This window comes from Pseudomonas kielensis (assembly GCF_030505375.1).
GTDB lineage: Bacteria > Pseudomonadota > Gammaproteobacteria > Pseudomonadales > Pseudomonadaceae > Aquipseudomonas > Aquipseudomonas kielensis.
This window is the reverse complement of the sequence record NZ_CP130043.1, coordinates 3,384,423-3,499,516: the sequence shown is the minus strand read 5'-3', so window position 1 is coordinate 3,499,516 and position 115,094 is coordinate 3,384,423. Positions and strand designations below refer to the sequence as shown.

Here is a 115,094-nt window from a genome sequence, read left to right as displayed (position 1 = left end):
ACTGAGGCCAATCAGGAGGTGCCATGAGCAACCCACGTTATCCCGAAGAATTCAAAATCCAAGCGGTCAATCAAGTGACCGAGAAGAAGTTGCCTGTCGCTGATGTGGCGGCGCGTCTTGGCGTGTCGACGCATAGCCTCTATGCCTGGATAAAGCGCTACAGCAAACCTCAGGCAGAACGGCAGCAAGACGATGATCAGCACGCTGAACTGCGTCGTCTGCGAGCCGAACTCAAGCGGGTCACCGAAGAGCGAGACATCTTAAAAAAGGCCGCCGCGTACTTTGCCAAGGAGTGCGGTTGAAGTACGCCTTTATCAAGCAGCGAGCGGGCGACTATTCGATTCGACGGCTTTGCCTGACGCTGAAAGTCCATCCCAGCGGTTATTACGCCTGGCTGTCTGAGCCGCAATCTGTACGCGCCAAAGACGACCAGCGACTGCTGGGTTTGATCAAGCATTCCTGGCTGGAGAGCGGTGGCGTTTATGGCTATCGCAAAGTCCATGACGATCTGCGCGAAGTCGGTGAGGATTGTGGTCGGCATCGTGTGGCGAGGCTGATGCGTCTTGAAGGTCTGCGCTCTCAGACAGGGTATCGACGCCGTCCTGGCAAATACGGCGGTAAGCCAGCGGTCGCCTCACCCAATTTACTGAAGCGCCAGTTCGATGTCGTAGAACCCAACAAAGTTTGGGTCACCGACATCACTTACATTCGTACGTATGAAGGCTGGCTGTATTTGGCGGTGGTGCTGGATCTGTTTTCTCGTCAGGTCGTTGGCTGGTCAATGAAGTCGCAGATGACCAGTGATTTGGCCATTGATGCGTTATTGATGGCGGTTTGGAGGCGAAAACCGAAACAAGAGGTGATGGTTCACTCCGACCAGGGCAGCCAGTACAGCAGCTCCGATTGGCGCAGTTTTTTGAAGGCAAACAATTTGGTTGCCAGCATGAGCCGCCGAGGCAATTGTCATGACAACGCCGTGGCTGAGAGCTTTTTCCAGCTTCTGAAACGGGAACGAATCAAGCGGAAAATCTACACCTCACGGCAAGATGCTCGTAGTGATGTGTTCGATTACATCGAGATGTTCTACAACCCAAAACGCCGCCATGGTTTCAACAATCAGCTGTCACCGGTAGAGTTTGAAAAACGTTACGCAATGAGCTTGCAAGGTGTCTAGAGAATCCGGGGCGATTCAAGGGGAGGTGCCGAAATTGGCAGAGGGGCTCGCCAGTGGAACGAGCACATCCTCCCCAATCTTCTTTCCAGTGAACTGGTCAGGGGCTAGCAAAGGCGGCACATCTGGGTGGCGGTGGCAAAGCAGAAACTCAACTTGACCGTGAATTAGCATCTGTTCGCAAACAGCCATGCTGTCTGAATGCAGGCGTACCGCATCTATCCGTGCGCCATTTTCCGCACGTCTCAACCATCTTGGGAAGAAGGTGAATGACAAGGAATGAGTGGCTGCAAATTGCAGTGTTTTTGCGGCCATTCCTGCCACTTCCTGAGCCTCAGACCTCATCCGGTACAAACGTCTGGCGGCCTCTTGAGCGCTAGGCAAAATCTGTCTTCCAGCCTCGGTTAAGGTCGCTCCTTGGGGAGTGCGTACGGGCTTGAGGTATCAATTCAATATGCGACTCGCAAAGTACATCTGAAGGTTGCTGGCGAGCAGTCAGACGCGAAGCCCTTGACCGTCCAGATGTCGTATTTGATTGCTTTCGAACGAGGTAAAGCACCAGGCGAATTTGCGGTGCAGAAAAAACTGGATTTTCCATTCTGATCAGAACTGCGACGAGCATGGACGCTTATCTGGCTCGCAGCTGCAACGCGTTTAGCGACTCGAGCGTGTGTACCACCAATTCAACTACACCAACGTCGAAGTCCTCGCGATTTGCCTCCTCGTGGGTGCCCTTGTTCAGATACACCCAAACCAAGGATTGCTCTGGTATGCCCCCCGGTGTCAGGATAGTTGTCGCCTCGCCAGACTTACCTGAAACCAGACCCCGGGGGCGGAAAGAGAGCCGTTGTGCCGTACTATTCCTCTGAGCGCAAAGCCGAACTGCTCAAGATGCTGGGCCCTCCACTCAACCTGACGATGGCCGAAGTCGCCAGGCGCGAGGGCGTTACTGAAATGTCGCTGTATACCTGGCGCAAACGAGCCAGTGCCGAAGGATGTGTGGTGGTGACCGATCCCAAACACCCGACCGAGAGTTGGTCGGCAGAAATGAAATTCGCGGCTGTCGCCGAATGTGCCAGCTTGTCCGAGATTGAACTGGGTGAATACTGCCGTCGCAAAGGCTTGTATCCCGAGCAGATTGCTGCCTGGCGGCAAGCCTTCCTGAGTGGGATGGCCCCTCAAAAAGCGCAGCCCAAGGTTGATCGGGAGCAGGCCCGTCAGGATCAGAAACGTATTAAACAGCTTGAGCGCGAACTGCGCCGTAAGGATAAGGCGCTGGCTGAAACAGCCGCGTTACTGGTGCTGCGAAAAAAGCTCAACGACTACTGGGGAGTAGACGACGAGGACAATTGACCGCTCTGCCGGAACGGCAACTGCTGGTGGCGTGGCTGACAGAGGCGATCAATACCGGCGCTCGAAAATCGATGGCGTGCCAAGAAGTTGGATTGACGCTCAGAACGTTGCAGCGTTGGACTCAAACGGAAGAGGTGGTGGCGGATGCGCGTACTACTACAGTTCGCACAACCCCGCCCAATGCGCTGAATGAGCATGAGCGAATAGCGATTCTCAACCTGTGCAACAGCGCTGAGTATGCTCACTTGCCACCCAGCCAGATCGTGCCGAGGCTGGCCGATAAGCAGATCTACGTAGGCTCGGAGTCAACGTTCTATCGTGTGCTTCGAGCTGCCGGGCAGAGGCAACACCGAGGACGCGCTCAGCGCCCTGGACGTAATGCCGAGCCAACCACGCATGCGGCTCATGCACCAAATCGTGTGTGGTCGTGGGACATCACGTACTTGCCGTCTTCGGTGCGTGGAAAGTACTACTACCTGTACCTGATCGAGGATATTTACAGCCGCAAGAGCGTCGGCTGGGAGGTGCATGAGGATGAGGACGGCGCCAAGGCCGCAGTGTTGCTGCAAAGGAGCGTGATCAGCGAACAATGCCTGAGAGAGCCTCTGGTACTACACTCGGACAACGGCGCGCCGATGAAGTCGACCACGTTGCTGAGCAAGATGTATGAGTTAGGCATTACGCCATCAAGGGGCAGACCGCGTGTCAGCAATGACAATCCGTATTCGGAGGCTCTTTTCAGAACGCTGAAGTACTGTCCGCAATGGCCGACCAAGGGTTTCGAGACCTTGGATGCTGCAAGATGCTGGGTGCGTGATTTTATCCGCTGGTACAACCACGAACACCGACATAGCGGGATCCGCTTCGTCACACCGGCAGAGCGTCATCGTGGTCAGGATAGGCAAATCCTTGCCCTGCGCCATGAGCTGTATGAACAAGCTCGAAGCAGGAATCCAGAGCGATGGTCAGGACGCACTCGTAACTGGGAGCCAATTGGTACGGTGCTGTTGAACCCTGATCGGGATCAACAGCACGCGAAGCAAGCCGCATAGCTGGATGGTTGACGCGACAACTACCTTGAAAAACGCCGATGCCTAGGATGTGATCCAAAGCTTGGATAATGGGCGCCTTGTCAGCATGCTCGAAATTCGGCGCCCCCCTTAGCTTCGCTCTGATTCCTTCGCACAGATGACGGAGCGCCGGTTCAGCTCCCGAGCCTGCGATCTTCAAAGTCAGCAGACCTTGATCACAGCGCCCAAGCCATCCCCAAATTTTCCCGCTCAACATCTCAAGTGCTTGGCGTGAGGCACCTAAGGCAGCTCTATCATCCCCCCGCTCCACGGCTGCACGAGCATTGAGCAAATAGGATTGAGTCGTCGCATTTCCCAAAACTCGAGGATGATAGTTTCCGTTGTGATGCCTGAATGCATATGCAGCCCAGTGCTCCGACGCGACATGGTTCTGAATGTCTTTGATAAATTCGTTGCTATGACACGTCACGATGATCTGAGTATCCGCGAAACGGTTGCTTTCAAATATCGCCTCTCGTATGCCTTGGCGGTGCTCGTGATCGATAGCGTTAATCGCATCGTCGAACACGATCACCGGGGCTCTGATGCTCAGACTTTTTGCTAACAAAATTGAAAGCCCCAAGCATCTGACGTGACCCTCACTAAGAATCTGGAGCGCGTCGACGCGAACAGCAGGTGCACCACGAAAGCTCAACTCTATACGTCCCTCACCTGTCACTGGTAGGTACAGGGCTGACAGCTTGTCTGCGTCCAAATCGCGCACATTGAACTCGTTGTAAAGCTCCAACGTCAGGGCATTTAGGCCGGCCATTAAAGTACCTGGCAGTTCGGTACGGTAACGGCGCAAGAGACTTAAAAACTGGTCGTAGGCGTTGCGTATACGTGTATCGCGAGCAATCGCTTCCACCTCCTCAGCAACCTGCTGGATAAGCGGAGAGTTGTCAGCAGCGAACGCCGCGATTCTACCTCTGGCACCAGCAAGGGCCTGCAAGGTTTGCTGACGATTGGAAGCCAATGTAGTTACACCGATGCGAGCCTGATTGAGCCTGTCGCGCTCGTCGATTAGACCTTGTCGATCATCAAGGATCACTCGAGATGCGACGTCGCGCGCTTCGAGTTCAGTCGCCCAATCAACTGCTCTCTGGGCCAACGATTTCCCTGTTTCATCAGGTTGGAAACCATCCACCCACCACGCCCGCTGAGCATCGACACCTGGATCCGCAAGATAGCGTTGCACAGGTAATGGACTCTGAATCGTTGCTCCTACACGTTGCGCGAAGGTAGCTAGAAATATCCGCAATGCTTCCGACGCAGCGTTCCGCGTAGCAATTGCAGTTCGCTGACGAGCTTGCAGTTCAGCCAGCTCCCTCAAACCTGCCAGGCCATCGTGCGCCTTTTGATACGGGTTGTGGAGGGCGCGATAGTCACCGGCAAGCGGGGTATCACAGGCAGGGCAGTGGTCACCTACGACCTGCTGAAGACCCAGTACAGCTGTATACAAATCCTGAAATGAGATGTCGTTACTGCGCTGTGCTAGCTGACCTTCAAGATCATTTAGAGCCCTTTGCGCCGTTTCCGCTGCACTGTAGGCATCAATGAGGCCGGCAGCACTCACTCCAAAGATCGGAGGGGCTGGCTGGTTGATTGCCTGTTCGAGCTCCTGCAATCGCCCCGGATGTTCTGGACTGCCTATAGCAGCCAACAGCTGCGCATAGCTCATTCCTGGACTGTATGAGTTGGCGTAGTTTTGCTCTGCCTGAGCATGTCGGATTAAGGCAGCGCCCTCGTCTGCAACGGTCGCATTATCTTGATTTAACGTCGCTTGCTTGGCCAAAAGCTCTTGGTTTTTGACAGCCACCAACGTTAGTTGGCCCTCCATAGAATCATTGAAGTGCCCAACGAAATCATTGAACTGATCCATACCGAAGAGAGCAGCTATCAGCTCGGTTTTCTGCCCTGCAGGCTTTGCAGCTATGCGAGAGAATGCGTCTATTCGATTCTTCTCGACGAAGCAGAAGCGGTAAGCGTCTGCGTCCGCCATCACAGGTACTTGCCGGCCTTCAAAATCAGTTGCGAGTAATACTGGTCGGGCAAAACGGCCCTCGTGCGAGTTGGAAAGATAACGGTCGGCGGCAATCCGTTTGATGTCTCCCTCATCCACAGCACCGAGCAAGGCAAACTCCAGCGCTTCACACAGGCTGGTTTTCCCGCTGCCATTCGGGCCGTAAAACATGACAATCCGTTTTTGCAACTCGAATGGCTCAGGGTGTCTGAACCCTCGAAATGGCCCCACTGTAAGATGAAGCAGCTTACGAAAAGCCCATCCCGCTCTGGCCTCTGCAGCCTGGGGCACTGGCTCTGCCGGGGATGTAGCAGCCAGTGATAAGCGTGCTAATTCGCTCAGCACAAAGGATCGTTGACTGCGCTGCCTTGAGCTTGCTGCGACGGCAGGAAAATTCTCCGACACCATATTGGCGAATCGACGAGCGTCTTCGGAAGCTCCGCTGTCTGGGCGGTGAAGCCAATGAACGAACTGCTGGAAATCCTGCAATGCCGACGTCATCCATTTCTCCCGGCGCTGCACATGAGCGCGCTGTCTTACAATACATCGACCAAGAACAGAAACCTACTTCGTCGGCCTGACTCCTTTTTTACTAGGCTTCACGGCCATGCTAGCTTAGTACCCCCTACCAATGATGATGTTAAGTATATGTTTGAACCGAAAGATGTTGACTCCGATGACGTCACCTATAACTGGTCTAGCTACAGCTGCCGTGAAACACCTTCTGCCGAAGACTATTTAGAGTACGCTCGAATGGATCTGGCTGATGGAACGGAGTCAAGAAATCTCATTAACGCGTTAGCAAACGCTAAAAGAGCACTTCATTTACGAATGGAAGATGTATGCCTAGGTTTCGGTTGCATTTCATTAACTCGTGTTAAAAACTTCCACCTTCTTTCGGACTATATACTTAAATGCGGCCTACCCTCGCCAAGCGTATTGGAGAAATTCAACAAGCTTAGAAATGTTACCGAGCATAGCTACGAAGTCCCATCACTCGAGATGGTAGAAATCTATACTGGAGTAGCACACCTATTTTTAAGTGCAACAGATAGATGGTCGGTGAGACACCCATATGAGATCGACACTTGTGTAACAGACAAGTCAGGTACAAAACAGCTTAGGCACATATTTTTCAACTGGCAGAAGGGTGAAGTAACCCTTAAAATTCGCGAACTCGACAGTAAACCTTACGAATTCCCTCACAGCATAACTTATACAAATAAAGATAACGAATTCTTCGACTGGGTTACGTATGGAGTGAAGCACAGCTCTTGATCCCAACATGTGGGTCTTCAGCCGCATATCGATCCTAAAGAGTCTCTCGAAGCCCCCCTGCGGCCATGATGTTTTTCACGACACGGGCGAAGCCTTGCTAGGCTACCCGTGATTCATTCATCGGTGTCAAAGAGAGTGCGCGAAGGCGGCTGAATATTATTCATCCTGTGTTTAAGAGGCCTCAGCCTCGATCAGGCGTGAATGTATTTTCTTTCGATTTTTCGCTGGTGGGGGCGTTAGCCTGGCGGGCATTAGCTATGCGTTTATTTTAAAAAATATCCCTAGCTTTCGTCTGCCGACTACACTCAAGAGAAACTCAGAGGGCATGCGATGAATCTAAAACAAAAAATCACTTGTACATGCGTTTCTTTTACGCTGATTGCCATCAGCGGATGTAGTGGGTTTAAATATTCACCCTTCCCTAAATTCGGCGGTAAGATCGAAGGATATGCATGGTGTAGCTCTCGATACTTGGATATGGTAGATGCATACCAGACGCCGCCACGTAACCCCAGCGGAGAAACCGCACGAAAACTGAGGCTTGCGAAGGACGGTTATGTTTACGCGTTGGCAGCCACCCTGACACTTCAGCACGATGACGCTAACAACCCTTACAACTTTGGTACACCAGGTTATTTGAAATCCATACCAGAGTTAACCGAAGACCAGTGGAATGGTTTTCAAGCCGAAACGTTTAGCTATCGAAATCAAACGACCGGCCAAAACGAGATGATTATTGCGTTTCGGGGCTCCGATCAATTTTTTGTAGACTACTTTTTTCAGAACTTTGCAGTTTGGCAATTGCAGAACAAGCCAGCGCGAGAGTATGTTAAAAAAGCTGTTGAATATAGAAACTCCCACCTAGGGCTATTCGGAGACAAGGTTGTTGTAACAGGTAACTCGCTCGGTGGAGGGTTGGCTGCGCACGTGACCAACCATCAAGAGACCGGGGGGATGATCACTGAAGCGTGGGCTTTCAATCCTAGCCCAAGGCCTGGTGTGTCGCCCCCAGATGGTGGAAATCCCAAGATACGACTGCTATCGACTAGCTCAGAAGTTTTAAATATATCTAACCGCCGGCAAATAGGTGCGCAGCCGCAAAATCGCTACACCGGCTTTAATCTTATTGAAAGCAGCTCCATTTACAATCACTACCGATGGGTTTTGGCAAGGGAGATATTGTGGTATGCCGACTTGGCACTACACTTTGAAAAAAACACCAACGAAGACGATAGTGAACCACTAAAAATTATCAGATCTCAAAGTATTTCAGATGCTAACTGTGCAATTACAGAGAAGAAAATAGCTTCTGACCGAGCTGAATATAATCATCGATTGCCGACAGCCAGTGGAGCATCTAGAGGTGTTATTCCTGTTGACGAAACCACTGCTGTTGACAAGATTTTAAATGAATAATATGTGAAGATGGCGGGTGCATCTGGGGTTGCAGGCAAACCGCTACAGATACTGTGGAAGGTAAATGAGGCGTTCTTCAAAGGGCTGTTCAACGAACAGCCTCCATCCATTAAAGCGCTTGTGCGTCAAACGAGTTGCTCGTGGTGACTATACCAGTAAAATTTGGCTCTTCAAGAACATCGAAATGTACATTGACCAAGCGGATCATTTCACCGAATGTTGATTCGAAAATTTAACTTTAGATGGGCTATTACAAGGTCGGATAAGGAAACGTTTTTGCAGATAGCCCCCGCCAAATCACTGTAGAAACCTGGGTGTTGGATGGAATGTTCGTGAGAGGCGCAGAAACTCACGCAAACTCGAACGCCCATTCCCCCGCTGAAATGTAGCGAGCACGTACCTAGAATTCTCGGTCGTCATTACCCAGAATCGCCCCTCACGTTCGACCTTCAACACGTCAGAAGTCCTGATCAGGTGGCCATCGCCAAACCGCCCGTACTGGTCTTTGCGCTTGTGGCCAAAAACAACACCGATGCCTGCTCGAGACCTGATGGAAACACCGCATAGATAGGCGGTCACTGGCACATCAAAGCCTTGCTCCTGAGCTTTTATAATTCGCTTGAGATCAAAATCTGTATGGCGTTTGCCGTGAAAATTCACATCTAGGGTGTCGAGCATTGTTGGGCTCCGGTTGCGGCCTGTATGGAGTTATCAAGAATTGCACACGCAACCAGGCGCGCTGGTACCGTGGGGGATTACTGGTAAATTTCAGGCAGATCGAATCATGCTTGAGAGAAAGACGGGCCTCAGGTTGGCCAGCGCTTCAATCTTGAAGTCTCGCTGGTGTGAGGTGTGATACACCGCCCCCTTAGCCACTTCCAGCAAGCAAACCTCAGAACCAGACCTGTCCTCACCTACGGTTACTCTGGTTAACCGCTCCATCTGCCAGCATCCGGACTTATTCATCCAAGATGGCGTCACAGCCATAATCTCGGTGATAGCTAAATCCGCACCTTGGCTTACCAACATTTTTTGAAGCTGGTGGGTGTCGTCAATCATCACCGCACACTCGCTGAGCCGCCCCTCGTTTTCGACGCTAAGGGTTAAGTGATACCAAGGCGTTCGGAGCAGCCTTGAGACTCCGCGCCAATGGGACACGCCCTCCCCGAACATTCCTGGGAGGCCTATCAGGTCGTTGTCTAAGGTTCTGAACATGTGTCGCCTCAAGCTACTGGAGCACGTCAGTCGCCCAGCAGAACCGATGGGTAATCAGAAAAGGGAAAATATTGCTTCGATAGAAGCAGACTTACGATGGCCTGGCCCGAGCAACACGTAGACCGTGTTGCGTGTTTCGAATAAGTAGCCTTCTTTGAAAGCGGTGCCCATGCTTGAGCGCACCCAATGGCCTGGCTCGAAACGCCTCTGCTCGTCATCCACAACTTTGTGGGCAAACATGAAGATTGGTTGGCAGCCTGCGGCGGCTACTTTGGCTCGCTCGGCGTCGGTAACGATAGCGTCAAGGATGATCCACTCCTCGACGACGCAGAGGGGCATCCATTTGTAACGCTTTCTGGCCAACGCGACGGCTTCGTCGAGGGACAGTTCGGAGCCATCCAGGCCGATTCCAGCGCCCTCCAACAGACCATCGCTACCAAGACCACTCATCCGCTACTCCTTAATTGGCCTTAATTGACAACATCCACTCCCGAAGGCGAAGACTTTTGCTCCTGACTGAATTAGATGCTGTCTAACTCATACGCCATAACTATCAATATATAGATTTGTGTGGCGACAGGCAAACACGGCATACCGTCTCCTTTTGTAGGTATGGAAAATGTCGCTGCGCAAATCCTTCGCAGCAGCGCTTAAGCTGCTCCGCACATTACGTGGCTTGTCTCAGGTAGAGATTTCAAAGTCCGTTGTGCAGTCCCATGTGAGTCAGCTCGAGACTGCGATTACCACCGCTACGGTCGATGTCAGCTATGACCTTGCTACCGCCTTGGGCGTACAGCCATCGACACTATTCACACTGACACTGGCCGCTCATGAGCAACGTACGGCACGTGAAGTCCTGCTAGGGTGCTTGGCTGAAATCGAAAAGTTGGGTTTGGCGGACACGCTTTTACCATCTGAGCCGCAACCGAAAATGACGCCCGCTATGATAGAGGCTAGGAGCAAGTGGAGAGCTGTGCAGGAGTTAAAGGCCAAAGGGCTTAGCATTACCGAAGCCCGTAAGCGCCTTGGCCTGCCAGAGACAACGGTAAGGCGTCTCTGGCATCGGGAAATGGCCGACTGATGTACCAATGGCGGCTTACAAACTTGAGCTATTACCGGCGAATTGCCAGGGCTTTAGCGAGTGCTTAGGCCCATACTGTATAGCGGAATAATGATAAGGAGCTGGTATCAGCGTGTCATGCTCGTCCAGCCATGCTAGGTATTGTTTTGGCACTGATTCATCCTAGGTGCAAGTGGCTACCTCTGCGGCCCAAAAGTCCTTACCGAAATTATTCTCACCCCGCCTCTGGCAACTCCTGGATCAGCAGGATGAATTAGCATGGAGGTACGATGCAGAAGGACATCGGTCATCTACCATCACTGGTTCGAGATTATTCGTTAGAGATTGGCTGGGCCATGATCCTGCACTAACGGATCCGCCAACTTCTAGCAACGAAGCGTCCGGTCATAATAGCTTCTGCTCATTCGGTTGAGCACAGATACCATGAATGCGTACTGGCCAGAAGGTCATCCAAAACCGTTAGGTTGAGTAAGTGATTGATTTATGGAAGATAATTCATTACTAACAGTTAGCAAGGCTCCGGAACAGATGAGCGAACCTTCCGTACCTCCGAGCCCGTCCCATGCCGCCCAGCAACGGCGCCGGGCCAGTCAACTGGCGCAAGCCGTGCGCCTTGAGCTGAACAAGGTCGTGATTGGCCAGGGCAGCGTTATCGACGATGTGCTGAGTGCCTTGATTGCCGGCGGCCATGTGCTGCTCGAAGGCGTACCGGGCCTGGGCAAGACCTTGCTGGTGCGCGCCCTCGCCCGCTGCTTCGGCGGCGAGTTCGCACGTATTCAGTTCACGCCCGACCTGATGCCCAGTGATGTCACCGGGCATGCGGTCTACGACCTGCAGACCGAGCAGTTCAAGCTGCGCAAGGGCCCGTTGTTCACCCACCTGCTGCTGGCCGATGAAATCAACCGGGCACCGGCCAAGACCCAGGCCGCCTTACTCGAAGCCATGCAGGAGCGTCAGGTGACCCTGGAAGGCCGGGCCTTGCCCATCGCCCAACCGTTCATGGTCCTGGCCACCCAGAACCCGATCGAACAGGAAGGCACTTACCCGCTGCCGGAAGCCGAGCTCGATCGTTTCATGCTCAAAGTGCGCATGGATTACCCGGATATGCAGCAAGAGCTGGACATGGTGCGCCAGGTCAGCCGCTCGACCCGCGCCGACATGCTCGACGTGCAGCCATTGCGCACACTGCTGCAAGCCAAGGACGTCCTCGCCCTGCAGCGGATCGCCAGCGAACTGCCGCTGGATGAGCAGGTGCTCGACTACGCCGTGCGACTGGCCCGCACCACGCGCACCTGGCCCGGCCTGACCCTCGGCGCCGGTCCGCGAGCCTCCATTGCCCTGGTGCGGGTGGCGCGGGCCCGGGCGCTGTTGCGTGGCGGCGAATTCGTCATCCCCGATGACCTCAAGGCCTGTGCTTTGGCAGTCCTGCGTCATCGGGTGCGGCTTGCCCCGGAGTTGGATATCGAGGGCCTCGACGTCGACCAGGTACTCAGGCAGATGCTCGACCAGGTTCCGGCGCCCAGACTGTGAGCAGGAGCCCTGAATCATGAAGCCCACGCGCCTGTTGCTGATCTGGCTGGCCACGCTGCTCGGCCTGAGTATTGTGCAGGGAGCGCTCCGCGCCTTGGGCATTGATCCGGGGCCAAGCCTGCAGGCAATCAATTGGGCGCTGCTGCTGGCGCTCCTGGTCCTGGCGTTGCTTGATGCCGCGCATCTGCTGCGTCGTCCTTCGCCGAGCATCGAACGTCGACTGTCCGGCAGCCTGGCGCTAGGACGCTGGGCTGAGGTGCAGGTCAGCGTACAACACGACTACCGGCAACCTCTGACCGTCGAGCTGTTCGACCACGTTCCCGATGGCCTGAGCTTCGAACAACTGCCTCATTCGCTGGAGTTGCAGCCGGGTCAGACCAGTCAATTCAGCTACCGTCTGCGACCCTTGCGCCGAGGGCACTTCAGTTTTCAGCAGTGTGAAATCAACCTGCCCGGCCCCCTCGGTTTGTGGTCCGCGCGGCGCTACCTGAAGGTCAACGACAGCACCCGGGTGTACCCGGATTTCGCTCACCTGTACGGCGCGCAGTTGCTGGCGGTCGACAGCTGGATCAGCCAACTGGGGGTGCGCCAGCGCCAGCGACGTGGTCAGGGCCTTGAGTTCCACCAGCTAAGGGAGTTTCGCGAGGGCGACAGCCTGCGCCAGATCGACTGGAAAGCCACCGCCCGGCAACGCACACCGATTGCCCGCGAGTATCAGGACGAACGCGACCAGCAGATCATCTTCATGCTCGACTGCGGGCAACACATGCGCAGCCAGGACGGCGAGCTGTCGCACTTCGACCACGCCCTCAACGCCTGCCTGTTGCTCAGCTATATAGCCCTGCGTCAGGGCGATGCTGTTGGTCTGATGACTTTCGCCAGTCATCAACCGCGATATCTCCCCCCTGTCAAAGGCCTTGGGCAACTCAAATCCTTGTTAAATGCGAGTTATGACCTGGAGAGTTGCAATCGTAGCGCCGACTATCAGGCCGCTGCTTTCGAGTTATTGAAGAAAGAAAAACGGCAAACACTAGTCATTATCCTGACCAATTTGCGGAACGAGGACAACGAAGACCTGACACTCGCCATAAATCACCTAAGAAAACAGCATCTTGTGTTGGTCACAAGCTTAAGAGAGAACATCCTGGAGAAATTATTGGCACGCCCTGTCAACACACTACAGGAAGCACTCGACTATTGCGCAGTTTCGGACTATCTACACACTCGCATGACAACCCATGCAAAACTCAAGCTACAAGGCATACCCGTAGTTGACACCCAACCTGAAAAACTTGGAGCAAGCCTGACATCCAAGTACTTAAACTGGAAAAAATCTGGAGCGCTGTAACTCCCTACAGATGCCAACCAAAGGAAATCACCAGTTAGTATTTACCACCCCTACGAACAACATAAAACTCACGTTCGACAAAGGTTCGGAGAAACATCATAAACCCGGATAAATCGATACACCCTTGATGACTCGCTACGTCCCATGAGCGAGATTCGCCACAGCGAAAACCAACTCCCGGCAACCACCGTGACAAGCCAACATTGACAATCATGCAATCTGCATCGATTGCAGTAATGAGGCCAACCCACGCCAGCCTCAGAACTGACCAAGCGGGAAGCTAACCAAGATCAGCCTCGGTTTACGAGGCGCACCTGCTGCCCCCAACTATCTTGTTCACCGACGCCATTATTTGTTCCATCATACTCAACTCGGAAATTTACATACACACCGATTCCAGGTACATAATCAACATCGGCATTCATAAAAAGCAGATGCCAGTTGTTATCCATGACCATTGCGTCAGGTGAGTTCTTTCGCACTTCAGTACGACTGTAAAGCTTGAAGTCAATATTTGCCCTCCTCCATACCCTATTTGATGGTCGACTGGTCAAGTGATACTCCGTCGACCTAAAATAAACTCGCCCCTCATAAAATCTGTACTGATACTTTATTTGACCCCTCAGCTCACCAACGCGCAAATGCTGGTGATTGAAAATATCTATTGGCACACCCGCCCAAAAATCTTCAGTAGATTGAATACCTACAATTTGTTCTCGAAAAGAACCATCGACGACTTCCCCCCCAAGAACAAACTGCGTAATTTCTCTATGAGTCACCTTCAGCTTGTCTTCCTCCTCTTTAGCACCCTCTTTACAGCACTTTTTTCCGCATGGTTTTACTTTCACTTTAATTTGAACTGAACGTGCCATCACCTTTCCCCTCGACTAACAAATCATTGAATTTGCAATCAAGAAAATAACTGAAGTAGCCCGCACCAACCACTGTCAGAACTGACAGTTTTTTAAAACCAAACGAAATAAGCACAAGCACCATTATTAGCAAACTAAAAACCCATAGCGGTCACTCAAGAACAGGCAGATAGGTAGGCTGCGTTACTTTTTATTATGCGGAAGCCGACAAACTCTGAAAGCTGAAATACCGCTTCAACGCTTCTACCAACTGCGCGTATTCCGGCGGAGCATCGAGCAGAATGAATCCGGCATCGTAATGATGGGGCGTGGCATCTTCATGGCACCACTGGCAGCAGGCGCGCAGGTCGATGATTTGAGAGACGTAATCGCTGGCGGGAATTTTCAGGCGCAGGTCAAAAACCGCGCCCACCATCATCGGCAAGTTGCTGATGAGCATCAAACCGTCTTCCGAGACATTGCCGATGTAGCCAATGGGTTTGTCGGTGATACGGTTGAAGACTTTGAGAAAATACGGCAACTGGTGCCGCTCGATCCGGCGTTCTGTGAACATGCTGAATATCGCTTTGCCAAGGCCCTTGAGCAGGGTCGCACTACTGCTTCGCAACGAGCCGGCAGTGCGGGCTCGCTGTCCCCGATTGCGGTGCGAACGTCCTTGCCTTGCGCTCGCGCTACTTCTGCCGCTCTCAGGTATCAACGACGTTCAGCGTCGACCCGCCGAGACGTCTCCCAGGGAGATTAGCTCAAGGCTGAAGCACGGCCAGTGGTTAAATGAGACTCGACATTACAAAGCAGCCGGAATGCTTCTGGCGCTGCGCGGCGGGTACCAGCCCAGCGACTGCAAGGTTTCCAGCCGCGCACGGGCCCGGTAGGCGTACTCGTTGTTCGGGTACTGGGCCATGATGAACTGGTAGGTCTGGGCGGCGTCGACATAGAGCTTCTGCCGCTCCAGGCACTGGCCACGCAACATCGACACTTCTGGCTGGATGTAGCGCCGCGACCGACTTTTGCGATCGACCTGGGACAGCTCCAGCATCACCCGCTCGCAGTTGCCGGCGTCGTAGGCACGGTAGGCGGTGTTCAAGTGATGGTCCATCGACCAACGGGTACAGCCCACGACACTCAGGGCCAGGGCAGCTAAAAGCACGAATCGCATGAGGGTTCTCCTGTCTTGGGCTTTGTATCGACCCGGCGGCAAAAATCTTCAGTGCGGCGCGTTCAATAAAGAATCCAATAAGTAGTGCAAACGAACAATGACTACAACTTCTGAGCATAGTAGCCTCACTCAGCGCTTGAACTCAGGAGTCTTTGCATGTCCGTCCGTCGTACCAAAATCGTCGCTACCCTTGGCCCGGCCAGTAACTCGCCGGAAGTTCTCGAACAGCTGATTCTCGCTGGCCTGGACGTCGCCCGCCTGAACTTCTCCCACGGCACCCCAGACGAGCACAAGGCTCGCGCCAAGCTGGTCCGTGACCTCGCGGCCAAGCACGGGCGCTTCGTCGCTCTGCTGGGCGACCTGCAAGGCCCGAAAATCCGCATCGCCAAGTTCGCCAACAAGAAGATCGAGCTCAAGATCGGTGATCAATTCACCTTCTCCACCAGCCATCCTCTGACCGAAGGCAACCAGCAAGTGGTCGGCATCGACTACCCGGACCTGGTCAAGGACTGCGGCGTCGGCGACGAGCTGCTGCTCGACGACGGCCGCGTGGTCATGCGTGTTGATACCGCCAGCGCCACCGAACTGCACTGCACCGTGACCATCGGCGGCCCGCTGTCGGACCACAAAGGCATCAACCGTCGTGGTGGCGGCCTGACCGCTCCGGCCCTGACTGAAAAAGACAAGGCCGACATCAAGCTCGCCGCAGAAATGCAAGTCGACTACCTTGCCGTGTCCTTCCCGCGTGACGCGGCCGACATGGAATACGCCCGTCAATTGCGCGACGAAGCCGGCGGCACCGCCTGGCTGGTGGCCAAGATCGAACGCGCCGAAGCCGTCGCCGACGACGAAACCCTCGACGGCCTGATCAAGGCTTCCGACGCCGTGATGGTTGCCCGTGGTGACCTCGGCGTGGAAATCGGCGACGCCGAGCTGGTGGGTATCCAGAAGAAGATCATCCTGCACGCACGCCGCCACAACAAAGCGGTGATCGTTGCGACCCAGATGATGGAGTCGATGATCCAGAACCCGATGCCCACCCGTGCCGAAGTGTCCGACGTGGCCAACGCCGTGCTCGACTACACCGATGCCGTGATGCTCTCGGCGGAAAGTGCTGCCGGCCTGTACCCACTGGAAGCCGTGCAGGCAATGGCGCGTATCTGCGTCGGCGCCGAAAAGCACCCGACCAGCAAGACCTCCAGCCACCGCATCGGCAAGGTCTTCGAAAGCTGCGACCAGAGCATCGCCCTGGCGGCCATGTACACCGCCAACCACTTCCCGGGCGTCAAGGCGATCATCGCCCTCACCGAAAGTGGCTACACGCCGTTGATCATGTCGCGCATCCGTTCCTCGGTGCCGATCTACGCGTTCTCCCCGCACCGTGAAACCCAGGCCCGCGCGGCGATGTTCCGTGGCGTGTATACCGTCCCGTTCGACCCGGCATCCCTGCCACCTGAGCAAGTCAGCCAGGCGGCCATCGACGAGCTGCTGGCTCGCGGCGTGGTCGAGAAAGGCGACTGGGTCATCCTGACCAAGGGCGACAGCTACCACACCATCGGCGGCACCAACGGCATGAAAATCCTGCACGTTGGCGACAAGATGGTCTGATTGACCGAGCGCTGAAAAACAAAAGCCCCGCCATATGAATGGCGGGGCTTTTTGCTTTCCGATCCAGTGAGCGGGGTGTCTGACCCCATCGCGAGCAGACGCCCACCGTAACTCCAGATCAACACAAGCTTTGTGGGAGAGAGCCTGCTCGCGAAGAGGTCCGCGCGCGCCGCCGATTCATCAGCGCTTGAGAAACCCCGACAACGCCGCCAACGCTTCCGGCGAGCGCAGCCGCTGGACGAACAGCTTGCCCTCCTCCTCGACCACCCTGCGCAGCAGTTCGCGGTCCGGGGCTTTCATCAGTTGTTTGCTGATGCGCACCGCTTCCGGCGGCAGTTGATCGAAGCGCAGCGCCATCTCCCGCGCCTTGGCGAAGGTCGCCTCGGCGCTCGGCAACGCCTGGCTGGCAATGCCCCAGGCGGCGGCCTGTTCGCCAGTAAACGCTTCGCCCAACAGCAACAGCTCCGCCGCCTTGGCCTGGCCGAGCAAGCGCGGCAGGATCAGGCTGGAACCGAACTCCGGGCACAGCCCCAGGTTGACAAAGGGCATGCGTAACTTGGCGTCGGCACTGACGTACACCAGGTCGCAATGCAGCAGCAGCGTGGTGCCGATGCCTACCGCCGCCCCGGCAACGGCGGCGACCACCGGTTTGCGACACTCCAGCAGGCTGCGCATGAACTGGAACACCGGGCTGTCGAGATCGCTCGGCGGTTCCTGGAGAAAGTCGGCGATATCGTTGCCGGCGGTAAAGCACTGGAGGCTGCCGGTGATCAGGACTGCCTTGATCTCAGGGTCGCTATCCGCCTGTTGCAAGGCTGTGCCCAATTGGCTGTACATGGCGCGGGTCAGGGCGTTTTTCTTGTCCGGGCGGTTCAGGCGCAATGTCAGCAGCCCGCCTTCGCGTTCCAGCAAAATGGCATCGGTCATGGTCAATCTCATGAAAAGATAGTCAGCTCAACCGCGCGGCAGGAACACATCGGCCAGCAGTTGATTACGCGGCAGCCCCGCCAGGTACAAGCGCCGGGCAAAGGCGTCGACACTCTCAGGGCCCCCGCAGAGTAAGGCCAGGGTTTGCCGGGAAACAAGGCGCAATTGCGCCAAAGCCGCTGACAGCTCGGCCGCCGTCCACAGCTCGACGCTCAGGTTGGCGCGGTTGGCCGCCAGTGCCGCCAGGGGTTTGGCCAGGTAATGTTCTGGCCCGTCATGGGCCAGGTGAATCACCCGGATAGGCCCTTGATGATCCTGGCGCAGGGCCTCACGCAGTACCCCGAACAGCGGCGCCAGCCCCGTGCCAGCCGCCAGCAGCCACAGCGGGCGAGTTTGCCAGTCAGGGTCGTAATGCAATGCCCCGCCGCGCAGTTCACCGAGGCGGATCGAATCACCGATCTTCAGCGCCCGGGCAGCATCGCTGAAGGCCCCGGGCAGTCGGCAATCGAGGTGAAATTCGAGGAATCGGTCCTCCTGCGGCAAGCTGGCCAGGGAGTACGGGCGCGCCACGTGGCCGGCCCACAGCACCAGGTGTTGCCCGGCCTGATAGCGCAATGGCCGCTCGGCCGACAAACGCAGGCGCAGGACACAGGGACTCAACCAGTCCAGCGCCTCGACCACGGCGGGGGCGCCGTCACGCAGCGGATCGAACACCGCCACCTGCAGGTCATCCAGCACCTCGCACTGACAGGCCAGCCGCCAGCCCTGCTGGCGCTGCCCGGCGCTCAAGGCGTCCGGGCGACGGTCGCCGACCTCCCCGCGCAGGCACTGCACCAGGCACGCGTGGCAACTGCCCGCCCGGCAGCTATAGGGCACCTGCAAACCCTGCTGATTCAAGGCATCAAGCAGGTTGCTGCCCACCGCTACCGTCCATTGACGCTCACCGACAGTCAGTTCAGGCATCGACGTTTTCCCAGGCCGCCGCACAGCGATTACGGCCATCGCGCTTGGCCCGGTACAGCGCCTGGTCGGCACGCTGTAAGGCGTCGTCGAGCTCATCGCCGACGGCCAGCAGGGTCATGCCCGCAGACAGGCTCAGGTCCGGCACATTCAGGCCGATCAACTGCACTTCGGTGAACGCCAGGCGCAACCGCTCACAACAGGAGGTCAGGCGCTCGGGGTTGCAATCAGGTAACAACAACACAAATTCCTCTCCGCCATACCGGGCCAATACATCGCCCTCGCGCAGGCAGGCCGTGGCAACGCCGGCAAATGCCTGCAGGACCTGGTCGCCGGCGGCATGGCCATGCAGGTCGTTGATTCGTTTGAAGTGGTCCAGGTCGATCAGCGCCAGGCCATGCTCCACCGAGGCGTCCATGTTTTGCAGTTCACGGCTGGCCAGGCGCAGGAAATGCCGACGGTTGAACAAGCCGGTCAACTCATCGGTGGCCACCAGGTCTTCGAGCTGGCGCATCATCCCGCGCAACGTATCCTGATGTGCCTGCAGGGCAAACCGGCGCTGGCGCATGCGCAGACGCGAAGCTTGCACATAGCTGGCATACAACGCCAGCCAGACCAGCACAATAAACAGCACGCAGACCTGCAATGCCGCCAGCGTCGGGTCGGCCAGTTCGAAATGGTAGCCTTCCCACAGGTTGAGGCTGGCAAAGCTGAAAAACACCAGGGCCGCACAGCGCACAAACGCCCGCCGCGGCAGGTGGAACAGGCCGAACATCAGAATCAGTATGTAAAAAATCAGGAAGGCGCCTCGGGCGCCGTCCAGATGAGCAATCAGCCAGGTTTGCCAGCCAATGCCCAGCAGCACCTGGACTTCGGTCAGGCTGGGGTCGGGAAACCGCAGGTTGCGCCCGCTGAAGAAGATCATGAACAACAGCGACTGACTGAACATCACCAGTACGGTGGCGATCAGCGCACTGCGCACCGAGCCCTGGAAGTGCCCGCTGAGAATCGCCAGCCACAGCAGCAATATCGCCAGCGCATAGGTGCCTGTCGCCAGAATAAAGCGCTTGAGCAATAGATTCTGGATCGCGTTATGGGTCAATCGTTGACTCACCGTGCAAAGGGGGGGCTGATAAGAGTGTCCTACCCTAAAGGCCTTGGATCACTTTAGTGTTGCTGCTCGAAAATGACCATTCAATTTTTGTGGAGCTGCCCCGGGTCGCGTCTCATTGTTATGCGACCTTGGTTTGACTGCCGGCGGGTGTACCCGGCGGCGAGGCGCGCTATACTGCCGCGCCTTTTTAGCGTCGCGCCAGCAACCCCGGCGTGCCCTGAAAGGTGTTTGCAGCCGACCGATGCACCCCACTGCAAACACCTTTATTAAATGTTCCCGTCTTTTAGAGGAGCGCGACTCATGACCGTGATCAAGCAAGACGACCTGATTCAGAGCGTTGCTGACGCCCTGCAGTTCATTTCGTACTACCACCCCGTGGACTTCATCCAGGCGATGCACGAGGCCTACCTGCGCGAAGAATCGCCAGCGGCCCGCGATTCGATCGCGCAGATCCTGATCAACTCGCGCATGTGCGCCACCGGCCACCGGCCGATCTGCCAGGACACCGGTATCGTCACCGTGTTTGTCCGCGTGGGCATGGACGTGCGCTGGGATGGCGCGACCATGGGCCTGGACGACATGATCAACGAGGGCGTGCGTCGCGCCTACAACCTGCCGGAAAACGTCCTGCGTGCGTCCATCCTCGCCGACCCGGCCGGTGCTCGCAAAAACACCAAGGACAACACCCCGGCCGTGATCCACTACTCGATCGTCCCGGGTAACACCGTGGAAGTCGACGTGGCAGCCAAGGGCGGCGGTTCCGAGAACAAGTCGAAAATGGCCATGCTCAACCCGTCCGACTCGATCGTCGACTGGGTGCTCAAGACCGTTCCGACCATGGGCGCTGGCTGGTGCCCACCGGGCATGCTCGGCATCGGCATCGGCGGCACCGCCGAGAAAGCCGCTGTGATGGCCAAGGAAGTGTTGATGGAGTCCATCGACATCCACGAGCTCAAGGCTCGCGGTCCGCAGAACCGTATTGAAGAAATGCGCCTGGAGCTGTTCGAGAAGGTCAACCAACTGGGCATCGGCGCCCAGGGCCTGGGTGGCCTGACCACCGTGCTCGACGTGAAGATCATGGACTACCCGACTCACGCCGCCTCCTTGCCGGTGTGCATGATCCCCAACTGCGCCGCCACCCGTCACGCGCACTTCGTGCTCGACGGTACAGGCCCGGCCTCGCTGGAAGCGCCACCGCTGGACGCCTACCCGGAAATCGTCTGGGAAGCCGGCCCGTCGGCCCGTCGCGTCAACCTCGACACCCTGACCCCGGAAGAAGTGCAGAGCTGGAAGCCGGGCGAAACCGTGCTGCTCAACGGCAAGATGCTCACCGGTCGCGACGCAGCGCACAAGCGCATGGTCGAGATGCTGAACAAGGGCGAAACCCTGCCGGTCGACCTCAAGGGTCGCTTCATCTACTACGTCGGCCCGGTTGATCCGGTGCGCGAAGAAGTCGTTGGCCCGGCAGGCCCGACCACCGCGACGCGGATGGACAAGTTCACCCGCCAGATCCTCGAGCAGACCGGCCTGTTGGGCATGATCGGCAAATCCGAGCGCGGTCCGACCGCCATCGAAGCGATCAAGGACCACAAGGCCGTCTACCTGATGGCCGTCGGCGGCGCGGCTTACCTGGTGGCGCAAGCCATCAAGAAATCCCGCGTGGTGGCTTTCGCCGAACTGGGCATGGAAGCGATCTACGAGTTCGACGTCAAGGACATGCCCGTCACCGTTGCGGTCGACAGCCAGGGCGAGTCGGTACACATCACCGGTCCTGCCATCTGGCAGAAGAAGATCAGTGACAGCCTGGCGGTAGAAGTGCAGTAAGCACCCACACCCCAGCCAATAAAAGCCGCGCTGTTTACCACAACAGCGCGGCTTTTTTATGGCACCTGCGCACTGCGCGGACACTCCGCCAACGCCGCGCTGCATGCTATCGTGCGCCCCCGACCCCGTAGCCTGTGCCCATCGCATGCCGCCTATTTATCGTTCTCTGCGCCTGATGTTCTATGTCCTGCTGATCGTGGCCGGCACAGTCCTGGTGACCGCCGCCGCCATGCGCCACGCCGAACGCCAGACCCTGGCGGACGACGCTCAGCGTGCCAACCAGCAGTTGGCCTTGTACGCCACCTCCCTGCATACCCTGATCGAACGTTACCGCGCCCTGCCCGCCGTGCTGGCGCTGGACCCGGAGTTGCGCTCGGCGCTGACCGGCCCGGTGAGCCCGCAACAGCAGGACGCGCTGAACCAGAAGCTGGAAAAAATCAACGGTGCGGCCCAGTCGTCCACCCTCGAACTGCTGGACCGCAACGGCCTGGCCATCGCGGCCAGTAACTGGCGCCTGCCCAGCAGCTATGTCGGCCACAACTACGGTTTCCGTCCCTACTTCAGCCAGACCCGCAGCCAGGGCACCGGCCGCTTCTATGCGGTGGGCGTGACCAGCGGCATTCCCGGCTACTTTCTGTCCAGTGCGGTGCTTGGCGACAACAATGAGTTTCTCGGCGCCATGGTGGTCAAGCTGGAGTTTCCAGAGCTGGAGCGCGAATGGCGCCAGGGCACCGACACCCTGCTGGTCAGCGACGCTCGCGGCATTGTGTTCATCGCCAACCAGCCAGGCTGGCGGTATCGCCTCCTTGAAGCACTGTCGCCGACCGACCTCGCCGAGCTCAAGGCCACCCGACAATACGACAAACAAACGCTGGTGCCCCTGCCCCACGAACGGCTTCGACGCTTTGACGACAACAGTTATCTCGTCCGGGTCGAGGGTCCCGACGGCCCGGCCCAGTACCTCTGGGAGTCACTGCCCCTGAGTACCGAAGGCTGGACGTTGCACCTGTTGCGGCGCCCGCAGGTGGCCTTCGAAGATTTGCGCAACGCCGCACTGGCCGCCGCCGGCGTGTGGCTGACGCTGGTGTTTGTGCTGCTGTTCCTCAGCCAGCGCTGGCGTATCGCCAAGCTGCGCCAGCGCAGCCGCGAGGAACTGGAACGCCTGGTGGAGGAACGCACCCGCGAGTTGCGCACAGCCCAGGACGGCCTGGTGCAATCGGCCAAACTCGCCGCCCTGGGGCAGATGTCGGCGGCCCTGGCCCACGAGATCAACCAACCGCTCACCGCCCAGCGCATGCAACTGGCAACCTTGCGCCTGCTGCTGGACCATGGCCGCGTCGATGATGCCTACAAGGCACTCAGACCGCTGGATGACATGCTCACCCGAATGGCGGCCCTCACCGGCCACCTGAAGACCTTCGCCCGCAAGAGCCCCAGCGGATTACGCGAGCCACTGGACCTGGCCGCGGTGGTCGACCAGGCCATGCACCTGCTGGAAGTGCGCCTGCGCGATGAACAGATCCACTGCACCGTAGACCTGGTCCGCCCGGCGCGGGTTCGCGGGGACGCCATTCGCCTGGAACAGGTGCTGATCAACCTGCTGCGCAATGCCCTGGATGCCATGCGCGACAAGCCACTCAAGCGGCTGCACATCCGCCTTGAGGCCGATCAACAGCTGTGGCGCCTGAGCGTCACCGACAGCGGCGGCGGGATTGACGAGCAAGACCTGCCCAATGTCTTCGACCCGTTTTTCACCACCAAGCCGGTGGGTGATGGCCTGGGACTGGGGCTGGCCGTATCCTTTGCCATCATTCATGAACTCGGCGGCCGCCTGACGGCCGAGAACCACGGCGACGGCGCACGCTTCACCGTGACCCTGCCCGTCGACCTGGAGGCACAGATCTGATGTTGAACTCGGTAATAGTGGTCGATGACGAACGCAGCATTCGCGACGCCGTCGAGCAATGGCTGAGCCTCTCGGGATTTCAGGTCAAGCTGTTCAGCCGCGCCGAGGAGTGCCTGGCGCAGTTGCCGGTGAACTTCCCCGGGGTGATCCTCAGCGACGTGCGCATGCCGGGCATCAGCGGCCTGGAACTGCTGGCCACCCTGCAACAACGGGATGCCGAGCTGCCGGTGATCCTGTTGACCGGCCACGGCGATGTGCCAATGGCGGTCGATGCCATGCGCGATGGCGCCTACGACTTCCTGGAAAAACCCTTCAGCCCCGAGACCTTGCTCAACAGCCTGCGCCGGGCCTTGGACAAGCGCCGGCTGGTCCTGGAAAACCGCGCCCTGCACGAGCAGGCCGACCACCGCAGCAAACTGGAGGCCAGCCTGCTGGGCGTGTCCCCGGGCCTGCAGACCCTGCGCCGGCAGATCCTGGACCTGGCCGGCCTGCCGGTAAACGTATTGATTCGCGGCGAAACCGGCAGCGGCAAGGAGCTGGTCGCTCGCTGCCTGCATGATTTCGGTCCACGCGCCGACAAGCCCTTCGTGGCCTTGAACTGTGCGGCGATCCCCGAGCAACTGTTCGAGGCCGAACTGTTCGGGCACGAAAGCGGCGCCTTCACCGGCGCCCAGGGCAAACGTATCGGCAAGCTGGAATACGCCGACGGCGGCACCTTGTTTCTCGATGAAATCGAAAGCATGCCGCTGGCCCAGCAAGTCAAATTGCTGCGCGTGCTGCAGGAACAGAAGCTCGAGCGCCTGGGGGCCAACCAGAGCATCGATGTCGATTTGCGGATCATCGCCGCGACCAAACCCGACCTGCTGGATGAAGCCCGCGCCGGGCGTTTTCGCGAAGACCTGGCCTATCGGCTCAACGTCGCCCAGTTGCGCTTGCCGGCGCTGCGTGAACGGCGCGAAGACATTCCCTTGCTCTATGCCCACTTCAGCCGTGCGGCGGCGCAACGCCTGGGCCGCAGCGTCGCGCCCTTGAGTGGCCCGCGGTTGAGTCGCCTGCTCAGCCATGACTGGCCGGGTAACGTGCGCGAACTGGCCAACGTTGCCGAGCGCCAGGTCCTGGGCCTGGATGATCATGAGCCGGACGCCGTCGAACCCGGCCAGTCGCTGGCAGCCCAACAGGAAGCCTTTGAAGCGCAGTGCCTGCGCGCCGCCCTGACTCGGCACAAGGGCGACATCAAGGCCGTGCTCGAAGAGCTGCAACTACCCCGCCGCACCTTCAATGAAAAACTCCAGCGCCACGGCCTGACCCGCGAAATGTTCCTGGGCTGAATGCTCGGCGGATTTTCGCTCATCGAATCTGGCAAATGAGCGGATTTCCGCTCATTAACCCCGGCAAACCCCTCTAGAACGGCCCTGCACAAGCTGGCACGGCTCCTGCTATAGCCCCAGCAGGCTGCGTTTCATCGCGCTCCACAAAAACAATTAAATGAAGGATCCTTCAATGGATAACTCCAATTCCTTGCCACTTGGGTCGGCTGCCGCGCCGGCCAAAGAAAGAACCACCTCGAGCCGCATCAAATCGATTTTCAGCGGTTCTGTCGGCAACATGGTCGAGTGGTATGACTGGTACGTCTACGCCGCATTCTCCCTGTACTTCGCCAAAACCTTCTTCCCCAAAGGCGACACCACCGCCCAACTGCTCAACACCGCCGCGATCTTCGCCGTAGGCTTCCTGATGCGTCCGATCGGTGGCTGGCTGATGGGGCTGTATGCCGACAAAGTCGGACGCAAAAAGGCCCTGATGGCCTCGGTCTACCTGATGTGCTTTGGCTCGCTACTGATCGCCCTGAGCCCAGGTTACGAAGTCATCGGCATCGGTGCGCCGATCCTGCTGGTGTTCGCGCGCTTGCTGCAAGGCTTGTCGGTAGGTGGCGAATACGGCACCTCCGCCACCTACCTCAGCGAGATGGCAACCAAGGAACGTCGCGGCTTCTACTCCAGCTTCCAGTATGTGACGCTGATTTCCGGCCAGCTCATCGCCCTGGCGGTCTTGATCGTCCTGCAGCAACTGCTGACCACCGAAGAGCTGTACGCCTGGGGCTGGCGCATCCCGTTCGCCATCGGTGCGTTGTGCGCCGTGGTCGCGCTGTACCTGCGTCGTGGCATGGAAGAAACCGAGTCGTTCACCAAAAAAGAGAAGGCCAAGGAAAGCGCGATGCGCACCTTGATGCGCCACCCCAAGGAACTGCTGACCGTCGTCGGCCTGACCATGGGCGGCACCCTGGCGTTCTACACCTACACCACCTACATGCAGAAGTACCTGGTGAACACGGTCGGCATGAGCATCAGCGACTCGACCACCATCTCGGCGGCGACCCTGTTCCTGTTCATGTGCCTGCAACCGATCATCGGCGGCCTGTCGGATAAAATCGGCCGACGCCCGATCCTGATCGCCTTCGGCGTATTGGGCACCCTGTTCACCGTGCCGATCCTGACGACCCTGCACACCATCGAGACCTGGTGGGGCGCGTTCTTCCTGATCATGGCGGCGCTGATCATCGTCAGCGGCTACACCTCGATCAACGCGGTGGTCAAAGCTGAACTGTTCCCGACCGAAATCCGCGCCCTGGGCGTGGGCCTGCCGTATGCCCTGACCGTCTCGATCTTCGGCGGCACCGCGGAATACATTGCCCTGTGGTTCAAGAGCATCGGCATGGAAACCGGTTACTACTGGTACGTCACCGCCTGTATCGCCGTCTCGTTGCTGGTGTACATCACCATGAAAGACACCCGCAAACACTCGCGGATCCTCACCGACTGATCCACACCCCCGTAGGAACTGCCGCAGCCCGCGGCGGTTCCTACAGACCTATCCTCGTACCTCCCCTCCCGATTAATGATCCGTTAATTCCCCTACGACACTCTGTTGTCATCTGAGTCCTGAACGACGTCTCGTCCGTCCATGGCATTCGGCCCTCCCTGGGGGGAAGCCGCACTGCAATCTGTCAGTGACGGCACACACATCGAATTAATCGATTGCTAAAGGCTATTTTTTGAGCTTTTACATCAGTTTTGTACGAGTAGTATGAACTCCATACCGCACGCCCAAAACGTCAACGAACCTGGAGTACAGACCATGAAAATCCAACTGATCCTCGCCTTGACCCTCTCCGTACTGGCTGCCAACACCTTCGCCGCCGATGGCTTTGACCGCACCGGCTCGGCTGTCGCCGCCGATGGCTACGACCGCACTGGCGCTGCTACCTTCGCTGCAGATGGCTACGACCGCACTGGCGCTGCTACCTTCGCTGCAGATGGCTACGACCGCACTGGCTCGGCGACTGTTGCCGAAGATGGCTACGATCGTACCGGCTCTGCCTCCATCAGCTAAGCCGTGAATGCCCCCCCCACGAAGCCCGGCTCATGTCGGGCTTTGTGCTTTTTGCTCACCCCGGCACACTGGCAATACAGGCAATCGCCCTGCACTATTGCGCCTCACCTTGACGGAATCCCCCATGCCCGACGACATCCACTACTACGAACCCGCCAACGGCCACGGCCTGCCCCACGATCCGTTCAACGCCATCGTCGGCCCGCGGCCTATCGGCTGGATTTCCTCGCAGGACGGCCAGGGCCGCCTGAATCTGGCGCCCTACAGCTTTTTCAATGCGTTCAACTACATTCCGCCGATCATTGGTTTTTCCAGCGTCGGGCGCAAAGACAGCCTGAACAACATCGAGCAGACCGGTGAGTTCGCCTGGAACCTGGCCACCCGCCCGCTGGCCGAGCAGATGAACCAGAGCTGCGCCACGGTCCCGGCCGACGTCAACGAATTTGAACTGGCAGGACTCACCCCCGTCGCCTCGAAAATCATCCAGGTGCCGCGCGTCGCGCAAAGCCCGGTGTCCTTCGAATGCAAGGTGACCCAGATCATTCAGTTGCAGCGTGCCGACAAGCAATTGGTGCCGAGCTGGCTGATCCTCGGCGAAGTGGTCGCCGTGCATATCGCCAAGTGGCTGCTCAAGGATGGGGTGTACGACACCGCCGCGGCAGAACCGATCCTGCGCGGCGGCGGTCCGGCGGATTACTTCCAGCTGGGGCCCGAGGCCCTGTTCAAGATGTACCGCCCGGGGGCGACCAAGGCCTGAGGGGATGCGTTACCAGATGAGCTCGCCGTCCTCGCTGACGTCGGCCAGTCGATCCAGTTGCTGCTCGGCAGCCAGGTCGGCCTCCAGGGCAGTCTTGAACGTCTGGTCGATCAGCACCTTGTTGAAACGCGGGGCGCCCGACCCACCGAGGGCCTTGACGGCGATGGCGGCGGTGTAACCGTCGTCGCCGCGCACGGCGGCAGAAACGGCTTCGAACTGTGCAAACTCTTTACGTGCCATGTTGCGGATCCTGGCCAATGGAAAGTCGGCCATTCTAAACCTTCAGCCGGCCAACTGCTGCATGGCCACCGCATCGCAGGACGGATACCCGGCGCGAGCCTGGTCGGCGCCGACATCGCTGAAGGTGTGGAAGTCCAGGCTGTGCACCACCAGCTCCTGGACCAACTCGCCGAAAACGGCCATGGCCGGGCTGCTGAAATAGGCGGTCATGGCCGACTGGTCGACCCAGGAGCCGGACACCAGCCACAGCTGGGGGTCACACAACGAGTGCTGCAGGGCAAAGTGCAGGTTGCCACTGGCCTGGCGCGTAGGCTCGATCAGGCGGCTCAAGCGCGCGCCCAACTCCATCGAGCGGCCGGCCTGGGCGCGGACCAACGCCATATGGCTGACGGGAATTTGCATGGACATGTTCATCGCTCCCTGGATGTAGACACTCGGCAGCCTGAGAGAAGCTGCGACAGGACCAGAGAGTAAGCGCCAGGCTCAACACTCGTTAGTCAATTCCTGCCGGCTTCTTGCACAATCCTGCACCGACCGCCGGCACACCGCGGTGCCGAGCGCCTCTACCCGATGAAGATGACAAGGGTGTTTCAAGCAACGATCGCCGCCCTTTGCCCCGGTCCTGCAGACGGCAATGACCACCACGGCAGGATCAGGCAAGTTTTACGCAGGATCGGCCTAGCCCCTCGACTTGCACAAACTTAAGCTATGCCCATCCCATCAGCCTTGCCAAGGATGTTCGCCATGTCACCTGTGGATACAACCCACACGCCGCTGGACGCCAGCCTGGAGCACCAGCGCGCGGAACTGGCGACCATCATCCGACGTAACACCCAGGAGGACGGCAGCTACGCCACCGCCATCGACGCGCTGGTGCTGTCACGCCATAGCCAGTCCCACAATTTTGCCCCGGTGCTCGCGCAACCGGCGTTGTGCATCATGGCCCAGGGGCGCAAGGAGGTGCGGTTGGCCGACGAGCTGTTCGATTACGACCCGCTCAACTACCTGGTGGTCTCGGTCTCGATGCCCCTCAGCGGACGGGTGGTGGATGTCTCGCCCGAAGCGCCGATCCTGGCCTTGCGCCTGGACATCGACCCGGCAGAAATCACCGCGTTGATTGCCGACGCCGGTCCCCTCGGCGTGCCCGCGCGCCCCACCGGGCGCGGCCTGTATGTCGAAAAACTGGATCAACCGATGCTCGACGCCGTGCTGCGCCTGGCACGCTTGCTGGACACCCCCAAAGACATCGCCATGCTCGCGCCACTGATCCGCCGGGAGATTCTCTACCGTCTGCTGCGCAGTCCCCAGGGCCACCGGCTGTATGAAATTGCCATCGCCAACAGCCAGAGCCATCGCATCAGCCAGGCGATCAAATGGCTCAACGGCCACTTCGAGCAGCCGCTGCGCATCGATGATCTGGCCCGCGAAGTCAACCTGAGCGTCTCGACCCTGCACCACCGGTTCAAGGCAATGACCGCCATGAGTCCGCTGCAATACCAGAAGCAACTGCGCCTGCAAGAAGCGCGGCGCTTGATGCTGGCCGAAGGCCTCGACGCCTCGGCGGCGGGATACCGCGTGGGCTATGAAAGCCCCTCGCAGTTCAGCCGTGAATACAGCCGGCTGTTTGGCGCACCGCCGCTGCGGGACCTGGCGCGGTTGCGCCTGTCTGTCTGACCAGACCTGATGGCCCCATCGCGAGCAAGCTCGCTCCCACATTAGAGGAGCGAGCGGTCAGTCAGGCGCCCAACACGCGGCAAGCCTCGGACGGGATGGTCACCGACACCGGATTGCCAATGCTCAGCCCAATGCCCTGGCACGGTGTGCTCAAGGCCGTCAGCGAGACCCCGGAGCACTCCACCGTGGTTTCGATGGTCGCGCCGATATCCCGCACAAACGTCACCTTGCCCAGCAGACGATTGCCCGCCGTCGCCTGGGGATGGGACAGTTGCAGGTCCTCGGGACGTACCAGCATCTTGAGCTTCTCGCCGACCACGATACTGCTGCAGATCGGCACCGACAGCGCGTCACCGCCCGGCAAGCTGACCCTGCCGTTGCCCAGCGCGGTGGCCGGGAAGATGTTGCCCGAGCCGATGAAGTCCGCCACGAACGCGTTGGCCGGATGCCGGTAGATTTCGATCGGCGTGCCGATCTGCTGGATCCGGTGCTCGCCCAGGACCACCACGATGTCGGCCATGGTCATGGCTTCGCGCTGATCATGGGTGACCATGATGGTGGTGATGTTCAGGCGCTGTTGCAGTTGGCGAATTTCCACCTGCATCGACTCCCGCAGCTTGGCGTCCAGGGCGGACAGCGGCTCATCGAGCAGGAGGATTTTCGGGTGCGCGGCAATCGCCCGGGCAATCGCCACCCGCTGGCGCTGGCCACCGGAAAGCTTGGCCACCGGGCGATCGATCATCGATTGCAACTGGATCAGCTCCAGCAACTCCACCACCCGCGCCTGCTGCTCGGCCTTGCTCACGCCGCGCAGTTTCAGCGGGTAGGCGATGTTCTCGCCCACCGTCATGTGCGGAAACAGCGCCAGCGACTGAAACACCATGCCGAAGTTGCGCAAGTGCGCCGGGGTGTGGCCGATGTCCTCGCCGTCCAGGCGAATCTCGCCACCACTGAGGGTTTCCAGGCCGGCGATCATCCGCAGCAAGGTGGTTTTGCCACAGCCCGAGGGGCCGAGAAAACACACCAGCTTGCCCTCGGGCAAATGCAGGTTGACGTCCCTGACCGCGCAGGCCGAGCCGTAGTATTTCTCGACGTTTTCCAGAATCAGACCAGTCATGTGAATCACCTCAAGCAATCAGAAGGAAACGCCGCCTTCGCCCACCAGTTTCTCCAGCGCCCAGATCAGGACGAAGTCGATCAGCACGATCAGCACGGCAAACGAAAAGACGGTGGGGTCCAGCGATGACACCGTGCGGCTGTACATCCAGATCGGCACGGTCATGACATCGATGGTGTAGAGGAAGTAGGTCACCGTGAACTCGTTGAACGAGACGATGAACGCCAGCAGCATCCCGGCCAGGATCCCCGACTTCATCAAGGGCACCACCACATCGACGATCGCCCGGGTCGGCGAGGCGCCGAGCATCTGCGCCGCCTCTTCGACTTCACTGCCGATCGACAGCATCGCCGCCGTGCAGTTCTTCACCACAAAGGGCAAGGCCAGGATCACGTGGGCAATCACCAGCCGCGAGGTGGTCATCTGGAACGGCAGGCTGTCGAACACCAGCAGCAAGGCCAGGCCCAGCACCACCATCGGGAACACCAGCGGCAGCGACATCAGTTGCAGGGCCACCGCCTTGCCGCGGAACTCGCAACGGGTCAGGGCATAGGCCGCCGGCACTGCGATCAGCGTGGCGAACACCATGGTCAGGCACGCCACCATCAAGCTGGTGCTCATGGCCTTGCCCAGACTCAGCACATCGCTGGCATCCGGCGAGACAAAGGTGTGCCAGGCGGCCTTGTACCATTGCAGGCTGTAGCTGCTGGGCGGGAAGTCGAGGTTCGACGCACCACTGAACGACATGACGATCATGGTCAGGATCGGCAGCACCGCCAGCAGCAGGATGAAACCCGACAACACGCCCGCCAGCTTGCCGGTGTCGCCCGGCAACAGCGCCAGACGTGGCTTGAACAAACGACTCATAACGAAGCCTCCAGCATGCGCCGGCGACGGCCGGTGACGTATTCAGACAGGGTCATGATCGCCAGCGTGGTGACAATCAGCACCACGCCGGCAGCGGATGCGGCGGGCCAGTTCATCAGTGGGGCGATCTGGTCGTGCACCATCACCGCCAGCATCGGCACGCGGCGGCCACCGAGCAGCAAAGGCACCACGAAGCTGCTGGCGTTGTAGGCAAACACCAGGGTCGCACCGGTGATGATGCCGGGCAGGCTCATGGGCAGCACCACCTGGCGAAACACCTGCAGGCGGCTGGCGCCGAGGGTCGCGGCGGCTTCTTCATAGCTGCGGGCGACCCCGCGCATGGCACTGGCAATCGGCAGTACGGCCAGGGGGAACGCGGTTTGCACCAGGCCCATCAATACGCCGTTCTGGTTGTACAGCAGCATGATCGGCCGCTTGATCAGGCCCAGGCCCATCAACGCCTGGTTGAGCATCCCCCCCGGGCCGAGAATCACCAGCCAGCCATAGCTCTGCAGCAGCAGGTTGACCAGCAACGGCAACAGCACCGCCGCCAGGAACACCCGTCGCAGCAAGGGCGACGTCAGGCGCGACATGGTGTAGGCCACCGGGATCGCCAGCACCACGGCGATCACTGCGCTGATCAGCGCCAGGCGCAGGGTCAGCAGCAAGGACTTGAGGTAATAGGGTTCCAGCAACTGGGCGTAACTGGCCAGGCTGAAGCCGCTCCACTCCGCACCTTTGGTGCCCACGCTCATGCGCAGCACCAGCAGGCTGGCCGCTATCAGCACACCGAGGAACAGCATCGAAGGCGTGAGGAAAAACCAGGCACGCGCCGTCGGCGAAACACCCCGGTTGCGGCGCACGACAGCAGCGCCGACCGGGTGGGTCAGGGGTTGGTGTTCCATAGCAATGATCTCGTCAATGGAAAGCAACTGACAAATACAGACCTCAAGGGCACTTTGGCCCCTGTGGGAGCAAGCTTGCTCGCGATGACTGCAGGGCAGTCGCCAATGGTGTCGACTGACACTGCACTATCGCGAGCAGGCTCGCTCCCACCGGGAATCCTCAGTGGCTGAAGGTCCTGTGGTGGTCACTCGATCAGGAAGAAAAGATTTCCGTGTAACGACGAATCCATTGGTCGTGCACGCTCGCCAGGAAGGCGTTGTCGTGCATGATCGCCTTCTCGGCAATCTGCTCCGGCGTCAGGATATACGGGCTCTTGCGGGCCTCGGCGGAGATGATGGCCTTGGCGTTGACCGGGCCGTTGAAGATGTCTTCGGCCATCTTGCCCTGGACCAGCGGGTCCAAAGAGTGGTCGATGAAGGCGTAGGCCAGGTCGGTGTCGCCGGGACGGTTCTTCGGCATCACCGACAGCATCAGGTCGGTGTAGAAACCTTCCTTCATGCCAAAAGTAGCGCCCAGGCCGTAGGCCGGATCGCGGATCTGCTTGGGGAAAAACGCCGGTGCGTACAGCCCGCCCATGTCCAGGGACCCGGTGCGGAACAGCTCAGCGATCTGGTTGGGGTTCTCCCCCAGGGTCACGACCCGGTCCTTGAGCTCGGCAAGCTTCTTGAAGCCCGGCTCGATGTTGTGTTCGTCACCGCCGGCCAGTTTCGCGGCGATGATGATCAGGTCCATGGCCTCGGTCCAGTTCGGCGGCGGCAGGAAGATATTCGGCGCCAGCTCTGCATCCCATAACGCGGCATAGCTGGTTGGCGCTTCACTCAGGGTGCGGGTGCTGTAGACCAGGCTGTTGCACCACAGCAGGTAACCAATGCCGTGGCCGTTGGCACCGGTGCGGTATTTTTCCGGTACGTCGAGCAGGTTGGGAATGCGGTTGAGGTCGGGCTTTTCCAGCAGGCCGGCGGCGGCCAGGCCTTCGGCACCGACCCCGGCCAGGGTGATGATGTCGTACTGCGGGCGATCACCTGCGGCCTTGAGCTTGGCGACCATTTCCGAGGTGCTGCCGGTGCGGTCGGCGATGACCTTGGCGCCGGTCTTGGCCTCGAAGGTCGCGGCGATGTTGCGCAGTGCCGCCAGGCCCGTGTCATCGGACCAGGTCAGCAGACGCAGGGTCTTGCCTTGAAAGCGCGTGTCACTGGCGTTGGCGCGGATGAACGGCATGCTCATGGCGGCGGCCGCCACCGAGGCAACCCCAACGGTCTTGATGAATTGTCTTCTGTTCAGATCATGCTCGCCCATAAAGGACTCCCTCTATTGTTGTTGATTTGAGGTGGCTGCATCCCTTGCGACCGCGCTGTTCGACCGCTGCCAACCCCAGTGTTACCGGGGCTTTGGCGATGTCGGCGGGTTCATCCTGAGGTCACGCCCTGGGCGCAACAATCGAAAAAAAATCATTGAAGCCATGTCCCGCACGCATGCCTCGTGACGAGGCATGCGTGGCCCGTTTTCGGGCGCTCAGACCGCGCGTATAACGTGTTTGATTTCCTGGAAAGCCTGCAAACCCCACGGCCCCAACTCGCGGCCGAGACTGCTCTGTTTGTAGCCACCCCAGGCCGCCTGCGGGAAGATCACCTGCGGCGCGTTGATCCATACCAGGCCCGCCTGCAGGGCGTTGGCGACCCGCTGCGCCGCGCTCGCGTCACCGCTGACGACACTGGCCACCAGGCCGAACTGGCTGTCGTTGGCCAACGCGATGGCTTCCTGCTCGCTGGCAAAACGGCGCACACACAGCACCGGGCCAAAGATCTCTTCGCACCACAGCGCACTGTCCAGGGGCACGTCGGTGAACACCGTCGGCTGCAAAAAATACCCGCGCGGCAGGTCCGCCGGACGCCCGCCACCGCACACCAGGCGCGCACCGGCGCTCAGGCCGCGATCGATGTGGCCCAGTACCCGCTGGTACTGCGCCTGATTGACCAGCGCGCCCATCTCCACCTCGGGGTCGAACGGATCAGCGACCCGGATCGACTCGGCACGGGCTTTCAGGCGTTGCAGGAACTCATCCGCCAGCGCATCGGCCACCAGCACCCGGCTGGTGGCGGAACACATCTGCCCGGCGTTGAAGAACCCGCCGCCACTGGCCAGCTCCACCGCCAGGTCGAGGTCGGCGTCGGCCATCACCAGCAACGACGACTTACCGCCCAGCTCCAGGCTCACGCCCTTGATGGTTTCCGCCGCACGCTGCATGACCTGGACGCCCACCGCGTTGCTGCCGGTGAAGGAAATCTTCGCCACCCGCGGATCGCTCGACAGCGGTGCGCCCACCGCCAGGCCGGTGCCGCAGACCAGGTTGAACACGCCGTTGGGCAAACCGCTGCGGGCGATGATCGCCGCCAGCTCCAGCTCCGGCAACGGGGTGACCTCGGAGGGCTTGAGCACCACGCAGCAACCGGCGGCCAGGGCCGGCGCGAGTTTCCAGGCGGTGGTGACCATGGGGAAATTCCACGGCACGATCAGCCCGACCACGCCGCAGGGTTCCCGGCGTACGCGGGCGGCAAACGCCTCGCTCGGCAGCTCCAGCGGGCTGTCCTGGCTGGCGTCCAGCGCCTCCGCCAGGCCCGCGTAATATTCGAAAGTGGCGATCACGTCATCGACGTCGATCCCGGCTTCAAACAGCGGTTTGCCGTTGTTGCTCGACTGCAGGTACATCAGCCGCTCCCGGCCGGCCTGCACGCCCGAGGCAATACGACGCAGGATGGCCCCTCGCTCGGCGCCCGAGGTGTTCGACCATTGGGCAAAGGCTGCGGTGGCGGCACTCAGTGCGCGATCGACCGCGCCTTCGTCGCCGCCGTTGACCGTGGTCAACAGGGCTTCGGTCGCCGGGTTGATGACCCGCAGGTGCTCGCTGCCCGCCGACCATTGGCCATCGATGTACACACCGTCCAGGGTGATCGGGAAGCTCATGCCAACACCGCCTTCTGCCATTGGTTCTGGTCGATCTCAATCAGGCTCGGGCCCTGGCGATCCACTGCGGCACGCAGCGCCGCACGGAGTTCATCCACCCCGTTGACGGTCTGTGCCGCACAGCCCAGGCCCTTGGCCACGGTGATGAAATCCGGGGTGTAGATGTCGACGCCCACCGGTTCGATGGCACGGTTGACCATGTACTTCTTGATCTCTTCGTAGCCGTTGTTATTCCACAGCAGGACGATCACCGGCGTGCGCGCTTCCACGGCACTGGCCAGTTCCGGCAAGGTGAACTGCAGGCCGCCGTCACCGATCAGGCACACCACCGGAGGCCGGGTGTCGCGTGCCTGGCCACCGCCGAGCCAGGCGCCGATGGCCGCCGGCAGGGCATAACCGAGGGTGCCGTAACCGGTGGACGAGTTGAACCAGCGACGCGGGCGCTGCGGGTTGAACGTCAGGTTGCCGCTGTACACCGGCTGGGTCGAATCGCCGACGAATACCGCCTCTGGCAAGACCTCCTGCACGGTGTGCAGGAACAGGGTCTGGGCCAGGGTCGGGGCGTCCCAGGTGCTTGCCAGTTCAGCCCGCAGGCTGGCGGCACGGGCCTGGCCCCAATCGCTGCGGCGCTCGGCCAGGGCATGCTTGGTCACGCCGTCGAGCAGGGCCTGGGCGGCATATTGCGCATCCGCCACCAGCGCGACTTTCGGCGGGTAGTTGCGCACGGTCTGGTCCGGGTCGATGTCGACCCGCAGCAGCGTCCCGGGAATCTCGAAGCCGCCGGCAAAGGTCACGTCGTAATCGGTTTCCGCCAGCTCGGTGCCGATCGCCAGCACCACATCGGCGTCCGCCACCAGGGCACGGGTGGCCACCAGGGACTGGGTCGAGCCGATCAGCAAGGGGTGCTCTGCCGGCAACATGCCTTTGGCATTGATGGTCAGGGCCACCGGCGCGTCCAGCAACTCGGCCAGGCGGGTCAGCTCGGCGGCGGCATCAATCGAGCCGCCACCGGCGAGAATCAGCGGACGCTGGGCGTTTGCCAGCCACTCACTCATCTGCGCCACGGCCGACGGCGCGGCACCCGCGCGAGTAATGCTCACTGGCTGGCTATCGAGCAGGAAATCGGCGTCTTCCACCAGCACGTCGAGGGGAATCTCGATGTGCACCGGACGCGGGCGCCCGGCCTGGAACAGGGCGAAAGCCCGGGCCAGCACGCCCGGCAGCTCGGCGGCCGACATCAGCGTATGAGAGAACGCTGCCACACCCGCCACCAGGGCACCCTGGTTCGGCAGTTCGTGCAACTTGCCACGACCACCGCCCAACTGGCTGCGCGACTGCACGCTGGAGATCACCAGCATCGGGATCGAGTCGGCATAGGCCTGGCCCATGGCCGTGGTGATGTTGGTCATGCCGGGGCCGGTGATGATGAAGCACACCCCGGGTTTGCCGCTGGTGCGGGCATAGCCGTCGGCCATGAAGCCGGCGCCCTGTTCATGGCGCGGGGTGACGTGGTTGATGCTCGAACGGGCCAGCCCGCGATACAGCTCAACGGTGTGGACCCCGGGAATGCCGAACACCTGCTCGACCCCGTAGCCTTCGAGTAACTTGACCAATACTTCGCCGCACGTCGCCATGTCTTTGCCCTTCTTGTTCGTTGAGACGCTGACCCCGCGCGACATTTTTTGCTGCGCGACGGGGCTCAGTCATGGCGTTATTGGAACGGTCCGCGGGTAGCCGCAACAATCGATAAAAAGTCATACTCGCCATGTCCTCACCTCATGCCTTGGCGTCCCATGAAACGACTTCCTCCCCTCCCCGCCCTGCACACGTTTCTGATCACGGCCCAGTGCTGCAATTTCACCCGGGCGGCCGAGCAGTTGCACATCACCCAGGGTGCCGTGAGCCGGCAGATCGCCGGGCTGGAAGAACACCTGGGGTACACGCTGTTCCACCGCCAGGCACGGGGCTTGAGCCTGACGGCTGAGGGCCAGGAATGGCTGCCGCGCATCCAGCAGGTGTTCGGGCTGATCGACGAGGCGGTGGAACAGGTCGGCGCGCACCGCGAAACCCTGCAGCTCAAGGCCCCGACCTGCGTGATGCGCTGGTTGCTGCCACGGTTGCTGCAATGGCAGAAGGAGCGTCCGGACGTGCCGGTGGAGCTGACCACCACCGTGCACCATGGGGTGGATTTTCACCGCGAACAGTTCGATGCCGCCGTGATGTACGGCGTACCACCGGACAGCACGCTGGCGTCGCTGCGCCTGTTCGATGAACAACTGACGCCCGTCTGCTCCCAGCCGCTGCTCGATGGCCCGGTGCCGCTGCGCAGCCCGGCAGACCTCGACCAGCACTTGCTGCTGCACCCCACGCGGGATCAACGGGACTGGAAAGCCTGGCTGAAAGCCGCGGACGTCAACCTCAGTACGGTGGGCAAGGGCCAGCACTTCGAGACCCTCGACCTGGCGATGTCGGTGGCGTCCCAAGGTACCGGGGTGGCGATTGGTGACTGGTCGTTGATTGGCGATGACCTGAGTGCCGGACGGCTGGTCATGCCCTTTGCGCTGAAGGTGCGCACGGGGCTGGCGTACTACCTGGTGTTCCCGCAGAAACCCGGGCCATCACCGCAGTTGCGCGAATTGATGGAGTGGCTGGTGTTGCAGGCGCAGGCGCGTTGAGCTGCCGGAGCGCCACTGTTCTCCCTGTGGGGCGAACCGGGCGGCGCTCCGTCTGGTCGCGATGGGGCCGGCACAGCCAACATCGATGGTCCCTGACACACCACTATCGCGAGCAAGCTCGCTCCCACAAGCTTGATGGCTGTATGCAAAATCTGCGAGCACCAGGCCCTGTGGAAGCGGGTTCCAGCTCCCTGCTCAGTAGCCGACGTTGAAGCGCTGGCGCGAATGGGCGGGTTGCTCGACTTCGTCCAGCAGCGCAATGGCGTAGTCGGCGAAGGTGATCCAACTCTTGCCCTCGGCACTCACCAGCAGTTCATCCCGGCCAAGACGGAAACGGCCGGTACGCTCGCCTTCGACAAACAGCGCCGACGGTGAAAGGAAGGTCCAGTCCAACTGCTGCTCCTGGCGCAGCGCGTCGAGAAACATCGCTCCGGCACTGGCCTCGGCCTTGTACTCGGCCGGGAAGTCCGGGGCGTCGATGACTCGGCTGCCATCTGGCAACAACAATGAACCGGCACCGCCCACCACCAGCAGGCGCTTGACCCCGGCCGCCTTCACCGGGCCGATCACGGCGCTGGCCGGGATGCTCGCGAAGTGCGCCGCGCTGATCACCAGGTCATGCCCGGCCACCGCCGCTTGCAAGGCGGGGGCATCCAGCACGTCGAGGCTTTGGCTCACGACACCTGCGCGGGCAGCGAGCTTCGAGGTGTCCCGGGCGATGGCGGTCACGCTATGGCCACGACGCAGGGCTTCTTCCAACAGTTGGCTACCGGCACGGCCGGTGGCGCCAATCAGTGCGATCTTGCTCATGAACAGTGCTCCAGTGATTGAGGTTGGCTAACGACAGGGTGACGACTCACCACTGCATCTCGCCCTTGGCGACTTTGGCGCTCAGCTCCAGGGAGCTTTCCTCGCCCAGGTTCGGGTAACGCTTGTGCATGGCGGCGATCAGTGCGGTGGAGTCCTTGGCCTTGGCGGTTTCTTCATCAAAGGCCTTGATGTACTCGGCGGTGAAATGCACGGCGGCCAGCGAGCGGCTGCTGTCACCCAGGTAGTGACCGGGAACCAGCGTCTGCGGTTGCAGCTTGACGATCTGGTCCAGGGTGCTCAGCCAGTCGGCATGGGACTGCGCGCTCTGGGTGTCCGCCATCCAGACGTGGATGTTTTCCGCGACCACCACGCCGCCAACCACCGCCTTGATCGACGGGATCCAGACGAAGCTGCGGTCCGGTTGCTTGCCGTCCAGGCCCACGATGTCCAGGGTCTGGCCTTCCAGGCTCAGGCTATGGCCCTTGAGCACGCCGGGGATGATGGTTTTAGCGGGGACGTCGGCGCCCATTTTCGGGCCCCAGAACTTGAGTTTGCCTTCAACCGTGGCCTTGATGTGATCCACCGTCGGTTGCGAGGCCAGCACCTTGGCGTTGGGGAATGCCGCTGTCAGGGTGTCCAGGCCGAAGTAGTAATCCGGGTCACCGTGGCTGATATAGATGGTGGTCAGTTGCTTGCCGCTGGCGCGGATTTTCTCCACCACCTGCTGGGCCTGGGACTTGCCGAACTGGGCATCCACCAGAATCGCTTCTTTTTCGCCGCTGACCAGCACCGAGCTCACCGGGAAGAGGGCTGCGGTGCCCGGGTTGTAGACATCCAGGGTCAATGCCGCAGTGGCGGCCGCGGCATGCGCGGCAAAACCGAGGGTGGCGGTGGCCAGTAAAAGGCGTTTGAAGGTGCTGAAACCGATCATGGTGCTGCTCCGTGTTCCGAGGGCCGGGTTTGGCGATGGGACAGAGCTTAGTTGCCTGACTCGCTACAAAAAATGCGATGCTTGGACATAGTTTGTTTCTGAAAGCGGGCAAATCATGGATCGTCTTCAAGCAATGCGCGTGTTCGTCAGCGTGGTCGACCTCGGCAGCCAGTCGGCGGCCGCCGACCACCTGGACCTCTCCCGCCCGGTGGTGTCGCGCTACCTGGCGGAACTGGAAGACTGGGTCGGCGCCCGGCTGATGCACCGCACCACACGCAAGCTGAGCCTGACCGCCGCCGGCAGCGAGATCCTGCCCCGCTGTCGGCAGATGCTTGAGCTGTCGAGCGACATGCAGGCCGCCGTCAGCGAGCCGGATGAGGCGCCACGCGGCCTGCTGCGCATCAGCGTCAGTACCTCGTTCGGCCAGGCGCAACTGGCCGATGCCATGGCCGCCTACGTCAAGCGCTTCCCCGGGGTCAGCATCGACCTGCAAATGCTCGACCGCACGGTGAACCTGGTGGATGAACGCATCGACCTGGCGATTCGCACCAGCAACGACCTGGACCCGAACCTGATCGCGCGGCGCCTGACCGTCTGTCGTTCGCTGATCTGCGCCTCCCCGGCGTACCTGCTCGAACACCCGGCACCGCAGCAGGTGGAGGACCTGCGCCTGCACAATTGCCTGACTCACTCCTACTTCGGCAAGAGCCTGTGGCACTTCGAGCAGGCGGGGGAACAGGTCTCGGTGCCGGTGCAGGGCAACATCAGCGCCAACGAGGCCAGCACCCTGCTGCGCGCCGCCATGGCCGGCGCCGGGATAGCCATGTTGCCCAGCTATCAGGCCCATGTGCACATTCGCCGTGGCGAACTGGTCCGCCTGCTGCCCCACGCCGAGCCACGGCAGATGAACATGTACGCGGTGTATGCCTCACGCAAGCACATGCCGGCGGCGTTGCGCAGCATGCTGGACTTTCTGGTGGTGAGGTTTCCGCAAGAGCCGGAATGGGACGAGGGGCTGTAGGCGCTATTGCGTCATCACGGCCCTGAATGTCCGCCTACAAGCGCAGGCTGTATTCATGGCATCCAGGCACAGCTGACCTATGCTGATAGGAGTACCCCCGGGTATTCGTTCAGAGGTCGATGCCATGAACATTAAAACAAGACGGTATTTCGCGATCTTCATTACCTGCACCGCCACACTGGCGCTGTATGGCACCGCCGCCTACCGCGTCGAACAGGCCAGGCAACAACCCAGGGTCGCGGCCAGTTGTGGCGTTGACCAGTGCATTCCACACAACGCGACCCTGAACGCCCTCAGGTAGAGGCACTCACTCCTGGGCGCGCTGATCGCTCTTGAGGCGATCACGAAACGCCTTGGGCGAGATGCCGACGCGGCGGCGGAACAGCCGGGTGAAATTGGTCGGGTCAGAGAAGCCCAGCAGATCGGACATCTCGTAAATCGTCATGTTGGTGTAGGTCAGCATGCGCTTGGCCTCGAGCAACTGGCGCTCGTGCATGATCTGCAACGCCGGCTGCCCCGCCAGCTCACGGCACGTGCCGTTGAGGTGGGACACCGAAATCCCCAGGCGATGGGCCAGGTCCTCGACCTTGACGTGCTGGCGATAATTCTCTTCCACCAGTTGAATGAAGCCATTGAGGTATTCCCGGGCGCGCTGCGGACGCTGGTGGACGCTACGGCGCTGGATCACCTGGCGGCTGACCCAGACCAGGATCACGCTGACCAACGCATGCATGAGCATCTCGCGCGCCGGTTGATGGCCGTTGTACTCCGCCTGCAAGGCGCTGAACAGGTTATTGAGGTAGTCGGCCTGAGCGCCTGCCGGGTAACTTTCGGCCTGGGCCAGGGCGTTGACCGAATGGCCCAGTTGAGCGTGCAGATGAGCCACCAGGGGGGCCGCCAGGGTCAGGATAAAACCCTCGACATCCTCACTGAAGCGAAAACCGTGGATCGACAGTGCCGGCAGGATCTGGATCCCAGGCTCGTCAAGCCGGCTCAGTTGGCCTTCGATTTCGAGTTCTGCCTGGCCTTTGAATACAAACAGCAACTGACATAAATCGGCATGACGGTGGGGTTTGATTTTCCATTGGTGTTCGCGGCTGCGCTGGGAGATGGTTTCGCAATGCAGCAAGTCCGGCGTCGGCCAGTCCAGACTTTCACCGTAGAGTTTGAATACTGGAATCGCAGGAAGGGCAGGCTTGTTCATAACGTCAGTCCAGGCCTCAGCGTAGCGGGCGATAGTCGCCCCGATTGGCGAAATGTACAGATTTGGGCTCAGTGTTCACGTTCAATTGACCGACTCACCAAGAAAAAATGCAAGTACCGGATGGATAAAAACCACCCACTGGCCTGTCCGACTGACGCTTTTAAGCCATAACGACCTGCACGACACGCGTAACAGGGTCACGGAAAACCCCCGCCAGCATTCTTACGAGGCTATCGAATAGCCTGCTACCGACTTACACTGGCGGCATCCCCCCGCAGGGTTTGCCCGTGACCACCATGAACCAACCTGAATCCCCCAAGCCGGCCATTCGCAGCGTACTGATCGCCCTGATGCTGGCGATTTTCCTCGGTGCGCTGGACCAGACCATCGTCGCCGTGTCGATGCCGGCCATTTCCGCCCAGTTCAAGGACGTCAGCCTGCTGGCCTGGGTGATTTCCGGCTACATGGTGGCAATGACGGTGGCGGTGCCGATCTACGGCAAGCTCGGCGACCTCTACGGTCGACGCAAGCTGATGCTGTTCGGCATGGGTCTGTTCACCCTGGCTTCGTTGCTGTGCGGCCTGGCCCAGAGCATGGAGCAACTGGTCCTGGCGCGGATCATCCAGGGCATCGGTGCCGGCGGGATGATTTCGGTCAGCCAGGCGATCATCGGCGACATCGTGCCACCGCGCGAACGCGGCCGTTACCAGGGTTACTTCAGCAGCATGTACGCGGTGGCCAGTGTCGCCGGGCCGGTGCTCGGCGGCTTCATGACCGAGTACCTGTCCTGGCGCTGGGTGTTCCTGATCAACCTGCCCCTGGGCCTGGGCGCCTGGCTGGTGGCCAACCGCACACTGGTTGGCCTGCCGGTGCCGCAACGCAAACCGCTGATCGACTACCTCGGCACGCTGCTGATGATCATCGGCCTGACCGCCCTGTTGCTCGGCATCACCCAGGTTGGCCAGGGTCACGCCTGGCGCAGTGCCGAAGTGCTGGGGCTGCTGGCGGGCGCGGTACTGACCCTGGCGCTGTTCGTCTGGCACGAGCGCCGCGCCCGCGAACCGCTGCTGCCGATGCACCTGTTCGCCAACCGCAATGCACTGCTGTGCTGGTGCACGATTTTCTTCACCAGCTTCCAGGCGATTTCCCTGATCGTGCTGATGCCGCTGCGCTTTCAGAGCGTCACCGGCGCCGGTGCCGACAGCGCCGCGCTGCACCTGTTGCCGCTGGCCATGGGTTTGCCGATGGGGGCCTACTACGCCGGGCGCCGGACCTCGGTGACCGGACGCTACAAACCGATGATCCTCACGGGTGCGCTGCTGACCCCGATCGCGATCCTCGGCATGGCCTACAGCCCGCCGCAAGCGATGCTCCTGAGCAGCCTGTTCATGTTGCTCTGCGGGATCGCCGCCGGCATGCAGTTCCCGACCTCGCTGGTGGGCACGCAAAACTCGGTGGAACAACGGGACATCGGCGTCGCGACCAGCACCACCAACCTGTTCCGCGCCCTCGGCGGCGCGGTAGGCGTGGCCTTGATGTCAGCCCTGTTGCTGGCGCTATTGCAGGACTCCAGCTTCGCCCACCTGGCGGGCACGTCGCTGGTGAGTGAAGGCAGTTCCGGCAACGTCCTGCTCGACGGTTTGAACGCCGCCCCTGGCGACGCGCAGAACGCCCTGCGCGCCGAGTTGCTGTTGACCTTCCGGCATTTGCTGATGGTCAGTGCGGCGGTGTCGCTGCTGGGACTGGCGGCGGCCATCGCGATGCCCAATCAACTGCTGCGCGGCCGCGAACACAATGCCCCGTAGGTTCAAGGGCTGTAGTACCCCACCGCCACCAGCCGGTTGCCGACTTTTTTCAGGTAGGCGTGCTTGTTCTCCACTTTGCCGGTGACCGGGTTTTTCCAGCGGTACTCGTACTCGCCCTGATCCTGGGTGGCCATCAGCGCCAGGATCGGCTCGCCCACGGGTTTGCCTTCCGGGTCCTTGACCTTGCCGAAATCGGTGTTGATCAGGCGCAGATTGGTGCCGTGGGCCAGGTAACGATGATTGTCGAGATTGACCACGAACACATACAGGTCGTCCTGCAGGAAACCGCCTTGCAGGGAATTGATCGATTTGATTGTGGCCTGTTCGTCCTTGGCCAGGTCGGCCGCCGCTTTGTCGAGCAGGGCCTTGGCCTGCTCGGCTGACGCCCGTGGCAGGTAGTAACCGACCGCGAGAATTCGCTGGCCGATGCGTTGGTAGTACACACGCTTGCGCTCGACCTTGCCGTCGGCCCAGTTCTGCCAACGATACTCGGCGGTCTGGATGCCGTTGCCCTCAGGCACCAGCAAGGCGTTCTTGAAGGCTTTCTGCAGGTCCGGGCCCAGCACTTCGGAGACATCGCGCCCGATCAATGCCGAAGACGGCCCGCCACTGGCGAGCATGGTGCCCTTGGTGTCGAGCACAAAAACGTACTTGTCCTTGTCGACAAACTCACCCTGGCGACTGAAGGCGGCAAACGCCTTGTCACCTTGGTCGTGGTAGTAGGCCAGGGCCTTTTCCAGCAAGGCCAGTGCGGCCTTGTCCTCATCGGCGGCCTTGGCCGCCGCCTGCACCTGCCCCAGGCACAACAGCAGTAACCCGCCGAGCAGCACGGCTTTTTGCAGAAACCTCATTGTGCGTCCCTCGTTCTTGTAGATGTTTCAAGAGCGTAGACGGCTTGGGGCTATGTACGAGTATTCAGCAAAAGCCGGCTGGCCCGATCAAGGACGAGCGCTGATCTGCTGCTGCAGATTGCGGATCTGGGTCTGCAAGGTGGTGATGTTGCGTGTGACCTGGCCACGAAACGCATCGAACTCGGCCACTGTCGCGCCACCTTGCGGGGTCGCCGGGCGATTGTCCTGCTCGCTCTTGATCACCAGCAGTTCCTGCTCCAGACGATCGATGGCCGCGCTCGGATTGCCCTGCTTCTTCAATGCGGCGATCTCGGCACCGAGGCTTTTGAGTTCGGCCTCGACCTTGCTGGTATCGGCCGGCGTGCTCTTGAGGGTGATCACCTCGGCGCCCAGGGTCTTGAGTTCGCTTTGCAGCTGGTTATTGAGGGTGCGCTGCTCGGCACTTTGCGCCGCGATCTGCGCCAGGCGTTTGTCCAGGTCCGTCGCCTGCCCTACCACGCCCTGCTGTTGCTGGTTCTGCTCCAGCAACTGGCGCTCGAGCTGTTTGATCTGCAGCTTGAGCGCTTCACTGTCGCTGCTCACGTTGGTCTGGCTGGCGACGACCTTGCCGGAAATGTCCTGCAGGCGCCCGGCCGCTTCCTCACTGATGCGCGCGAAGCTTTCCTGGGTGGCCACCAACTGCTGCTCCATCAGCGAGATCTGCTGGAAGCTCCACCAGGCCAGGCCTATGAACGCAAAGAACAGCGCCCCCACCAACGCCCACAACGGACCGGTGCTCGGCCCCTTGGCCTGGACCGCAGGGACGCTGCGCGCATGCACGCTGTTGCGCTCGCGGGTGGGGCCGGCGGCGTGGAAGTCATCGTGATCGAAGCTGTCGGCACGCAGGCTCGGCACATTATCGAAGTCGTCGTTGGCATCGTTACGCATGGACATGAGTCAACCTTTTGGAACCACAGAGATGGCTAAATGCGCCGAGTATAAACCTTGAACCCGGCGCATTGATCGACCCCGAACCCGTCACTCGGTTCAGTGCCGGGGGGATGCGCCGATGTCCTGGGCCTTCCACCAGCCACAGAACTCATCCAGCGCCGCCCACAGGCTGACTTTCGGATCGTAGTCCAGATAATGCCGGGCGCGGCTGATGTCCAGGGTGAAGTTTTTGTTCATCACCTGCATGCCCAGGCGCGACAGGGTCGGCTCCGGGCGTCCCGGCCAGAGTTTGCAAAACCCCTCGTTCAGCGCCGCAACGCTGTAGGCCAGGGCATAGGAACGGTAGCGCGTGACCTGCGGCACCTGCATCTGGCGCATCACATAGTTGACCACGTCCCACAAAGGCACGGGCGCACCATTGCTGATGTTATAGACCTTGCCCAACGCCGAACCGCTGGCCAGCAGACAGCTGAGCATGGCCTCGTTGAGGTTCTGCACGCTGGTGAAGTCGACCTTGTTCAGGCCATTGCCGACAATTGCCAGGCGCCCCTTGCGCTGCATTTTCAGCAGCCGCGGGAAGATGCTCATGTCGCCGGCGCCGGTGACGAAGCGTGGGCGCAGCGCCAGCACTTCAAGCCCGAACTCCTGGGCGCCGAAGACCTTTTGCTCGGCCAGGTACTTGGTGGCCGCATAAGGATGCTTGAACCGCTTGGGCACTTGCTCTTCGGTCAGGCCCAGGTGATCGCGGCCATCGAAGTAGACCGACGGCGAGGACAGGTGCACCAGGCGCCGGACATTTTGCTTGAGGCAGGCCTCGACCACGTTTTCGGTGACCAGCACGTTGCCCTGATGGAAATCCTGATAGCGCCCCCACACCCCTACCGCACCGGCGCAATGCACCACGGCGTCGACGTCCACGCACAGGTCGCGCACCAGTTGCCCATCGGTCAGGTCGCCCTGCACGAACTGGGCGCCACGGCGCACCAGATGCTCGACGCTCTCGGCCCGGCGACCGTTGACCCGCACGTCCAGGCCCTGCTCCAGGGCGAACCGCGCAAAGCGCCCGCCAATGAAGCCGCTTGCGCCGGTGACCAGAATTTTCATGTATTGCTCCTACAAATGCAGTTCCAAGCTTCAAGCCACAAGCTGCACATTAAAAACGGTACGCAAGCTGTTCACTTATCGCTTGCTGCTTGACGCTTACCGCTGCTCCAACGGCACCAACCATTGGCGGGATAAACGCACCAGATGCTCGGTGAGTAAACCGAGCAGTTGGCCACCATTGCGCCAATGATGCCAGTACAGCGGCACATCGATCGGTTTATCTGCCAACAACTCCACCAGCACACCGCGCTCGAGCTGCTCGCGCACCTGCAACTCCGGCACCAGGCCCCAGCCCAGGCCCGCTTCGGTCAGGCGAATGAAGCCTTCGGAAGACGGGCACAGATGATGCTCAAAACCGCCTTCGACACCCAGGGACGCCAGGTAGCGATGCTGCAGGAAATCGTCGGGACCAAACACCAGTGCCGGGGTGCGGGCCAGGTGCTCGGCGCGTACCCCGTCCGGGAAGTGCCGGGTTATAAAGGCCGGGCTGGCCAGGGCCCGATAACGCATGGCGCCCAGCAAGACACTGCGCGCGCCCGCCACCGGACGCTCACTGGCGCACAGGCAGGCCGCCACTTCCCCGGCACGCATGCGCTTGAGGCCAACGGTCTGGTCTTCCACCACCAGGTCCAGCAGCAAATGCTGTTCCGCGCAGAAATCCCCCACCGCCCCCGCCCACCAGGTCGCCAGGCTGTCGGCATTGAGGGCGATGCGCAGGCGCTCGGGCAAGCCCGCTTCATCCAGCGCCGGCACCAGGCTTTGCAGGTCCCGCTCCAGCAGGCGCACTTGCTGGACATGGTTGAGCAGGCGCCGGCCGATTTCGGTCGGCGCCGGTGGCGTGGCCCGCACCAGCACTGGCTGGCCGACCCGCGCTTCGAGCAATTTGATCCGCTGGGAAATCGCCGACTGGGAGAGTCCCAGCACTTGGGCGGCGCGCTCGAAGCCGGCTTGCTCGACCACGGCAGCCAGGGCGGATAACAACTTATAGTCGAACATCAGCTTTCCTAATGAGCGATCAGCAATATTGGTTTTTCTTATACAGCCTGGAACAGGAGAATAGCCAGCATCCACTCTTGCCCAAGGATCAGCGACATGGCTGGCGAAACCTCCCTCAACACCTTGCTGCGCAGCATGAGCCCGCAGCTGAACGACGGCGAATACGTGTTCTGCACGATTGCCGACGGGCAACTGCCACCCGGCTGCGAAATCATTGGCAGCTTCCGTGAACAGGAAGGCCTGACGGTCATCCTCGAACGCTCCCACGCCCTGAAGTGTGGGCTGGCCTTCGACTACGTGGCGGCCTGGATCACCCTCAACGTGCACTCGGCCCTGGAAGCGGTCGGCCTCACCGCCGCCTTCGCAACAGCCCTGGGCCAGGCCGGTATCAGTTGCAACGTGATTGCCGGCTACTACCACGACCATCTGTTTGTCGGCCAGGGCGATGCCGAGCGCGCGATGGCCGTACTCACGCAACTGGCGGCGAACGCGGAGTAAGACTTATGTGGCAAAGCTATGTAAACGGCCTGTTGGTGGCGTTCGGCCTGATCATGGCGATCGGCACGCAAAACGCCTTTGTCCTGGCGCAAAGCCTGCGCCGTGAGCATCATCTGCCGGTGGCCGCACTGTGTGTGGTCTGCGACGCGCTGCTGGTGGCGGCCGGCGTATTTGGCCTGGCCACCGTGCTCGCGCAGAACCCGACCCTGCTGGCCATCGCGCGCTGGGGCGGCGCCGCCTTCCTGCTGTGGTACGGCAGCCTGGCGTTGCGTCGGGCCTGCTCGAAACAGAGCCTGCAGCAGGGCGAGGACCAGACCGTACGCTCGTTGCGCGCGGTGCTGCTCAGCGCACTGGCGGTGACCCTGCTCAACCCCCACGTCTACCTCGACACGGTGTTGCTGATCGGCTCGCTCGGCGCCCAGCAGGCCGAGCCCGGGGCCTATGTGGTCGGCGCGGCCAGTGCCTCGCTGCTGTGGTTTTTCACCCTGGCCTTCGGCGCGGCCTGGTTGGCCCCCTGGTTGGCTCGCCCCAGCACCTGGCGAATTCTCGACCTGCTGGTGGCGGTGATGATGTTCGCGGTGGCCTTTCAATTAATTGCCGCCAGTTGAATATCGCAAAAGGCTCTGGAACCTCTATCCCACACAGTTGTTGCGTGGTTATGCCGCACCCCCGGTGCTATGATCCGACACCTGCGCCGCAAAGAGTACAAACTCCCCGGCGCTTGTCTGGCCGCCCGTGATCGGCCTTGCGCCCACCGCAACTGACCTGATTAGGAGAATCATCATGGCTTTCGAATTGCCGCCACTGCCTTACGCACACGATGCACTGCAGCCGCACATTTCCAAGGAAACGCTGGAGTTTCACCACGACAAGCACCACAACACCTACGTCGTGAACCTGAACAACCTGGTGCCAGGCACCGAGTTCGAAGGCAAGACTCTGGAAGAAATCGTCAAGTCTTCTTCGGGCGGCATCTTCAACAACGCCGCTCAAGTGTGGAACCACACTTTCTACTGGAACTGCCTGGCGCCAAACGCCGGCGGTCAACCAACCGGCGCGCTGGCTGAAGCCATCAACGCTGCTTTCGGTTCGTTCGACAAGTTCAAGGAAGAGTTCAGCAAAACCTCCATCGGTACCTTCGGTTCCGGCTGGGGCTGGCTGGTGAAAAAGGCTGACGGTTCCCTGGCCCTGGCCAGCACCATCGGCGCCGGCAACCCGCTGACCAACGGCGACACCCCGCTGTTGACCTGCGACGTCTGGGAACACGCCTACTACATCGACTACCGCAACGTGCGTCCAAAGTATGTGGAAGCGTTCTGGAACCTGGTCAACTGGAAGTTCGTGGCTGAGCAGTTCGAAGGCAAAACCTTCACCGCTTGAGTCCGCTTGCAGTGAAAAAACCCGGCGTTGCCGGGTTTTTTTATGCCTGTGGCCAGCCCCTGAAGCACCCGGCAAACAGCCTCGCCCTTGCTCCGGCGCCACAGGCGGCTACCATCATCCAGATACAAATATTCTGCCCAGCCCCTCAAGTTGCAGGAGGTGCATACCGACACACTACAAATGGGCTTCAATAACCGCTTACCCAAGGTTATGCGAGCTGGCCGGCGGACAACCTCCGCCTGGCTCGATTGTCCCTTTGACTGCCATCACGGGATTGCCAATACTCATGGCATCTTGACGTTACCCGCACGGAACAAGGAATTACCCTTTGAAGCTGGAACTCAAAAACAGCTTGTCGGTTAAGTTGCTCCGGGTTGTGCTCTTGTCGGCATTGATCGTGGGTGTGGTCTTGAGCTGCGCGCAGATCGTCTTTGATGCCTACAAGACGCGCCAGGCGGTGGCCAACGATGCCGAACGCATCCTCGACATGTTTCGCGACCCATCGACCCAGGCCGTCTACAGCCTGGACCGGGAAATGGGCATGCAGGTGATCGAGGGGCTGTTCCAGGATGACGCCGTGCGCATGGCCTCCATCGGTCATCCCAATGAAACCATGCTGGCGGAAAAAAGCCGTGAGCTGCAGCACTCCAGCAGTCGCTGGCTGACCGACCTGATCCTGGGCAAGGAGCGCACCTTCACCACCCAGTTGGTGGGTCGTGGCCCCTACAGCGAGTACTACGGCGACCTGAGCATTACCCTCGACACCGCCACCTATGGCCAGGGGTTTATTGTCAGCTCGGTGATCATCTTTGTTTCCGGGGTATTGCGGGCGTTGGCCATGGGGCTGGTGCTGTACCTGGTCTATCACTGGCTGCTGACCAAGCCGCTGTCGCGGATCATCGAGCACCTGACCACCATCAACCCCGACCGCCCCAGCGAACACAAGATCCCCCAGCTCAAAGGCCACGAGAAAAACGAACTGGGGCTGTGGATCAATACCGCCAACCAGTTGCTCGAATCCATCGAGCGCAATACCCATCTGCGCCATGAAGCGGAGAACAGCCTGCTGCGCATGGCCCAGTACGACTTTCTCACCGGCCTGCCCAACCGCCAGCAGTTGCAGCAGCAACTGGACAAGATCCTGGTGGATGCCGGGCGTTTGCAGCGCCGGGTCGCGGTGATCTGCGTCGGCCTGGACGACTTCAAGGGGATCAACGAGCAATTCAGCTACCAGACCGGCGACCAACTGTTGCTGGCCCTGGCCGACCGCCTGCGCGCCCACAGTGGTCGCCTCGGTGCGCTGGCTCGCCTGGGTGGCGACCAGTTCGCCCTGGTGCAGGCCGACATCGAGCAACCCTATGAAGCCGCCGAACTGGCGCAAAGCATTCTGGATGACCTGGAAGAGCCGTTTGCCCTGGATCACCAGGAGATCCGCCTGCGCGCCACCATCGGCATCACCCTGTTCCCGGAGGACGGCGACAGCACCGAAAAGCTGTTGCAGAAAGCCGAGCAGACCATGACCCTGGCCAAGACCCGCTCGCGCAACCGCTACCAGTTCTACATTGCCAGCGTCGACAGCGAAATGCGCCGGCGCCGCGAACTGGAAAAGGACCTGCGCGAGGCGCTGCGCCGCGATCAACTGTTCCTGGTCTATCAACCGCAGATCAGCTATCGCGATCACCGGGTGGTGGGGGTCGAGGCGCTGATTCGCTGGCAGCATCCGGAACACGGGCTGGTACCGCCAGACCTGTTCATCCCGCTGGCGGAACAGAACGGCACCATCATTCCCATCGGCGAGTGGGTGCTGGACCAGGCCTGTCGCCAGTTGCGCGACTGGCACGACCAGGGCTTCAGTGACCTGCGCATGGCGGTCAACCTGTCCACCGTGCAACTGCACCACGCCGAGCTGCCGCGGGTGGTCAACAACCTGCTGCAGATGTACCGCCTGCCGCCGCGCAGCCTGGAGCTGGAAGTGACCGAGACCGGCCTGATGGAGGACATCAGCACCGCCGCCCAGCACCTGCTCAGCCTGCGCCGCTCCGGCGCCCTGATCGCCATCGACGACTTCGGCACCGGCTACTCCTCCCTCAGCTACCTGAAAAGCCTGCCACTGGACAAGATCAAGATCGACAAGAGCTTCGTCCAGGACCTGCTGGACGACGATGACGATGCCACCATCGTGCGCGCCATCATCCAGTTGGGTAAAAGCCTAGGCATGCAGGTGATTGCCGAGGGGGTGGAGACCGCTGAGCAGGAGGCCTACATCATTTCCGAGGGCTGCCACGAAGGTCAGGGCTACTTCTACAGCAAGCCGCTACCGGCCCGGGAGCTGAGCGCCTACCTGAAACAGGCGCAACGCAGCAACGCCATGAGCCCGCTGTAGCAACCTGCAGCAGCGGTCGAGCCCGTCGAGGCCGCTGCTGCACAAGTGCGCGACGTGCGCGATCCCAGGTTGGTGAATAAGAAATATTTCCAGGTACAACCCTTTACACATAATGCGAAAGATTTGCATTATGTCGCAGTTTTGCGCTTACCGCGCTTGTCCCTCATCTACCGAAGCAGGATGTTCGCCATGATTCGTATGCCTCTGGCTACCGCCAGTTTGCTGGCCATCGCTATTTCCCTCGCCGGTTGCGGCGAAGGTAAAGACAAGGCTGCTGCTCCTCAAGCGCCTACTCCAGCCGCCAGCACTGCAGCACCTGCTGCACCGGCCGCCACAGGCAAAGTCGACGACGCCGCAGCCAAGGCCGTAGTCGCGCATTACGCCGATATCGTGTTCGCCGTCTACAGCGATGCCGAATCCACCGCGAAAACCCTGCAGACCGCGATCGACGCCTTCCTCGCCAAGCCGAACGATGAGACGCTCAAAGCCGCCAAGGCTGCCTGGGTTGCCGCTCGTGTGCCTTACCTGCAGAGCGAAGTGTTCCGCTTCGGCAACACCATCATCGACGACTGGGAAGGTCAGGTTAACGCCTGGCCCCTGGACGAAGGCCTGATCGACTACGTCGACAAGAGCTACGAGCACGCTCTGGGCAACCCGGGTGCCAGCGCCAACATCATCGCCAACACCGAAGTCCAGGTGGGTGAAGACAAGGTTGACGTGAAAGACATCACCGCGGAAAAACTCGCCAGCCTGAACGAGCTGGGCGGTTCCGAGGCGAACGTCGCCACCGGCTACCACGCCATCGAATTCCTGCTCTGGGGCCAGGACCTGAACGGCACCGGCCCTGGCGCTGGCAACCGTCCGGCCTCGGACTACCTGGAAGGCACTGGCGCTACCGGCGGCCACAACGATCGCCGTCGCGCCTACCTCAAGGCCGTGACCCAACTGCTGGTCAGCGATCTGGAAGAAATGGTCGGTAACTGGAAGCCGAACGTGGCCGACAACTACCGCGCCACGCTGGAAGCCGAGCCAGGCGAAACCGGCCTGCGCAAAATGCTGTTCGGCATGGGTAGCCTCTCGCTGGGCGAACTGGCCGGCGAGCGGATGAAGGTGTCCCTGGAGGCCAACTCGCCTGAAGACGAGCAAGACTGCTTCAGCGACAACACCCACAACTCGCACTTCTACGACGCCAAGGGCGTGCGTAACGTGTACCTGGGCGAATACACCCGTACCGACGGCACCAAGATGACCGGCGCCAGCCTGTCGTCGCTGGTGGCCAAGGCCGACCCGGCTGCCGATACCGCCCTCAAGGCGGACCTGGCGGCGACCGAAGCCAAGCTGCAGGCCATGGTCGATCACGCCAACAAGGGCGAGCACTACGACCAGTTGATCGCCGCCGGCAACACCGCTGGCAACCAGATCGTGCGCGACGCCATCGCCGCCCTGGTCAAGCAGACCGGTTCGATCGAACAGGCTGCTGGCAAACTGGGTATCAGCGACCTGAACCCAGACAACGCTGATCACGAGTTCTGATCAACCCAGGCCAAGACCTCTCATGAAAATGCCCCGACTCGCGCGGGGCCAATGAGCCGGTCAGCCTGACCGAGAAGCCCTGCAGGTTCACGCCTGCAGGGCTTTTCTCGTTTTAAGGTGCCGGTGCGCGACAACGGTCGACGTTGAGCATCAAGCCCGCTCAGATGCGCAATACAAAGACAGTTGCCTGGGCACCGACCGCCGGCAGATGAATGCCGCCGATCAAACTTACGAAATGGTTGTTGGCTTGCGCCTGACTGACCAGCGCTCGTGTGGCCGGGTCCATCAGGTCAATCCTCGGCGCCCCCCCAGAGGGTCCTTCAACCCGCTCGCCCAACACTCTGCGCAACGACATCCAAAACAACTGATCGCTGCCCGCACGCCGGAACATCAACTCGAACGGCTGGTTGAACCCGGCGACTATTTCGTATTGGCTGCCCACCAACCGCTCGACCATCAACGCCCGCAGCGCTCTTTCGGTCCCCGAGACCAAGGCCTCATGCAACAGTAAGGGAACGTCCTGCGTGCTGAAATTCAGGCGATGGTACAAATCTGGAAAGGTTTCAAGTCGCCAGGCTCCTGCGACCTGGTGAGTGACCGGGAGCAAGGACAGTGGCTCGCCCAGTACGGGCAGCGCTTGGGCTGTTAAAGAGCGCCAGCCCTGCAGCGTGCGCTGGAGGGTGGCAATCCCCCAGACCGTCAGGCCTGAAGGATTGCCCAGGTTGAACAGTATGTTGGCGATCTGCGCCTGAGAGTTTGAGGTGAATGTCGGGAACGCGTCCGCCACATAGGCGACCAGCGATTTGGTGAACGGCAACTCAATCGAATGCATCCATCGAGACAGCGATTGCTCGAACGTCGCCAATCTTGGCTGCCGGTAAAGATCGGTACAGAGCAGGCGCTCGAACGCCACAAAGCTATGGGTGGGCATCAGGGGGTCATGCATCAGGACCACACCGGTATTGATCTCGGCGCCTGCCGGGAGTACGGGGAAATAGCGTTCATCAATTTTGACGCAGTCACGCCCGATCAGGTGCGGATCGCCACCGATACGCCGGTAGATCCCCATCTGCGCGTTTTGCAACTGGACATGGGCCGGATCCAGGGTTTGCCCCCAATCGACAAACTGCTCGTTGGCAGGCCTGACCGGGCGTGGCGGCGCGACCACCGGCTGGCTTGGCCCAGCAATCGGTTCGACCGGGCGTGGACGACTCGGCCCTGGGACTGGCTCGACGGTGATGGGGCGAGTGGCCGGATCGACAATGCCACCGCCATTCCATGCATTCGCCCAATCCAGACCTCGCAGGCGCATCTGCAAGCGCTCGGGGCTCACGGTCAGGTAGGCGTCGAAAATGTCTAATGTCCCCCCTACGCGCAAGTAATGCACCAGGCTCAAGCCGAACTCGATTTCGCGCCCACGCGGAAACGCGAAGGACTCAAACACACGCCGGGCCTGGATCTCGTCCAGAAACGGATAAAGATCCCTGAGTGCGCGCTCCGGAGAAAAACCTCCTAAGGCGGGTGCATCCGGGTGCGTGCCGATTTCCCACTGTCCCGCTCGGTCCCGACGGATCGGCGAATAGTGGTGTTGAACCGGCTTGCGGGCGTCCCTGACACGCCAGGCTTGCTCAAACCCCTCATCCAGGATCGAGTACCAGTGTTGGCCGTCATTGAGGAAGTACTGCTTGACGCCATCGACCGACGAGAGCTTGTAATAAATGCCTTTGTCCTCCCATCCGGGGAGGGGACTGAGCGCCTGCGGTTTTTTACCCAGCGCCATTTCCGGGTTCAATCTTCGTGCCCCCGAGGCCAGCCTTGAAACCGCTTTGGGCGTGCCCCCTGCAAGCCCCTTCCCGACTGCGCCATCCACCAGAGCGCTGGCGAACTCTCCCAATGCCCGGACAACGTGATGGGCGACACCGTCCCGATCCGCGATTTTCGCCGCATCAACGGCGTTGAAAAGCGAAAACAGACTCCTGGCCAGGCCGATAGGCAGTGTCACGCGGATCGGCAAAACCATGGTCACTACATCAAGCGCGATCCCTGCAACCGTCAGGCCGGTCTCGATATCCGTTTGCCCGGTGCTGGTCATCTGCGCGGCTGCGTCATTGATCGTGAAACTGGCCTCCATTTCATACCCCACCTCGAACAGGTTATCCGTGATCCGCGCAAGGCCGACCATGGAGACATCCCCCCGCCCTTGCACGCAAGCCCGCACCTGGGGCTGAAACGCCAACTCCACTCGCCCGACCAGGTACTCGCGCCACTGGCTGTTATGGATGAAGTCACTCATCAGGCGCTCCCGGGTGTACTCGCGAAACACCCGTCCGTCGGGTGCCTGGGGCGTATACACCACAATGGTGCCGCTGCCGGCGGTCGATGTGCAGAACAGCAACACGCCGCGAACCAGCTGACCACGCAGCGTCAAGTGCTGCACGATGATCCGGTGATCTTCGACCCGAGCACGCTGGTCGTTGTCGACGGGGTGATCCAGCACCACGCTCACCCAATTGAAACCACGTGCCAGTCGATCCGGTAAGAAATCACCGTTGATCTTGGCTTCGATGGCATCCAGGCGCAGTTGCTGGGCCATAAGCCGGGCAAACGTCTGCTTGCGCCGTGCCGCCTGCTCGGAAGTGATCAGGCTGGCCTGCAAAAAATCCTGATAGCGTTGACTGATATTCAGGCTGCGCACCAGGTCTTTGACCTGCTCGATCGTCAACCCGTCATAGGTCGGCAATCGCGCGGCGGGATTGATATTGGGTGACAGCGTGATGCGGTTGGACGACCCACTGCTCGCGGCTTTCACGTTCAGCGTAGAGAAATGGCTGAAGTTGAAGTCCAGGCCCCCGACATTCTCCAGGGCCAGTTCTGTCAGTGTCCGCGAGCGGTATCTGCGCTGCGCGCCCCCCGGCTCGCTGATGGTGGATGCAGGCGCCCCGGGCACGTACGTCACCGGCGGGACATCGGGCTCCCGCGTGGTGACGAGGATGTCATCCGGATTCACCGTCAATCCGTGCTCCGACGCCAGTACGGCGCGCAGTTGTCGATTGCTGTACGTCAGCAGCGAGCCCCGGTCACTGAACTGACTGAATGACGGCAGCCCTTCGCTGTCTGGCAAATTGGCCAGCGTCTGGCCATAGACGGTGAACGCCGATGCCCAGGCCTCTTTATCGACTTCACAGGCCTCTGCGAGAAAGTCTCGCAGTCGTGCCTGTGCACGTTTTTTGGTCCTGGCCTGGAGCACCGCATCGATCGTGAACGCGCGCCGCAGGTCGGTCACGCGGTCCAGCGCGCGTGGCAAGTCGGACCTATCGGCGTGGGCACCCGCCCCCTGGTAGCGGGCGAGGGTCGACGCCAGGTTTTGCTGGATCAACAAGCACTGCGATTCGATGCCGAATGTGAAGGGCGAGTCCAGCCGCTCCAGATAGAGCACCTGATCGCCAACCGGCGCGACACGATGCAGGGCCAGGACGTGCTCGTGATCATGCTCGGCAATCATCTCCAGCAAGTGGGCGAACTCGACGCCGTGTCCCAGGCGACGGTGCAACTCACGATCAAGGCTGGCCAGCGAGTCGAACGCTTCAAAGCCCTGCCTCGGGGAGAACAACAACACCTGCCCGACGTTTGCAGCAGGTTCAAGGGGGCGAACCTCAGGCGCGCGGGCATCGACTTCCCAGCTCACCTGCGATTCCTGTGGATCACGCGAGGTGAGGATAAAGGCGCCATGCAAAGGGATTGCTGATGCCTCGCCGTGCCTGAGGGCCAAACCATAGACACAGGGACGATGGCTGCGCAGTGCCCGTCGCGAGATGGCATCCGGGTAACGCAGCACTTTGTCGAACAGCGTTTGCGCGGCAGGACTGAGGAGGTTATCGGCCCTGAGCAGCTCAAACTCGGTTTTCAGGTGCGTGAGCCTGACCTCCTCCAGCCACTGTTTATGGGTTCTGTGGTCTGTCGGGCTCAGCGGCATGGCCCAGTAGCGCTCCAGATACAGGGGATATTGCGCCAGCAACCCGTCGGCCAACCGATCAACAAACCCGTCAAATGCCTGAGCACTGAGTGCCGTAAAGCGCTCGGCGGCGCCACCGGCCTGGGGCACATGGTAGAAGTCGGTCTGCCGATGGGCATAACGGGCCGCCTCACCGCTGACGATGCGCAGCACGACGGCATCCATCAGGCTGGGCAGCAGTGACCGTAGCGGCGCACCTTCAGTTGGCGTTTTTTCACGGGACTGGATAAAGCTGTGCCGTAGATCCAGGGGGGGTGTCAGGTCAGCAAAGTCCTGATCGAAGTGGTGCTGCACGAACTCATGGAAAACCGGCTGAGTCTGAAAACGCTCAGTGACCTGGACATCCAGTGCCGATAGTTGCTGGCGCAGACTGGCCTGCAAAGCACTGTCTCGCAGGTCCAACTGCTCGTTGACGAGGGAAGGCGCTACGTATTCATTCAGCATGAGGAAACTCTAAGGTGGCGGAGTGTTCTGCATCCTGCCCCCTCGATAAATCCCTCTGGGGGTGCATATGTACGGCGTTGTCCGACAAGGCCGGGCATGCCCCCCCGACAAGCAAACGATAATTCCTCTTATTCAAACTCCGCGGCCCTGTTAAACTTTGCGCCCTGTTTTGCTCGTCTTTCTGGATACCCGATGCCCTCGCTGCCGCTTCGCTTGTCTGCACTGCTACTGGCCCTGGGCCTGAGTGCCTGCGATGACGCCCCACGGTTTACCAAGGCCGAGCCCGGTGAAGCCCGCTCCGGGGGCGCGGCAACCGTGCGCAAGAGCGACCAGAACGCGTTTTCCCTGCCGTCGGCCAATCTCTCGCCGACAAGGCGACTGGATTTCAGTGTCGGCAACAGCTTTTTCCGCAGCCCGTGGGTCACCGCCCCTTCGACCACCACCGCTCGCGACGGCCTGGGCCCGCTGTTCAATACCAACGGCTGCCAGAATTGCCACATCAAGGACGGTCGCGGCCACCCACCGGCACCCGACGCCGAGAACTCGGTCTCGATGCTGGTACGCCTGTCGATCCCCAATGCCCCGGCCTACGCCAAGTTGATCGAGCAGGTGGGGGTGGTTCCCGAGCCGGTCTACGGTGGGCAGTTCCAGGACATGGCGGTCCCCGGTGTCACGCCGGAGGGCAAGGTTCGGGTCGAGTACACCCCCGTAGTGGTGCGGTTCAAGGACGGCAGTGAAGTCGAACTGCGCAAGCCCAGCTTGCAGATCAGCCAACTGGGCTACGGCCCGATGCACCCGGACACACGGTTTTCCGCGCGGGTGGCCCCGCCGATGATCGGCCTCGGCCTGCTGGAGGCCATCCCCGATGCGGCGATCCTGGCCAACGCCGACCCGCAGGACAAGGACCGCAACGGCATCAAGGGCCGGCCGAATCTGGTCTGGGACGATGCGCAGCAAAAGACTGTGCTGGGGCGTTTTGGCTGGAAAGCCGGGCAACCGAACCTCAATCAACAAAATGTTCACGCGTTTTCTGGTGATATGGGCCTGACCACCCGCCTCAGGCCTTTTGATGACTGCACCCCGACCCAGACTGACTGCTTGCAAGCGCCCAACGGAAATGGTCCCGATGGCGAGCCGGAAGTCAGCGACAACATCCTGCGCCTGGTGCTGTTCTACAGCCGCAACCTGGGTGTACCGGCCCGCCGCGACGTCAATGACGCCCAGGTGCTGGCCGGCAAGAACCTGTTTTTCCAGGCCGGCTGTCAGTCGTGCCACACCCCCACATTCACCACCGCCGCCACGGCGGCCGAACCTGAGTTGGCCAATCAAGTGATTCGCCCTTACAGCGATCTGCTGCTGCATGACATGGGTGAAGGCCTGGCGGATAACCGCACCGAGTTCCAGGCCTCCGGCCGCGACTGGCGCACCCCGCCGCTGTGGGGCATTGGCCTGACGCAGACGGTCAGCGGCCACACCCAGTTCCTGCATGACGGCCGCGCCCGCAACCTGCTCGAAGCCGTGCTCTGGCACGGTGGGGAAGCGCAAGCGGCGCAGCGACAGGTTTTAGCTTTCAGTGCCGAGCAGCGCGCGTCGCTGCTGGCCTTTTTGAATTCACTTTGAACGCCTTTCCCATTTGCTTTGCCCCATACACATAGGGAGCCCGACATGTTTCGTCCCAAGTTGTTGTTCACCAGCCTTGCCGCCCTCGCCCTCGGCGCCTGCGCCCCCCAGGACCCGCAAGCGGTGACCTCGGCGGCCATCGCCAAGCAAGTGATCCTGCCGACCTACAGCCGTTGGGTCGATGCCGATCGCCAACTGGCGGTCAGTGCCCTGGCCTATTGCGAAGGCAAGTCTGACCTGGACACCGCCCGCGCCGACTTCCTCCACGCCCAAAAAGCCTGGGCCGAACTGCAGCCGTTGCTGGTCGGTCCGCTGGCCGAGGGCAACCGTTCCTGGCAGATCCAGTTCTGGCCGGACAAGAAGAACCTGGTGGGTCGCCAGGTCGAGCAATTGCTCAGCGCCCAGCCACAGATCGATGCCGCGGCACTGGCCAAATCCAGTGTGGTGGTCCAGGGCCTGTCGGCCTATGAGTACATTCTGTTCGACGCCAAGAGCAACGTTGCCGACGCTGCGCAGAAAGCCCGCTACTGCCCGCTGCTGACCGCCATTGGCGAACGGCAGAAACTGCTGGCCGAAGAAATCCTCGCCAGCTGGAACAGCACCGACGGCATGCTGGCGCAGATGACCAAGTTCCCCAACCAGCGTTACGCGGACTCCCACGAAGCCATCGCCGACCTGCTGCGGGCCCAGGTGACTGCACTCGATACCCTGAAGAAAAAACTCGGCACCCCGATGGGTCGCCAGACCAAGGGCATTCCCCAGCCGTTCCAGGCTGATGCCTGGCGCAGCCAGTCGTCGCTGCCAAGCCTGCAGGCCAGCCTCAGCGCCGCACAGACCGTCTGGGTCGGTGTCGACAACAAAGGCCTGCGTGGCCTGCTGCCGACCGAGCAGAAGCCGTTGGCGGACAAGATCGACGCCGCCTATGCCGCGTCGCTGAAGCTGTTCGAGAGCAACCAGCGCTCGCTGACCGACATGCTCGGTGACGATGCCGGTCGCCAGCAACTCAACGATCTCTACGACAGCCTCAACGTCGTCCATCGCCTGCACGAAGGCGAATTGGCCAAGGCGCTGGGCATCCAACTGGGCTTCAACGCCAACGACGGTGACTGATGAGGGTTAGCTCCATGCTGCGACGCCAGGCTCTGACTTTCGGCAGTGTGTTGCTGGGCGCGGTGACGCTGGGCGGCTGGAAGCTGTTCAAGCAAAAGGACCAGGGTCCTTTGCTGCTTTCAGCCCGCGATGACAGTGACGGCAAGCACTACGCCGTCGGCTATCGACTGGACGGCACCCGGGTGTTCGCCACCGAAGTCGGCCAGCGCTGCCACGACATCATCAATCACCACGAGCTGCCGATCGCCCTGTTCGTCGCCCGGCGGCCGGGGACCGAAAGTTACCTGGTGGACCTGCGCGACGGCACGTTGCTGCAAACCGTGGTTTCGCAGGCGAACCGGCACTTCTACGGCCATGCGGTGATCCACAAGGATGGCGAGTGGCTGTACGCCACCGAAAACGACACCACCGACCCGGGTCGCGGCCTGCTCGGGGTGTACCGCTTCGAGGGCGAGCGCCTGGTGCACAGCGGCGAGATCTCCACCCACGGTATCGGCCCGCACCAGGTCTCCTGGATGCCGGACGGCGAAACCCTGGTGGTGGCCAACGGCGGGATTCGCACCGAGGCCGAAAGCCGGGTCGAGATGAACCTCGACGCCATGGCGCCCAGCCTGGTGCTGATGCAGCGTGACGGCACCCTGCTGAGCAAGGAAACCCTGGCCCAGCCAATGAACAGCGTGCGGCATATGGGCATCGCCAGTGATGGCACCATCGTCACTGGCCAGCAATTCATGGGCGCGGCCCACGAGTCGTCCGAACTGCTGGCCATCAAGCGTCCCGGTCAGCCCTTCGTTGCGTTCCCGGTCGATGAGCACCAGTTGCAGGCCATGGGGCACTATACCGCCAGTGTCGCGGTCCACAGTGAACTGCGCCTGGTGGCGTTGACCGCGCCACGGGGTAACCGGTTTTTCATCTGGGACCTGGACAGCGGCGAAGTGCAGCTCGATGCCCCGCTGCCCGACTGCGCCGGGGTTGGCGCGGTGGCCGATGGTTTTGTCGTGACCTCGGGCCAGGGGCGTTGCCGCTTTTATGATTGCCGCAAGGCGCCGCTGGTGGCCCAGCCCCTGGATTTGCCGGCAGGGCTCTGGGACAACCATTTACATCTGGTCTGATTGCCACGGCGGTTATGCCTGACCCGACACGTATGGAATCACAGGCACACAGGGAGTAATGTGCCGCCTGTCTCGCCTGATTTTTTCCAAGGAAGTGGAATATGCTGCGTCGCCGCATGCTGATCATGTTGGGGGTTGTGCTGTTGATCGTGCTGATTCTGGGGGGCTACAAGGCCTTCTCCATCTATCAGATGATCCAGGCCTTTGCTGCGCCAAAACCACCGGAGAGTGTGGCCGTGGCCACCGCGACCGAACGCCCCTGGCAGGTTCGCCTGCCCACCGTGGGCACCCTCAAGGCGCTGCAGGGGGTCGACCTGAGCCTGGAGATTGCCGGTACTGTCACCGACGTGCAGTTCCAGTCCGGGCAGCAGGTCAAGACCGGGCAGCCGCTCATCCAGCTCGACAGCGCCGTCGAAAGCGCCTTGCTGGAGACCGCCAAGGCCGACCTGGGCCTGGCACAACTGGACTACGGCCGCGGCAGCCAACTGGTGGGCAGCAGCGCCATTTCCAAAGGCGAGTTCGACCGCCTCAGCGCGCAACTGGCCAAGAACAAGGCCACGGTCAATCAACTCAAGGCCTCGCTGGCGAAAAAACACATTGTCGCGCCTTTCAGCGGCACCATCGGCATTCGCCAGGTCGACGTGGGCGACTACCTCGCCAGCGGCACGGTGATCGCCACCCTGCAAGACCTCAGCAGCCTGTATGTGGACTTCTACGTACCGGAACAGGTGCTGCCGAAAATCGCCAAGGGCCAAACGGTCGACGTGGGCGTCTCGGCCTATGCCGGACAGACCTTCCCCGGCACCATCAGCGCCATCAACCCCAAGGTCGAGAACAGCACCCGCAACGTGCTGGTGCGCGCCACCCTGGCCAACCCCGATGGCAAGCTGCTGCCCGGCATGTTCGCCAGCCTGCAGGTCCTGATGCCGGACCCGGAGGCAAAAATCGTGGTCCCGGAAAGTGCAGTCACCTACACCCTGTATGGCAACTCGCTGTACGTCGTCGCGCAGAAGAAAGACGCCGAGGGCAATCTCGAAAAAGACGACAAGGACCAACCAGTGCTGGTCGCCGAGCGGCGGTTCATCGAAACCGGCGAACGCCGGGACGGCCTGGTATTGATCAACAAAGGCGTGAAAGACGGCGAACAGGTCATCAGCGCCGGGCAGATCAAACTCGACAACGGTATGCACATCGTCATCAGCCCGGACAAAAACCTGCCGGCCGAACAGAACAGCCAGCCACGCGCTGACTGATCAAGGAATCCCCATGGCTTTTACCGACCCGTTCATCCGTCGCCCGGTGCTCGCTACCGTGGTCAGCCTGTTGATCGTGCTGCTGGGCTTCCAGGCCTGGAGCAAGCTGCCGCTGCGCCAGTACCCACAGATGGAAAACGCCCTGATCACGGTGACCACCGCGTACCCCGGGGCCAACGCCGAAACCATCCAGGGCTATATCACCCAGCCCTTGCAGCAAAGCCTGGCCAGTGCCGAAGGCATCGACTACATGACCTCGGTCAGCCGCCAGAACTTCTCGGTGATCTCGATCTACGCGCGCGTCGGTTCCAACAGCGACCGGCTGTTCACCGAGTTGCTGGCCAAGGCCAACGAGGTCAAGAACAAGCTGCCCCAGGACGCCGAAGACCCGGTGCTGAGCAAAGAGGCGGCGGACGCCTCGGTGCTGATGTACATCAGCTTCTTCAGCAAGGAGTTGAATAACCCGCAGATCACCGACTACCTGTCGCGCGTGATCCAGCCCAAGCTTGCGACCCTGCCCGGCATGGCCGAAGCCGAAATCCTCGGCAACCAGGTCTTTGCCATGCGCCTGTGGCTGGACCCGGTCAAGCTCGCCGGTTTTGGCCTGAGCGCCAGCGACGTGACGAGCGCGGTGCGCCAGTACAACTTCCTGTCGGCCGCCGGTGAGGTCAAGGGCGAGTACGTGGTCACCAGTGTCAACGCCAACACTGAACTGAAAACCGCCGAAGCCTTCGGCCAGATCCCGCTGAAAGTCGATGGCGACAGCCGGGTGCTGCTCAGCGACGTGGCTCGCGTGGAAATGGGCGCGGAAAACTACGACAGCATCAGCTCCTTTGGCGGCACGCCCTCGGTGTACATCGGGATCAAGCCAACGCCCGGTGCCAACCCGCTGGACGTGATCAAGGAAGTGCGCAAGCTGATGCCGGAGTTGGAGTCCCAGCTGCCGCCCAACCTCAAGGCGGAAATCGCCTACGACGCCACGCTGTTTATCCAGGCGTCGATCGACGAGGTGGTGAAAACCCTGTTCGAAGCCGTGCTGATCGTGATCGTCGTGGTGTTCCTGTTCCTCGGCGCCCTGCGTTCGGTGGTGATCCCGGTGGTGACCATTCCGCTGTCGATGATCGGCGTGATGTTTTTCATGCAACTGATGGGCTACTCGATCAACCTGCTGACCCTGCTGGCCATGGTGCTGGCCATCGGCCTGGTGGTGGATGACGCCATCGTCGTGGTGGAGAACATCCACCGCCATATCGAGGAAGGCAAGACCCCGCTGGACGCAGCGCTCGAGGGCGCGCGGGAAATCGCCATGCCGGTGGTCTCGATGACCATCACCCTGGCCGCCGTGTATGCGCCGATCGGCTTCCTGACGGGGCTGACCGGAGCGCTGTTCAAGGAGTTCGCCCTGACCCTGGCGGGCGCCGTGGTGATCTCCGGGATCGTCGCCCTGACCCTGTCGCCGATGATGTGCGCCCTGCTCCTGCGCCACGACCCCAACCCGTCCGGGCTGGCCCACCGTCTCGACCAGTTGTTCGAACGGCTCAAGCGGCGCTACCAGAGCCTGTTGCACGGCACCCTCAACACCCGGCCGGTGGTGCTGGTGTTCGCGGCGATCGTGCTGTGCCTGATTCCGGTGCTGCTCACGTTCAGCAAGTCGGAGCTGGCGCCGGACGAAGACCAGGGCATCATTTTCATGATTGCCAATGCCCCGCAGCCGACCAACCTTGAGTACCTGAACTCCTACACCGACGAATTCATCACCATTTTCAAAGAGTTCCCCGAGTACTACTCCTCCTTCCAGATCAACGGCTTCAACGGCGTGCAATCGGGCATCGGCGGTTTCCTGCTCAAGCCCTGGAACGAGCGCAGCCGGACCCAGATGGAGATCCTGCCGCAAGTCCAGAGCCAGCTGTCGCGCATCCCGGGGCTGCAGATCTTCGGTTTCAACCTGCCTTCGCTGCCCGGTACGGGTGAAGGCTTGCCCTTCCAGTTCGTGATCAACACCGCCAATGACTATGAGTCGCTGCTGGCAGTGATCGACCGGGTGAAAAAACGCGCAGTGGAGTCCGGCAAGTTTGCCTTCGTCGATATCGACCTGGCCTTCGACAAGCCGGAAGTGGTGGTCGACATCGACCGCGCCAAGGCCGCCCAGATGGGCGTGTCCATGCTCGACCTCGGCACCACCCTGGCGACCTTGCTGGCCGAGGCCGAGATCAATCGGTTCACCATCGAAGGCCGCAGTTACAAGGTGATCGCCCAAGTGGAACGGGCCTATCGCGACAACCCGGACTGGCTGGACAACTACTACGTGAAGAATGCCCAGGGCGAGCTGCTTGCGCTGTCGACCCTGATCACCGTCAAGGACCGGGCCCGTCCGCGGCAACTGAACCAGTTCCAGCAACTGAACTCGGCGATCCTCTCGGGATTCCCGGTGGTCAGCATGGGCGAGGCGATTGAAACCGTGCGCCAGATTGCCCTGGAGGAGGCGCCACCGGGCTACGCCTTCGATTACGCCGGCGCTTCCCGCCAGTACGTGCAGGAAGGCAGTGCGTTATGGGTGACCTTTGCCCTGGCGCTGGCGATCATTTTCCTGGTGCTGGCAGCGCAGTTCGAGAGTTTCCGCGATCCGCTGGTGATCCTGGTGACCGTGCCGCTGTCGATCTGCGGCGCGTTGATCCCGTTGTTCCTGGGCTGGTCGAGCATGAACATCTATACCCAGGTCGGGCTGGTGACCCTGATCGGGTTGATCAGCAAGCACGGGATCCTGATCGTCGAATTTGCCAACCAGCTGCGCAAGGACAAGGGCCTGTCACCTCGTGAAGCGGTCGAGGAAGCGGCCGCCATCCGCCTACGCCCGGTACTGATGACCACCGCGGCCATGGTGTTCGGCATGCTGCCGTTGATCATTGCCACAGGTGCAGGGGCCGTCAGCCGGTTTGATATCGGCATGGTGATTGCCACCGGGATGTCCATCGGCACCCTGTTCACTCTGTTCGTGCTGCCGTGCGTCTACACCCTGCTGGCCAAAACCGACAAGGCATCCGAGCCCGTGTGATCGAAATCCCACAAAAGAAAAGGCCTCGCAATTGCGAGGCCTTTTCTTTGGGCTTCATCGTTTTCAACTTTGCGGTCTCATTCCCTGGGCCATGCCGAACATGAACAACAGCAGATCATTGTCGGGATGGACTGCCGCGGTGGCTTTCGCCACCCGTGGCAATGGGCAATGCGCGTCACCATGCGCCGCGCTGAGGACCTGCGTGCGGGGCTGCTCCCAAGCCGCCACCGCCAATGAAGCAACTGCCAAGGCTCCTATTAGAAACAAACCTCGAGCAATTTCTAGTTTCATCGCTATAAACCCTTGATAGCGCTGCCAAACGCCGTCTTATAAAAGTAGACGAGTTTGTCCCAATCCGCCGCGTTCCACGACGAGTGGCGACGCAGTTGCTTCATGTCGTGGGCCGCTGCCTGGGTGCTCAGCAGACGCTGGCGGCACTTCTCCAGGTCCAGCAGGGCGATCTCGGCCTTGGCCGCTGCGCCCTCTCCCGTTACCCGCACAAAAATATGCTTGATGTACAGGCAGCTGTGCTGCCAACGGCCCTTGTGCATGCGCGCCAGGTTCTGCGCCAGGTCCTGCAGGACCTGCTCATGGAAAGCCTCGCCGTGACGCTCGCGACCGCCACTGGCGTACCAGTCTTCGATCTCGACAAAGCCGTCCAGTGCCTGTGTCACCAGCAGCGCTCGCCACTGATGCACCGGGTCGCGCTGCGCACCACAGAAGACGATTTGCGGTACTCGCACGTTGAGCTTGTGCAGCCCCGTCAGCGCATCCAGCTCGCGCAGCACGGTGGGGCGCCCGAAAGGGTGCAACCAGCTACGGTAGATATGCCCGGTCTGGCGCTTGGCATACAGCAGTTGGCCATTAGGTCCATGGATACGCTGGACGCCACTTTCACCGCCACGCCGGACGTTGGGTTCTTCTACCCATTCGCCACGTTGGCTCCAGAAGTAATCAAAGCGATCTTCAGGCGCGCCCTGCGCATCCGAAACCTGTTGAACTGCCATGCTGTTACCTCTTTCGCAAAATATAAACGCGCCACATGGCGTAGAGCGGAATGAAGTCCAAATGTTCCTGAACGCGGAAACCGGCTTGTTCAAACTCGGCTTCGACCGTAGCCGCCGGTAACACAAAGCGGTTCTGGTAACCCTCCTGCGCACGCTCTTTCTCGGCACGCTTGCGTTTCCAGGCCTTGAAATTGCCATCGACCCACAACGACAGGATCACGCTGTCACGGGTAACCCGCTGGAATTCCCGCAAGATAGCCAGCCGATGCTCGGCCTCGCCGATGTGGTGAAGCAAACGCATGCAGAAAATGCTGTCTACGGAGTTGTCGGGCAATGCGATGTCGAATGCAGACGTCTGCAAAGGACGTACCCGTTCCACCACATTGGCCGGTTGGGCCTGGGTGGCGATCTTGACCATCGAGGCAGAGTTGTCGGCGCCAATGATCACTCGGTTGGATTTTTCCGCCAGCATCGGCCAGAAACGCCCGGCACCGCAGGGCAGGTCCAGGACCAGGCCCGGCTCCCCGACACGCTTGAGTGCGGTGCGCGCCAGCTGCAAATCACGCTTGTGCGACAGTTGGCGGCCGAGACCATCCTTGTGCTTGCGCAGATAGCGCATGGCGTGTTCGTCGTCGTACTTCTCGGAAAATTCGAGCTTGATCGGGTCGTCCATCATCATCTCTCCAGAACTGATGACAGCCACCTTAGGGAGCGGGGTGTGAGTTCCAGGTCATCCAATTGTGAAAAAATCGTTAGAAAAAGCCCTTAAGTATTACAGAATTTTACAACCTGAATTTCAGCACACCCCCACGCCAGAGTAGGAAAAAGCCTACAAGCCCCGTCCTAGCAGGGCTCAAACGCTGATCGGCGACAGTTCGACCTGGAACCGGCAGCCGGTTGGCTCCCGGGTGGTGAGGCTGACGCTCCAGCCCTGGTTTTCACAAATCCGCTGTACCAGCGACAGGCCAAGCCCCAGGCCTTCACCTCGATTTTCCGAGCCACGGACAAAGGGCTCGAACATCGCCTCGCGTTTCTCCTCGGGAATGCCCACGCCACTGTCTTCCACCAGGAACCCGGTGGGCAGCAGGGTCAGACGGATAAAGCCGCTGTCGGTGTAGTGCAACGCATTACGCAACAGGTTACCCATGACGGCGTGCAGCAAGGTCGCGTTGTAGCGCATTGGCAGCGGCTGGCCGGGCTCAAGGATCAATTGCAGGCCCTTGGCTTCAATCGGCTGGCGCCACAGGCCGAGCAGGTCCTCGGTCACCTGCTGCAAGGTCACCTGCGGCGACATGCCAGCGGCTTCATGCTGGGCCCGGGCGAGCATCAGGAAGGTCTGGACCAGCTCGCGCATCTCCTCGCAGGCCCGTGCAATGCGCTCGACCTGAGCGCGGCCGCGCTGGTCGATGGCAGGGTTCTCCAGCAGCAGTTCGCAGGAGCTGGCGAGGACCATCAGCGGTGTGCGCAACTCGTGACTGACGTCGCTGGTAAACAGCCGCTCGCGGTTCAATGCCTGGCGCAGCCGGCCCAGGGTTGCATCGAAGGCCACTGCCAGCTCGCCGACTTCATCGGCGGCATAGTCCGGTGCCAGCGGTGGGGCCAGGCCCAGCAATTGGTCGCGGTGCCGGACCTGACGGGCCAGGCGCACCACCGGCGCCATCACCTTGCGCGCCAGGACCCAGCCGAGGAACACCGCCAGCGCCAGGCTCAATACGAAGCCGACCAGCACCACGGCAAACAGCACTCGCTCGCGCTCTTCGAAATCGCTCTGGTCCTGCAGCAGCACGTAATGCCGGCCGTCGACGATTTCCACCATCGCGTGGTACGACAGTTGCTCGCGAAATACCTCGTGGAAACCCGCACCCAAGTGCCGCAAGTCCTTGGGTAATTCGAAGTCACCCGGACCGCCGCTGAAATAGAACAACTGGTCGGGCTCCGGCCGGTGGCTCCACTCAGACATGTTGTCCATCAACAGCAAACGCTGCAGATCGCCTCCGAGGCCGGCGGAAATCAGTTTTTCTTCGACCAGGTGCACGGTGGCCACGATGCCCATGGCAAATGCCCCCGCCACCAGCGCACTCATCAGCGCAAAGGCGATGATGATCCGCTGGGCAAGGCTCTGTCTAAACTCCATCACGTCCCTCGGCCAAGCGATAACCGACACCATGCACGGTCTGCAGCAACGGCTTGGCAAACGGTTTGTCGATCACCTGGCGCAACTGGTGGACATGACTGCGCAGGCTGTCGCTGTCCGGGCAATCATCGCCCCACAAGGCTTCTTCGAGAATTTCGCGGCGCAGCACATGGGGGCTCTTCTGCATCAGCACCGCCAGCAGCTTGAGGCCGACCGGGTTGAGTTTCAGCAGGCGCCCTTCGCGGGTAACTTCGAGCGTGTCCAGGTCATAATTGAGGTCGCCGACCTGCAAGGCACGCCGCCCCCCGCCCTGGGTGCGGCGCATCACCGCTTCGATGCGCGCGGCCAGTTCGGACAGGGCAAAGGGTTTGATCAGGTAGTCGTCGGCGCCGGACTTGAAGCCCTGCAGCCGGTCATCCAATTGGTCACGGGCGGTGAGCATGATCACCGGCGTATCGCGCCGGGCATCTTCGCGCAGGCGCTTGCACAGGGTGTAGCCGTCGATGCCGGGCAGCATGATGTCGAGCACGATCAGGTCGTAATGCTCGGTGGCCGCCAGGTGCAGACCCGACAAGCCGTCCTGCGCGCAATCCACGGTATAGCCTTTGAGCCCCAGGTAATCCGCCAGGTTGGCAAGGATATCGCGGTTATCTTCAACCAATAGAATTCGCATGGGTATTTGCTCCGTACACAGTAACGGCCGTCTTGGCTCGCGCAGCTTAAGGCCTGGCGGGGCTCAGGGCCAGGGTTGTGTGCCGGGACAGATCCGGGCGAAAACCGCTCACGAATTTTTCACCCGTTATTCACACCAGGCCCACGCTAGCGGGCGCAGACTGGTGCGCTGCTTGCCGCTGGACCTTTCCACACCCTCAGGATCGCCCGATGCCTCTGACCCTTTCGCGCCCCGCCTCCCGCCCCTTGAATGCCTGGCTCTGCCTGGGGATTCCCGCTGTCGTGGCGGTCACTCTGCTGCTGCTTGAGCTGACGTCCCTGGACATGAGCCTGGCCCAACTGTTCTACGACCCCGACGCCGGAGGGTTTATCGGTCGCCACAGCTACTTCCTGGAAAACATCCTGCATGACCGGGCCAAGCAAGTGGTCATCGTTTTCTCGGTGCTGGCGTTGATCGGGTTTGTCTTTTCGTTCTTGATCGCACGGCTCAAGCCGTTCCAGCGCGAACTGGGCTGCCTGGTGCTGTCGCTGGGGCTGGCCACGGCCTTTGTCACGCCGGTCAAGGCCGTGACCGCAGTGCAGTGCCCCTGGAGCCTGAAGGAGTTCGGTGGCAAGGAGACCTACAGCGAACTGCTCAGCCCGCGTCCGGCCACCAACAAGCCGGGACGTTGCTGGCCCGGCGGTCATGCAGCCACCGGCTTTGCCTTGTTCGCGCTGTTTTTCGTGTTGCGCGACCGCCGCCCGAAACTGGCCCGCGCCGCGTTCCTCTTTGCGTTTGGCCTGGGCACGGTGTTTTCCGTTAGCCGCATGATGCAGGGCGCCCACTTTTTTTCCCACAACGTGTGGACGGCAGTGTTCTGCTGGCTGATTTGCCTGGGCGCGTATTACTACGTGCTGTATCGCCCGGCGAGCAAGGCCGAGCCGGTTGCCAAGGCACAAACCGTCAACGCCTGATTCGAGGGGCAATAAAAAACCCCGCCTGCTTGCGCAGGCGGGGTTTTTTACAGGTGTAGCTTGTACGGGGTGAGGCTGGCTTACATCATGCCGCCCATGCCGCCCATACCGCCCATGTCTGGCATGCCGCCGCCAGCTGGTGCGTCTTCCTTGATCTCAGCGATCATGGCTTCGGTGGTGATCATCAGGCTGGCAATCGACGAAGCCGCTTGCAGAGCCGAACGAGTCACTTTGGCCGGGTCCAGGATACCCATTTCGATCATGTCGCCGTATTCGCCGGTCGCTGCGTTGTAACCGAAGTTACCCGCGCCTTGCTTGACCTTGTCGACTACCACGCTTGGCTCGTCGCCGGAGTTGGCAACGATCTGACGCAGCGGAGCTTCAACAGCGCGACGCAGCAGAGCGATACCAACGTCCTGATCGGCGTTGTCGCCTTTCAGTTCGCTGATGGCTTGCAGGGCACGAACCAGTGCCACGCCACCGCCAGGTACCACGCCTTCTTCAACGGCTGCACGGGTAGCGTGCAGGGCGTCTTCAACGCGGGCTTTCTTCTCTTTCATTTCAACTTCGGAGCCAGCGCCAACCTTGATCACTGCAACGCCGCCGGACAGCTTGGCCAGGCGCTCTTGCAGTTTTTCACGGTCGTAGTCGGACGAAGTGTCAGCCACTTGCTGACGGATCTGCAGAACGCGAGCCTGGATGTCAGCCTCAACGCCAGCGCCGTCGATCACGGTGGTGTTTTCTTTGGACAGGATCACGCGCTTGGCATTACCCAGGTGTTCCAGGGTAGTGCTTTCCAGGCTCAGACCGATCTCTTCGGAGATTACGGTACCGCCGGTCAGGACGGCGATGTCCTGCAGCATGGCCTTGCGACGGTCGCCGAAGCCTGGAGCCTTGACGGCTGCGACTTTAACGATGCCACGCATGTTGTTCACAACCAGAGTCGCCAGGGCTTCGCCTTCAACGTCTTCGGCCACGATCAGCAGAGGACGGCCGGCTTTGGCAACGGCTTCCAGTACTGGCAGCATTTCGCGGATGTTGGAGATCTTTTTGTCGACCAGCAGGATCAGCGGACCGTCCAGCTCGGCAGTCATGGTCTCTGGCTTGTTGACGAAGTACGGGGACAGGTAGCCACGGTCGAACTGCATGCCTTCAACAACCGACAGTTCGTTTTCCAGGCCCGAGCCTTCTTCAACGGTGATCACGCCTTCTTTACCGACTTTTTCCATGGCTTCGGCAATGATGTCGCCGATGGAGCTGTCGGAGTTGGCCGAGATGGTGCCGACCTGAGCGATGGCCTTGGTGTCAGCGCAAGGCTTGGACAGGGACTTCAGCTCTTTGACGATCGCGATGGTCGCTTTGTCGATACCGCGCTTCAGGTCCATCGGGTTCATGCCGGCAGCGACGGCTTTCAGGCCTTCGTTGACGATCGATTGAGCCAGAACGGTAGCGGTGGTGGTGCCGTCGCCTGCGTCATCGTTGGCACGGGAGGCAACGTCTTTGACCAGTTGCGCGCCCATGTTTTCGAAGCGATCTTTCAGCTCGATTTCTTTGGCAACGGAAACGCCGTCCTTGGTGATGGTCGGAGCGCCGAAGCTCTTCTCGATGATCACGTTACGGCCTTTAGGGCCCAGGGTCGCTTTTACTGCGTCAGCCAGGACGTTAACACCGGCGAGCATTTTCTTACGGGCGGAATCGCCGAATTTAACTTCTTTAGCAGCCATGATCGATATTCCTTAAATACTTGAGTAGTCGCGGGAAAATGAACGAGGGGTCTTAGCCTTCGATAACAGCGAGAATCTCGTTCTCAGCCATTACCAGCAGGTCTTCGCCGTCGACTTTCACGGTGTTGCTGCCCGAGTACGGGCCGAACACAACCTTGTCACCCACTTTCACGGCCAGCGCACGCACTTCACCGTTGTCCAGCACGCGGCCGGTACCCACAGCGAGGATCTCGCCACTGTTGGCTTTTTCAGCAGCCGAACCTGGCAGAACGATACCGCCGGCGGTTTTCTTTTCTTCTTCGCTGCGACGGATGACGACGCGGTCATGCAGAGGACGAAGCTTCATTGTCGATCTCTCCTAATTGTAGTTTCAGCGGCCGGTGTAGTCCCGGCGGGGTTAATTTCCGGCGGTGCCGGTTGCGGCTCGTCGAGCGAGTCGCGGAAGTCTGTCTGGTGGTCACCACCAGAAACCTTGCGGTGACCGTTACATAAGGGCGCATAAGCTTATTACAAGGGCAGCACAGCGAAATTTTTTACGTCAGTGCCCGCCAAAACGCACACGGCACCCGCAGGTGCCGTGTCGATGTTGCAGTTATTTGGAGTCGCGGTGTTCGAACTCGCCTTCGATCACGTTCGGCTCGCGGCCCAAGGGCTCACGCGGAACCGGACCGCCACGCGGTTGCAGGTCGTCGGCGAAGGCACGTTGGCGAATCGCCTGTTCTTCGGCGCGCTGGCGCATTTTATTGGCCAGCAGGCGACGGGTCAGCGGCAGCATCATGATCAGGCCCAGCACGCTGCTGACAAAACCCGGCACGATCAACAGACCGCCACCCAGGGCCAGCATCAAGCCTTCGATCATGGTCTGCGCGGGCAACTCACCACGGTTCAGGCTTTCACGGGCCCGCAATGCGGTCGCCAGGCCGGCGATACGCAGCACGAACACGCCGAGCATCGAGCCGAGAATGATCAGCAGCAGTGCCGGGAAAAACCCGATAGCGGCGCTGACTTTGACGAATACGAACAGCTCCAGCACCGGAAACAGCAGAAAGAGCAACAAGAAAGGGCGCATCAAATGGTTCCTCAACGCAAGAATGCCTTGCAAGTAAGCCTTAGATGACGTCGCCGTTTCGTGATTTCAAGCCTCGCTTGCGGTATTTGTTGGCCAGTGCTCGGCGTGAGCCAGTAAAACCAAGGCTTCCCGCACTTGTGTCGGCGTATTGCAGACTTGCGGGAACGGCAACCAGTACAGCGCCTGGCCAATGCGCAGGTGCATGCCTTCGGTATCGATGCCCGCCAGTTCTGCCGGTGCGGTCTTCGGCAAGCCGGCCAGGTCCACGTAATGGGCGATGGCCTTGGCGTGATCGGCGTTCATGTGCTCGACCATGCTCACCTCGGCCTTGCCGGCGAATGGGTTGGCCAGGGTCAACTGGTCGACCCAGTGAATCGCGCCAAAACCGCCGATGTAGCGATGGCGCACCGGGTTGAGCACCCAGAAGTCGAAGTCATGGGCCTGGTGGTAATTGGCCGAGTCCGGGAAGTAACGATAGTAGCGCCCCGCTGCGGCTTCGATCGCTGCCGGGTCCTCGAGCTTTTGCGCTTCGGCCAGGTAGGTCAAGCGACCGACGGCCTGGACATCCTCGGCCTCACGCTCGCCCACCAGCAGCGAGCACTTTGGGTCTTTTTGCAGGTTGTGGGTGTGCTGGGCGATCCGGCTGATCAGGATCAGCGGCCGGCCCTGCTCGTCCAGGCAGTAAGGAACCACTGAGCCGAACGGGAAACCGGGCATCGCCTTGGAAAGGGTCGAGAGCACTCCACGGTATTCCTTGAGCAGCAATTCTCGGGCATGCTTTGCAGCTTCAACGCTCAATTTATGACTCCTTATATAGAATCCGTCGAAAAAACGGACAGGCTCCTGGAGAAAGTTCCAGCGATGCCATCGGGGGGCAATTCTCATGTGCAGCCTAGCCACGCAAGGCGCAGATCGGGAGGCCCTCTGCGAGGAAACCACTTCGACCTGCAATTGGGGCATGCGAATGCAACTCACTGACAAAGTAATCATTATCACTGGCGGTTGCCAGGGTTTGGGCCGCTCCATGGCCGAGTATTTCGCCAGCAAGGGCGCGAAGCTCGCACTGGTCGACCTCAATCAGGAAAAACTCGACGCCGCCGTCGCGGCCTGCAAGGCCAAGGGTGTCGAAGCCCGTGCCTACCTGTGCAACGTCGCCAATGAAGAGCAGGTGTGCCACATGGTGAGCCAGGTGGCCGAAGATTTCGGCGCGATCCACGGTTTGATCAACAACGCCGGGATCCTGCGTGACGGCCTGTTGCTCAAGATCAAGGATGGTGAGATGAGCAAAATGAGCCTGGCCCAGTGGCAGGCCGTGATCGACGTCAACCTGACGGGCGTGTTCCTGTGCACCCGCGAGGTGGCGGCGAAGATGATCGAGCTCAAGTCATCCGGCGCAATCATCAACATTTCGTCGATTTCCCGCGCCGGCAACGTTGGCCAGACCAACTACTCCGCCGCCAAGGCCGGTGTCGCGGCGGCGACCGTGACCTGGGCCAAGGAACTGGCGCGCTATGGCATCCGAGTGGCCGGCATTGCGCCGGGCTTCATCGAAACCGAAATGACCCTGGGCATGAAACCCGAAGCGCTGGAGAAAATGACCAGCGGCATTCCGCTCAAGCGCATGGGCAAGCCGGAGGAGATCGCCCATTCGGCGGCCTACATCTTCGAGAACGACTATTACACCGGGCGGATTCTGGAGATGGATGGCGGGTTGCGCATTTAAGCCCGACATTAACAATTGTGGGAGCGAGCCGGGCGGCGCTCCGCTTGCTCGCGATAGCGGTGGTTCAGTCAACGTATCTGTTGATATGTTATTCCGTCATCGCGAGCAAGCACGCTCCTACAGGGGCAGTGTCAGCTATTGGAAATCAATCGTCGCTGATGGTGATGTTCGGCATCGCCGGGGACGCGGCTTCCTGCAAGACGATCCGCGCACCGACATGGCGCGCCAGTTCCTGGTAAACCAGGGCGATCGGGCTGTCCGGCTCGGCGATGACCGTTGGCTTGCCACCGTCAGCCTGTTCGCGGATGGCCATCGCCAGCGGCAACGAGGCCAGCAGCTCGACGCCATATTGGTTGGCCAGCTTCACGCCGCCCCCCTCACCGAACAGATGCTCGGCATGGCCGCAGTTGGAGCAGATGTGCACGGCCATGTTTTCCACCACGCCCAGCACCGGAATGTTGACCTTGCGGAACATTTCCACGCCCTTGCGCGCGTCCAGCAATGCCAGGTCTTGCGGGGTGGTAACGATGACCGCGCCGGCCACCGGGACTTTCTGCGCCAGGGTCAGCTGAATGTCGCCGGTGCCTGGCGGCATGTCGATCACCAGGTAGTCCAGGTCGCCCCAGGCCGTCTGGGTGACCAACTGCAACAGGGCACCGGAGACCATCGGCCCGCGCCAGACCATCGGTGTGTTGTCATCGGTGAGGAATGCCATGGACATCACCTCGACCCCATGGGACTCGATCGGTACGAACCATTTCTGGTCCTTGACCTTGGGTCGGGTGCCCTCGGCGATGCCGAACATGATGCCTTGGCTCGGGCCGTAGATATCGGCATCGAGAATCCCGACCCGGGCGCCTTCACGGGCCAGGGCCAGCGCCAGGTTCGCGGCCGTGGTGGACTTGCCCACCCCGCCCTTGCCGGAGGCCACTGCCACCACGTTCTTGACGTTGGCCAGGCCCGGGATCTGCGCCTGGGCCTTGTGCGCGACAATGCGCGTGGTGATCTCGACCTTGGCCGACGCGACGCCGTCCAGGCCTTCGATCGCCATCTGCAGCATCTGCGCCCAGCCGTTCTTGAACAGGCCGGCGGCGTAACCCTGTTCCAGCTGGACGCTGACGCGATCACCCTGGATATCGATGCCGCGCAGGCAACCGGCGCTGATCGGATCCTGGTTCAGGTAAGGGTCGGTGTACTGGCGAAGGACGGCTTCCACCGCTGCGCGATTGACGGCGCTCATGGGCAACTCCGATAACAAGTCTGGAAAAACAGGCGACTATCCTACCTGTTCTGATCTTTTCGCGGCCCCCCTTATTCAATCATCGGAGGAAACAACCACACGGGGTGAAAATTCTGCGCCAGCGCTTTATAGTGGCCGACCTCCGTTTCATCAAGTAGCCGAGCCCCATGTCCGAGCCACGCAAGATCCTCGTCACCAGCGCCCTGCCCTATGCCAATGGTTCAATCCACCTTGGCCATATGCTTGAGTACATCCAGACCGATATGTGGGTGCGCTTCCAGAAGCATCGCGGCCATCAATGCACTTACGTCTGCGCGGACGACGCCCACGGTTCGGCCATCATGCTGCGGGCAGAAAAAGAGGGGATCACCCCGGAACAACTGATCGCCAACGTCCAGGCCGAACACAGCGCCGACTTTGCCGACTTCCTGGTGGACTTCGACAATTTCCACTCCACTCACGCCGAAGAAAACCGTGAGCTGTCGAGCCAGATCTACCTCAAGCTGCGTGACGCCGGGCACATTGCCACACGTTCGATCACTCAGTATTTCGACCCGGAAAAACAAATGTTCCTGGCCGACCGCTTCATCAAGGGCACCTGCCCGAAATGCGGCACCGAAGACCAGTACGGCGACAACTGCGAAAAATGCGGCGCCACCTATGCGCCCACCGACCTGAAGGATCCGAAGTCGGCAATCTCTGGCGCCACCCCGGTGCTCAAGGATTCCCAGCACTTCTTCTTCAAGCTGCCGGACTTCCAGCAGATGCTCCAGACCTGGACCCGCAGCGGCACCCTGCAGGACGCCGTAGCGAACAAGATCGCCGAATGGCTGGATGTCGGCCTGCAACAGTGGGACATCTCCCGCGACGCACCGTACTTCGGCTTCGAGATCCCGGACGAGCCAGGCAAGTACTTCTACGTCTGGCTGGATGCCCCCATCGGCTACATGGCGAGCTTCAAGAACCTGTGTGCCCGTCGTCCCGAGCTGGACTTCGACGCGTACTGGGCCAAGGACTCCAGCGCCGAGCTGTACCATTTCATCGGCAAGGACATCGTCAACTTCCACGCCCTGTTCTGGCCAGCCATGCTCGAGGGCGCGGGCTACCGCAAGCCGACCGGGATCAACGTGCACGGCTACCTGACCGTCAACGGCCAGAAAATGTCGAAATCGCGCGGCACCTTCATCAAGGCCCGCACCTACCTGGACCACCTGTCGCCGGAGTACCTGCGTTACTACTACGCGTCCAAGCTGGGCCGTGGCGTCGACGACCTGGACCTGAACCTGGAAGACTTCGTGCAGAAGGTCAACTCGGACCTGGTCGGCAAAGTCGTCAACATTGCCAGCCGCTGCGCCGGTTTCATCCACAAAGGCAATGCCGGCGTGCTGGTCGACACCAACGCCGCGCCGGAGCTGACCGAGGCCTTCCTGGCCGCTGCGCCCAGCATCGCCGACGCTTATGAAGCCCGCGACTTCGCCCGCGCCATGCGCGAAATCATGGGCCTGGCCGACCGTGCCAACGCCTGGATCGCCGACAAGGCGCCGTGGTCGCTGAACAAACAGGAAGGCAAGCAGGAAGAAGTCCAGGCGATCTGCGCCACCGGCGTCAACCTGTTCCGCCAACTGGTGATCTTCCTCAAGCCGGTGCTGCCGCTGCTGGCCGCCGACGCCGAGGCGTTCCTCAACGTCGCACCGCTGACCTGGAACGACCACGCGACCTTGCTCGCCAACCATCAGTTGAACGAGTTCAAGCCACTGATGACCCGGATCGACCCGGTCAAGGTCCAGGCCATGACCGACGCTTCGAAAGAAGACCTCGCGGCCAGCCAGACCGACACCGGCAGCGCGGCGCCACAAGGCAACGGTGAGCTGGCCAAGGACCCACTGTCGGCCGAGATCGAGTTCGACGCCTTTGCCGCCGTCGACCTGCGCGTCGCCCTGATCCTCAAGGCCGAAGCCGTGGAAGGCGCGGACAAGCTGCTGCGCCTGACCCTGGACATCGGTGATGAGCAACGCAACGTGTTCTCGGGCATCAAGAGTGCCTACCCGGACCCGGCCAAGCTTGAAGGTCGCCTGACCATGATGATCGCCAACCTCAAGCCACGTAAAATGCGCTTCGGTATCTCCGAAGGCATGGTCATGGCGGCCGGTCCTGGCGGCGCAGAGATCTACCTGTTGAGCCCGGACAGCGGCGCCAAGCCGGGTCAGCGCATCAAGTAATCCGCCTGGCTGGACCGATCCCACCGTCACGCAACGCCGCGACGGTGGGATTTTCATATCTGCCCCGCCGGATACTGCCTAATCTTCATGTACAGGCCTTTCCCTCGACCCGGCACGCCATGACCGACCTTCTGCTTACACTCATCAGCACTGCCCTGATCAACAACTTCGTGTTGCAGTGGCCGCTGGGCGTCGATCCCTTGCTGCAAGCCGCTCGCGACCCGCGGGCAGAACGGCGCCAGGTCCACGCCCTGGGCATCAGTACCACCTGCCTGATGCTGCTCAACGGTGTCCTGGGTTATGCCGCCTACCATTGGCTGCTGGTGCCGCTGGGGCTGACGGCCCTGTACCTGTTGCTGTTGTTACCCTTGAGCGTGCTGCCTATTTCAATGCTGCTGCGGGGGCTGACACGGGCCCTGCCGCAATTACCGTTCTCCGGGCTCTGGCCGTTGCTGCTCGGCAATGCCGGCGTGCTGGGCCTGAGCCTGATGGGCATGCACAGCGACCAGGGCCTGGCCTGGCACCTGGCCCTGAGCCTGGGCGCCGGATTGGGCTTCTGGCTGGTCCTCGGCCTGTTCAGCGACTTGCGCCAGCGCACCCTCAACAACGATGTGCCGATGGCCTTTCGTGGCTTGCCGATCGATCTGATCAGCGCCGGATTGATCGCCGTGGCATTTCTCGGATTCAGTGGACTGATCAAAACATGAGTCTGATTCAACGCATCGACGCCCTCCTGCCCCAGACCCAATGCGGCAAGTGTGGTCACCCCGGGTGCAAGCCCTATGCCCAAGGCATTGCCAGCGGCGAGGCGATCAACAAGTGCCCGCCGGGCGGTGACGAAACCATCGCCGCACTCGCCGAGCTGCTGAAGCTGCCGGTCGTGCAACTGGACGTCAGCCGGGGCTCGGCGCCGCCACAGGTTGCCTATATCCGGGAAGCCGAATGCATCGGCTGCACCAAGTGCATCCAGGCCTGTCCGATCGACGCGATTGTTGGCGCGGCCAAGCTGATGCACACGGTGATCATCGACGAATGCACCGGCTGTGACTTGTGCGTAGCCCCCTGCCCGGTCGACTGCATTGAAATGCGTCCCCTGCCCTCGGCCCAGGTACTGCCGATCGTTGGCGGCCTGGCGTTCACGCCTGAGCAATTTCAAGCGCGCAGCATCAAACGCGAGCATGCCCGCCAACGCTTCGAACAACGCAATGCCCGGCTGGAGCGCGAAGAACAGCAACGGCTGGCCGAGCGCGCGGCACGGGCCGCCAAAGCCGCACAACCGGCCATCACGGGTGCCAACCCGGTGCAGGACGCCATCGCCCGCGTGCAGGCGCAAAAAGCCGCAGCGGCCGATGCGGCCCTGAAAAAAGCCAAGATCGATGTGGCGATGAGCCGCGCGCAACTGCACAAATCCCTGAAAGCCTTCGGCCATCCGCCGACCAGCGAACAGCAAGCTCAACTGGTCGTGCTGCAACAGCAGTTCGAAGCGGCCGAACAAGCCCTGGCACAGCTTGAAAGCAGCGCCCCGGCCAATCCCCCGCAACCGGCTCCCCCCGCCAATGACGCTGAGCTCAAGCGGGCGAAAATCCAGCTGGCGATGCGCCGCGCCGAACTGAAAAAAGCCCAGGCCAGTGCTGCGCCTGCCGAGCAACTGGCGGCCCTGGGCGCAGCGCTGGAACTGGCTGAGCAAGCCTTGCACGCCGCCGAGGACGCCAGCGACAAACCGCCACCGCAATTGCTGCGCCGGGAAAAACGCCCGATCGACAGTCAGCTGCGACAACTCAAGACTGAACTGGCCTATGCCCGCGCCGAAGTGAGCAAGCTGCAGCGACAGGCGCAGGCACCGGCAGAACTCTTGAGCCAGGCGCGCACCAGGCTCAAGGAGGCCGAGCGCCAGGTGAGCGACTATGTCGCCCCTTGAACCCGTTGACGATCGCCTGCAACAGGCGATGCAGCGCGTGCTGCTGGCCACCGTGCCGGGCATCCTGCTGTTGCTGTGGTTTAGCGGTTGGGGCGTGTTGTTCAATCTGCTCTTGGCGTGTACCAGCGCGCTGGCAGCAGAAGCCGCGGTGCTGCGGCTGCGCGGCTACCCGCTCAAGCCGGCCCTGAGTGACGGCAGTGCTCTGGTCAGCGCCACCCTGCTGGCACTGGCACTGCCCGCCTACTGCCCCTGGTGGTTGACGGTGAGCGCGGCAGCCGGGGCAATGCTGTTCGGCAAACACCTGTACGGCGGCGTGGGCAAAAACCCGTTCAACCCGGCCATGCTCGGCTTCGCCCTGGTGCTGGTGTGCTTCCCGCAACAGATGACCCACTGGCCCAGCCACGGACTGAGCCTGCAGGGCGGCCTGCAGCAGATTTTCGGCTTCGGCGCATCCGCACAACCGGACGCCTGGGCCCAGGCCACGGCCCTGGACAGCCTGCGAATCAATAAAAGCCTGACCATCGACGAACTGTTCGCCGCCAACCCAGCGTTTGGGCAGTTGGGTGGCAAGGGGATTGAGTGGGTGAGCCTGGCATTTCTCGCCGGCGGCGCCTTTCTGTTGCAGCAGCGGGTATTCAGCTGGCACGCACCGGTGGGGATGCTCGGCAGCCTGTTCGTCATCAGCCTGTTGTGCTGGAACGGCTCGGGGTCCGACTCCCACGGTTCGCCGCTGTTTCACCTGCTGAGCGGTGCCACCATGCTCGGCGCCTTTTTTATCGTCACCGAACCGGTGTCCGGGGCCAAGAGTCCCAAGGCGCGCCTGCTGTTCGGGGTCGGCGTGGGCCTGTTGACGTACCTGATCCGAACCTGGGGCGGGTACCCCGACGGCGTGGCGTTTGCAGTGCTGCTGATGAACCTCTGCGTGCCAGCCCTTGAGCGCCTCTGTGCAGCGCAACCGGAGCCGGCATCATGAACCGCAGCCTCAGCGTCCTGAGCCTGGTGATCATCGCCATCTTCTGTGCGGGCGCCATCTACCTGGTGCAACAGGGCCTGGCGCCGCGCATTGACGCCGAACAGCGGCTGATCGAGAGCCGCAACCTGTTGGACATGCTACCGGCGGACAGCTACGACAATCAGCCGCTGGACCAGCCACTGGCGCTCAAGGGCGTGGTCCTGGCCAACAGCACACTGCTGGGTGGCTACCGGGCGAACCTCGGCGCCAAGCCCACAGCGATCATTTTGCTCAGTCGGGTCACAGGCTATGAAGGCGCCATCGACCTGCTGATGGTGATCGATAGCCAGGGCAAACTGCTGGGAATCAAAACCCTCAAGCAAGGGGAAACCCCGGGGCTGGGAGCCAGGATCGCCGCCCACCCCAACCCTTGGCTGGCGGGTTTCATCGGCAAGTCGCGGGGAGATCCGGGCGACAGCGGCTGGGCCCTGAAAAAGGACCAGGGCGAGTTCGACCAGTTGGCCGGCGCGACCATCACCTCACGAGCGGTGATCAGTGCGACCCACGATGCCCTGCGCTACTTCGATGAACACCAGCCACAACTGATGGGCCGCGAGCAATGAACAAGACCTCGACCCTGCAGAATGCCTTGATGCTGGCGCCACTGATCGGTGCCAGCGACACGTTGCTGACGGCCTTGAGCCTGGCGCTGATGTGCCTGCTGGTGATCGCTGTGTATGGGTTGAAAATGCGTCTGTTGCGAGCCTGGCTCAGCGCGCCCTTGCATCTGCCTGCCGCAATGTTGATAGCCGCCACCCTGACCAGCCTGGTGGCGCTGGCGACTCAGGCCTGGGCGTTTGAGCTGTATCAGCACCTGGGCCTCTACATCGGGTTGATCGCCCTGCAATGCGTGGTACTGGAGTGCAATGGTTTTTTCACCGAGCCCCGCCTGCTCGAGCGATTGCGTTTGTGCGCCCTGTTCGTCAGCCTGATGATTGCCCTGGGCTTGCTACGCGAAGTGCTGGGGCACGGCTCGATCAGTTGGCATTTGCCATGGCTGGCTGCCGACGGCAGCGTACGACTGGCCATCCTCGCCCCCGGCGGGTTTATCCTGTTGGGACTGTTGCTGGCAGCCAGGCAAGCCTGGCTCGGCCGCTCTCCGACACCCTGAACGCCTGCAAGGAACTGCTCTGCCCATGAATGCCGCAAAACGCCTGGAAATTTTCCGCAGGTTCCACGAAGACAATCCAGAACCGAAAACCGAGCTGGCCTATTCATCGCCGTTCGAACTGTTGATTGCGGTGATCCTCTCTGCGCAATCCACCGACGTCGGCGTCAATAAAGCCACGGCCAAGCTATTCCCGGTGGCTAACACTGCGGCGGCGATTCATGCGCTCGGCGTCGAGGGTTTGTCCGAGTACATCAAGACGATCGGGCTGTACAACAGCAAGGCGAAGAATGTCATCGAGACGTGCCGCATGCTGGTGGAGCTGCATGGCGGTGAGGTGCCGCAAACCCGCGAAGCGCTTGAGGCGCTGCCAGGCGTCGGCAGAAAGACAGCGAATGTGGTACTGAACACGGCCTTCCGGCAGTTGACCATGGCCGTCGACACCCATATTTTCCGGGTCAGTAACCGAACCGGCCTTGCCCCTGGAAAGAATGTCGTCGAAGTCGAACACAAGCTGATGAAATTTGTGCCCAAGCCATTTCTCCTCGACTCCCACCACTGGTTAATCTTGCATGGCCGTTATGTGTGCCTGGCACGCAAGCCTCGGTGTGGCAGCTGCAGGATCGAAGACCTGTGCGAATTCAAGCAAAAAACCTCCGACGATTGAGGCGCTATTGGTTTTATTGATTTATCGATTGAAAAAATCTTTTTTACCCGCCAGGAGATTGTCGATATAAGAGGCGCCAATGGCTCTCTTAGCCTGGAGTTAACCTTATGAGTACTGGCAAAGAACAACTGGACGTAGAAGACGACTTCGCCCCTGTCGAGACCGATGATGCAGAGCCTATGGTGGAGGTCGCAAAGACCAACCTGAACAAGCGTCGCACCATCGATAATCTCCTCGAGGAGCGACGTCTGCAAAAGCAGTTGGCCGATTACGACTTTGACCTCTGACCGCTGAAGCCTCCCACCGTGGAGGCTTTTGTCATTTAGCGATCCACCCCCCCAAAGAACTCCACTGGCGAAATGCAGGGCTAGCCGCCTTGTACCCTCGCACTTCAGACCAGGCCATTTCGCTGGGCCAGCTCAATCAGATCGACCAGCGAGCGAGCGTTCAGCTTGAGCAGAAGCCGAGTTTTGTAAGTACTGACGGTTTTATTGCTGAGAAACATGCCATCGGCTATTTCCTTGTTGGTCTTGCCCCGGGCCAATTGCTGCAACACCATCATCTCTCTTCCGGACAAGCGCTCTACCATATCCGACTCACTGCTATTGCCCAGCGACGAGCGGACTGAGTGCAATGCCTGATTCGGAAAGTAACTGTAGCCGGACAACACCGCCTTGATAGCGCTGAGTAGTTCGGTGAGTTCCTGCTGTTTGCAGACATAACCAAATGCCCCCGCCTGCATGCAACGCATCGAAAAATGCCCGGGTGTCTGTGAGGTCAGCACCAGTACTTTCACGGAAAAGCTCATCGAATTCAAACGCGCAATGACTTCCAGACCATCCAGTTTGGGAATGCCTATATCCAGTATGACGATATCCGGCATGTGTTCACGGGCAAGTTGCAATGCATCCACGCCATTGTCCGTTTCAGCAATAACTTCGTAGCCATGACGCTCCATTAGCATGCGTACAGCAAGTCGAATGACGGGGTGATCATCCACGATCAGCACTTTATTCATGGGCAAGTCCAATTTTCGCTGTTCGAATTTTTAGAGCCCGCACAATAGCCTAGTCGTTTCGACCTTGGGATGCTGCCCGGGCCAAGCACCCCCACCGAGAGACAGTCCCTACAAATATCAAGGATTAATCCTACAGGAATTCACAAAAAACAATGTCTCTTAAAGTTTAAGACCACCATGCGCCCTGCACTAATTACGCATTTTCGCCCATGACAAGGAGAGAAAATCGAACTAATATTTAGGATACAACTGCGTCTTTTTTTCGCCAGACTCTATTCAAATAACAACAACCCAAACCTAGCGAACAGCACCTGATGAATGACTTTATCTCGGCAAAATTTTCGCCCCACGGCATAAAAACCAACAAACACTCAAACCAACCAACACTAAGAAGACATCCAGCAACAACATTAAACAACGAACCCCATTAAGTTTTATTGCACCCAACGCTCCCCACAGAAATTATGGCACGACATAGACGGGCTGCCTCTTAACACCGTCATCGAAAGCCCTTCAAATATCAATCGAGTAACCAGCATGAAAGTATTCCAGAAAAAAATCGCCAACCCCATGACAATCATTGCGATCTTCGCAGCACTGTCCGAAACTTCCGCTGCGGTGTCATTGCCCTTCCTCGATGAGGATGACCGGGAAGTATATATATGGTTTTTAATCAGCTTCCCCTTCTACCTGCTGTTTCTGTTTTTTATCACCCTCAACTTCAACTATAAATCCCTGTATGCACCTTCGGACTTCCAGAAGAGCAAGCAGTTTTTGAAGGTGATCGATGACACCACGCGGGGCGAGAAAAAATCCGCTTCTGCCACGGCCCAGGCAAAAAAGCTAAACGCCGCACGCACAGACCCGCGAAAGAGCCCTGGGGCGGTAAAAACCAAGCCTGACTACCTGCTTCCCAGCACCCAGGACCCGCCCCCTGGCATCACCTTCATCAACCACCTGTGCCCTCAACAGCAGTTGCCCCTGCCCGTCTCGGTGCACTACATACGTATTGTCGATGCCCGGTGGATCCGCAAGAAAAAGGACACCTGTCAGTTGATGGAGAAGCTCGATCAACCCCGGCCTAGCCAACCCAGACTGACAATGCTGCTGACGTGCCAGGAGTCGGAGCCACTGCTCAATGAAAAGTTGAAGAAGTCCGATGTCAAAGCACTCAATGCTCAGGATTCTGTGTGCTTGTTCTATAACGTGAGCACGCAGGCAATGACTGTTGTTGCGCAAGACTGATTGGCGTCTTGATGCAGTGACAGACCGGCTGGATGGTTTTTCAACGAGGCAGGAACAACAGGAGGGAGGAACTGGTGCAATTGCAGATAACGGCGCTACTGCCCGGGTGACAGATTAGCGTTTGGCCATCAAGGCCCACAGAATACGTCGCGCCCGTTGTGCACCCGCCTCAAGCGGGCGCACAACGGTTGCTCAGCGCAACAGCATCAGAACAACTTGCGGCCCTTGTTGGCAGCAATGCGCATACGCAGGGCGTTGAGCTTGATGAAGCCCGCTGCATCTGCCTGGTTGTAAGCGCCGCCATCTTCTTCGAAGGTAGCGATATTGGCGTCGAACAACGACTCGTCGGACTTGCGACCGGTAACGATCACGTTGCCCTTGTACAGCTTCAGGCGAACCACGCCATTCACGTGTACCTGAGAAGCATCGATCATCTGTTGCAGCATCAGACGCTCAGGACTCCACCAGTAGCCGGTGTAGATCAGGCTGGCGTACTTGGGCATCAACTCGTCTTTGAGGTGAGCCACTTCGCGGTCCAGGGTGATCGATTCGATCGCCCGGTGAGCGCGCAGCATGATGGTGCCGCCTGGGGTTTCGTAGCAGCCACGGGACTTCATGCCCACATAACGGTTCTCGACGATGTCGAGACGACCGATACCGTGTTCGCCACCGATACGGTTGAGGGTCGCCAGCACGGTGGCCGGGGTCATTTCGACGCCGTCCAGTGCAACGATGTCGCCGTTGCGGTAGGTCAGTTCCAGGTACTGCGGTTTGTCTGGAGCGTTCTCCGGGGAGACGGTCCATTTCCACATGTCTTCTTCGTGCTCGGTCCAGGTATCTTCCAGCACGCCGCCTTCATAGGAGATGTGCAGCAGGTTGGCGTCCATCGAGTACGGGGATTTCTTCTTGCCGTGGCGCTCGATCGGGATCGCGTGCTTCTCGGCGTAGTCCATCAGCTTCTCGCGGGACAGCAGGTCCCACTCACGCCATGGAGCAATGACTTTTACCCCTGGCTTGAGGGCATAGGCCCCCAGCTCAAAACGAACCTGGTCGTTACCTTTGCCGGTGGCGCCGTGGGAAATGGCGTCAGCACCGGTTTCATTGGCGATTTCGATCAGGCGCTTGGCGATCAACGGACGTGCGATGGAAGTACCCAGCAGGTACTCGCCTTCGTAGACGGTATTGGCACGGAACATCGGGAACACGAAATCACGCACGAATTCTTCGCGCAGATCGTCGATGTAGATTTCTTTGACGCCCATGGCTTGTGCCTTGGCGCGAGCCGGTTCGACCTCTTCGCCTTGACCCAGGTCAGCGGTGAATGTCACCACTTCACAGTTATAAGTATCCTGCAGCCACTTGAGGATCACCGAAGTGTCCAGGCCGCCGGAATACGCCAGAACGACCTTGTTTACGTCCGCCATGCCATCACTCCACGGGGTTCTACGGAAAGCCGATAAGTCTAACGCTGCGAGCGGAGAAATTACAGAGGCGCGACAGCTTATGACGACGAAGCGACAGATTATGTCGAACGGGCGACGATTTCGACGGGATCAGGAAGTCGCTGCCGCGCCGCCCGCAGAGCTGACTTTAGGGGCAGGATCGGCCGCAGGTTCGAGTCGCTCGAGTTGCACGCTGACTCGACGGTTTTTGGCCCGGTTGGCGGCACTGCTATTGGGGGCCACGGGATATCGCTCACCGTGAAAACGCAGGGTCACCTGTGACTCCTGGACCCCGTTGGCCTTGAGGTAATCCATCACGGCCAGGGCCCTGCGCCGCGACAAGTCACGGTTGGTCAGGCGATTGCCGCTGTTATCGGAATGGCCGTCAATTTGAATGTGATTGACCGTCGGATCAGCCTTCATGAAGCTCAGCATGGCCTGCAAGCGGCTTTTCGCCTGGGCATCGAGTTCGATTCCGCCCCCTGGGAAACCCACCGCGGCCTGCTTCACCTGCTCGTAGTTCATCGGTAGCAACTTGGCCACGCAGCCCTGGTAATCAGCGTAGGACTTGCTGAAACTGACGGGCAGCAAGCGCACTTCCGACACCCGGCCGTCAGGCGCGGAATGCCGGATCAACGGACTGCGGCCCTCCAGCAAGCCACCGATCAGGCGACCGGCCTGCATCTGCGAACTGTTGAACAGCACCTCGCCACTGCCTAGCCTGACCGACCCCAGGTTGATGTCGCCACGCCCGGGCTGCCAGGGTGCCGCCGCCGCCAGCAAGGTCGCCGAGCCACCGGTCAGCATCGGGTTATAGGCTTTCAAGCGAAAGGTGGCCTGCTCGCCCGCCCGCCGCACGAACTCGCCCGTACCGAAATCGGTGATCGGTTGGGTCAGGCGGCATTCGAACTTGTCACCCTCGACCTTCCACTCAGTGCTCTCCAGGCGCGTCTGGAAAGTGAGTGCCATGGCAGGAAGGCTGGCGAACACACTGAGCAAGGCTAGATAACGCTGGCGCACGGGAGGCTCCACTGACTTCTGCAACAAAAAGACCGATACACATGTTTACGGCATACCTTGGTGATATCGGTTACGTCCGACAAAACTTGATAGCGAGTGCCTGCAAGAGTCTTTTCCGGTAGCATTCCCATGAGTTTGACCCGCCTGGAATCCCCAATGTCCGACCGCCTGACCCTGCTGCGTCCCGACGACTGGCATATTCATCTTCGCGATGGTGCTGCGTTGCCCAATACTGTCGCGGATGTCGCGCGCACCTTTGGTCGCGCGATCATCATGCCCAACCTGGTACCACCGGTGCGCAATGCCGCTGAAGCCGACGCCTACCGCCAGCGCATTCTCGCTGTGCGCCCGGCCGGCAGCCGCTTTGAACCGCTGATGGTGCTCTACCTGACCGACCGCACCACCGCGGACGAAATCCGCACCGCCAAGGCCAGCGGTTTCGTGCACGCCGCCAAGTTGTATCCGGCCGGCGCGACAACCAACTCGGACTCCGGTGTCACCAGCATCGACAAGATCTTCCCAGCGATCGAGGCCATGGCCGAAGTCGGGATGCCCTTGCTGATCCACGGTGAAATCACCCGCGGCGACGTCGATGTCTTCGATCGCGAGAAAATCTTCATCGACGAGCACATGCGTCGGCTCGTCGAGCGTTTTCCTACGCTCAAGGTGGTGTTCGAACACATCACCACCAGCGATGCCGTGCAGTTCGTCAACGAGGCCTCGGCCAACGTGGGCGCCACCATCACCGCGCACCACCTGCTGTACAACCGCAATCACATGCTGGTTGGCGGGATTCGCCCGCACTTCTACTGCCTGCCGATCCTCAAGCGCAACACCCACCAGGTCGCCCTGCTGGATGCCGCGACCAGTGGCAGTGAAAAGTTCTTCCTCGGTACCGACTCGGCTCCCCATGCCCAGCACGCCAAGGAAGCCGCCTGTGGTTGTGCCGGCTGCTACACCGCCTATGCCGCGATCGAGCTGTACGCCGAGGCGTTTGAACAGCGTAATGCGCTGGACAAGCTCGAAGCCTTCGCCAGCCTCAACGGCCCGCGTTTCTACGGCCTGCCGGCAAACACCGATCGCATTACCCTGGTCCGCGAAGAGTGGACCGCCCCAACCAGCCTGCCGTTCGGCGAGCTGACTGTCATCCCGCTGCGCGCCGGTGAAAAACTGCGCTGGCGCCTGCTGGAGGAACACGCGTGAGTGAAGACCATTACGACGACGAACAGGAAGGTCAAGGCGGTGGCGGCTCACGTCACCCGATGGCAGCCAGGTTTCGGGGATATCTGCCAGTCGTCGTTGACGTTGAAACCGGTGGTTTCAACTGTGCCACTGACGCCCTGCTGGAAATCGCCGCGACGACCATCGCCATGGACGAAAAGGGTTTTGTGTTCCCGGACCACACCTACTTCTTCCGTGTAGAGCCGTTCGAAGGCGCCAACATCGAAGCGGCGGCGCTGGAGTTCACCGGCATCAAGCTCGATCATCCGCTGCGCATGGCCGTAAGCGAAGAGACGGCCCTGACCGACATCTTCCGCGGTGTGCGCAAGGCGTTGAAAGCCAATGGCTGCAAACGGGCGATCCTGGTCGGCCACAACAGCAGTTTCGATTTGGGCTTCCTCAATGCCGCCGTGGCGCGCCTGGACATGAAGCGCAACCCGTTCCACCCGTTCTCCAGCTTCGACACCGCGACACTGGCGGGTCTGGCCTACGGTCAAACCGTGCTGGCCAAGGCTTGCCAGGCAGCAGACATCGACTTCGACGGTCGCGAGGCCCACTCGGCTCGCTACGACACCGAGAAGACCGCTGATCTGTTCTGCGGCATCGTCAACCGCTGGAAGCAAATGGGTGGCTGGGAAGACTTCAACGACTGATCGGTCGCAGGTTGTTCTCGCCCCAAAAAAACCGGCCACTAGGGCTAATGCCGATCAGTTAAGCCGTCCCGCTTGACCTTTGGCCGCAAGAAATCAAAATCCGATGCCTGTACTGGCATCGGATTTTTTTATGCGTCTCGCTCGGGCACTGGAACTGACCCACAACATCGCCTCCACCCCCAACGCCATCGAGGGATTGGATTCCTTACTCGACCCCTCTTTGGTCGAGCAGGCACTTGAGCAGGCAGGCGTAGCAACCCTGCGTAAGCGGCGTTTGCCGCTGGAAATGATGCTTTGGTGCGTGATCTCCATGGCCTTTTTTCGGCGCATGTCGGCCTGGGATGTGGTCAGCCGCATGAACATCATGCTGCCAGGCCAGCGCCCGTTGGAGGCGCCCAGCGCCGTAGTCCAAGCTCGTCAGAGATTGGGCAGCGAAGCTGTACGACAAGTCTTCGATCTGACTCAGAAAAGCTGGCATGAGGCGGCCGGTCATCCGACTTGGGCCGGTTTGCGCTTGCTGGGTGTCGACGGCGTCGTCTGGCGTACGCCCGACACACCGCAAAACCGTGCGCGTTACGACTCCGCCAGCAACCAGCATGGTGATACTGGTTTCCCTCAGGTGCGCATGGTTTGCCAAATGGAATTGACCAGTCACTTACTGATCGGCAGCGCGTTTGACGGCTATCGCAGCAACGAAATGAAACTGGCGGAGCAACTGATCGAAACCACACCGGATCACTCGCTGACGCTGTTTGATCGAGGCTTCTACTCCTTGGGTTTACTGCACCAATGGCAGCAAGCAGGCACCGAGCGTCATTGGCTGATGCCACTGCGCAAAGGTGCGCAGTACGAAGTGATTCAGCGTTTGGGCCGTCAGGATGCAGTGGTCTCGTTAAGCACTTCGCCACAGGCCCGCAAACAATGGCCGGGGCTGCCGGAGCGCCTGACCGCGCGACTGCTGAGCAAAACCGTCAAGGGAAAGGTGTGTCAGATCCTGACCTCAATGGCCGACCCGCTGCGCTTCCCGTCCGACGAAATCGTTGAACTGTACAGCCAGCGATGGGAGATCGAATTAGGCTTTCGGGAAATGAAACAGACGCTGCTCAACAGCAGCTATACGTTGCGCAGTAAAACGCCCGAGATGATCGAGCAGGAATTATGGGGAGTGTTGTTGGGCTACAACTTGTTGCGCTATCAGATGGTGGAAATGAGTCGCCACTGCCCCGGTATTTACCCATGCGAAATGAGCTTTACCGCCTGCACTTGGGCGATTCTCGGATTTATCAACAGTGTCTCGGCTGATCGTTCCGGGAACATCCCCAAATACCTGGCCGAGCTTCATGCTTCAGCCATCCACTACGTCCTACCTCATCGACGGGAGGAGCGCGTTTATCCTCGGGCGATTCGGCTGAAATCGCCGAAGTACCCGATCAAAAATAAAAATGCCAGTCAGCTTAACTGACTGGCATTAGCCACTAGGGCCGGTTTTTTTATGCCTGAAACGCGTGGCTTACAGCTTGCCAGCGTTCTCGGTCAGGTAAGCGGCAACGCCTTCTGGCGAAGCAGTCATACCTTTGTCGCCTTTTTTCCAGTTGGCTGGGCAAACTTCGCCGTGCTCTTCGTGGAACTGCAGCGCGTCGACCAGGCGGATCAGCTCTTCCATGTTACGGCCCAGTGGCAGGTCGTTGACGATCTGCGAGCGGACAACGCCTTTGTCGTCGATCAGGAACGCGCCACGGAAAGCCACGCCGCCTTCGGATTCAACGTCGTACGCCTTGGCGATGTCGTGCTTCATGTCAGCAGCCATGATGTACTGGACCTGACCGATGCCGCCGGCATTGATCGGGGTGTTGCGCCAGGCGTTGTGGGTGAAGTGCGAGTCGATCGACACTGCGATCACTTCCACGTTGCGCGCCTTGAAGTCAGCCATGCGGTGGTCCAGAGCGATCAGCTCGGACGGGCAAACGAAGGTGAAGTCCAGCGGGTAGAAGAACACCAGGCCGTATTTGCCTTTGATGGCCGAGGACAGGGTGAAGCTGTCAACGATTTCGCCATTGCCGAGTACGGCCGGTACGGTGAAGTCAGGGGCTTGTTTGCCTACAAGTACGCTCATTGGATATCTCCTGGTGTAGTGCGTGAAGAAGGGTAGCGATCCAGTCTGCCGCCGGTAAACGACAGCTTCATGAATCGGCTACCGTTCGCAAAGACCGACCATCATACACTGCGTTTTTGACCTGTTGCCATGTAGCCGTTCGTCAGGCAAGCAGCGATCGATCACAACAGGCGCGGAAAGCACTTTGACAATCATTCTCGTTAACATTAAGATCCATCGCAATTGAGCCACAACCCGCGATAGGTTCTCACTCTATGTATGTCTGCCTCTGCACTGGCGTCACCGACGGCAAGATCCGCGATGCAATCTACGAAGGTTGCTGCAGCTACCGTGAGGTGCGCGAAGCCACCGGCGTTGCCAGCCAATGCGGCAAATGCGCCTGCCTTGCCAAGCAGGTGGTCCGCGAAACCCTCGCCGATCTGCAGATGAGCCAGGCGGCCATCCCCTATCCCGTAGAATTTTCCGCCGCATAAGTAACCCATCTCAAAGAACCGGACTTAGTGTCCGGTTTTTTTATGCCTGTAATTCAATCGCTTAGCGTCAGGATGCGGAACACAAACATTCTTATTCCGATTAATTTTTATATATTATTCAATAACTTAGGTTTGACACTAAGAAGTTGCAGGCTCAGACTCCGCCTTATATACCGCACTTAAGGACAGGACCCCATCATGAAAGGCGACGTAACAGTCATCCAGCATCTCAACAAGATCCTTGCCAATGAGCTGGTCGCAATTAATCAGTACTTCCTGCATGCCCGCATGTACGAAGATTGGGGCCTGAACAAGCTGGGCAAGCACGAGTACAAAGAATCCATCGACGAGATGAAACACGCGGACAAGCTGATCAAGCGCATCCTGTTTCTTGAAGGCCTGCCAAACGTCCAGGACCTGGGCAAGCTGCACATCGGTGAACACACCAAGGAAATGCTCGAGTGCGACCTGCGCATCGAGCGCACCGGTCACGCCGACCTGAAGACCGCCATCGCCCACTGCGAGACCGTCGGCGACTTCGGCAGCCGTGAACTGCTCGAAGACATTCTCGAGTCCGAGGAAGAACATATCGACTGGCTGGAAACCCAACTGGGCCTGATCGATAAAGTCGGCATCGAGAACTATCTGCAATCGCAGATGGGTGAATAACACCAAGTTAACGCCCATTAAAAAAGCCCCGCCCTCTTATCGAGAGGCGGGGCTTTTTTTGATCCGCAGCAAGTGTTCGCTGGCAAGCCAGCGCCTACACCACTTAGGCTTCGGTCTTGCCGGCAGCAGCCTTTTCCACAGCAGCCTTGATGGTCGCCTGCAGCGAACCGTCGGCAGCCATTTCGGTCATGATGTCGCTACCGCCAACCAATTCACCACCGACCCACAGCTGTGGGAAGGTTGGCCAGTTGGCGTACTTTGGCAGGTTGGCGCGGATTTCCGGGTTCTGCAGGATGTCCACGTAAGCGAACTTCTCACCACAGCCCATGACAGCCTGCGCGGCTTTCGCGGAGAAGCCACATTGTGGGGCATTCGGCGAGCCTTTCATGTAAAGCAGAATGGTGTTGTTGGCAATCTGCTCTTTAATCGTTTCGATGATATCCATGGAGCACCTCGGCTGAACTTTCCGACTCAGTTGTCGGCACGGTGGCGCATTGTAACGGAAAGACCGGCGCGATGCTCGGTCTCCCCGACAGACATGCCTAGGCCGCAGCCACCGTCACCGGCACACCATTGAGTGCGGCGTTGCCCGACAACTCATCCAGCTGACGCTCATCCGTCAGGTCGTTGGCGCTCGCCCCCGGTTGCGCCGTGGCGATGCCCATCTGCACCCCAGGCCGGGCATGGCCCCAGCCATGGGGCAGGCTGACCACGCCCCTCATCATCTCGAGACTGCCCAGCACATCGACTTCGATCTCGCCGACCCGCGAACTGACCCGCACCCGCTGACCGTCGCTGAGCCCGCGCTGGGCGAGGTCGTCCGGATGCATCAACAACTGATGCCGCGGCTTGCCCTTCACCAGGCGGTGGTAGTTGTGCATCCACGAATTGTTGCTGCGCACATGGCGTCGGCCAATCATCACCAACTCATCCGCCGCCGGCGCTTGCAACGCGGCAAAGCGCTGCAGATCCGCGAGAATCGCCGCTGGCGCCGCTTGCACGTGCTGATTGGCCGTTTTCAGGCGTGGCCCCAGGTTGGCCTTCAGCGGCCCCAGATCGACGCCATGGGGATGATCGAACAGGCGGGTCACCGAGAGTTTGTACTGGGAGGCATCACCGTAGCGACCGGCACGCAAGGCAAAGTCGATCATCTGTGCCGGCGGCAGCGTCGGCTTGAGCTCCTTGCCCGTCCTGGCCGCAAAGGCCTTGGCCAGGCCGACGAAGATTTCCCAATCATGCAGCGCGCCCGCGGGCTTGGGCAGGATCGCCCGGTTGAAGCGGCTGACATTGCGCACCGCGAACATATTGAACGTGGTGTCGTAATGATCGTTTTCCAACGCCGAGGTCGAAGGCAGGATCAGGTCCGCATAACGCGTGGTTTCGTTGATGTACAGGTCAATGCTGACCATGAACTCCAGCCCATCCAGCGCCTGCTCCAGTTGCCGGCCATTGGGCGTCGACAACACCGGATTGCCAGCCACCGTGATCAGCGCGCGAATCTGCCCCTCGCCGCCGGTGAGCATTTCTTCGGCCAGGGCCGACACCGGCAACTCACCGGCGTATTCCGGCCGCCCGGAGACCCGGCTTTGCCACAAATTGAAATGCCCGCCCGAGGTCGACGCCACCAGATCAACCGCAGGTTCCGTGCACAGCGCCCCGCCGACCCGGTCCAGATTGCCGGTAACCAGGTTGATCAACTGCACCAGCCAATGACACAAAGTGCCAAAGGCCTGGGTCGAAACCCCCATGCGCCCATAACAGACCGCCGTCGGCGCGGCGGCAAAATCCCGCGCCAATTGGCGGATCTGCTCGGCAGGCACCGCACACAACGGGCTCATGGCCTCGGCATTGAACGGCGCAATCGCCTGGCGTACTTGATCCAGCCCATCCACTGGCAAATGACTGTCGCGGCTCAGGCCTTCGCTGAACAAGGTATTGAGCACGCCAAACAGCAACGCCGCATCGCCCCCGGGTCGGACAAAAATATGTTGGTCGGCCATCGCGGCCGTCTCGCTGCGCCGTGGATCGACCACCACCACTTTGCCGCCACGCGCCTGGATCGCCTTCAAGCGTTTTTCCACATCCGGCACCGTCATGATGCTGCCGTTGGACGCCAGCGGATTGCCGCCCAGGATCAGCATGAAATCGGTGTGATCGATGTCGGGGATCGGCAGCAGCAACCCGTGGCCATACATCAAGTGACTGGTCAGGTGATGGGGCAACTGGTCCACGGACGTCGCGGAGAAGCGATTGCGGCTCTTCAACAACCCGAGGAAATAATTGCTGTGGGTCATCAGCCCGTAGTTATGCACGCTGGGGTTGCCCTGATACACCGCCACCGCGTTCTGCCCATGACGCTCCTGAATCGTCGCCAGGCGCTCGGCGACCAGGGCAAAGGCCTCGTCCCAGCCAATCGCCTGCCACTCGTTCCCGACGCGCTGCATAGGCTGGCGCAGGCGATCGGGATCGTTCTGGATATCCTGCAACGCCACCGCCTTGGGACAGATATGACCCCGACTGAAGCTGTCCAGCGGGTCGCCCTTGATCGAGGTGATCTGCAGGCCCGCGCTGTCGCTGGCGGTGGTTTCGATGGTCAAGCCGCAGATGGCTTCACACAGGTGGCAGGCACGGTGGTTAAGAGTCTTGGTCATGGCCAGTCTCTGTTTTATTCGGGGCAACCAGGGCGCGGTTGCGGGAGTAAAACTATGGGCCGAGTCCGCCCCCTGCACCAGCGACGTTCATCTTGTGAATCGACGGCCATCAGGCCTGCCGATAGCGCCCTGCTACCGGGCGACCGGCAGGGCGAAAACCGACCGCTACGCCCGCCCATGCGCTGCGCTCGATTGCCAAGGCGCGCGGGGGCAGTGTACAAAGGGCTTGCTGCTGTCAGGAAACAGGCTTCAAAAGCGCTACTGCGGTCACCCCGTAGCCCCTCTGAAATCCCCTAAACACCGTAGCCTATTGGTAAGACGCGACATTTAATGTCAATATTGCGCCTTCCCCTATTTCGTCGCCCCGTGCGGCTTACGCCGCAGGTCTCGCCCGTTTTTTTAATTAAACAAGGCTTTGAGTATCTGCGGTCCGTTGCAAAAGGTAGTCAATGATGAGCGCAAGGCACTTTCTCTCCCTGATGGATTGCACGCCCGAAGAGCTGGTCAGCGTGATCCGTCGAGGCATTGAGCTCAAAGACCTGCGTAACCGCGGCGTACTGTTCGAGCCGTTGAAAAACCGCGTCCTGGGGATGATCTTCGAGAAGTCCTCGACCCGGACTCGCCTGTCGTTCGAAGCCGGCATGATCCAGCTCGGCGGCCAGGCCATCTTCCTCTCGCCGCGCGACACCCAACTGGGCCGTGGCGAGCCGATTGGCGACTGCGCCATCGTCATGTCGCGCATGCTCGACGCCGTGATGATCCGCACCTTTGCCCACAGCACCCTGACCGAATTCGCCGCCAACTCCCGCGTGCCAGTGATAAACGGCCTGTCCGATGACCTGCACCCGTGCCAGTTGCTGGCCGACATGCAAACCTTCCTTGAGCACCGTGGTTCGATCCAGGGCAAGACCGTGGCCTGGATCGGCGACGGCAACAACATGTGCAACAGCTATATAGAAGCGGCCATCCAGTTCGACTTCCAGTTGCGCATCGCCTGCCCCGAGGGCTACGAGCCGAACCCGCAGTTCGTGGCGGCGGCTGGCGATCGCGTGACCATCGTCCGCGACCCCAAGGATGCCGTGCGTGGCGCGCACCTGGTGAGCACCGATGTCTGGACCTCCATGGGCCAGGAAGAAGAAACCGCCAAGCGCCTCAAACTGTTTGCGCCCTACCAGGTCAACCGCGCCCTGCTCGACCTGGCGGCCGAAGATGTCCTGTTCATGCACTGCCTGCCGGCTCACCGCGGCGAAGAAATCAGCCTCGACCTGCTCGACGACGGCCGCTCAGTGGCCTGGGACCAGGCAGAAAACCGCCTGCACGCGCAAAAGGCCTTGCTCGAATTCCTCGTTCCCCCGGCGTACCACCACGCATGAGTCATACACTACTGCTGAACCTGCGCAACCTGGCCTGCGGCTACCAGGACCAGCGCGTTGTACAGAACCTCAACCTGCACCTCAATGCCGGCGACATTGGCTGCCTGCTCGGCTCCTCCGGCTGTGGCAAGACCACCACCCTGCGGGCCATCGCCGGCTTTGAACCCGTCCACGAAGGGGAAATCCAGTTGGCGGGAGAGACCATCTCCAGCGCCGGTTTCACCCTCGCGCCGGAGAAACGGCGGATCGGCATGGTGTTCCAGGACTACGCACTGTTCCCGCACCTGAGCGTGGCAGACAACATCGCCTTCGGCATTCGCAAGCATCCGAACAAAGACCGGGTCACCGCCGAGATGCTCGAACTGGTGAACCTGAAGAACCTCGGCAAGCGCTTCCCCCACGAACTCTCCGGCGGCCAGCAGCAACGGGTAGCCCTGGCCCGCGCACTGGCACCGGAGCCGCAACTGCTGCTGCTCGATGAACCCTTCTCCAACCTCGATGGTGAACTGCGCCGCAAGCTCAGCCACGAAGTCCGTGACATCCTCAAGAGCCGTGGCACCAGTGCGATTCTGGTGACCCACGACCAGGAGGAAGCCTTCGCGGTCAGCGATCAGGTCGGGGTATTCAAGGAAGGTCGACTGGAGCAGTGGGACACGCCCTACAACCTGTACCACGAGCCCCTGACACCGTTTGTCGCCAGCTTTATCGGCCAGGGTTACTTCATTCGTGGCCAGTTGCAGACCCCAGAGTCGGTGCAGACCGAACTCGGCGAGCTGCGTGGCAACCGCGCCTACACCTGGCCGACCGGTGGCGCCGTGGACGTGCTGCTACGTCCCGACGATATCGTCTACGCCCCGGACAGTGCGCTGAAAGCCCGGATCATCGGCAAGACCTTCCTTGGCGCCTCGACGTTGTACCGCCTGCAACTGCCCACCGGCAGCCAGCTCGAATCGATCTTCCCAAGCCACGCCGATCACTTGGTGGGTGACGATGTCGGCATTCGCGTGGCCGCCGAACACCTGGTGCTGTTCCAGGCATCCGGCAGCACCGCGGCACAGATTCCAGCCGTTGAATCCGGAGTCCGCCGGTACAGCCAGGCCAGTTGATCCTCAAGGGTGCATGCACAATCTGCGCGCACCAAGAACCACCGTGGGAGCGAGCGGAATACCGCCCGCTTCGCGCCTACGCAAGCCGCGACGTCAGTCTCAGCCCAGCAGCAACGTCCCGCTGGCCACCAGCGTCGCAGCCCCGCCAATCTTCACCCGATCGCCTTCCAGGCGGCAGAGCAACTCCCCGCCCCGCGCCGAACACTGGTAGGCCGTCAGACTGGTTTTATCCAGTTGCTGCGCCCAGTAAGGAATCAGCAGGCAATGGGTCGAGCCGGTGACAGGGTCTTCGTTGATGCCGATGGCCGGGGCAAAATAGCGCGAGACAAAATCATGTTGCGTGCCGCGTGCGGTGACAATTGCCCCCAGCCAAGGCAACTTCGCCAGGGCCGCCATGTCCGGCTGGCAATCGCGCACAGCCTGCTCCGACTCAAGCACCACAAACAACTCGTTGGAGCCCAGCACTTCCACGGGCTGAACCCCCAGCGCTGCGGCAATCAGCGGATTGGCCGCCACACCACTCGGCGTGATCCTCGGGAAATCCAGCCACAGCCGCCCACCTTCGCGGGTCACGCGCAATGGCCCGGACTTGCTGATGAAATCCAGGCTTTCCAGTGGCTCTTCATACAGGTCGAACAACACATGGGCGCTGGCCAGGGTCGCGTGGCCGCACAACGGCACTTCCGTGGTCGGGGTGAACCAGCGGATATGCCAACCCTGGGCCTCACGCACCACAAACGCGGTCTCGGCGAGGTTGTGCTCGGCGGCGATGTTCTGCATCAGCTCATCACTGAGCCAGGCCTCGAGTCGGTAAACCATCGCCGGGTTGCCACTGAACGGACGGTCGCTGAAGGCATCGACCTGATGAAACGCTAACTCCATGATTGCTCTCCTTTTGTGTAGGCGAGCACGAGCATGCGGCAGCGCTGGTTGGGTTGCCAGTGACAGAGCCCGTGGATTTTCACCATACAGCCAATGGGTCAAGCCCGACCGATGTCAGCGAACCCGGCCTGGGTATGCTCGGCCAGCACCGCAGGGGCCAACTCGACTTCCAGGCCGCGTCGACCGGCACTGACATAAATAGTCGCAAAAGCGTGAGCACTGCTGTCGATGAAGGTGCGCAGCCGTTTCTTCTGCCCCAACGGGCTGATTCCCCCCAGCAAGTACCCGGTTGCCCGCTGCGCGGCAGCGGGGTCGGCCATCTCGACTTTCTTGACCCCGGCGGCATGGGCCAGCGCCTTCAAATCCAGACTTCCGACGACCGGCACCACAGCAACCAACAACTCGCCTTTCTCACTGGCCGCAAGCAAGGTCTTGAACACCTGGGCCGGCTGCAACCCAAGCTTTTCCGCCGCCTCCAACCCGTACGAAGCGGCCTTGGGATCATGTTCATAACTGTGTACACGGTGTTCGGCACGCACTTTTTTCAGCAGATCCAATGCAGGGGTCATGGCAGCTCCAAGCCAACGAAAGAACACTAAACACAGCGCCGGATTCTAGGTCATCACGCGGCAAAAGGCTCTAGGACCGCCCTGCTATCCCATCGTGGACGCAACCCGCCAGGCAAATCACGGCCGTTGCCACCCTCTCAAGACGCGATCATTCACCCGAACAATAGTTGATTTGTGACTGACTGTTCACTTTCGACCTTTGACATCAGCGTTTCTTGTCTATATTTTTTCGTTTCCGAATGCCACACGACAATTCCTACGCAACACCCAGCAGTAAGCCGAGACCAGGATGGGGATCCTGCTTCGGTGAAAATCGCGCTCGATCTCTTATGGGACGAGCGCCCGACAACAACAAAAAACGAGGTTTTCATGAGCACTGCTTTACAACAACCACCCCTCTCGAGCCAATGCATGGCCGAGTTCCTGGGCACTGCGCTACTGATATTTTTTGGTACTGGCTGCGTCGCCGCTCTCAAAGTCGCGGGTGCCAGCTTTGGCCTGTGGGAAATCAGCATCATCTGGGGCGTCGGCGTCAGCATGGCGATCTACCTGACCGCAGGCGTTTCCGGTGCTCACCTGAACCCGGCCGTCAGCATTGCCCTGAGCATCTTCACCGACTTTGAAAAACGTAAACTGCCCTTCTACATCCTGTCCCAGGTGGCGGGCGCCTTCTGCGGGGCGTTGTTGGTTTACACGCTTTACAGCAACCTGTTCTTCGATTTCGAACAAACCCAGCAGATGGTTCGCGGCAGCCAGGCCAGCCTGGAATTGGCGTCGGTGTTTTCCACCTTCCCCAACCCGGCCCTGTCCACCGGCCAGGCGTTCCTGGTCGAGATGATCATCACCGCCATCCTGATGGGCGTGATCATGTCCCTGACCGACGATAACAACGGCCTGCCCAAGGGCCCGCTGGCACCGCTGCTGATCGGCCTGCTGATCGCAGTGATCGGCAGCTCGATGGGACCACTGACCGGCTTCGCGATGAACCCGGCACGGGATTTCGGCCCTAAACTAATGACTTTCTTCGCTGGCTGGGGTGAAATTTCCTTCACCGGCGGCCGGGATGTTCCCTATTTCCTGATTCCGATTTTTGCTCCGATTGTCGGTGCCTGCCTCGGCGCTGCGGCCTATCGCGGGCTGATTGCCCGTCACCTGCCCGGCGCCGCACCTGCTACAACAGAGGCAGAACCGGCGATGGATGGCAAAACCCGAATTTCCTGATACCGGCGGCGCGTGATCCTGCCCACCATTGATCATGCGCCCCGATCCACCCCTTATTTCGTCCAAGGCAATCGACATGACCGACACACAGAATAAGAACTACATCATTGCCCTTGATCAGGGTACGACCAGCTCGCGCGCGATCATTTTCGACCGCGACGCCAACGTGGTCTGCACCGCTCAACGCGAATTCGCCCAGCATTACCCACAAGCCGGCTGGGTTGAACATGACCCGATGGAAATCTTCGCCACCCAGAGCGCGGTGATGGTCGAGGCCCTGGCACAAGCCGGCCTGCATCATGACCAGGTGGCCGCCATCGGCATCACCAACCAGCGTGAAACCACCGTGGTCTGGGACAAGACCAGCGGCCGGCCGATCTACAACGCCATCGTCTGGCAGTGCCGCCGCAGCACCGAGATCTGCCAGCAGCTCAAGCGCGATGGCCACGAGCAATACATCAGCGACACCACCGGCCTGGTCACCGACCCGTACTTCTCCGGCACCAAGCTGAAGTGGATCCTGGACAACGTCGAAGGCAGCCGCGAGCGTGCGCGCAACGGCGAGTTGCTGTTCGGCACGGTCGACAGCTGGCTGATCTGGAAATTTACCGGCGGCAAGACCCACGTCACCGACTACACCAACGCCTCGCGCACCATGCTCTTCAACATCCACACCCTGGAGTGGGACGCGAAGATGCTCGAGCTGCTGGACATCCCGCGCGAGATGTTGCCGCAGGTGAAGTCCTCGTCAGAAATCTATGGCCACACCAAGAGCGGCATTGCCATCGGCGGCATCGCCGGCGACCAGCAAGCGGCCCTGTTCGGCCAGATGTGCGTGGAGCCCGGCCAGGCGAAAAACACCTACGGCACCGGCTGCTTCCTGCTGATGAACACCGGCAGCAAGGCCGTCAAATCCAGCCACGGCATGCTCACCACCATCGCCTGCGGTCCGCGCGGCGAAGTGGCCTACGCCCTGGAAGGCGCCGTGTTCAACGGCGGCTCTACCGTGCAGTGGCTGCGCGACGAACTGAAGATCATCAACGACGCCCACGACACCGAGTACTTCGCCAACAAGGTCAAGGACAGCAACGGTGTGTACCTGGTACCCGCCTTCACCGGCCTCGGCGCTCCGTACTGGGACCCCTACGCCCGCGGCGCCCTGTTCGGCCTGACTCGCGGCGTACGGGTCGACCACATCATTCGCGCAGCCCTGGAGTCGATTGCCTACCAGACCCGCGACGTGCTCGACGCCATGCAACAGGACTCCGGCGAACGCCTCAAGGCCTTGCGTGTGGACGGCGGTGCAGTGGCGAACAACTTCCTCATGCAGTTCCAGGCCGACATCCTCGGCACCCAGGTCGAGCGCCCACAAATGCGCGAGACCACGGCCCTGGGTGCAGCGTACCTGGCGGGCCTGGCCTGCGGCTTCTGGGGCAGCCTGGAAGAACTGCGCGGCAAGGCAGTGATCGAGCGCGAATTCGACCCGCAACTGGAAGAAAACGCCAAGGAAAAACTCTATGCCGGCTGGAAAAAAGCCGTCAGCCGCACCCGTGATTGGGAACCGCACGAAGGCGAGGAATAAGCCAAGGGCCGGACAGTGTTCGGCAGGTAACTGGTCGGGAGGGGATTCCTGCGGCATCATGGGCAAATTTTGCACGGCAGCCCAAAGGACGCCCCATGAATCTGCCTCCCCGTCAGCAGCAAATCCTCGAACTGGTCCGCGAACGCGGCTACGTCAGCATCGAGGAAATGGCACAGTTGTTCGTAGTTACTCCGCAGACCATTCGCCGCGATATCAATCAACTGGCCGAAGACAACCTGTTGCGCCGCTACCATGGCGGCGCAGCCTATGATTCCAGCGTGGAAAACACGGCATACGCCATGCGTGCCGACCAGATGCGTGACGAGAAGCAGCGCATCGGCGAAGCCATCGCCCGTCAAATCCCCGACCACGCCTCGCTGTTCATCAATATCGGCACCACCACCGAGTCCATCGCCCGGGCGCTGCTCAACCACAGCCACCTGAAAATCATCACCAACAACCTGCACGTGGCCTCCATGCTCAGCGCCAAGGATGATTTCGACGTGCTGCTCACCGGTGGCAACGTACGCCGCGACGGTGGGGTTGTCGGCCAGGCCAGCGTCGACTTCATCAACCAGTTCAAGGTCGACTATGCCCTGGTGGGCATCAGTGGCATCGACGAAGACGGCAGCCTGCTGGACTTCGATTACCAGGAAGTGCGGGTATCCCAGGCGATCATCGCCAATGCCCGGCAAGTGATCCTGGCGGCTGACTCCAGCAAGTTCGGGCGCAACGCCATGATTCGCCTGGGACCGATCACCCTGATCGATTGCCTGGTCACCGATCAACAGCCCGTGCCCGCCCTCGCCCAACTGTTGAGCCAGAACAAGATTCGCCTGGAAGTCGTTTAGTCGCCGCCCCGCTTCATCCCCCCAGACGCCATCGCACACAGGTTCAGCGCCCCTTAGCGGGAGCGAGCCTGCTCGCGATGGCGACGCCGCCCGCCCCTCCCTGGCGCCACGCCACCCCGCATAAATGTTCGAAATTTTTCTTTTAGTCACCGTTCGATGAGTTTTTTCAATCGAAACGGACTGGCTGTGGGCGACTTTATGGGCTACCATTTTCGCAAATGAACATTAATGTTCGTATTCCAATACATAAAGCCAAAAATGCCCGAGGCCTGCCGATGCCCACTTCCACCTTGCCGACACCCCCGCTTGCCGAGATCTATGACGTCGCCGTGATTGGTGGTGGGATCAATGGCGTCGGGATTGCGGCGGATGCTGCCGGCCGCGGGCTTTCAGTGTTCCTTTGCGAAAAGGACGACCTGGCCAGCCACACCTCGTCCGCCAGCAGCAAGCTGATCCACGGCGGCCTGCGCTACCTGGAACATTACGAATTCCGCCTGGTGCGCGAAGCCCTGGCCGAACGCGAAGTGCTGCTGGCCAAGGCCCCGCACATCGTCAAGCAGATGCGCTTTGTACTGCCCCACCGCCCGCACCTGCGCCCGGCCTGGATGATTCGCGCCGGCCTGTTCCTCTACGACAACCTGGGCAAGCGGGAAAAACTCGCCGGCTCCAAAAGCCTGAAGTTCGGTGCCGACAGCGCCTTGAAAAGCGAAATCAGCAAGGGCTTCGAGTACTCCGATTGCTGGGTCGACGACGCCCGCCTGGTGGTCCTCAATGCCATGGCCGCCCGTGAAAAAGGCGCCCACGTGCACACCCAGACCCGCTGTGTCAGCGCTCGACGCAGCAAGGGCCTGTGGCACCTGCACCTTGAACGTGCCGATGGCAGCCTGTTCTCGATCCGCGCCAAGGCGCTGGTGAACGCCGCCGGCCCCTGGGTCGCCAAGTTCATTCGTGATGACCTGAAGATGGAATCGCCCTACGGCATTCGCCTGATCCAGGGCAGCCACCTGATCGTGCCCAAACTGTACGAAGGCGAGCACGCGCACATCCTGCAAAACGAAGACCAGCGCATCGTGTTCACCATTCCGTACCTCAATCAATTCACCCTGATTGGCACCACGGACCGCGAATACACCGGCGACCCGGCTAACGTGGCGATCACCGAGGGCGAAACCGATTACCTGATCCAGGTGGTCAATGCGCACTTCAAGAAACAGATCAGCCGTGACGACATCCTGCACACCTATTCCGGTGTGCGCCCGTTGTGCAACGACGAATCCGACAACCCATCGGCCGTGACCCGCGACTACACCCTGGCCCTCTCCGGCAGCGGTGAAGAAGCGCCTCTACTGTCGGTGTTCGGCGGCAAGCTGACCACCTACCGCAAGCTGGCCGAGTCGGCCATGGTCCAACTGGCCCCCTACTTCAAGCAGATGAAACCGAACTGGACCGCCCAGGCAACCCTGCCTGGCGGCGAAGACATGAGCACCCCGCAGGCCCTAAGCGCCTTGATTCGCGACAAATTCGACTGGATCCCCACGCAAATCGCCCGCCGCTGGGCCACCACCTACGGCAGCCGCACCTGGCGCATGCTCGAAGGCGTACAGGGCCTGAACGACATGGGCGAGCACCTGGGTGGCGGGCTCTACACCCGTGAAGTCGATTACCTGTGCCAGCAGGAATGGGCCACCACCGCCCATGACATTCTCTGGCGGCGCACCAAGCTCGGCCTGTTCACCACGGCCGACGAACAGGCGAACGTACAGCACTATCTGCACAAGCTGGAAGTCAACCGCAGCAAGATCGAAGCGGCCTGATCCACTCGCCGGGCACACAACAGCCCCTGGACCTCACGGTTCAGGGGCTTTTTGCATTCAAAAGCCCGGAGCACTGGCCCGGATAGCATTCGGTTTTCCGAACGCGACCCGACGGTCAATTCGGTTAACCGGACCAGGCGTAGGAATCAGATTCGCCATAAATATTTAATATCCTTATAAATCAATAATTTAGATAACTATTCCTGGCTTGGCACGACTCATGCTCTACACTCTTGGACGAACGCCTGAGGTGCCAACACTTCAGGAGCCCCCAGGTGTTCAGCAGTACAAGAGAGCCGAAGAACTGGCTCCATAAAAAAAACAATGTCGAGGAAAATTTGATGCGTATCGTTCCCCATATCCTGGGCGCAGCCATCGCTGCCGCTCTGATCAGCACGCCAGTTTTCGCCGCCGAACTCACCGGCACCCTGAAGAAGATCAAAGAGTCCGGCACCATCACCCTGGGCCATCGCGACGCTTCCATCCCGTTTTCCTACATTGCAGACGCTTCCGGCAAACCAGTCGGCTACTCCCACGACATCCAGATGCAAGTCGTCGAAGCCCTGAAAAAAGACCTGGACCTGCCGAACCTGCAAGTCAAATACAACCTGGTCACCTCGCAAACCCGTATCCCGCTGGTACAGAACGGCACCGTTGACCTTGAGTGCGGTTCCACCACCAACAACGTCGAGCGTCAGCAACAGGTTGACTTCTCGGTCGGCATTTTCGAAATCGGTACTCGCCTGCTGTCCAAAAAGGACTCCAAGTACAAGGATTTCGACGATCTTAAAGGCAAGAACGTCGTAACCACCGCTGGCACCACGTCCGAGCGCATCCTCAAGTCGATGAACGCCGACAAGCAGATGGGCATGAACGTGATCTCCGCCAAGGACCACGGCGAATCCTTCCAGATGCTGGAATCGGGCCGTGCCGTTGCCTTCATGATGGACGACGCCCTGCTGGCCGGTGAAGCGGCCAAGGCCAAGAAAGCTTCCGACTGGGAAGTGACTGGCACGCCACAGTCCTATGAAATCTATGGCTGCATGGTGCGCAAAGGCGACGAGCCGTTCAAGAAAGCGGTCGATGATGCCATCAAGGCCACCTACGCTTCGGGCCAGATCAACAAGATCTACGACAAGTGGTTCCAGGCGCCAATCCCGCCTAAAGGCCTGAACCTGAACTTCCCGATGAGCGACGAGCTCAAGGCCCTGATCGCCAATCCGACCGACAAAGCGGCTGACGACAAGAAATCCTGATTTCTGACTAGTCTTACCTCCTGAGAGGGCCACTGCCCTTTCGGGAGGTTGTCACTACCTGCTGGCATTTTTGGAAACACTCGAACCGGTGGTTGTCGAGCCGACCGCGTGTGCCCGACCGTCGACGTCGGGTGGGAACGGAGTTCCCCCAGGCAGGTGCTTGAACATCGATTGAATCCGAGGGGAGACCCTAATGAATTACAACTGGGATTGGGGCGTGTTCTTCAAGTCCACCGGCGTGGGCAGCGAGACCTATCTCGACTGGTTCATTTCCGGGCTGGGCTGGACCATCGCTATCGCCATCGTGGCCTGGATCATTGCATTGCTGCTGGGCTCGGTACTGGGCGTGATGCGCACCGTGCCGAACCGCATCGTGTCAGGCATCGCGACCTGCTACGTCGAACTGTTCCGTAACGTACCCCTGCTGGTCCAGCTGTTCATCTGGTACTTCCTGGTGCCCGACCTGCTGCCACAAGACCTGCAGGACTGGTACAAACAGGACCTCAACCCGACCACCTCGGCCTACCTGAGCGTTGTCGTGTGCCTGGGCCTGTTCACCGCCGCACGGGTCTGCGAACAAGTGCGCACCGGTATCCAGGCGCTGCCACGCGGCCAGGAATCGGCGGCTCGCGCCATGGGCTTCAAGCTGCCGCAGATCTACTGGAACGTGCTGCTGCCCCAAGCCTATCGCATCATCATTCCACCGCTCACCTCGGAATTTCTCAACGTCTTCAAGAACTCGTCCGTGGCCTCGCTGATCGGCCTGATGGAACTGCTCGCGCAGACCAAACAGACCGCCGAGTTCTCCGCCAACCTGTTCGAAGCCTTCACCCTGGCGACCCTCATCTACTTCACCCTGAACATGAGCCTGATGTTGCTGATGCGCCTGGTGGAGAAGAAAGTCGCAGTGCCCGGCCTGATCTCCGTGGGGGGTAAATAATGGAATTCGATTTCAGTGGCATCATCCCGGCCATTCCCGGCTTGTGGAACGGCATGGTGATGACCCTCAAGCTGATGGTGCTGGGCGTCGTCGGCGGCCTCATCCTCGGTACCGTCCTGGCCTTGATGCGGTTGTCCCACAACAAACTGCTGTCAAACTTTGCCGGCGCCTACGTCAACTACTTCCGCTCGATCCCACTGCTGTTGGTGATCACCTGGTTCTACCTGGCGGTGCCGTTCGTGCTGCGCTGGATCACCGGCGAAGACACACCGATCGGCGCGTTTGCCTCCTGCATCGTGGCCTTCATGATGTTCGAAGCCGCGTACTTCTGCGAAATCGTACGGGCCGGCGTGCAGTCGATTCCCAAGGGCCAGATGGGTGCCGCCAAGGCCCTGGGCATGACCTATGGCCAGATGATGCGCCTGATCATCCTGCCCCAGGCTTTCCGCAAGATGACCCCGCTGCTGTTGCAGCAGAGCATCATCCTGTTCCAGGACACCTCGCTGGTCTACACCGTCGGCCTGGTGGACTTCCTCAACGCTTCGCGGGCCAGTGGCGACATCATTGGCCGTTCCAATGAGTTCCTGGTATTCGCCGGTCTCGTGTACTTCATCATCAGCTTTGCCGCCTCGCAGCTGGTCAAGCGTCTGCAAAAAAGGTTCGCCGTATGATCTCTATCAAGAATATCAACAAGTGGTATGGGGACTTCCAGGTGCTGACTGATTGCAGCACCGACGTCAAGAAAGGTGAGGTGATCGTGGTGTGCGGGCCGTCCGGCTCCGGCAAGTCGACCCTGATCAAGTGCGTCAACGCCCTGGAACCCTTCCAGAAAGGTGACATCGTGGTCGACGGCACTTCGATTGCCGATCCCAAGACCAACCTGCCGAAACTGCGCTCGCGCGTTGGCATGGTGTTCCAGCACTTCGAACTGTTCCCGCACCTGACCATCACCGAAAACCTGACCATCGCGCAGATCAAGGTGTTGGGCCGCAGCAAGGAAGAAGCCACCAAGAAAGGCCTGCAACTGCTCGAGCGCGTCGGCCTCTCGGCCCACGCCCACAAGCACCCTGGCCAGCTCTCCGGTGGCCAGCAGCAGCGTGTGGCGATCGCCCGCGCACTGGCCATGGACCCGATCGTCATGCTGTTCGACGAGCCGACCTCGGCGCTGGACCCGGAAATGGTCAACGAAGTACTGGACGTCATGGTGCAACTGGCCCACGAAGGCATGACCATGATGTGCGTGACCCACGAAATGGGCTTCGCCCGCAAAGTGGCGGACCGGGTAATCTTCATGGACGCCGGCAAGATCATCGAGGACTGCCCCAAAGAAGAGTTCTTCGGTGACATCGGCGCTCGCGCCGAACGGACTCAGCACTTCCTGAACAAGATCCTGCAGCACTAAGAGTTCGAAGCCACACCAATCCCTGGTGGGAGCGAGCGTGCTCGCGATAGCGGACTGACATTCAACATCAACGTTGATTGTGATGAAGTCATCGCGAGCAAGCTCGCTCCCACAGGGGTCGACGGTGGCTTGCAGATTTGTGTTGTGGTTGACCCAAGGCATCTGTGATGAAATGCGACCCCACTCTTTATCGCGCCGCACCGCCATCACTCGCCGTGAAACCTCGTCTGATCCGCCACCTGTTCCTGCCGCCGCTGATCATCTTGCTGATGCTCGCATTGGGTTTGCTCGGTTTCTGGACCAGTGAGCACTACGGCATTCGCAGCCTTGGCGAAAACGGTCAACGCCAGCTTGAGCTGCACGCCCGTGCGGTAGAGAGCGAAATCAGCAAGTACACCTACCTGCCCAGCCTGCTGGAACTCGAATCGAGTGTTTCGCAGTTGCTGGCCGAGCCGTCGCCGGAACACCGGCAAGCGGTCAACAATTACCTTGAAGGCCTGAACCGGCGCAGCCGCAGTCGGGCCATCTACGTGATGGACACCACCGGTCGAGTCCTGGCCACCAGCAACTGGCGCGACGTCGACAGCTACCTGGGTGAAGACCTGTCCTTCCGTGCCTATTTCCAGAATGCCGTACGCGGCCAACCCGGGCGTTTCTACGGGATCGGCAGCACCAACGGCGAACCCGGCTACTACCTGGCCCACGGCCTCGAAGAACAAGGCAAGATCATCGGCGTCGCCGTGGTCAAGGTGCGCCTGGAAGCCCTGGAAGAACGCTGGCAGCGCGCCCGCCTGGAAGCCTTCGTCAGCGATGAGAACGGCATCATCATTCTCTCCAGCGACCCGGCGCGACGGCTCAAGGCCGTGCGTCCGCTGAGCGACGACACCAAGGAGCGCCTGGCCCGCAGCCTGCAGTACTACTGGTTCCCGCTCAATGAACTGGAACCGTTGGCCCGCGAGCGCCTGGCCGAAGGCGTGGAGAAACTGACCTTCCCGGCCAACGCCGAAGTGGTCTCCGACGACGAGGCCATCAGCTACCTGTCGCAGACGCGCCCCCTGAGCGACACACCGTGGAATTTCACCCTGCTGACGCCGCTCCAGGACCTGCGCCGCGAGGCGATCAACCAAGGCATCCTGGTGGCGGTGGCCTTCGCCCTGGTGGCGTTCCTGCTGATCGCCTGGAACGAGCGGCGCAAGGTGATCGCCACCCGCCTCGCGGCCCGCGAAGCCCTGCAGGAAGCCAACAATCAACTGGAGCGTCGGATTACCGAACGCACCAGCGACCTGCGCGCCAGCAACGAACGCCTCAAGAGCCAGATCCGCGAACGGCGCCTGGCCGAGGGCACCCTGCGCCGCGCCCAGGATGAACTGGTGCAGGCCGGCAAACTGGCCGCCATCGGCCAGATGTCCACCAGCATTGCCCATGAGCTGAACCAGCCCCTGGCGGCGTTGCGCACCCTGTCCGGCAACACCGTGCGGTTTCTCGAGCGCGGCCAACTGGACACCGCCAGTGCCAACCTGAAAACCATCAATGAGCTGATCGACCGCATGGGCCGCATCACGGCCAGCCTGCGCTCCTTTGCCCGGCGCGGCGACGACAAGGGCCAGGCCAGCCTGGGCAAAGCCGTGGATGCGGCCCTGCAACTGCTGGGCGCACGCCTGGAAAACAGCGGCCTGCAGTTGCACCGCGCGTTCACTGACGAGCAAGTGTCGATCGACCAGACACGCCTGGAGCAGATCCTGGTCAACCTGATCGGCAATGCCCTGGATGCCATGCAGGCGCAAGCTGCGCCCCAGTTGTGGCTCGAGGGTGAGGCGGTCGACGGCAAGTACCGGCTGCACGTACGCGACAACGGCCACGGCATTGACGCCGAGGCCCGCAAACATTTGTTCGAACCCTTCTTTACCACCAAGCCCGGCGAACAGGGCCTGGGCCTCGGCCTGACCCTGTCGGCGAGCCTGGCCGCCGCGACCGGTGGCAGCCTGGGTGTCGAGCACCCGGCCAGCGGTGGTACCGCATTTGTCCTCAGCTTACCCTTGGTAAGCCCCCTGCCCGTCGAGCCGATATGAACAACGATCTTAGTGTGCTGATCGTCGAAGACGATCCCCATGTCCTGCTCGGTTGCCAGCAGGCCCTGGCCCTGGAAGACATCCCCTGCACCGGCGTTGGCAGTGCTGAAGAAGCCCTGGCGCAGGTGGGCGACAACTTTGCCGGGATCGTCATCAGCGACATCCGCCTGCCGGGCATCGATGGCCTGGAACTGCTGGGCCGGCTCAAGGCGCGCGATCGCAGCTTGCCGGTGGTCCTGATCACCGGGCACGGCGACATTTCGATGGCCGTCGACGCCATGCAAAAAGGCGCCTACGACTTCATGGAGAAGCCCTTCTCCCCCGAGCGCCTGGTGGACGTCGCCCGGCGTGCCCTGGAGCAGCGCAGCCTGGCCCGCGAAGTCAGCTCCCTGCGCCGGCAACTGGCCGAGCGCGACTCCCTGGAAGGCCGGATCATCGGGCGCTCACCCGCCATGCAGCACTTGCGCGAACTGATTGCCAACGTCGCCGACACCTCGGCCAACGTACTGATCGAAGGCGAGACCGGCACCGGCAAGGAATTGGTTGCCCGCTGCCTGCACGACTTCAGTCGCCGCCAGGCGCAGCCCTTTGTCGCGCTGAACTGCGGTGGCCTGCCGGAAAACCTGTTTGAAAGCGAAATCTTCGGGCATGAGGCGAACGCCTTTACCGGTGCCGGCAAACGGCGGATCGGCAAGATCGAACATGCCAATGGCGGCACCCTGTTCCTCGACGAAGTGGAAAGCATGCCGTTGCCCCTGCAGATCAAACTGCTGCGGGTCCTGCAGGAGCGCACCCTGGAGCGCCTGGGCTCGAACCAGAGCGTGGCGGTCGACTGCCGGGTGATTGCCGCCACCAAGTCCGACCTCGACGAACTGGGCCGCGCCGGCCAGTTTCGCAGCGACCTGTATTACCGCCTCAACGTGGTGACCCTGGAGCTGCCGCCCCTGCGCGAACGCCGCGAAGACATCCTGCAACTGTTCGAGCACTTCCTCCAGCAATCGTCACTGCGCTTCGACCGCGCCGTCCCGGACCTGGACAACCAGACCCTGTCGCACCTGATGAGCCACGACTGGCCGGGCAACGTGCGTGAACTGCGCAACGTCGCCGAACGCTTTGCCCTCGGCCTGCCGGCGTTCAAGAAATCCGGCGCCAGTGGCGCCGCCCAGGGCCTGGGGTTTTCCGAGGCGGTGGAAGCCTTCGAGCGCAACCTTTTGAGCGATGCCTTGCAACGCAGCGGCGGCAACCTGACCCAGGCCAGCCTGGAATTGGGCATGGCCAAAACCACCCTGTTCGACAAGGTCAAGAAGTACGGCCTGAGCCACTAACCCAGCGAGAACAGTCGTGGATCTATTGTTGAAAGCGGCCCTTGGCGCGGCGGTGGTGGTGATACTCGCCGCCCTGGCCAAGACCAAAAACTATTACATCGCCGGCCTGGTCCCCCTGTTTCCGACCTTCGCCCTGATCGCCCACTACATCGTCGGCAAGGGTCGTTCCCTGGACGACCTGAAGACCACCATCGTGTTTGGCATGTGGTCGATCATTCCGTACTTCGTGTACCTGGCGACCCTGTACCTGATGGTCGACCGGCTGCGCCTGGAAGCCTCGCTGGCGGTGGCCGCCGTCGCCTGGCTGATGGCCGCCACCGTGCTGGTCAGCGTCTGGGTACGTCTGCACGCCTGAGTCGGCGCAGCGCTCAAAGCAGATTCATCCCCCGCACCGGCTCGATCTGCGCCCAATGCGAGGTGTCTTCGCGGTGCTGCTGCAGGTAGGGCAATACCGCCGCCAGCAACGGCGCCTTGAATGCCTCCTGGAATCGATGGGCCAGCCCTGGAATCAGCTTGAGCTGGCTGCCCTGGATATGCGCTGCCAGGTGAATGCCATGCATCACTGGCAGCAACGGATCGGCCGTGCCGTGCACCACCAGGGTCGGCACCCGCAACTGATTGAGTAACGTCACCCGGCTAGGCTCGGCAAGGATCGCCATGATCTGGCGCTTGACCCCTTCAGGGTTGAACGCCCGGTCATAGGACTGCGCCGCCTGCTGCAGCAACGCCTGGCGATCATCGGTGACCTGCGGGCTGCCCAGGGCGGCCAGCAAGTCGGCCTGTTGCTCCAGGGCCACTTCACGGTTCGGCGCACTGCGCCGGGCCAGCAACTGCACCAGCGCCGCGTTGGGCGCCGGCAAGCCCGCCGCGCCGGAACTGCTCATGATCAGCGTCAGGCTCTCGACCCGCTGCGGCGCCATGGCCGCCATGTGCTGGGCGATCATCCCGCCCATGCTCGCCCCCAGCACATGGAATTGCTCCACGTGCAGGGCATCCATCAAACCCAGGCCATCGTCCGCCATGTCGCTCAGGGAATAAGGCGCCGACACCGGCAGGCCGAGCTTGTAGCGCAACGCCTCGAAAGTCAGGTTGGCGCTGGCGGGAGCCTGGCGCCAGGTCGACAGGCCGACATCGCGATTGTCGTAGCGAATCACCCGAAAGCCTTGCTCACAGAGGGCTACCACCACTTCGTCCGGCCAGTGGATCAATTGCCCGCCCAGGCCCATCACCAGCAACAGTGCCGGATCGGAAGCACGACCGATGCTCTGGTAGGCCAGGCTCACTTGCGCCAGGTCGGCCTGCTGGGTTGCCACATTGACATCGCAGCGCGGCGCCGCCCAGGACGCCGGGCCAATACACAACGCGGCCAGAAAGATGACCGCGGATAAATACAAGACACGCATGAAAAACACCGAAACGCAGAACCCCAGTAGAGCGCGAGTCTGATGAAGTTTGTTGAAGCGCGCTGCCACACTTGCATGACAGTTTGATGAATCTCGCCGAGCGGTCGGCGCAGTAACTATGCAATACCGGTGGCAAAGGCATCTCACCTCCAATGGTGGCGACATTGATGGAAACAACCTTCAACACCCCAGAGCCAAGCCACCATGCCCCACACACTGATTGACCAAAACCCTGTCCCCGCTTCAGTCCTCCCCACCTCACGGGTGTTGACTGCGCCCCTGGATGAAAACCTGTTCCTGACGGCGGAGTCCCGTTGCCGCGACAGCCACGAGCAGATGCTCAGCCTCATGGATCGCACGCCCACCGTACGCGCGGCCATCAATCAATGGCTCAAGCGCACCTGGAACCTGGAGGGTGAGCAGGCCGGCCTGCTGTTTCACGCCACCGCAGAGCGCTCGACTCGCAGGTCCAGCCTGAGCGAGGCCTGTGCCTTCATGCTGCAGCATCCGCAACTGGACACCGCTCTGATCCCTGGCAGCCAACTGACCGGTATCCACCGCGATCACCCACTCTTTGCCACACCCAGTGCGCAACTGCTGGAGCAATTCAAGGCATTGGACCTCAAGGCAGAGCTGACCACGCTCTGGAACGACTACTGGAGCGCCCGTGCGCCCGGCACACCGCTGTCCAGGCGCGATCTGGCTGCCCGCCTGTACCGCTCGCACTTTGAAGCGGCGGGCCAGTTGGCGTTTGCTCAGGGAGCCCTGAGCACTGAGCAATTGGCTTGGTTTCTGGCAGCCCTCAATCCGCCGGACGCAGCACTCGAGGTTGCCGGCCAGCGCATCTGCACCGAACAACTG

At 60.6% G+C, this 115,094-nt stretch carries 102 protein-coding genes and 3 pseudogenes (1 of these 105 only partly in view); 59 read left to right on the top strand and 46 right to left on the bottom strand.

Annotated features, from left to right (window positions below):
• The first annotated feature begins 23 nt into the window (after positions 1-23).
• A protein-coding gene (locus Q1W70_RS16340; RefSeq protein WP_094991499.1) for an IS3-like element ISPsy29 family transposase occupies positions 24-1,174 on the top strand; the annotation gives its coding sequence in 2 pieces (ribosomal slippage) (positions 24-258 and positions 258-1,174; 1,152 coding nt in all).
• Between the two features lie 18 nt (positions 1,175-1,192).
• Here Q1W70_RS16340 and Q1W70_RS16335 read toward each other — a convergent pair.
• Positions 1,193-1,603, bottom strand: a pseudogene (locus Q1W70_RS16335) (LysR family transcriptional regulator); the annotation flags it as partial.
• Positions 1,604-2,020: 417 nt separating this feature from the next.
• Between Q1W70_RS16335 and Q1W70_RS16330 the strand changes: the two are divergent.
• Positions 2,021-3,576 (top strand): IS3 family transposase gene (locus Q1W70_RS16330; RefSeq protein ID WP_436799864.1). Its coding sequence is split into 2 segments (ribosomal slippage): positions 2,021-2,477 and positions 2,477-3,576, totalling 1,557 coding nucleotides; the frame shifts between segments, so codons are not numbered across the junction.
• A gap of 412 nt (positions 3,577-3,988) precedes the next feature.
• Here the strand turns inward: Q1W70_RS16330 and Q1W70_RS16325 are convergent.
• Positions 3,989-6,025, bottom strand: a pseudogene (locus Q1W70_RS16325) (AAA family ATPase); the annotation flags it as partial.
• Between the two features lie 54 nt (positions 6,026-6,079).
• Here Q1W70_RS16325 and Q1W70_RS16320 point away from each other — a divergent pair.
• The gene (locus Q1W70_RS16320; protein WP_166590705.1) at positions 6,080-6,895 is read left to right on the top strand and encodes a hypothetical protein; all 816 of its coding nucleotides are present in this window, start codon (positions 6,080-6,082) and stop codon (positions 6,893-6,895) included.
• 330 nt (positions 6,896-7,225) lie between these two features.
• The gene (locus tag Q1W70_RS16315) at positions 7,226-8,311 is read left to right on the top strand and encodes an Mbeg1-like protein (protein ID WP_166590706.1); all 1,086 of its coding nucleotides are present in this window, start codon (positions 7,226-7,228) and stop codon (positions 8,309-8,311) included.
• Between the two features lie 297 nt (positions 8,312-8,608).
• On the opposite strand, the gene Q1W70_RS16310 is transcribed toward Q1W70_RS16315, so the two are convergent.
• The 3 genes from Q1W70_RS16310 to Q1W70_RS16300 all read right to left on the bottom strand — a co-directional run bounded on the left by Q1W70_RS16310 (position 8,609) and on the right by Q1W70_RS16300 (position 9,976).
• Complete coding sequence (locus Q1W70_RS16310; protein WP_166590707.1) at positions 8,609-8,989, bottom strand: hypothetical protein; 381 nt, start codon at positions 8,987-8,989, stop codon at positions 8,609-8,611.
• Between the two features lie 90 nt (positions 8,990-9,079).
• Positions 9,080-9,370, bottom strand: a complete 291-nt coding sequence (locus Q1W70_RS16305) for a hypothetical protein (protein ID WP_256669853.1) — start codon at positions 9,368-9,370, stop codon at positions 9,080-9,082.
• A gap of 210 nt (positions 9,371-9,580) precedes the next feature.
• On the bottom strand, positions 9,581-9,976 hold the full coding sequence (locus Q1W70_RS16300) for a DUF6957 family protein (protein ID WP_166590709.1): 396 nt from the start codon (positions 9,974-9,976) through the stop codon (positions 9,581-9,583).
• A gap of 169 nt (positions 9,977-10,145) precedes the next feature.
• Between Q1W70_RS16300 and Q1W70_RS16295 the strand changes: the two genes are divergently transcribed.
• From Q1W70_RS16295 to Q1W70_RS16285, 3 genes are all read left to right on the top strand, one after another.
• A complete protein-coding gene (locus tag Q1W70_RS16295; protein ID WP_166590710.1) occupies positions 10,146-10,607 on the top strand; it encodes a helix-turn-helix domain-containing protein in 462 nt (153 codons plus the stop codon).
• A 528-nt stretch (positions 10,608-11,135) separates the two neighbouring features.
• On the top strand, positions 11,136-12,137 hold the full coding sequence (locus Q1W70_RS16290) for an AAA family ATPase (protein ID WP_182342025.1): 1,002 nt from the start codon (positions 11,136-11,138) through the stop codon (positions 12,135-12,137).
• Positions 12,138-12,153: 16 nt separating this feature from the next.
• Entirely contained in the window at positions 12,154-13,485 is a 1,332-nt protein-coding gene (locus Q1W70_RS16285) for a DUF58 domain-containing protein (protein WP_166590712.1), read from the top strand.
• A gap of 290 nt (positions 13,486-13,775) precedes the next feature.
• Here Q1W70_RS16285 and Q1W70_RS16280 read toward each other — a convergent pair whose 3' ends face one another.
• The 3 genes from Q1W70_RS16280 to Q1W70_RS16270 form a co-directional block, all read right to left on the bottom strand.
• Positions 13,776-14,357, bottom strand: a complete 582-nt coding sequence (locus Q1W70_RS16280; RefSeq protein ID WP_166590713.1) for a hypothetical protein — start codon at positions 14,355-14,357, stop codon at positions 13,776-13,778.
• 193 nt (positions 14,358-14,550) lie between these two features.
• Entirely contained in the window at positions 14,551-14,910 is a 360-nt protein-coding gene (locus Q1W70_RS16275) for a PilZ domain-containing protein (protein WP_166590714.1), read from the bottom strand.
• A 231-nt stretch (positions 14,911-15,141) separates the two neighbouring features.
• Positions 15,142-15,513 carry a tetratricopeptide repeat protein gene (locus Q1W70_RS16270; RefSeq protein WP_166590715.1) on the bottom strand — a complete coding sequence of 124 codons (372 nt, stop codon included), beginning with the start codon at positions 15,511-15,513 and terminating at the stop codon, positions 15,142-15,144.
• A gap of 156 nt (positions 15,514-15,669) precedes the next feature.
• Here Q1W70_RS16270 and pyk point away from each other — a divergent pair, with 156 nt between their 5' ends.
• On the top strand, positions 15,670-17,121 hold the full coding sequence (pyk, locus tag Q1W70_RS16265; protein WP_095165807.1) for a pyruvate kinase: 1,452 nt from the start codon (positions 15,670-15,672) through the stop codon (positions 17,119-17,121).
• Between the two features lie 180 nt (positions 17,122-17,301).
• On the opposite strand, the gene Q1W70_RS16260 is transcribed toward pyk, so the two are convergent.
• From Q1W70_RS16260 to Q1W70_RS16250, 3 genes are read right to left on the bottom strand one after another with little or no spacing between them, the layout of a single operon-like run.
• Entirely contained in the window at positions 17,302-18,048 is a 747-nt protein-coding gene (locus Q1W70_RS16260) for an enoyl-CoA hydratase-related protein (protein ID WP_166590716.1), read from the bottom strand.
• 27 nt (positions 18,049-18,075) lie between these two features.
• Positions 18,076-19,011 (bottom strand): iron-sulfur-binding ferredoxin reductase, encoded by a 936-nt coding sequence (locus Q1W70_RS16255; protein WP_166590717.1) that lies wholly within the window; start codon positions 19,009-19,011, stop codon positions 18,076-18,078.
• Positions 19,004-20,110 (bottom strand): GGDEF domain-containing protein, encoded by a 1,107-nt coding sequence (locus Q1W70_RS16250; protein ID WP_182342039.1) that lies wholly within the window; start codon positions 20,108-20,110, stop codon positions 19,004-19,006. Before Q1W70_RS16250 ends, Q1W70_RS16255 begins: the two co-directional genes overlap by 8 nt.
• Before the next feature lie 312 nt (positions 20,111-20,422).
• Between Q1W70_RS16250 and Q1W70_RS16245 the strand changes: the two genes are divergently transcribed.
• The 6 genes from Q1W70_RS16245 (at position 20,423) to Q1W70_RS16220 (ending at position 27,999) form a co-directional block, all read left to right on the top strand.
• Entirely contained in the window at positions 20,423-21,946 is a 1,524-nt protein-coding gene (locus Q1W70_RS16245) for a fumarate hydratase (RefSeq protein WP_166590719.1), read from the top strand.
• A gap of 145 nt (positions 21,947-22,091) precedes the next feature.
• Positions 22,092-23,852, top strand: a complete 1,761-nt coding sequence (locus Q1W70_RS16240) for a sensor histidine kinase (protein WP_182342042.1) — start codon at positions 22,092-22,094, stop codon at positions 23,850-23,852.
• The gene (locus Q1W70_RS16235; RefSeq protein ID WP_166590721.1) at positions 23,852-25,180 is read left to right on the top strand and encodes a sigma-54-dependent transcriptional regulator; all 1,329 of its coding nucleotides are present in this window, start codon (positions 23,852-23,854) and stop codon (positions 25,178-25,180) included. Before Q1W70_RS16240 ends, Q1W70_RS16235 begins: the two co-directional genes overlap by 1 nt.
• A gap of 172 nt (positions 25,181-25,352) precedes the next feature.
• On the top strand, positions 25,353-26,672 hold the full coding sequence (locus Q1W70_RS16230) for an MFS transporter (RefSeq protein ID WP_166590722.1): 1,320 nt from the start codon (positions 25,353-25,355) through the stop codon (positions 26,670-26,672).
• A 315-nt stretch (positions 26,673-26,987) separates the two neighbouring features.
• Positions 26,988-27,242 (top strand): hypothetical protein, encoded by a 255-nt coding sequence (locus Q1W70_RS16225; RefSeq protein ID WP_302097582.1) that lies wholly within the window; start codon positions 26,988-26,990, stop codon positions 27,240-27,242.
• A gap of 124 nt (positions 27,243-27,366) precedes the next feature.
• Positions 27,367-27,999, top strand: coding sequence for a flavin reductase family protein (locus tag Q1W70_RS16220; protein WP_166590724.1), 633 nt, complete (start codon positions 27,367-27,369; stop codon positions 27,997-27,999).
• Between the two features lie 9 nt (positions 28,000-28,008).
• Here the strand turns inward: Q1W70_RS16220 and Q1W70_RS16215 are convergent, their stop codons facing one another.
• Entirely contained in the window at positions 28,009-28,272 is a 264-nt protein-coding gene (locus Q1W70_RS16215) for a hypothetical protein (RefSeq protein WP_166590725.1), read from the bottom strand.
• Between the two features lie 9 nt (positions 28,273-28,281).
• Positions 28,282-28,647, bottom strand: a complete 366-nt coding sequence (locus tag Q1W70_RS16210) for a putative quinol monooxygenase (RefSeq protein WP_166590726.1) — start codon at positions 28,645-28,647, stop codon at positions 28,282-28,284.
• Positions 28,648-28,983: 336 nt separating this feature from the next.
• Here Q1W70_RS16210 and Q1W70_RS16205 point away from each other — a divergent pair, with 336 nt between their 5' ends.
• A complete protein-coding gene (locus tag Q1W70_RS16205) occupies positions 28,984-29,913 on the top strand; it encodes an AraC family transcriptional regulator (protein WP_166590727.1) in 930 nt (309 codons plus the stop codon).
• A 61-nt stretch (positions 29,914-29,974) separates the two neighbouring features.
• On the opposite strand, the gene Q1W70_RS16200 is transcribed toward Q1W70_RS16205, so the two are convergent.
• From Q1W70_RS16200 to Q1W70_RS16175, 6 genes are all read right to left on the bottom strand, one after another.
• Positions 29,975-31,030: an ABC transporter ATP-binding protein gene (locus Q1W70_RS16200; protein ID WP_182342048.1), complete on the bottom strand. Its 1,056-nt coding sequence runs from the start codon at positions 31,028-31,030 to the stop codon at positions 29,975-29,977.
• 18 nt (positions 31,031-31,048) lie between these two features.
• Entirely contained in the window at positions 31,049-31,897 is an 849-nt protein-coding gene (locus tag Q1W70_RS16195) for an ABC transporter permease (protein WP_166590729.1), read from the bottom strand.
• The gene (locus Q1W70_RS16190; protein ID WP_166590730.1) at positions 31,894-32,802 is read right to left on the bottom strand and encodes an ABC transporter permease; all 909 of its coding nucleotides are present in this window, start codon (positions 32,800-32,802) and stop codon (positions 31,894-31,896) included. Before Q1W70_RS16190 ends, Q1W70_RS16195 begins: the two co-directional genes overlap by 4 nt.
• A gap of 193 nt (positions 32,803-32,995) precedes the next feature.
• A complete protein-coding gene (locus tag Q1W70_RS16185) occupies positions 32,996-34,099 on the bottom strand; it encodes an ABC transporter substrate-binding protein (RefSeq protein ID WP_182342051.1) in 1,104 nt (367 codons plus the stop codon).
• A 216-nt stretch (positions 34,100-34,315) separates the two neighbouring features.
• Positions 34,316-35,764: an aldehyde dehydrogenase family protein gene (locus Q1W70_RS16180; protein WP_182342054.1), complete on the bottom strand. Its 1,449-nt coding sequence runs from the start codon at positions 35,762-35,764 to the stop codon at positions 34,316-34,318.
• Entirely contained in the window at positions 35,761-37,398 is a 1,638-nt protein-coding gene (locus Q1W70_RS16175) for a 5-guanidino-2-oxopentanoate decarboxylase (protein ID WP_185818732.1), read from the bottom strand. Before Q1W70_RS16175 ends, Q1W70_RS16180 begins: the two co-directional genes overlap by 4 nt.
• A gap of 159 nt (positions 37,399-37,557) precedes the next feature.
• On the opposite strand from Q1W70_RS16175, the gene Q1W70_RS16170 reads away from it, so the two are divergent.
• A complete protein-coding gene (locus tag Q1W70_RS16170) occupies positions 37,558-38,439 on the top strand; it encodes a LysR substrate-binding domain-containing protein (protein ID WP_166590733.1) in 882 nt (293 codons plus the stop codon).
• 195 nt (positions 38,440-38,634) lie between these two features.
• Here the strand turns inward: Q1W70_RS16170 and Q1W70_RS16165 are convergent, their stop codons facing one another.
• Together Q1W70_RS16165 and Q1W70_RS16160 are read right to left on the bottom strand one after the other, a co-directional pair.
• Positions 38,635-39,249 (bottom strand): NAD(P)-dependent oxidoreductase, encoded by a 615-nt coding sequence (locus Q1W70_RS16165; RefSeq protein ID WP_302097581.1) that lies wholly within the window; start codon positions 39,247-39,249, stop codon positions 38,635-38,637.
• Positions 39,250-39,295: 46 nt separating this feature from the next.
• Positions 39,296-40,180 (bottom strand): MBL fold metallo-hydrolase, encoded by an 885-nt coding sequence (locus tag Q1W70_RS16160; RefSeq protein WP_166590735.1) that lies wholly within the window; start codon positions 40,178-40,180, stop codon positions 39,296-39,298.
• A gap of 115 nt (positions 40,181-40,295) precedes the next feature.
• On the opposite strand from Q1W70_RS16160, the gene Q1W70_RS16155 reads away from it, so the two are divergent.
• Together Q1W70_RS16155 and Q1W70_RS16150 are read left to right on the top strand one after the other, a co-directional pair.
• Positions 40,296-41,201 (top strand): LysR family transcriptional regulator, encoded by a 906-nt coding sequence (locus tag Q1W70_RS16155; RefSeq protein ID WP_206684659.1) that lies wholly within the window; start codon positions 40,296-40,298, stop codon positions 41,199-41,201.
• 124 nt (positions 41,202-41,325) lie between these two features.
• Entirely contained in the window at positions 41,326-41,502 is a 177-nt protein-coding gene (locus tag Q1W70_RS16150; RefSeq protein ID WP_166590737.1) for a hypothetical protein, read from the top strand.
• Between the two features lie 6 nt (positions 41,503-41,508).
• On the opposite strand, the gene Q1W70_RS16145 is transcribed toward Q1W70_RS16150, so the two are convergent.
• Positions 41,509-42,405, bottom strand: coding sequence for a helix-turn-helix domain-containing protein (locus Q1W70_RS16145; RefSeq protein ID WP_182342065.1), 897 nt, complete (start codon positions 42,403-42,405; stop codon positions 41,509-41,511).
• Between the two features lie 287 nt (positions 42,406-42,692).
• Between Q1W70_RS16145 and Q1W70_RS16140 the strand changes: the two genes are divergently transcribed.
• Entirely contained in the window at positions 42,693-44,210 is a 1,518-nt protein-coding gene (locus Q1W70_RS16140; RefSeq protein ID WP_182342067.1) for an MDR family MFS transporter, read from the top strand.
• Positions 44,211-44,212: 2 nt separating this feature from the next.
• Here Q1W70_RS16140 and Q1W70_RS16135 read toward each other — a convergent pair whose 3' ends face one another.
• From Q1W70_RS16135 to Q1W70_RS16120, 4 genes are all read right to left on the bottom strand, one after another.
• A complete protein-coding gene (locus Q1W70_RS16135) occupies positions 44,213-45,061 on the bottom strand; it encodes a cache domain-containing protein (protein ID WP_166590740.1) in 849 nt (282 codons plus the stop codon).
• Positions 45,062-45,148: 87 nt separating this feature from the next.
• Positions 45,149-45,994 (bottom strand): ATPase, encoded by an 846-nt coding sequence (locus Q1W70_RS16130; protein ID WP_302097580.1) that lies wholly within the window; start codon positions 45,992-45,994, stop codon positions 45,149-45,151.
• 93 nt (positions 45,995-46,087) lie between these two features.
• Entirely contained in the window at positions 46,088-47,095 is a 1,008-nt protein-coding gene (locus Q1W70_RS16125) for an NAD-dependent epimerase/dehydratase family protein (protein WP_265536729.1), read from the bottom strand.
• A 96-nt stretch (positions 47,096-47,191) separates the two neighbouring features.
• Positions 47,192-48,091 (bottom strand): LysR family transcriptional regulator ArgP, encoded by a 900-nt coding sequence (locus tag Q1W70_RS16120; RefSeq protein ID WP_166590742.1) that lies wholly within the window; start codon positions 48,089-48,091, stop codon positions 47,192-47,194.
• A gap of 96 nt (positions 48,092-48,187) precedes the next feature.
• Here Q1W70_RS16120 and Q1W70_RS16115 point away from each other — a divergent pair, with 96 nt between their 5' ends.
• From Q1W70_RS16115 to Q1W70_RS16095, 5 genes are all read left to right on the top strand, one after another.
• Positions 48,188-48,589, top strand: coding sequence for an ACT domain-containing protein (locus Q1W70_RS16115; protein ID WP_166590743.1), 402 nt, complete (start codon positions 48,188-48,190; stop codon positions 48,587-48,589).
• Positions 48,590-48,594: 5 nt separating this feature from the next.
• Positions 48,595-49,197, top strand: coding sequence for a LysE/ArgO family amino acid transporter (locus tag Q1W70_RS16110; protein WP_166590744.1), 603 nt, complete (start codon positions 48,595-48,597; stop codon positions 49,195-49,197).
• Positions 49,198-49,372: 175 nt separating this feature from the next.
• Positions 49,373-49,969, top strand: coding sequence for a superoxide dismutase (locus Q1W70_RS16105; protein WP_095165865.1), 597 nt, complete (start codon positions 49,373-49,375; stop codon positions 49,967-49,969).
• 328 nt (positions 49,970-50,297) lie between these two features.
• Positions 50,298-52,352 carry a putative bifunctional diguanylate cyclase/phosphodiesterase gene (locus Q1W70_RS16100; RefSeq protein WP_166590745.1) on the top strand — a complete coding sequence of 685 codons (2,055 nt, stop codon included), beginning with the start codon at positions 50,298-50,300 and terminating at the stop codon, positions 52,350-52,352.
• 189 nt (positions 52,353-52,541) lie between these two features.
• Complete coding sequence (locus Q1W70_RS16095; RefSeq protein WP_182342073.1) at positions 52,542-53,885, top strand: imelysin family protein; 1,344 nt, start codon at positions 52,542-52,544, stop codon at positions 53,883-53,885.
• Positions 53,886-54,045: 160 nt separating this feature from the next.
• Here Q1W70_RS16095 and Q1W70_RS16090 read toward each other — a convergent pair whose 3' ends face one another.
• Positions 54,046-58,341, bottom strand: coding sequence for a dermonecrotic toxin domain-containing protein (locus Q1W70_RS16090; RefSeq protein WP_302097576.1), 4,296 nt, complete (start codon positions 58,339-58,341; stop codon positions 54,046-54,048).
• A 192-nt stretch (positions 58,342-58,533) separates the two neighbouring features.
• On the opposite strand from Q1W70_RS16090, the gene Q1W70_RS16085 reads away from it, so the two are divergent.
• The 5 genes from Q1W70_RS16085 to Q1W70_RS16065 all read left to right on the top strand — a co-directional run bounded on the left by Q1W70_RS16085 (position 58,534) and on the right by Q1W70_RS16065 (position 66,488).
• Entirely contained in the window at positions 58,534-59,961 is a 1,428-nt protein-coding gene (locus Q1W70_RS16085) for a di-heme oxidoreductase family protein (protein ID WP_166590747.1), read from the top strand.
• 45 nt (positions 59,962-60,006) lie between these two features.
• On the top strand, positions 60,007-61,071 hold the full coding sequence (locus Q1W70_RS16080; RefSeq protein ID WP_166590748.1) for an imelysin family protein: 1,065 nt from the start codon (positions 60,007-60,009) through the stop codon (positions 61,069-61,071).
• 14 nt (positions 61,072-61,085) lie between these two features.
• The gene (locus Q1W70_RS16075; protein ID WP_166590749.1) at positions 61,086-62,183 is read left to right on the top strand and encodes a DUF1513 domain-containing protein; all 1,098 of its coding nucleotides are present in this window, start codon (positions 61,086-61,088) and stop codon (positions 62,181-62,183) included.
• Positions 62,184-62,284: 101 nt separating this feature from the next.
• Entirely contained in the window at positions 62,285-63,436 is a 1,152-nt protein-coding gene (locus Q1W70_RS16070) for an efflux RND transporter periplasmic adaptor subunit (RefSeq protein WP_302097574.1), read from the top strand.
• 13 nt (positions 63,437-63,449) lie between these two features.
• A complete protein-coding gene (locus Q1W70_RS16065) occupies positions 63,450-66,488 on the top strand; it encodes a multidrug efflux RND transporter permease subunit (protein ID WP_302097573.1) in 3,039 nt (1,012 codons plus the stop codon).
• Positions 66,489-66,551: 63 nt separating this feature from the next.
• Here the strand turns inward: Q1W70_RS16065 and Q1W70_RS16060 are convergent, their stop codons facing one another.
• The 5 genes from Q1W70_RS16060 to colR form a co-directional block, all read right to left on the bottom strand.
• Entirely contained in the window at positions 66,552-66,779 is a 228-nt protein-coding gene (locus Q1W70_RS16060; RefSeq protein WP_095165880.1) for a hypothetical protein, read from the bottom strand.
• Positions 66,780-66,781: 2 nt separating this feature from the next.
• Positions 66,782-67,495, bottom strand: a complete 714-nt coding sequence (locus tag Q1W70_RS16055) for a lipopolysaccharide kinase InaA family protein (protein ID WP_182342077.1) — start codon at positions 67,493-67,495, stop codon at positions 66,782-66,784.
• A gap of 4 nt (positions 67,496-67,499) precedes the next feature.
• The gene (locus Q1W70_RS16050) at positions 67,500-68,168 is read right to left on the bottom strand and encodes a class I SAM-dependent methyltransferase (protein ID WP_302097572.1); all 669 of its coding nucleotides are present in this window, start codon (positions 68,166-68,168) and stop codon (positions 67,500-67,502) included.
• 180 nt (positions 68,169-68,348) lie between these two features.
• Positions 68,349-69,629, bottom strand: a complete 1,281-nt coding sequence (locus Q1W70_RS16045) for a sensor histidine kinase (protein WP_302097571.1) — start codon at positions 69,627-69,629, stop codon at positions 68,349-68,351.
• Positions 69,619-70,302, bottom strand: coding sequence for a two-component system response regulator ColR (gene colR / locus Q1W70_RS16040; protein WP_302097570.1), 684 nt, complete (start codon positions 70,300-70,302; stop codon positions 69,619-69,621). Before colR ends, Q1W70_RS16045 begins: the two co-directional genes overlap by 11 nt.
• Before the next feature lie 209 nt (positions 70,303-70,511).
• Between colR and Q1W70_RS16035 the strand changes: the two genes are divergently transcribed.
• Positions 70,512-71,255: a phosphatase PAP2 family protein gene (locus Q1W70_RS16035; protein ID WP_302097569.1), complete on the top strand. Its 744-nt coding sequence runs from the start codon at positions 70,512-70,514 to the stop codon at positions 71,253-71,255.
• 80 nt (positions 71,256-71,335) lie between these two features.
• Here the strand turns inward: Q1W70_RS16035 and groL are convergent, their stop codons facing one another.
• The 4 genes from groL to Q1W70_RS16015 form a co-directional block, all read right to left on the bottom strand.
• Positions 71,336-72,979, bottom strand: coding sequence for a chaperonin GroEL (gene groL / locus Q1W70_RS16030; protein WP_166592982.1), 1,644 nt, complete (start codon positions 72,977-72,979; stop codon positions 71,336-71,338).
• Between the two features lie 52 nt (positions 72,980-73,031).
• Positions 73,032-73,325, bottom strand: a complete 294-nt coding sequence (locus Q1W70_RS16025) for a co-chaperone GroES (RefSeq protein ID WP_019827816.1) — start codon at positions 73,323-73,325, stop codon at positions 73,032-73,034.
• A 246-nt stretch (positions 73,326-73,571) separates the two neighbouring features.
• Positions 73,572-74,048, bottom strand: coding sequence for an FxsA family protein (locus tag Q1W70_RS16020; protein WP_095165889.1), 477 nt, complete (start codon positions 74,046-74,048; stop codon positions 73,572-73,574).
• Between the two features lie 66 nt (positions 74,049-74,114).
• Positions 74,115-74,846: a HugZ family pyridoxamine 5'-phosphate oxidase gene (locus tag Q1W70_RS16015; protein WP_166592981.1), complete on the bottom strand. Its 732-nt coding sequence runs from the start codon at positions 74,844-74,846 to the stop codon at positions 74,115-74,117.
• Between the two features lie 166 nt (positions 74,847-75,012).
• On the opposite strand from Q1W70_RS16015, the gene Q1W70_RS16010 reads away from it, so the two are divergent.
• Entirely contained in the window at positions 75,013-75,771 is a 759-nt protein-coding gene (locus Q1W70_RS16010; protein WP_166592980.1) for an SDR family oxidoreductase, read from the top strand.
• A 145-nt stretch (positions 75,772-75,916) separates the two neighbouring features.
• Here the strand turns inward: Q1W70_RS16010 and apbC are convergent, their stop codons facing one another.
• Positions 75,917-77,011, bottom strand: a complete 1,095-nt coding sequence (apbC, locus tag Q1W70_RS16005; protein WP_302097566.1) for an iron-sulfur cluster carrier protein ApbC — start codon at positions 77,009-77,011, stop codon at positions 75,917-75,919.
• 167 nt (positions 77,012-77,178) lie between these two features.
• On the opposite strand from apbC, the gene metG reads away from it, so the two are divergent.
• The 8 genes and pseudogenes from metG to Q1W70_RS15965 all read left to right on the top strand — a co-directional run bounded on the left by metG (position 77,179) and on the right by Q1W70_RS15965 (position 84,222).
• Positions 77,179-79,230 (top strand): methionine--tRNA ligase, encoded by a 2,052-nt coding sequence (metG, locus tag Q1W70_RS16000; RefSeq protein WP_166592978.1) that lies wholly within the window; start codon positions 77,179-77,181, stop codon positions 79,228-79,230.
• A gap of 119 nt (positions 79,231-79,349) precedes the next feature.
• On the top strand, positions 79,350-79,937 hold the full coding sequence (locus tag Q1W70_RS15995) for an Rnf-Nqr domain containing protein (RefSeq protein WP_166592977.1): 588 nt from the start codon (positions 79,350-79,352) through the stop codon (positions 79,935-79,937).
• A gap of 17 nt (positions 79,938-79,954) precedes the next feature.
• A pseudogene (gene rsxB / locus Q1W70_RS27300) lies at positions 79,955-80,329 on the top strand (electron transport complex subunit RsxB); the annotation flags it as partial.
• Positions 80,330-81,134: 805 nt separating this feature from the next.
• The gene (locus tag Q1W70_RS15985) at positions 81,135-82,121 is read left to right on the top strand and encodes an RnfABCDGE type electron transport complex subunit D (RefSeq protein WP_265536737.1); all 987 of its coding nucleotides are present in this window, start codon (positions 81,135-81,137) and stop codon (positions 82,119-82,121) included.
• Positions 82,118-82,723: an RnfABCDGE type electron transport complex subunit G gene (locus tag Q1W70_RS15980; protein ID WP_166592974.1), complete on the top strand. Its 606-nt coding sequence runs from the start codon at positions 82,118-82,120 to the stop codon at positions 82,721-82,723. The genes Q1W70_RS15985 and Q1W70_RS15980 overlap by 4 nt, the downstream gene beginning before the upstream one ends.
• Complete coding sequence (locus Q1W70_RS15975) at positions 82,720-83,271, top strand: Rnf-Nqr domain containing protein (protein WP_166592973.1); 552 nt, start codon at positions 82,720-82,722, stop codon at positions 83,269-83,271. Before Q1W70_RS15980 ends, Q1W70_RS15975 begins: the two co-directional genes overlap by 4 nt.
• A 25-nt stretch (positions 83,272-83,296) precedes the next feature.
• A complete protein-coding gene (gene nth, locus Q1W70_RS15970; RefSeq protein ID WP_166592972.1) occupies positions 83,297-83,935 on the top strand; it encodes an endonuclease III in 639 nt (212 codons plus the stop codon).
• Positions 83,936-84,042: 107 nt separating this feature from the next.
• A complete protein-coding gene (locus Q1W70_RS15965) occupies positions 84,043-84,222 on the top strand; it encodes a PA3496 family putative envelope integrity protein (protein ID WP_166592971.1) in 180 nt (59 codons plus the stop codon).
• 104 nt (positions 84,223-84,326) lie between these two features.
• Here the strand turns inward: Q1W70_RS15965 and Q1W70_RS15960 are convergent, their stop codons facing one another.
• Positions 84,327-84,953, bottom strand: a complete 627-nt coding sequence (locus Q1W70_RS15960; protein ID WP_166592970.1) for a response regulator transcription factor — start codon at positions 84,951-84,953, stop codon at positions 84,327-84,329.
• A gap of 537 nt (positions 84,954-85,490) precedes the next feature.
• On the opposite strand from Q1W70_RS15960, the gene Q1W70_RS15955 reads away from it, so the two are divergent.
• Positions 85,491-86,198 carry a hypothetical protein gene (locus tag Q1W70_RS15955; RefSeq protein WP_166592969.1) on the top strand — a complete coding sequence of 236 codons (708 nt, stop codon included), beginning with the start codon at positions 85,491-85,493 and terminating at the stop codon, positions 86,196-86,198.
• Between the two features lie 206 nt (positions 86,199-86,404).
• On the opposite strand, the gene Q1W70_RS15950 is transcribed toward Q1W70_RS15955, so the two are convergent.
• Both Q1W70_RS15950 and Q1W70_RS15945 read right to left on the bottom strand, forming a co-directional pair.
• A complete protein-coding gene (locus Q1W70_RS15950) occupies positions 86,405-87,622 on the bottom strand; it encodes an argininosuccinate synthase (RefSeq protein WP_029295244.1) in 1,218 nt (405 codons plus the stop codon).
• Positions 87,623-87,751: 129 nt separating this feature from the next.
• A complete protein-coding gene (locus Q1W70_RS15945; protein ID WP_166592968.1) occupies positions 87,752-88,660 on the bottom strand; it encodes a flagellar protein MotY in 909 nt (302 codons plus the stop codon).
• A 156-nt stretch (positions 88,661-88,816) separates the two neighbouring features.
• On the opposite strand from Q1W70_RS15945, the gene pyrC reads away from it, so the two are divergent.
• The 3 genes from pyrC to Q1W70_RS15930 all read left to right on the top strand — a co-directional run bounded on the left by pyrC (position 88,817) and on the right by Q1W70_RS15930 (position 91,996).
• Positions 88,817-89,863, top strand: coding sequence for a dihydroorotase (pyrC, locus tag Q1W70_RS15940; protein ID WP_166592983.1), 1,047 nt, complete (start codon positions 88,817-88,819; stop codon positions 89,861-89,863).
• A complete protein-coding gene (rnt, locus tag Q1W70_RS15935; RefSeq protein WP_095165917.1) occupies positions 89,860-90,534 on the top strand; it encodes a ribonuclease T in 675 nt (224 codons plus the stop codon). The genes pyrC and rnt overlap by 4 nt, the downstream gene beginning before the upstream one ends.
• 130 nt (positions 90,535-90,664) lie before the next feature.
• Complete coding sequence (locus Q1W70_RS15930; RefSeq protein ID WP_302098897.1) at positions 90,665-91,996, top strand: IS4 family transposase; 1,332 nt, start codon at positions 90,665-90,667, stop codon at positions 91,994-91,996.
• 48 nt (positions 91,997-92,044) lie between these two features.
• Here Q1W70_RS15930 and Q1W70_RS15925 read toward each other — a convergent pair whose 3' ends face one another.
• A complete protein-coding gene (locus Q1W70_RS15925) occupies positions 92,045-92,647 on the bottom strand; it encodes a peroxiredoxin (RefSeq protein WP_019693358.1) in 603 nt (200 codons plus the stop codon).
• Positions 92,648-92,901: 254 nt separating this feature from the next.
• On the opposite strand from Q1W70_RS15925, the gene Q1W70_RS15920 reads away from it, so the two are divergent.
• Positions 92,902-93,120, top strand: coding sequence for a bacterioferritin-associated ferredoxin (locus Q1W70_RS15920; protein WP_166590028.1), 219 nt, complete (start codon positions 92,902-92,904; stop codon positions 93,118-93,120).
• 198 nt (positions 93,121-93,318) lie between these two features.
• A complete protein-coding gene (bfr, locus tag Q1W70_RS15915) occupies positions 93,319-93,789 on the top strand; it encodes a bacterioferritin (protein WP_095165921.1) in 471 nt (156 codons plus the stop codon).
• A 103-nt stretch (positions 93,790-93,892) separates the two neighbouring features.
• Here the strand turns inward: bfr and grxD are convergent, their stop codons facing one another.
• Positions 93,893-94,234, bottom strand: coding sequence for a Grx4 family monothiol glutaredoxin (gene grxD, locus Q1W70_RS15910; protein WP_166590029.1), 342 nt, complete (start codon positions 94,232-94,234; stop codon positions 93,893-93,895).
• Between the two features lie 97 nt (positions 94,235-94,331).
• Entirely contained in the window at positions 94,332-96,440 is a 2,109-nt protein-coding gene (locus Q1W70_RS15905) for a molybdopterin oxidoreductase family protein (RefSeq protein WP_302097564.1), read from the bottom strand.
• Positions 96,441-96,892: 452 nt separating this feature from the next.
• Between Q1W70_RS15905 and argF the strand changes: the two genes are divergently transcribed.
• Both argF and Q1W70_RS15895 read left to right on the top strand, forming a co-directional pair.
• On the top strand, positions 96,893-97,813 hold the full coding sequence (gene argF / locus Q1W70_RS15900; protein WP_095165926.1) for an ornithine carbamoyltransferase: 921 nt from the start codon (positions 96,893-96,895) through the stop codon (positions 97,811-97,813).
• A complete protein-coding gene (locus Q1W70_RS15895) occupies positions 97,810-98,919 on the top strand; it encodes an ABC transporter ATP-binding protein (RefSeq protein WP_166590031.1) in 1,110 nt (369 codons plus the stop codon). Before argF ends, Q1W70_RS15895 begins: the two co-directional genes overlap by 4 nt.
• Positions 98,920-99,018: 99 nt before the next feature.
• Here the strand turns inward: Q1W70_RS15895 and Q1W70_RS15890 are convergent, their stop codons facing one another.
• Both Q1W70_RS15890 and ybaK read right to left on the bottom strand, forming a co-directional pair.
• Positions 99,019-99,801, bottom strand: a complete 783-nt coding sequence (locus Q1W70_RS15890; RefSeq protein WP_302097563.1) for a PhzF family phenazine biosynthesis protein — start codon at positions 99,799-99,801, stop codon at positions 99,019-99,021.
• 98 nt (positions 99,802-99,899) lie between these two features.
• Positions 99,900-100,370, bottom strand: a complete 471-nt coding sequence (gene ybaK / locus Q1W70_RS15885; protein WP_302097562.1) for a Cys-tRNA(Pro) deacylase — start codon at positions 100,368-100,370, stop codon at positions 99,900-99,902.
• A 369-nt stretch (positions 100,371-100,739) separates the two neighbouring features.
• Between ybaK and Q1W70_RS15880 the strand changes: the two genes are divergently transcribed.
• From Q1W70_RS15880 to Q1W70_RS15830, 11 genes are all read left to right on the top strand, one after another.
• Positions 100,740-101,591, top strand: coding sequence for an MIP/aquaporin family protein (locus tag Q1W70_RS15880; RefSeq protein ID WP_166590034.1), 852 nt, complete (start codon positions 100,740-100,742; stop codon positions 101,589-101,591).
• A gap of 76 nt (positions 101,592-101,667) precedes the next feature.
• Positions 101,668-103,173, top strand: a complete 1,506-nt coding sequence (gene glpK, locus Q1W70_RS15875; RefSeq protein WP_166590035.1) for a glycerol kinase GlpK — start codon at positions 101,668-101,670, stop codon at positions 103,171-103,173.
• A 95-nt stretch (positions 103,174-103,268) separates the two neighbouring features.
• On the top strand, positions 103,269-104,024 hold the full coding sequence (locus Q1W70_RS15870) for a DeoR family transcriptional regulator (RefSeq protein ID WP_166590036.1): 756 nt from the start codon (positions 103,269-103,271) through the stop codon (positions 104,022-104,024).
• A 275-nt stretch (positions 104,025-104,299) separates the two neighbouring features.
• Entirely contained in the window at positions 104,300-105,838 is a 1,539-nt protein-coding gene (glpD, locus tag Q1W70_RS15865; RefSeq protein ID WP_302097561.1) for a glycerol-3-phosphate dehydrogenase, read from the top strand.
• 341 nt (positions 105,839-106,179) lie between these two features.
• Positions 106,180-107,094 carry a glutamate/aspartate ABC transporter substrate-binding protein gene (locus Q1W70_RS15860; protein WP_166590038.1) on the top strand — a complete coding sequence of 305 codons (915 nt, stop codon included), beginning with the start codon at positions 106,180-106,182 and terminating at the stop codon, positions 107,092-107,094.
• Positions 107,095-107,287: 193 nt separating this feature from the next.
• The gene (locus Q1W70_RS15855) at positions 107,288-108,034 is read left to right on the top strand and encodes an amino acid ABC transporter permease (protein WP_166590039.1); all 747 of its coding nucleotides are present in this window, start codon (positions 107,288-107,290) and stop codon (positions 108,032-108,034) included.
• Complete coding sequence (locus tag Q1W70_RS15850) at positions 108,034-108,705, top strand: amino acid ABC transporter permease (RefSeq protein ID WP_027619713.1); 672 nt, start codon at positions 108,034-108,036, stop codon at positions 108,703-108,705. Before Q1W70_RS15855 ends, Q1W70_RS15850 begins: the two co-directional genes overlap by 1 nt.
• The gene (locus Q1W70_RS15845; protein ID WP_166590040.1) at positions 108,702-109,436 is read left to right on the top strand and encodes an amino acid ABC transporter ATP-binding protein; all 735 of its coding nucleotides are present in this window, start codon (positions 108,702-108,704) and stop codon (positions 109,434-109,436) included. The genes Q1W70_RS15850 and Q1W70_RS15845 overlap by 4 nt, the downstream gene beginning before the upstream one ends.
• Positions 109,437-109,603: 167 nt before the next feature.
• On the top strand, positions 109,604-111,505 hold the full coding sequence (gene aauS, locus Q1W70_RS15840) for a two-component sensor histidine kinase AauS (RefSeq protein ID WP_166590041.1): 1,902 nt from the start codon (positions 109,604-109,606) through the stop codon (positions 111,503-111,505).
• 44 nt (positions 111,506-111,549) lie between these two features.
• Positions 111,550-112,830: a two-component response regulator AauR gene (gene aauR / locus Q1W70_RS15835; protein WP_244647819.1), complete on the top strand. Its 1,281-nt coding sequence runs from the start codon at positions 111,550-111,552 to the stop codon at positions 112,828-112,830.
• Between the two features lie 25 nt (positions 112,831-112,855).
• Positions 112,856-113,185 carry a GlpM family protein gene (locus Q1W70_RS15830; RefSeq protein ID WP_166590116.1) on the top strand — a complete coding sequence of 110 codons (330 nt, stop codon included), beginning with the start codon at positions 112,856-112,858 and terminating at the stop codon, positions 113,183-113,185.
• Positions 113,186-113,198: 13 nt separating this feature from the next.
• On the opposite strand, the gene Q1W70_RS15825 is transcribed toward Q1W70_RS15830, so the two are convergent.
• Positions 113,199-114,233 (bottom strand): alpha/beta fold hydrolase, encoded by a 1,035-nt coding sequence (locus Q1W70_RS15825; protein ID WP_166590043.1) that lies wholly within the window; start codon positions 114,231-114,233, stop codon positions 113,199-113,201.
• Between the two features lie 204 nt (positions 114,234-114,437).
• Here Q1W70_RS15825 and Q1W70_RS15820 point away from each other — a divergent pair, with 204 nt between their 5' ends.
• On the top strand, positions 114,438-115,094 hold the start of the coding sequence (locus Q1W70_RS15820) for a dermonecrotic toxin domain-containing protein (RefSeq protein WP_302097558.1). The gene runs 4,914 nt beyond the window's last position; only the first 657 of its 5,571 coding nucleotides appear in the window; its start codon is at positions 114,438-114,440; its stop codon lies beyond the right edge, outside the window.

Bases quoted from the DNA above. Each gene is read 5' to 3' on its own strand.
- Q1W70_RS15850 (WP_027619713.1), top strand. From the start codon at position 108,034: ATGGAATTCGATTTCAGTGGCATCATCCCGGCCATTCCCGGCTTGTGG.
- Q1W70_RS16255 (WP_166590717.1), bottom strand. From the start codon at position 19,011: ATGCCTGAACTGACTGTCGGTGAGCGTCAATGGACGGTAGCGGTGGGC.
- Q1W70_RS16200 (WP_182342048.1), bottom strand. From the start codon at position 31,030: ATGACTGGTCTGATTCTGGAAAACGTCGAGAAATACTACGGCTCGGCC.
- Q1W70_RS16045 (WP_302097571.1), bottom strand. From the start codon at position 69,629: ATGGAGTTTAGACAGAGCCTTGCCCAGCGGATCATCATCGCCTTTGCG.
- Q1W70_RS16170 (WP_166590733.1), top strand. From the start codon at position 37,558: ATGAAACGACTTCCTCCCCTCCCCGCCCTGCACACGTTTCTGATCACG.
- Q1W70_RS16095 (WP_182342073.1), top strand. From the start codon at position 52,542: ATGATTCGTATGCCTCTGGCTACCGCCAGTTTGCTGGCCATCGCTATT.
- nth (WP_166592972.1), top strand. From the start codon at position 83,297: ATGAATGCCGCAAAACGCCTGGAAATTTTCCGCAGGTTCCACGAAGAC.
- apbC (WP_302097566.1), bottom strand. From the start codon at position 77,011: ATGAGCGCCGTCAATCGCGCAGCGGTGGAAGCCGTCCTTCGCCAGTAC.
- Q1W70_RS16295 (WP_166590710.1), top strand. From the start codon at position 10,146: ATGTCGCTGCGCAAATCCTTCGCAGCAGCGCTTAAGCTGCTCCGCACA.
- Q1W70_RS16230 (WP_166590722.1), top strand. From the start codon at position 25,353: ATGGATAACTCCAATTCCTTGCCACTTGGGTCGGCTGCCGCGCCGGCC.
- aauS (WP_166590041.1), top strand. From the start codon at position 109,604: ATGAAATGCGACCCCACTCTTTATCGCGCCGCACCGCCATCACTCGCC.
- Q1W70_RS16235 (WP_166590721.1), top strand. From the start codon at position 23,852: ATGTTGAACTCGGTAATAGTGGTCGATGACGAACGCAGCATTCGCGAC.
- Q1W70_RS16240 (WP_182342042.1), top strand. From the start codon at position 22,092: ATGCCGCCTATTTATCGTTCTCTGCGCCTGATGTTCTATGTCCTGCTG.
- Q1W70_RS16110 (WP_166590744.1), top strand. From the start codon at position 48,595: ATGTGGCAAAGCTATGTAAACGGCCTGTTGGTGGCGTTCGGCCTGATC.
- pyk (WP_095165807.1), top strand. From the start codon at position 15,670: ATGTCCGTCCGTCGTACCAAAATCGTCGCTACCCTTGGCCCGGCCAGT.
- Q1W70_RS15880 (WP_166590034.1), top strand. From the start codon at position 100,740: ATGAGCACTGCTTTACAACAACCACCCCTCTCGAGCCAATGCATGGCC.
- Q1W70_RS16270 (WP_166590715.1), bottom strand. From the start codon at position 15,513: ATGCGATTCGTGCTTTTAGCTGCCCTGGCCCTGAGTGTCGTGGGCTGT.
- Q1W70_RS15955 (WP_166592969.1), top strand. From the start codon at position 85,491: ATGAAAGTATTCCAGAAAAAAATCGCCAACCCCATGACAATCATTGCG.
- Q1W70_RS16300 (WP_166590709.1), bottom strand. From the start codon at position 9,976: ATGAGTGGTCTTGGTAGCGATGGTCTGTTGGAGGGCGCTGGAATCGGC.
- Q1W70_RS16310 (WP_166590707.1), bottom strand. From the start codon at position 8,989: ATGCTCGACACCCTAGATGTGAATTTTCACGGCAAACGCCATACAGAT.
- Q1W70_RS16195 (WP_166590729.1), bottom strand. From the start codon at position 31,897: ATGAGTCGTTTGTTCAAGCCACGTCTGGCGCTGTTGCCGGGCGACACC.
- Q1W70_RS16165 (WP_302097581.1), bottom strand. From the start codon at position 39,249: ATGAGCAAGATCGCACTGATTGGCGCCACCGGCCGTGCCGGTAGCCAA.
- Q1W70_RS15965 (WP_166592971.1), top strand. From the start codon at position 84,043: ATGAGTACTGGCAAAGAACAACTGGACGTAGAAGACGACTTCGCCCCT.
- metG (WP_166592978.1), top strand. From the start codon at position 77,179: ATGTCCGAGCCACGCAAGATCCTCGTCACCAGCGCCCTGCCCTATGCC.
- Q1W70_RS16070 (WP_302097574.1), top strand. From the start codon at position 62,285: ATGCTGCGTCGCCGCATGCTGATCATGTTGGGGGTTGTGCTGTTGATC.
- Q1W70_RS16150 (WP_166590737.1), top strand. From the start codon at position 41,326: ATGAACATTAAAACAAGACGGTATTTCGCGATCTTCATTACCTGCACC.
- Q1W70_RS15960 (WP_166592970.1), bottom strand. From the start codon at position 84,953: ATGAATAAAGTGCTGATCGTGGATGATCACCCCGTCATTCGACTTGCT.
- Q1W70_RS15825 (WP_166590043.1), bottom strand. From the start codon at position 114,233: ATGCGTGTCTTGTATTTATCCGCGGTCATCTTTCTGGCCGCGTTGTGT.
- Q1W70_RS16080 (WP_166590748.1), top strand. From the start codon at position 60,007: ATGTTTCGTCCCAAGTTGTTGTTCACCAGCCTTGCCGCCCTCGCCCTC.
- Q1W70_RS15950 (WP_029295244.1), bottom strand. From the start codon at position 87,622: ATGGCGGACGTAAACAAGGTCGTTCTGGCGTATTCCGGCGGCCTGGAC.
- Q1W70_RS16225 (WP_302097582.1), top strand. From the start codon at position 26,988: ATGAAAATCCAACTGATCCTCGCCTTGACCCTCTCCGTACTGGCTGCC.
- pyrC (WP_166592983.1), top strand. From the start codon at position 88,817: ATGTCCGACCGCCTGACCCTGCTGCGTCCCGACGACTGGCATATTCAT.
- Q1W70_RS16155 (WP_206684659.1), top strand. From the start codon at position 40,296: ATGGATCGTCTTCAAGCAATGCGCGTGTTCGTCAGCGTGGTCGACCTC.
- Q1W70_RS16160 (WP_166590735.1), bottom strand. From the start codon at position 40,180: ATGATCGGTTTCAGCACCTTCAAACGCCTTTTACTGGCCACCGCCACC.
- Q1W70_RS16275 (WP_166590714.1), bottom strand. From the start codon at position 14,910: ATGTTCACAGAACGCCGGATCGAGCGGCACCAGTTGCCGTATTTTCTC.
- Q1W70_RS16105 (WP_095165865.1), top strand. From the start codon at position 49,373: ATGGCTTTCGAATTGCCGCCACTGCCTTACGCACACGATGCACTGCAG.
- Q1W70_RS16180 (WP_182342054.1), bottom strand. From the start codon at position 35,764: ATGAGCTTCCCGATCACCCTGGACGGTGTGTACATCGATGGCCAATGG.
- Q1W70_RS16290 (WP_182342025.1), top strand. From the start codon at position 11,136: ATGAGCGAACCTTCCGTACCTCCGAGCCCGTCCCATGCCGCCCAGCAA.
- Q1W70_RS16065 (WP_302097573.1), top strand. From the start codon at position 63,450: ATGGCTTTTACCGACCCGTTCATCCGTCGCCCGGTGCTCGCTACCGTG.
- Q1W70_RS16280 (WP_166590713.1), bottom strand. From the start codon at position 14,357: ATGGCACGTTCAGTTCAAATTAAAGTGAAAGTAAAACCATGCGGAAAA.
- glpD (WP_302097561.1), top strand. From the start codon at position 104,300: ATGCCCACTTCCACCTTGCCGACACCCCCGCTTGCCGAGATCTATGAC.
- Q1W70_RS16125 (WP_265536729.1), bottom strand. From the start codon at position 47,095: ATGAAAATTCTGGTCACCGGCGCAAGCGGCTTCATTGGCGGGCGCTTT.
- Q1W70_RS16205 (WP_166590727.1), top strand. From the start codon at position 28,984: ATGTCACCTGTGGATACAACCCACACGCCGCTGGACGCCAGCCTGGAG.
- Q1W70_RS16090 (WP_302097576.1), bottom strand. From the start codon at position 58,341: ATGCTGAATGAATACGTAGCGCCTTCCCTCGTCAACGAGCAGTTGGAC.
- Q1W70_RS16245 (WP_166590719.1), top strand. From the start codon at position 20,423: ATGACCGTGATCAAGCAAGACGACCTGATTCAGAGCGTTGCTGACGCC.
- Q1W70_RS16260 (WP_166590716.1), bottom strand. From the start codon at position 18,048: ATGACCGATGCCATTTTGCTGGAACGCGAAGGCGGGCTGCTGACATTG.
- Q1W70_RS15920 (WP_166590028.1), top strand. From the start codon at position 92,902: ATGTATGTCTGCCTCTGCACTGGCGTCACCGACGGCAAGATCCGCGAT.
- Q1W70_RS15860 (WP_166590038.1), top strand. From the start codon at position 106,180: ATGCGTATCGTTCCCCATATCCTGGGCGCAGCCATCGCTGCCGCTCTG.
- Q1W70_RS15980 (WP_166592974.1), top strand. From the start codon at position 82,118: ATGAACCGCAGCCTCAGCGTCCTGAGCCTGGTGATCATCGCCATCTTC.
- groL (WP_166592982.1), bottom strand. From the start codon at position 72,979: ATGGCTGCTAAAGAAGTTAAATTCGGCGATTCCGCCCGTAAGAAAATG.
- Q1W70_RS16145 (WP_182342065.1), bottom strand. From the start codon at position 42,405: ATGAACAAGCCTGCCCTTCCTGCGATTCCAGTATTCAAACTCTACGGT.
- Q1W70_RS16305 (WP_256669853.1), bottom strand. From the start codon at position 9,370: ATGATTGACGACACCCACCAGCTTCAAAAAATGTTGGTAAGCCAAGGT.
- colR (WP_302097570.1), bottom strand. From the start codon at position 70,302: ATGCGAATTCTATTGGTTGAAGATAACCGCGATATCCTTGCCAACCTG.
- Q1W70_RS16075 (WP_166590749.1), top strand. From the start codon at position 61,086: ATGCTGCGACGCCAGGCTCTGACTTTCGGCAGTGTGTTGCTGGGCGCG.
- Q1W70_RS16115 (WP_166590743.1), top strand. From the start codon at position 48,188: ATGGCTGGCGAAACCTCCCTCAACACCTTGCTGCGCAGCATGAGCCCG.
- Q1W70_RS16120 (WP_166590742.1), bottom strand. From the start codon at position 48,091: ATGTTCGACTATAAGTTGTTATCCGCCCTGGCTGCCGTGGTCGAGCAA.
- Q1W70_RS15905 (WP_302097564.1), bottom strand. From the start codon at position 96,440: ATGACCAAGACTCTTAACCACCGTGCCTGCCACCTGTGTGAAGCCATC.
- Q1W70_RS15930 (WP_302098897.1), top strand. From the start codon at position 90,665: ATGCGTCTCGCTCGGGCACTGGAACTGACCCACAACATCGCCTCCACC.
- Q1W70_RS16285 (WP_166590712.1), top strand. From the start codon at position 12,154: ATGAAGCCCACGCGCCTGTTGCTGATCTGGCTGGCCACGCTGCTCGGC.
- Q1W70_RS16020 (WP_095165889.1), bottom strand. From the start codon at position 74,048: ATGCGCCCTTTCTTGTTGCTCTTTCTGCTGTTTCCGGTGCTGGAGCTG.
- Q1W70_RS16085 (WP_166590747.1), top strand. From the start codon at position 58,534: ATGCCCTCGCTGCCGCTTCGCTTGTCTGCACTGCTACTGGCCCTGGGC.
- Q1W70_RS16050 (WP_302097572.1), bottom strand. From the start codon at position 68,168: ATGGACGACCCGATCAAGCTCGAATTTTCCGAGAAGTACGACGACGAA.
- Q1W70_RS16320 (WP_166590705.1), top strand. From the start codon at position 6,080: ATGAACGAACTGCTGGAAATCCTGCAATGCCGACGTCATCCATTTCTC.
- Q1W70_RS15890 (WP_302097563.1), bottom strand. From the start codon at position 99,801: ATGGAGTTAGCGTTTCATCAGGTCGATGCCTTCAGCGACCGTCCGTTC.
- Q1W70_RS16215 (WP_166590725.1), bottom strand. From the start codon at position 28,272: ATGGCCGACTTTCCATTGGCCAGGATCCGCAACATGGCACGTAAAGAG.
- Q1W70_RS16220 (WP_166590724.1), top strand. From the start codon at position 27,367: ATGCCCGACGACATCCACTACTACGAACCCGCCAACGGCCACGGCCTG.
- Q1W70_RS16025 (WP_019827816.1), bottom strand. From the start codon at position 73,325: ATGAAGCTTCGTCCTCTGCATGACCGCGTCGTCATCCGTCGCAGCGAA.
- bfr (WP_095165921.1), top strand. From the start codon at position 93,319: ATGAAAGGCGACGTAACAGTCATCCAGCATCTCAACAAGATCCTTGCC.
- Q1W70_RS16055 (WP_182342077.1), bottom strand. From the start codon at position 67,495: ATGGCAGTTCAACAGGTTTCGGATGCGCAGGGCGCGCCTGAAGATCGC.
- ybaK (WP_302097562.1), bottom strand. From the start codon at position 100,370: ATGACCCCTGCATTGGATCTGCTGAAAAAAGTGCGTGCCGAACACCGT.
- Q1W70_RS16060 (WP_095165880.1), bottom strand. From the start codon at position 66,779: ATGAAACTAGAAATTGCTCGAGGTTTGTTTCTAATAGGAGCCTTGGCA.
- Q1W70_RS16175 (WP_185818732.1), bottom strand. From the start codon at position 37,398: ATGGCGACGTGCGGCGAAGTATTGGTCAAGTTACTCGAAGGCTACGGG.
- Q1W70_RS15870 (WP_166590036.1), top strand. From the start codon at position 103,269: ATGAATCTGCCTCCCCGTCAGCAGCAAATCCTCGAACTGGTCCGCGAA.
- Q1W70_RS16010 (WP_166592980.1), top strand. From the start codon at position 75,013: ATGCAACTCACTGACAAAGTAATCATTATCACTGGCGGTTGCCAGGGT.
- Q1W70_RS16190 (WP_166590730.1), bottom strand. From the start codon at position 32,802: ATGGAACACCAACCCCTGACCCACCCGGTCGGCGCTGCTGTCGTGCGC.
- Q1W70_RS15985 (WP_265536737.1), top strand. From the start codon at position 81,135: ATGTCGCCCCTTGAACCCGTTGACGATCGCCTGCAACAGGCGATGCAG.
- Q1W70_RS15925 (WP_019693358.1), bottom strand. From the start codon at position 92,647: ATGAGCGTACTTGTAGGCAAACAAGCCCCTGACTTCACCGTACCGGCC.
- Q1W70_RS16135 (WP_166590740.1), bottom strand. From the start codon at position 45,061: ATGAGGTTTCTGCAAAAAGCCGTGCTGCTCGGCGGGTTACTGCTGTTG.
- grxD (WP_166590029.1), bottom strand. From the start codon at position 94,234: ATGGATATCATCGAAACGATTAAAGAGCAGATTGCCAACAACACCATT.
- glpK (WP_166590035.1), top strand. From the start codon at position 101,668: ATGACCGACACACAGAATAAGAACTACATCATTGCCCTTGATCAGGGT.
- Q1W70_RS15975 (WP_166592973.1), top strand. From the start codon at position 82,720: ATGAACAAGACCTCGACCCTGCAGAATGCCTTGATGCTGGCGCCACTG.
- Q1W70_RS15855 (WP_166590039.1), top strand. From the start codon at position 107,288: ATGAATTACAACTGGGATTGGGGCGTGTTCTTCAAGTCCACCGGCGTG.
- Q1W70_RS16185 (WP_182342051.1), bottom strand. From the start codon at position 34,099: ATGGGCGAGCATGATCTGAACAGAAGACAATTCATCAAGACCGTTGGG.
- Q1W70_RS16130 (WP_302097580.1), bottom strand. From the start codon at position 45,994: ATGTCCATGCGTAACGATGCCAACGACGACTTCGATAATGTGCCGAGC.
- Q1W70_RS16210 (WP_166590726.1), bottom strand. From the start codon at position 28,647: ATGTCCATGCAAATTCCCGTCAGCCATATGGCGTTGGTCCGCGCCCAG.
- Q1W70_RS15995 (WP_166592977.1), top strand. From the start codon at position 79,350: ATGACCGACCTTCTGCTTACACTCATCAGCACTGCCCTGATCAACAAC.
- Q1W70_RS16035 (WP_302097569.1), top strand. From the start codon at position 70,512: ATGCCTCTGACCCTTTCGCGCCCCGCCTCCCGCCCCTTGAATGCCTGG.
- Q1W70_RS16315 (WP_166590706.1), top strand. From the start codon at position 7,226: ATGAATCTAAAACAAAAAATCACTTGTACATGCGTTTCTTTTACGCTG.
- Q1W70_RS15845 (WP_166590040.1), top strand. From the start codon at position 108,702: ATGATCTCTATCAAGAATATCAACAAGTGGTATGGGGACTTCCAGGTG.
- Q1W70_RS15895 (WP_166590031.1), top strand. From the start codon at position 97,810: ATGAGTCATACACTACTGCTGAACCTGCGCAACCTGGCCTGCGGCTAC.
- argF (WP_095165926.1), top strand. From the start codon at position 96,893: ATGAGCGCAAGGCACTTTCTCTCCCTGATGGATTGCACGCCCGAAGAG.